Annotated in this window: 92 protein-coding genes and 1 tRNA gene (2 of these 93 running past the window's edge); 29 read left to right on the forward strand and 64 right to left on the reverse strand. The window is 68.9% G+C overall.

Features of this window, described 5'->3' with window-relative positions; all coding sequences use genetic code 11:
* The 4 genes from HUA74_RS20025 to HUA74_RS20040 form a co-directional block, all read left to right on the forward strand.
* Positions 1-356, forward strand: partial view of an aminotransferase class V-fold PLP-dependent enzyme gene (locus tag HUA74_RS20025; RefSeq protein ID WP_174455787.1) — the 3' end only. 2,077 nt of this gene lie to the left of the window's left edge; 356 of the gene's 2,433 nt are visible here — the last part of the coding sequence; its start codon lies off the left edge, out of view; the stop codon is at positions 354-356.
* Between the two features lie 430 nt (positions 357-786).
* Positions 787-3,153, forward strand: coding sequence for an aminotransferase class V-fold PLP-dependent enzyme (locus tag HUA74_RS20030; RefSeq protein ID WP_217443512.1), 2,367 nt, complete (start codon positions 787-789; stop codon positions 3,151-3,153).
* A gap of 46 nt (positions 3,154-3,199) precedes the next feature.
* Complete coding sequence (locus HUA74_RS20035) at positions 3,200-4,204, forward strand: hypothetical protein (protein WP_174455789.1); 1,005 nt, start codon at positions 3,200-3,202, stop codon at positions 4,202-4,204.
* 155 nt (positions 4,205-4,359) lie between these two features.
* Positions 4,360-5,898, forward strand: coding sequence for a gliding motility protein (locus HUA74_RS20040; protein ID WP_174455790.1), 1,539 nt, complete (start codon positions 4,360-4,362; stop codon positions 5,896-5,898).
* 24 nt (positions 5,899-5,922) lie between these two features.
* Here HUA74_RS20040 and HUA74_RS20045 read toward each other — a convergent pair whose 3' ends face one another.
* Entirely contained in the window at positions 5,923-6,804 is an 882-nt protein-coding gene (locus HUA74_RS20045) for an NAD(P)-dependent oxidoreductase (protein ID WP_174455791.1), read from the reverse strand.
* A 129-nt stretch (positions 6,805-6,933) separates the two neighbouring features.
* On the reverse strand, positions 6,934-9,024 hold the full coding sequence (locus HUA74_RS20050; RefSeq protein WP_254625140.1) for a methyl-accepting chemotaxis protein: 2,091 nt from the start codon (positions 9,022-9,024) through the stop codon (positions 6,934-6,936).
* Positions 9,025-9,598: 574 nt separating this feature from the next.
* On the opposite strand from HUA74_RS20050, the gene HUA74_RS20055 reads away from it, so the two are divergent.
* Positions 9,599-17,878, forward strand: a complete 8,280-nt coding sequence (locus HUA74_RS20055) for an Ig-like domain-containing protein (RefSeq protein WP_174455792.1) — start codon at positions 9,599-9,601, stop codon at positions 17,876-17,878.
* Positions 17,879-17,927: 49 nt separating this feature from the next.
* Here HUA74_RS20055 and HUA74_RS20060 read toward each other — a convergent pair whose 3' ends face one another.
* Positions 17,928-18,350 carry a helix-turn-helix domain-containing protein gene (locus HUA74_RS20060; RefSeq protein WP_174455793.1) on the reverse strand — a complete coding sequence of 141 codons (423 nt, stop codon included), beginning with the start codon at positions 18,348-18,350 and terminating at the stop codon, positions 17,928-17,930.
* A 122-nt stretch (positions 18,351-18,472) separates the two neighbouring features.
* Here HUA74_RS20060 and HUA74_RS20065 point away from each other — a divergent pair, with 122 nt between their 5' ends.
* From HUA74_RS20065 to HUA74_RS20080, 4 genes are all read left to right on the forward strand, one after another.
* A complete protein-coding gene (locus HUA74_RS20065) occupies positions 18,473-19,249 on the forward strand; it encodes an SDR family NAD(P)-dependent oxidoreductase (protein WP_174455794.1) in 777 nt (258 codons plus the stop codon).
* A gap of 163 nt (positions 19,250-19,412) precedes the next feature.
* The gene (locus HUA74_RS20070; RefSeq protein ID WP_174455795.1) at positions 19,413-20,705 is read left to right on the forward strand and encodes a general secretion pathway protein GspE; all 1,293 of its coding nucleotides are present in this window, start codon (positions 19,413-19,415) and stop codon (positions 20,703-20,705) included.
* Between the two features lie 215 nt (positions 20,706-20,920).
* Positions 20,921-21,676, forward strand: a complete 756-nt coding sequence (locus HUA74_RS20075) for a hypothetical protein (protein WP_174455796.1) — start codon at positions 20,921-20,923, stop codon at positions 21,674-21,676.
* A 257-nt stretch (positions 21,677-21,933) separates the two neighbouring features.
* Entirely contained in the window at positions 21,934-22,557 is a 624-nt protein-coding gene (locus HUA74_RS20080; RefSeq protein WP_174455797.1) for a LysM domain-containing protein, read from the forward strand.
* Positions 22,558-22,634: 77 nt separating this feature from the next.
* Here the strand turns inward: HUA74_RS20080 and HUA74_RS20085 are convergent, their stop codons facing one another.
* The 4 genes from HUA74_RS20085 to HUA74_RS20095 all read right to left on the reverse strand — a co-directional run bounded on the left by HUA74_RS20085 (position 22,635) and on the right by HUA74_RS20095 (position 25,568).
* Positions 22,635-23,234 carry a class I SAM-dependent methyltransferase gene (locus HUA74_RS20085; protein ID WP_174455798.1) on the reverse strand — a complete coding sequence of 200 codons (600 nt, stop codon included), beginning with the start codon at positions 23,232-23,234 and terminating at the stop codon, positions 22,635-22,637.
* Positions 23,218-24,570, reverse strand: a complete 1,353-nt coding sequence (locus HUA74_RS20090) for a cytochrome P450 (protein WP_174455799.1) — start codon at positions 24,568-24,570, stop codon at positions 23,218-23,220. Before HUA74_RS20090 ends, HUA74_RS20085 begins: the two co-directional genes overlap by 17 nt.
* Before the next feature lie 119 nt (positions 24,571-24,689).
* Entirely contained in the window at positions 24,690-24,905 is a 216-nt protein-coding gene (locus HUA74_RS46855; RefSeq protein ID WP_217441976.1) for a cittilin family RiPP precursor, read from the reverse strand.
* Between the two features lie 66 nt (positions 24,906-24,971).
* Positions 24,972-25,568 (reverse strand): TetR/AcrR family transcriptional regulator, encoded by a 597-nt coding sequence (locus HUA74_RS20095; protein ID WP_174455800.1) that lies wholly within the window; start codon positions 25,566-25,568, stop codon positions 24,972-24,974.
* Between the two features lie 91 nt (positions 25,569-25,659).
* Between HUA74_RS20095 and HUA74_RS20100 the strand changes: the two genes are divergently transcribed.
* Positions 25,660-26,049 carry a DUF1304 domain-containing protein gene (locus tag HUA74_RS20100; protein ID WP_141643711.1) on the forward strand — a complete coding sequence of 130 codons (390 nt, stop codon included), beginning with the start codon at positions 25,660-25,662 and terminating at the stop codon, positions 26,047-26,049.
* Between the two features lie 123 nt (positions 26,050-26,172).
* Here the strand turns inward: HUA74_RS20100 and HUA74_RS20105 are convergent, their stop codons facing one another.
* Together HUA74_RS20105 and HUA74_RS20110 are read right to left on the reverse strand one after the other, a co-directional pair.
* Positions 26,173-27,066, reverse strand: coding sequence for a hypothetical protein (locus HUA74_RS20105; RefSeq protein WP_141643712.1), 894 nt, complete (start codon positions 27,064-27,066; stop codon positions 26,173-26,175).
* Between the two features lie 41 nt (positions 27,067-27,107).
* On the reverse strand, positions 27,108-27,989 hold the full coding sequence (locus tag HUA74_RS20110; protein WP_141643713.1) for a hypothetical protein: 882 nt from the start codon (positions 27,987-27,989) through the stop codon (positions 27,108-27,110).
* Positions 27,990-28,247: 258 nt separating this feature from the next.
* On the opposite strand from HUA74_RS20110, the gene HUA74_RS20115 reads away from it, so the two are divergent.
* Both HUA74_RS20115 and HUA74_RS20120 read left to right on the forward strand, forming a co-directional pair.
* Positions 28,248-28,985 (forward strand): class I SAM-dependent methyltransferase, encoded by a 738-nt coding sequence (locus HUA74_RS20115; protein ID WP_174455801.1) that lies wholly within the window; start codon positions 28,248-28,250, stop codon positions 28,983-28,985.
* 77 nt (positions 28,986-29,062) lie between these two features.
* Positions 29,063-29,587: a hypothetical protein gene (locus tag HUA74_RS20120; RefSeq protein ID WP_174455802.1), complete on the forward strand. Its 525-nt coding sequence runs from the start codon at positions 29,063-29,065 to the stop codon at positions 29,585-29,587.
* A gap of 178 nt (positions 29,588-29,765) precedes the next feature.
* On the opposite strand, the gene HUA74_RS20125 is transcribed toward HUA74_RS20120, so the two are convergent.
* Positions 29,766-30,308 (reverse strand): hypothetical protein, encoded by a 543-nt coding sequence (locus tag HUA74_RS20125; protein WP_174455803.1) that lies wholly within the window; start codon positions 30,306-30,308, stop codon positions 29,766-29,768.
* Positions 30,309-30,552: 244 nt separating this feature from the next.
* On the reverse strand, positions 30,553-30,813 hold the full coding sequence (locus tag HUA74_RS20130; protein WP_141643717.1) for a hypothetical protein: 261 nt from the start codon (positions 30,811-30,813) through the stop codon (positions 30,553-30,555).
* A 226-nt stretch (positions 30,814-31,039) separates the two neighbouring features.
* Between HUA74_RS20130 and HUA74_RS20135 the strand changes: the two genes are divergently transcribed.
* Both HUA74_RS20135 and HUA74_RS20140 read left to right on the forward strand, forming a co-directional pair.
* Positions 31,040-31,783, forward strand: a complete 744-nt coding sequence (locus tag HUA74_RS20135) for a serine protease (protein ID WP_254625141.1) — start codon at positions 31,040-31,042, stop codon at positions 31,781-31,783.
* A gap of 119 nt (positions 31,784-31,902) precedes the next feature.
* Complete coding sequence (locus tag HUA74_RS20140; RefSeq protein ID WP_174455805.1) at positions 31,903-33,507, forward strand: LVIVD repeat-containing protein; 1,605 nt, start codon at positions 31,903-31,905, stop codon at positions 33,505-33,507.
* A gap of 58 nt (positions 33,508-33,565) precedes the next feature.
* Here the strand turns inward: HUA74_RS20140 and HUA74_RS20145 are convergent, their stop codons facing one another.
* Both HUA74_RS20145 and gspC read right to left on the reverse strand, forming a co-directional pair.
* Positions 33,566-34,471, reverse strand: coding sequence for an NADP-dependent oxidoreductase (locus tag HUA74_RS20145; RefSeq protein WP_174455806.1), 906 nt, complete (start codon positions 34,469-34,471; stop codon positions 33,566-33,568).
* A 155-nt stretch (positions 34,472-34,626) separates the two neighbouring features.
* Positions 34,627-35,496, reverse strand: a complete 870-nt coding sequence (gene gspC / locus HUA74_RS20150; protein ID WP_174455807.1) for a type II secretion system protein GspC — start codon at positions 35,494-35,496, stop codon at positions 34,627-34,629.
* Between the two features lie 214 nt (positions 35,497-35,710).
* Here gspC and HUA74_RS20155 point away from each other — a divergent pair, with 214 nt between their 5' ends.
* On the forward strand, positions 35,711-36,562 hold the full coding sequence (locus tag HUA74_RS20155) for a hypothetical protein (protein ID WP_174455808.1): 852 nt from the start codon (positions 35,711-35,713) through the stop codon (positions 36,560-36,562).
* Between the two features lie 39 nt (positions 36,563-36,601).
* On the opposite strand, the gene HUA74_RS20160 is transcribed toward HUA74_RS20155, so the two are convergent.
* The 6 genes from HUA74_RS20160 to tgt all read right to left on the reverse strand — a co-directional run bounded on the left by HUA74_RS20160 (position 36,602) and on the right by tgt (position 41,745).
* Positions 36,602-37,465, reverse strand: a complete 864-nt coding sequence (locus HUA74_RS20160; protein ID WP_174455809.1) for an alpha/beta fold hydrolase — start codon at positions 37,463-37,465, stop codon at positions 36,602-36,604.
* Positions 37,466-37,597: 132 nt separating this feature from the next.
* Positions 37,598-38,125: a hypothetical protein gene (locus HUA74_RS20165; protein ID WP_174455810.1), complete on the reverse strand. Its 528-nt coding sequence runs from the start codon at positions 38,123-38,125 to the stop codon at positions 37,598-37,600.
* Positions 38,126-38,346: 221 nt separating this feature from the next.
* Entirely contained in the window at positions 38,347-38,874 is a 528-nt protein-coding gene (locus tag HUA74_RS20170; RefSeq protein ID WP_174455811.1) for a hypothetical protein, read from the reverse strand.
* Between the two features lie 163 nt (positions 38,875-39,037).
* On the reverse strand, positions 39,038-39,565 hold the full coding sequence (locus tag HUA74_RS20175) for a hypothetical protein (RefSeq protein WP_174455812.1): 528 nt from the start codon (positions 39,563-39,565) through the stop codon (positions 39,038-39,040).
* Between the two features lie 168 nt (positions 39,566-39,733).
* The gene (locus HUA74_RS20180) at positions 39,734-40,579 is read right to left on the reverse strand and encodes an MnmC family methyltransferase (protein WP_174455813.1); all 846 of its coding nucleotides are present in this window, start codon (positions 40,577-40,579) and stop codon (positions 39,734-39,736) included.
* On the reverse strand, positions 40,576-41,745 hold the full coding sequence (gene tgt, locus HUA74_RS20185; RefSeq protein ID WP_174455814.1) for a tRNA guanosine(34) transglycosylase Tgt: 1,170 nt from the start codon (positions 41,743-41,745) through the stop codon (positions 40,576-40,578). Before tgt ends, HUA74_RS20180 begins: the two co-directional genes overlap by 4 nt.
* A gap of 212 nt (positions 41,746-41,957) precedes the next feature.
* On the opposite strand from tgt, the gene HUA74_RS20190 reads away from it, so the two are divergent.
* Positions 41,958-43,556 (forward strand): ABC-F family ATP-binding cassette domain-containing protein, encoded by a 1,599-nt coding sequence (locus HUA74_RS20190; protein ID WP_141643735.1) that lies wholly within the window; start codon positions 41,958-41,960, stop codon positions 43,554-43,556.
* 21 nt (positions 43,557-43,577) lie between these two features.
* Here the strand turns inward: HUA74_RS20190 and HUA74_RS20195 are convergent, their stop codons facing one another.
* From HUA74_RS20195 to HUA74_RS20210, 4 genes are all read right to left on the reverse strand, one after another.
* The gene (locus HUA74_RS20195; protein ID WP_217440687.1) at positions 43,578-44,036 is read right to left on the reverse strand and encodes an Rrf2 family transcriptional regulator; all 459 of its coding nucleotides are present in this window, start codon (positions 44,034-44,036) and stop codon (positions 43,578-43,580) included.
* A gap of 113 nt (positions 44,037-44,149) precedes the next feature.
* Positions 44,150-47,428 (reverse strand): chitobiase/beta-hexosaminidase C-terminal domain-containing protein, encoded by a 3,279-nt coding sequence (locus HUA74_RS20200; protein ID WP_254625142.1) that lies wholly within the window; start codon positions 47,426-47,428, stop codon positions 44,150-44,152.
* 182 nt (positions 47,429-47,610) lie between these two features.
* The gene (locus tag HUA74_RS20205; protein ID WP_174455816.1) at positions 47,611-51,345 is read right to left on the reverse strand and encodes a chitobiase/beta-hexosaminidase C-terminal domain-containing protein; all 3,735 of its coding nucleotides are present in this window, start codon (positions 51,343-51,345) and stop codon (positions 47,611-47,613) included.
* A 410-nt stretch (positions 51,346-51,755) separates the two neighbouring features.
* The gene (locus tag HUA74_RS20210) at positions 51,756-52,829 is read right to left on the reverse strand and encodes a YihY/virulence factor BrkB family protein (protein ID WP_174455817.1); all 1,074 of its coding nucleotides are present in this window, start codon (positions 52,827-52,829) and stop codon (positions 51,756-51,758) included.
* 211 nt (positions 52,830-53,040) lie between these two features.
* Here HUA74_RS20210 and HUA74_RS20215 point away from each other — a divergent pair, with 211 nt between their 5' ends.
* The 3 genes from HUA74_RS20215 to HUA74_RS20225 are packed head-to-tail and all read left to right on the forward strand — an operon-like array spanning position 53,041 to position 57,488.
* Positions 53,041-54,600: a PEGA domain-containing protein gene (locus tag HUA74_RS20215; protein WP_141643732.1), complete on the forward strand. Its 1,560-nt coding sequence runs from the start codon at positions 53,041-53,043 to the stop codon at positions 54,598-54,600.
* Complete coding sequence (locus HUA74_RS20220) at positions 54,590-55,588, forward strand: tetratricopeptide repeat protein (RefSeq protein WP_174455818.1); 999 nt, start codon at positions 54,590-54,592, stop codon at positions 55,586-55,588. Before HUA74_RS20215 ends, HUA74_RS20220 begins: the two co-directional genes overlap by 11 nt.
* A gap of 34 nt (positions 55,589-55,622) precedes the next feature.
* Positions 55,623-57,488, forward strand: a complete 1,866-nt coding sequence (locus tag HUA74_RS20225; RefSeq protein ID WP_174455819.1) for a serine/threonine-protein kinase — start codon at positions 55,623-55,625, stop codon at positions 57,486-57,488.
* Positions 57,489-57,592: 104 nt separating this feature from the next.
* On the opposite strand, the gene HUA74_RS20230 is transcribed toward HUA74_RS20225, so the two are convergent.
* Positions 57,593-57,922, reverse strand: a complete 330-nt coding sequence (locus HUA74_RS20230) for a hypothetical protein (protein ID WP_141646881.1) — start codon at positions 57,920-57,922, stop codon at positions 57,593-57,595.
* A 134-nt stretch (positions 57,923-58,056) separates the two neighbouring features.
* Positions 58,057-59,082: an LLM class flavin-dependent oxidoreductase gene (locus HUA74_RS20235; protein ID WP_141646891.1), complete on the reverse strand. Its 1,026-nt coding sequence runs from the start codon at positions 59,080-59,082 to the stop codon at positions 58,057-58,059.
* Positions 59,083-59,271: 189 nt separating this feature from the next.
* Between HUA74_RS20235 and HUA74_RS20240 the strand changes: the two genes are divergently transcribed.
* Both HUA74_RS20240 and HUA74_RS20245 read left to right on the forward strand, forming a co-directional pair.
* Positions 59,272-60,054, forward strand: a complete 783-nt coding sequence (locus HUA74_RS20240; protein WP_174455820.1) for an AAC(3) family N-acetyltransferase — start codon at positions 59,272-59,274, stop codon at positions 60,052-60,054.
* 187 nt (positions 60,055-60,241) lie between these two features.
* Positions 60,242-61,924 (forward strand): hypothetical protein, encoded by a 1,683-nt coding sequence (locus HUA74_RS20245; RefSeq protein ID WP_217443513.1) that lies wholly within the window; start codon positions 60,242-60,244, stop codon positions 61,922-61,924.
* 47 nt (positions 61,925-61,971) lie between these two features.
* Here HUA74_RS20245 and HUA74_RS20250 read toward each other — a convergent pair whose 3' ends face one another.
* Positions 61,972-62,301, reverse strand: coding sequence for a helix-turn-helix transcriptional regulator (locus tag HUA74_RS20250; protein ID WP_141646883.1), 330 nt, complete (start codon positions 62,299-62,301; stop codon positions 61,972-61,974).
* Between the two features lie 51 nt (positions 62,302-62,352).
* On the opposite strand from HUA74_RS20250, the gene HUA74_RS20255 reads away from it, so the two are divergent.
* Complete coding sequence (locus HUA74_RS20255) at positions 62,353-62,793, forward strand: SRPBCC domain-containing protein (protein WP_174455821.1); 441 nt, start codon at positions 62,353-62,355, stop codon at positions 62,791-62,793.
* Positions 62,794-62,823: 30 nt separating this feature from the next.
* Here the strand turns inward: HUA74_RS20255 and rfbC are convergent, their stop codons facing one another.
* Genes rfbC through rfbB form a run of 4 tightly spaced genes read right to left on the reverse strand, consistent with a single transcriptional unit; the run spans position 62,824 to position 66,192 of the window.
* The gene (rfbC, locus tag HUA74_RS20260) at positions 62,824-63,369 is read right to left on the reverse strand and encodes a dTDP-4-dehydrorhamnose 3,5-epimerase (protein WP_174455822.1); all 546 of its coding nucleotides are present in this window, start codon (positions 63,367-63,369) and stop codon (positions 62,824-62,826) included.
* Entirely contained in the window at positions 63,366-64,247 is an 882-nt protein-coding gene (gene rfbA, locus HUA74_RS20265; RefSeq protein ID WP_174455823.1) for a glucose-1-phosphate thymidylyltransferase RfbA, read from the reverse strand. The genes rfbC and rfbA overlap by 4 nt, the downstream gene beginning before the upstream one ends.
* Positions 64,248-64,262: 15 nt before the next feature.
* On the reverse strand, positions 64,263-65,165 hold the full coding sequence (locus HUA74_RS20270; RefSeq protein ID WP_174455824.1) for an SDR family oxidoreductase: 903 nt from the start codon (positions 65,163-65,165) through the stop codon (positions 64,263-64,265).
* A 1-nt stretch (position 65,166) separates the two neighbouring features.
* Positions 65,167-66,192: a dTDP-glucose 4,6-dehydratase gene (rfbB, locus tag HUA74_RS20275; protein WP_174455825.1), complete on the reverse strand. Its 1,026-nt coding sequence runs from the start codon at positions 66,190-66,192 to the stop codon at positions 65,167-65,169.
* Between the two features lie 119 nt (positions 66,193-66,311).
* Here rfbB and HUA74_RS20280 point away from each other — a divergent pair, with 119 nt between their 5' ends.
* The 3 genes from HUA74_RS20280 to HUA74_RS20290 are packed head-to-tail and all read left to right on the forward strand — an operon-like array spanning position 66,312 to position 71,081.
* The gene (locus HUA74_RS20280) at positions 66,312-67,955 is read left to right on the forward strand and encodes a glycosyltransferase (protein ID WP_371817272.1); all 1,644 of its coding nucleotides are present in this window, start codon (positions 66,312-66,314) and stop codon (positions 67,953-67,955) included.
* Positions 67,945-68,868, forward strand: coding sequence for a hypothetical protein (locus HUA74_RS45710; protein WP_254625143.1), 924 nt, complete (start codon positions 67,945-67,947; stop codon positions 68,866-68,868). Before HUA74_RS20280 ends, HUA74_RS45710 begins: the two co-directional genes overlap by 11 nt.
* A 20-nt stretch (positions 68,869-68,888) precedes the next feature.
* Positions 68,889-71,081: a glycosyltransferase gene (locus tag HUA74_RS20290; RefSeq protein ID WP_174455826.1), complete on the forward strand. Its 2,193-nt coding sequence runs from the start codon at positions 68,889-68,891 to the stop codon at positions 71,079-71,081.
* 54 nt (positions 71,082-71,135) lie between these two features.
* Here HUA74_RS20290 and HUA74_RS20295 read toward each other — a convergent pair whose 3' ends face one another.
* From HUA74_RS20295 to HUA74_RS20335, 9 genes are all read right to left on the reverse strand, one after another.
* On the reverse strand, positions 71,136-73,427 hold the full coding sequence (locus HUA74_RS20295) for a glycosyltransferase (protein ID WP_174455827.1): 2,292 nt from the start codon (positions 73,425-73,427) through the stop codon (positions 71,136-71,138).
* Positions 73,424-75,445 (reverse strand): methyltransferase domain-containing protein, encoded by a 2,022-nt coding sequence (locus tag HUA74_RS20300; protein ID WP_174455828.1) that lies wholly within the window; start codon positions 75,443-75,445, stop codon positions 73,424-73,426. Before HUA74_RS20300 ends, HUA74_RS20295 begins: the two co-directional genes overlap by 4 nt.
* A 224-nt stretch (positions 75,446-75,669) precedes the next feature.
* A complete protein-coding gene (locus HUA74_RS20305) occupies positions 75,670-79,485 on the reverse strand; it encodes a glycosyltransferase (RefSeq protein WP_371817273.1) in 3,816 nt (1,271 codons plus the stop codon).
* Positions 79,486-79,560: 75 nt separating this feature from the next.
* The gene (locus HUA74_RS20310) at positions 79,561-80,853 is read right to left on the reverse strand and encodes an ABC transporter ATP-binding protein (protein ID WP_141648700.1); all 1,293 of its coding nucleotides are present in this window, start codon (positions 80,851-80,853) and stop codon (positions 79,561-79,563) included.
* A gap of 9 nt (positions 80,854-80,862) precedes the next feature.
* A complete protein-coding gene (locus HUA74_RS20315; RefSeq protein WP_141648699.1) occupies positions 80,863-81,645 on the reverse strand; it encodes an ABC transporter permease in 783 nt (260 codons plus the stop codon).
* Between the two features lie 258 nt (positions 81,646-81,903).
* A tRNA-Gly gene (locus HUA74_RS20320) sits at positions 81,904-81,978 on the reverse strand.
* Positions 81,979-82,067: 89 nt separating this feature from the next.
* Positions 82,068-82,757: a CDP-diacylglycerol--glycerol-3-phosphate 3-phosphatidyltransferase gene (gene pgsA / locus HUA74_RS20325; protein ID WP_141648698.1), complete on the reverse strand. Its 690-nt coding sequence runs from the start codon at positions 82,755-82,757 to the stop codon at positions 82,068-82,070.
* Positions 82,758-82,768: 11 nt separating this feature from the next.
* Positions 82,769-84,355 carry a tetratricopeptide repeat protein gene (locus tag HUA74_RS20330; protein WP_174455829.1) on the reverse strand — a complete coding sequence of 529 codons (1,587 nt, stop codon included), beginning with the start codon at positions 84,353-84,355 and terminating at the stop codon, positions 82,769-82,771.
* Complete coding sequence (locus HUA74_RS20335) at positions 84,312-85,001, reverse strand: lytic transglycosylase domain-containing protein (RefSeq protein ID WP_174455830.1); 690 nt, start codon at positions 84,999-85,001, stop codon at positions 84,312-84,314. The genes HUA74_RS20330 and HUA74_RS20335 overlap by 44 nt, the downstream gene beginning before the upstream one ends.
* Positions 85,002-85,088: 87 nt before the next feature.
* On the opposite strand from HUA74_RS20335, the gene nadB reads away from it, so the two are divergent.
* The 3 genes from nadB to HUA74_RS20350 are packed head-to-tail and all read left to right on the forward strand — an operon-like array spanning position 85,089 to position 88,004.
* Entirely contained in the window at positions 85,089-86,678 is a 1,590-nt protein-coding gene (gene nadB / locus HUA74_RS20340) for an L-aspartate oxidase (RefSeq protein WP_174455831.1), read from the forward strand.
* A gap of 5 nt (positions 86,679-86,683) precedes the next feature.
* Complete coding sequence (locus tag HUA74_RS20345) at positions 86,684-87,409, forward strand: rhomboid family intramembrane serine protease (RefSeq protein ID WP_174455832.1); 726 nt, start codon at positions 86,684-86,686, stop codon at positions 87,407-87,409.
* A 1-nt stretch (position 87,410) separates the two neighbouring features.
* Positions 87,411-88,004: a TIGR00730 family Rossman fold protein gene (locus tag HUA74_RS20350; protein WP_174455833.1), complete on the forward strand. Its 594-nt coding sequence runs from the start codon at positions 87,411-87,413 to the stop codon at positions 88,002-88,004.
* A gap of 18 nt (positions 88,005-88,022) precedes the next feature.
* Here the strand turns inward: HUA74_RS20350 and HUA74_RS20355 are convergent, their stop codons facing one another.
* The 9 genes from HUA74_RS20355 to HUA74_RS20395 all read right to left on the reverse strand — a co-directional run bounded on the left by HUA74_RS20355 (position 88,023) and on the right by HUA74_RS20395 (position 97,214).
* Positions 88,023-88,652, reverse strand: coding sequence for a hypothetical protein (locus HUA74_RS20355; protein ID WP_174455834.1), 630 nt, complete (start codon positions 88,650-88,652; stop codon positions 88,023-88,025).
* The gene (pyrE, locus tag HUA74_RS20360) at positions 88,649-89,215 is read right to left on the reverse strand and encodes an orotate phosphoribosyltransferase (RefSeq protein WP_141648692.1); all 567 of its coding nucleotides are present in this window, start codon (positions 89,213-89,215) and stop codon (positions 88,649-88,651) included. Before pyrE ends, HUA74_RS20355 begins: the two co-directional genes overlap by 4 nt.
* Entirely contained in the window at positions 89,215-90,402 is a 1,188-nt protein-coding gene (locus HUA74_RS20365; RefSeq protein WP_174455835.1) for a ParB/RepB/Spo0J family partition protein, read from the reverse strand. Before HUA74_RS20365 ends, pyrE begins: the two co-directional genes overlap by 1 nt.
* Before the next feature lie 61 nt (positions 90,403-90,463).
* Positions 90,464-91,156 (reverse strand): bactofilin BacP, encoded by a 693-nt coding sequence (gene bacP, locus HUA74_RS20370; protein WP_174455836.1) that lies wholly within the window; start codon positions 91,154-91,156, stop codon positions 90,464-90,466.
* A 3-nt stretch (positions 91,157-91,159) separates the two neighbouring features.
* Positions 91,160-91,483, reverse strand: coding sequence for a polymer-forming cytoskeletal protein (locus tag HUA74_RS20375; RefSeq protein WP_002636698.1), 324 nt, complete (start codon positions 91,481-91,483; stop codon positions 91,160-91,162).
* Positions 91,484-91,542: 59 nt separating this feature from the next.
* The gene (bacN, locus tag HUA74_RS20380) at positions 91,543-91,884 is read right to left on the reverse strand and encodes a bactofilin BacN (RefSeq protein WP_141648417.1); all 342 of its coding nucleotides are present in this window, start codon (positions 91,882-91,884) and stop codon (positions 91,543-91,545) included.
* A 55-nt stretch (positions 91,885-91,939) separates the two neighbouring features.
* The gene (locus tag HUA74_RS20385) at positions 91,940-92,779 is read right to left on the reverse strand and encodes an alpha/beta hydrolase (protein WP_174455837.1); all 840 of its coding nucleotides are present in this window, start codon (positions 92,777-92,779) and stop codon (positions 91,940-91,942) included.
* A 12-nt stretch (positions 92,780-92,791) separates the two neighbouring features.
* Positions 92,792-94,669, reverse strand: coding sequence for a tetratricopeptide repeat protein (locus HUA74_RS20390; RefSeq protein WP_174455838.1), 1,878 nt, complete (start codon positions 94,667-94,669; stop codon positions 92,792-92,794).
* 43 nt (positions 94,670-94,712) lie between these two features.
* Complete coding sequence (locus HUA74_RS20395; RefSeq protein ID WP_141648420.1) at positions 94,713-97,214, reverse strand: ATP-binding protein; 2,502 nt, start codon at positions 97,212-97,214, stop codon at positions 94,713-94,715.
* 569 nt (positions 97,215-97,783) lie between these two features.
* Here HUA74_RS20395 and HUA74_RS20400 point away from each other — a divergent pair.
* A complete protein-coding gene (locus HUA74_RS20400; protein WP_174455839.1) occupies positions 97,784-99,391 on the forward strand; it encodes a hypothetical protein in 1,608 nt (535 codons plus the stop codon).
* Positions 99,392-99,455: 64 nt separating this feature from the next.
* On the opposite strand, the gene HUA74_RS20405 is transcribed toward HUA74_RS20400, so the two are convergent.
* The 16 genes from HUA74_RS20405 to HUA74_RS20480 form a co-directional block, all read right to left on the reverse strand.
* Positions 99,456-100,196, reverse strand: coding sequence for a TlyA family RNA methyltransferase (locus tag HUA74_RS20405; protein WP_141648422.1), 741 nt, complete (start codon positions 100,194-100,196; stop codon positions 99,456-99,458).
* Positions 100,193-101,947, reverse strand: coding sequence for a 1-deoxy-D-xylulose-5-phosphate synthase (locus HUA74_RS20410; RefSeq protein ID WP_174455840.1), 1,755 nt, complete (start codon positions 101,945-101,947; stop codon positions 100,193-100,195). The genes HUA74_RS20405 and HUA74_RS20410 overlap by 4 nt, the downstream gene beginning before the upstream one ends.
* Positions 101,947-102,840, reverse strand: a complete 894-nt coding sequence (locus tag HUA74_RS20415) for a polyprenyl synthetase family protein (protein ID WP_174455841.1) — start codon at positions 102,838-102,840, stop codon at positions 101,947-101,949. Before HUA74_RS20415 ends, HUA74_RS20410 begins: the two co-directional genes overlap by 1 nt.
* Before the next feature lie 29 nt (positions 102,841-102,869).
* Complete coding sequence (locus HUA74_RS20420) at positions 102,870-103,250, reverse strand: PleD family two-component system response regulator (RefSeq protein WP_141648425.1); 381 nt, start codon at positions 103,248-103,250, stop codon at positions 102,870-102,872.
* Between the two features lie 24 nt (positions 103,251-103,274).
* Complete coding sequence (gene xseB / locus HUA74_RS20425) at positions 103,275-103,619, reverse strand: exodeoxyribonuclease VII small subunit (protein ID WP_174455842.1); 345 nt, start codon at positions 103,617-103,619, stop codon at positions 103,275-103,277.
* 48 nt (positions 103,620-103,667) lie between these two features.
* Positions 103,668-105,404 (reverse strand): exodeoxyribonuclease VII large subunit, encoded by a 1,737-nt coding sequence (gene xseA, locus HUA74_RS20430; protein ID WP_174455843.1) that lies wholly within the window; start codon positions 105,402-105,404, stop codon positions 103,668-103,670.
* Positions 105,401-107,149 carry an FHA domain-containing protein gene (locus HUA74_RS20435; protein WP_141647163.1) on the reverse strand — a complete coding sequence of 583 codons (1,749 nt, stop codon included), beginning with the start codon at positions 107,147-107,149 and terminating at the stop codon, positions 105,401-105,403. Before HUA74_RS20435 ends, xseA begins: the two co-directional genes overlap by 4 nt.
* A 36-nt stretch (positions 107,150-107,185) precedes the next feature.
* A complete protein-coding gene (locus HUA74_RS45715; RefSeq protein ID WP_371817274.1) occupies positions 107,186-109,165 on the reverse strand; it encodes an FHA domain-containing protein in 1,980 nt (659 codons plus the stop codon).
* A complete protein-coding gene (locus HUA74_RS20445; RefSeq protein WP_141647164.1) occupies positions 109,146-110,036 on the reverse strand; it encodes a type II secretion system F family protein in 891 nt (296 codons plus the stop codon). Before HUA74_RS20445 ends, HUA74_RS45715 begins: the two co-directional genes overlap by 20 nt.
* A 10-nt stretch (positions 110,037-110,046) precedes the next feature.
* Entirely contained in the window at positions 110,047-110,892 is an 846-nt protein-coding gene (locus HUA74_RS20450) for a type II secretion system F family protein (RefSeq protein ID WP_141647165.1), read from the reverse strand.
* Positions 110,893-110,931: 39 nt separating this feature from the next.
* The gene (gene cpaB, locus HUA74_RS20455) at positions 110,932-111,747 is read right to left on the reverse strand and encodes a Flp pilus assembly protein CpaB (RefSeq protein WP_141647166.1); all 816 of its coding nucleotides are present in this window, start codon (positions 111,745-111,747) and stop codon (positions 110,932-110,934) included.
* Between the two features lie 188 nt (positions 111,748-111,935).
* Positions 111,936-112,670 carry a hypothetical protein gene (locus HUA74_RS20460; protein ID WP_174455844.1) on the reverse strand — a complete coding sequence of 245 codons (735 nt, stop codon included), beginning with the start codon at positions 112,668-112,670 and terminating at the stop codon, positions 111,936-111,938.
* Between the two features lie 126 nt (positions 112,671-112,796).
* Complete coding sequence (locus tag HUA74_RS20465) at positions 112,797-113,567, reverse strand: hypothetical protein (protein WP_174455845.1); 771 nt, start codon at positions 113,565-113,567, stop codon at positions 112,797-112,799.
* A complete protein-coding gene (locus HUA74_RS20470) occupies positions 113,564-113,788 on the reverse strand; it encodes a hypothetical protein (protein ID WP_141647169.1) in 225 nt (74 codons plus the stop codon). Before HUA74_RS20470 ends, HUA74_RS20465 begins: the two co-directional genes overlap by 4 nt.
* Positions 113,785-114,606 carry a hypothetical protein gene (locus HUA74_RS20475; RefSeq protein ID WP_174455846.1) on the reverse strand — a complete coding sequence of 274 codons (822 nt, stop codon included), beginning with the start codon at positions 114,604-114,606 and terminating at the stop codon, positions 113,785-113,787. Before HUA74_RS20475 ends, HUA74_RS20470 begins: the two co-directional genes overlap by 4 nt.
* Positions 114,603-115,343: the 3' portion of a hypothetical protein gene (locus HUA74_RS20480; protein ID WP_246137630.1), read on the reverse strand. Its footprint extends 48 nt past the window's final position; the window shows 741 of its 789 coding nt (coding positions 49-789); its start codon lies off the right edge, out of view; the stop codon is at positions 114,603-114,605. Before HUA74_RS20480 ends, HUA74_RS20475 begins: the two co-directional genes overlap by 4 nt.

Below are 115,343 nucleotides of genomic sequence, written 5' to 3' on the forward strand. Positions count from 1 at the left end.
TGATGAACGTGTTCGACTGCTACAACGCGGTCTTCCCGCACGCCCAGGTCAAGAGAGCCGCCGAGTCCTTTGGCATCACCCTGCGCAATGGCTGTTTCTGCAACCTGGGCGCGGTACAGCACGCCACCTACTCGACCGCGGGCTCGGAACACTGCGAACTCGACAAGAAGCGGAAGATCCTCGACTGCAAGACCTTTGATGAGGAGGTCCTCACCAAGGGGCTCTGCGGAGCCGTTCGCGTTTCGTTCGGCCTCGGCTCGAACTTCCGCGACGCCTATCGTTTCTATCTGTTCGCGAAGTCCTTGATGAACACCGAGACCTCGCGGCTGGAAGACCATCTGGCCGCCGCTTCGTGAGCAGAAGAGCATCCCCATAGCAACCGTCGAACGGGCCCGCCAGGGGTGGCCATACGCCGCCACGCCCTGGGAGCGGCCGACCTCGAGCAGCAACCGGCCTGTCAGCGCGCCTCATGGGCGTCCAGCCCGCAGCGCAAAGGCAAGCAGCCCGCAATGGCAGCACAAACAGCCCGCACCCGGCCCGCACCGCCTGACATTCGCGGATTCGCTTGCCATTTCTGAAATGATCAACAACCCTGGCGTGTAACCATCCCAGGCAAGCGCACGAGTCACCCTGGCATCGGGGCGCGCATCGGCCCAGGCATTCATCGCAAAGAGTCACAAACGGCCCCGACACAGACCCCCACTCACAGAAAGCCCGCACATGAACAGCACTGCGAAGCAGTCTTGCAAGACGGTGTCTGAGCGCAAGTGGACCCTGAGCACGTTCATGGAGTTCTATGAGCGCGTGTTGGGGCCCAAGCTCTTCAAACCCTATGGCGAACTCCTCGTACGGGAAATCCGCAAGGACATCCGACCGGAAGCCCCCATCACGAACATCCTCGAGGTCGCCTGTGGGACGGGCCGAATCACCACGCATCTCTACGAAGATCTGGCCAGGCCGCTCAATCTGAAATTGGTTGCAACGGACCTCTCCAAGATTGCCATCGACGTGTGCAAGACGGTGGTGGGCGACGAGCTCAAGCGGGACGTCGATTTCCATGCCGACGTCGACATGGCGGACCTGCCCTTCAGCAACGACAGCTTCGACATCATCGTCTGTGGTTTTGGCCTGATGTTCCCACCCGACAAGACCAAGGTCGCGCGAGAGTTCAAGCGAGTCCTTCGTCCGGGAGGGAAGATCTACGGCACGGTCTTCCACTACAATGAGCTGTTTGGACTGACCCGGGAACAGTCGCAGAAGCTCTTTGGAACTCCGTCGGCCGTCCTGGACAGGGCGCTCAGCCTGACCGACCATACGGCGATCACGAGCGCGTTCTCCCTGGAGGGGCTCGCCAGAGGCGTCGCCGAGGTCGCGACGTCATGTCCCTTGTCGTTCTTCCTGGGCGAGGAGGACACAAGAGAGTTCATCTTCAATACCTGCATCTTGCTGGAGGAGTTCAACCAGTGCGACACCCCTACCCGGGAGGCGTATCTCGATACGATTCTCAGGGAGCTTCGCACGCGTGTCCCGACCCAGAACTACGAGGTCAAGGCCTGGCTCCTGCGCGGCGCGGTCGACGAGGCCAGCAAGCAGACCGTTGCCGTCAGCGCCCTGCCTGACTTCAATGGACTGAACTCGTTCCGTGCGATGGCGCCGGAGCTCGTCGAGAGTCGAGAGAAACGGCTGCTCTCCCGCGCCGACGCGCACGCCCTGCGGGAATACCAGACCATGAAGTCGGCCTTCCTGGCCGCGCATCCGGAGTATCCCGACGACGAGGTGGAGGCCCTGAGGCGCGAGGAATTCTCACGCCTGGATGCACAATCGGAGACCTATCTGGATCATGTGGGCGGTGCCATCGCCCCAGAGAGCCTCATTGATCGTGACCATCAGGTCCTGAGGAATACGATTCTCGGCAATCCGCACACCGGCTCGAAGGCCACCGAAGCGGCGTACGAGAAGGCCCGCTCGGAGATCTACCGGTTCTTCCGCTGCTCGCCGGAGGAGTACGAGATCATCTTCACCCCGAACGCCAGCGGGGCCATCCGGCTGGTCGCGGAGTCGTTCCCCTTCGAGAGCGGCTCGGAGTTCCTGCTCGCCAAGGACAACCACACCTCCATCCACGGCATCCGGGAGTTCGCCAAGGCCAGGGGCGCCGCTGTCAGGTACATCCCCCTGAACAAGGAGCTGCTGCTCGTCGAGAGCTCACTGCGGCGCTCGCTCGAGAAGCTCGACAGGAACCACGCCCACCTTTTCGCGTTCCCCGCGCAGTCCAACGCGACAGGTGTGAAGCATGACCTGAAATGGATCAAGTTCGCGCAAGAGCGCGGAGCGATGGTCCTGTGCGACGCGGCGGCGTTCGTCCCCCTGTCGGCGTTCGATTTCGAGACCTATCAACCGGACTTCGTCCCCGTATCCCTCTACAAGATATTTGGCTATCCAACCGGGTCCGGCTGTCTCATCGCGAAGAGAGACTCCCTGCGCAAGCTGACCCCGCCATCCTTCGCCGGGGGCGCGGTGTGTTACTACTCCGGGCCGTGGTCTCCCACGGACCGGCTGTTGCACCACGACCAGGGGAGGCAGTTCGAAATCGGCACGCCCAACTATGCATCCTTCCACGCCATCGCCTATGGCTTCGAATTCATCTCCAGGCTCGGAGTCCACAACATCGGCGGTCGCGCGAAGGCGCTGGCTCGATGGCTCGAAACGCAGCTGCAGCCGTTGCAGCACGAGATCAAAGCCAAGGGTCCGCTCTGCCGGATCTATGGCCCCGCCTCGGAAGACAAGGGCGCGACGGTCATGTTGAACCTGTTCGACTGCTACAACTCGGTCTTCCCGCATTCGCAGGTCAAGAGAGCCGCCGAGTCCTTCGGCATCACGCTTCGCAATGGCTGTTTCTGCAATCTGGGCGCGGTACAGCATGCCACCTACACCACCGCTGGCGCGGAGCACTGCGAACTCGACAAGACGAAGAAGATCTTCGATTGCAGGACTTTCGACGATGAGATTCTCAACAAGGGGCTCTGCGGAGCGGTTCGCGTCTCGTTCGGCCTCGGCTCGAACTTCCGCGACGCCTATCGCTTCTATCTGTTCGCGAAGTCCTTGATGAACACCGAGACCTCGAGGCTGCAGGACTATCTGGCCGCCGCTTCGTGAACAGAGGTACGCTCCGGCCTGTCACGAGGGTTCGACGAGGCAGGGCATGGCTTGGTGGAATGAGTTGATGGGGCGCGTGTCGGGAGCCGGTCGTTCGCCGGCCCTGGCACAGCGGGTCGAGGTGGCACCCGGGCTCACGGTGTCTGTCACCCGGCACGCCCGCCCGACGTCGAAGGGGCCCGTGGACTGCGTGTCGTACGTGTCGGACGGACTCGCCGCCAAGGGGCAGAAGGAGCTGGTGTTCACGCTGCCTGCGGGGATGGCGGATGAGGCCTTTTCATCCAAGCTGTTCTCGTTCTTCGCCACGATCAACCAGTTCGCCGAGCAGGGGCGCACCGTGGACACGGGCGGTCACACCCAGTTCGGACAGAGGAGTCTCTTCCCTGGCCGGCATCTGCTCTACGTCCCGGCGGAGCCCCTGCCGGAGGTGTCCGTTCCGGCAAACGCACTCGCCGCCGTTCCCGTCACGGAGGGGGAGTTGGTGCTGGTCGAGCGCTTCGGGGCGACGCGGGTGATGTCCTCGCTGGGCCGGATGTGCTCACACTTCCCCTGCCCCACCTGGTTCGACCCCGAGCGGCCCGAGCTGCCGCATGCGGAGATGCTCCAGGCGAGCATGTTGTCGAACATCGCGAGTGCCCGCCTCAAGGAGGCACGGGTCCTCCAGATGGGGAGCGACATCGTCCTGCGCCTCGTTCCGGGCGCCGAGGCGCTCCTCCAGCAGTTGTTCGCGGAGCTTCCGGCGAACATGCCCTTCGCGCTGCTCACGGGACTCGACCCAACCGCGGATGCGTACTTCGTCTGGGCGCCGGGCCAGCGCGAACCTCAAGCCATCACTCCCCCCGGGCAGAACAACGCCGAGCGGCTCTGCGGAAACTTCCTCGTGGTCGTCCCGGAGCAGGAAAAGGACGCGAGCCAGCTGGTGGAGGACGGCTTTGCCTGGCTGCTCACCGAGGCCTCCTGGAAGGCCGTGAAGCGGGCCCTGACCGAAGGCGGGGCGCTCGCGCTTCTGGACTCGGCGGGCAGCAAGCGCTTGCGCATCGAGTGGGCGTAGCGGCCCTCCAGATTCAGGCATTCCGTGCACTCAGCGCCAGATGGGCGCGTTGGTCGCCACATCGTGCGCGTCGCGCCTCCAAACCGCGAGGGAGACACGTGGGCCGTGACCTAGACTGAGTCCGTTTCCCACTCGACCTACGGATCCGCCCGAACATGAAGCCCACGCCCGGAGACATTCTCGCCGTCTACAACCCTCGGCTGGACGCCTACACCGCCGTCCAGGTGACCGCCCTGAAGGCGGAGGGGAAGAGCGAGCTGGCCGCCGTGCTGGCCTTGGACTGGGTGGGCCCCACCCTCCCCGACGCCTCGGCCGTGGCGGCCATGGCGCCCGCCAACTTCAACTTCTTCTTCTGGAAGGACCACCGCGTCCACGTCTGGGTGTCCGCCGACGTTCCTCGCGGCTACACGCTCGTGGGTCACCGGCCGCCCCTCGTCGTCGAGGACATCAAGAGCTACAGCCGCTGGCCCTCCGGCAGCGCCACCTACAGTCAGCGGCGCTGGGAAGCCATCCCCCAGGCCGAGCGCGACCTCTTCAAGCAGATGGACGCCAACCGCGACAAGAGCGTGGTGCTCAAGCTGGGCGACCGCGAGGTGCTCCGCTCGACGCAGCGGCTCGACACGGACAGGCTCGCCGCCGCCCCCAATCTCGCGGTGTTCGAGGTGCTGCCCATCCTGACGTCCGTCAACGCCGACGCCCCCATCCCCGGGCTGTTCGACTTCATCCGCCGCCGCCCGTTCGTCTATGAGTCGGACGTGCGGGCCCACGGGGAGCGCGTCGTCGACCTGCGTGGCGCCAATCTGACGCGACTCACCCTGGAGGTGACGGGCGTCCACGAGCTCCACCTCAACGAAGGACTGGAGCACCTGTCCCTGATGGGACAGGCCAGCCCGGAGTTGAAGATTCACGCGGAAGCCGATGGCCGCTGGCTGACGCTGTCCGTGAACAACCCGGCCATGGCCTGGTCCGGACTGGACGCACTGGACAGCCTGCATGTGCACGCCGCACAGGAGGTGGATGTCTCCGGCGTCGTGAGGCGCTTTCCGAAACTGACGGAGCTGCGCATCTGGGGGGCCCCTGGATACTTGAGGAACACCTCCGCGCTGGCGGCGCTGCCTGAGCTGCGCATGCTGACGTTGAGCGACATGTTTGGAATCACGCCCGACGAGTTCCCCGGTCCGGAGCGCTTCCCGCATCTGGGGATGCTCTGGCTGACGAGCATTCCCGCCGAACTCGCCGCCGAGGTGAAGAAGGCATACAAGGCCGCGGCTCGCGAGGGCCTGGACCTGTCCGTGCGTCAGCCGCGCAAGGCCGAATGGCTGGCGGAGAACCTGGACAACCCGTTCCGCATCTGGGACGGGGCCGACACCATCAGCCCGACCCAGGCCAAGAAGGCCGCGACGCTGTATCGACAGGCCCGGTCGGCCGCGCTCAAGGCCGCGTCCGAGGAGACCCGCGCCGCCGCCCTGGTCTCCGCGCTGACGCCCATCGTCACGACCTATACCGAGGGCTTCAACAAGATGGATGCGCGAAAGACCTTCATCTACACCGAGGAGCGTGAGCACATCTACGTCGCGCTGATGGGCATCTTCGACGCGGTGGACGAGAAGCTCCGGTCCAAGGGCGGGGCATCCGCCGAGCCCCTGAATCGAGAGGCGCTGGTCTCGGTGCTGGATTCGATTCGCGACTTCTAGCGTGTCGCAGCGCTCAAGCCGCGTTCAGTCCTTTCCCAGGGTGCGGAACACGGCGGGCAGCTCCTGGGCGCCCAGCCCCGCGCCGACGGCCCGCCGGTAGTTCTCGAGCAACTCCCTGGGGAAGCGCGTGCTGATGCGTGCGTCCTGGCTCAGCCGGACGATGTGCTCGATGGCCGCGACATGGGTGTTGAGGCTGCACTGCTCACCCGTGAAGTCGTCGCGCGCGACCATGTCCTGCGCGGCATCGGCGGTGACGGAGATCAACCCCAGGAAGGAGTTCTTCTGGGCAAAGAATGCCTTCGGGTCGAGTCCCTCGGCCTTGCACATCGCCGCCGCGTGGAGGACCGCCAGGGAGCCTCCGTAGTAGGCCTCGAGAATCGCGCAGTCGAGCGTCGCCGCGGAGCCAATCTTCTCGTCGACGTAGACGGAGTTCTTCGCCACCGCCTGGAGCGTCCCGAGGTGCCGGTCGAAGACGGCGCGCGACCCGGCGTAGAAGACCGTGGCGTAGTCGGTGGCCACGAAGGCGGGATAGGCGAGGATGGCCGCATCCAGGTAGTCCACGCCGTGGGCCGTCGCCCACTCCAGTGCGTTCCTTGCGTCCGCGGGCGAGCCGCTGGTGAGCTGGACGAGCGTCGTCCCGGCGAGCGCCGCCACCACGTCCTTCGAGGAGAACACCTCCGAGAAGGCGGCGTAGTTCGACAGCGAGACGACCACGAGGTCGCGCCCCGTGATGGCCTCGCGCAGCTCCTCGAACGCGAGGGTGCCACCGCCCACGGCCTGGGCCTTGCTCGGCGTCCTGTTCCAGACCGCGACCTCGTGCCCCACCGCCGCGAAGGCCCGCGCGAGTGCACTTCCCATGAGCCCGCTGCCAATCACCGCGATCTTCGACGAACGGCCGGATGTCATCTTCAGTCTCCTGATGCTGCGCTCGAATGCCGCGCCCGGAATCGGGGCCTGAAGATGAGACCACAGCTTCGGGAGGAATCGACCCTGGATGTTTTTGTCCGCCTCCGGGGAGCGCCGTCCGTGCGGGCCTCAGTCCGCCAGCGAGCCTGACTGGAGGGTGCTCGCCGCCGAGTTCGTCATCCGCTCCGCCAGCGTTTGCACCGAGCGCGCCACGTTGCGCGTCTCCTCCACGACGCGAAGCGTCTGCTGCATCTCCTGGGAGAGGTCCTGGATGGCCACGGCAATCTGGGACGTGCCCGCCTCCTGCTGCGACACCGCCGCGGAGATCTGCCGCACGCTGCCGCTGGTGTCGCCGATGATGCCCGCGAGCTTCTGAAGCTGCGTGCCCGACACGCGCACCGCATCCAGGCCCACCCTCACCCGCTGCTCGCCCTGCTCGCTGAGCTTCGCGGCCTCGCGCATGCTGGTGCTCACGCCCTCGAGCACCTCGCGAATGCGCTGGGTGGCGACAACGGACTGGTCCGCCAGGCTGCGCACCTCCCGCGACACCACGGCGAACCCCTTGCCATGCTCCCCGCTGCGCGCCGCTTCAATCGCCGCGTTGACCGCCAGCATGTTGGACTGGTCCGCCAGTCCCTTGACGGTGTCGACGATGCCGGAAATCTCCCGGGTCCGCGAATCCAGCGCGAGCATGCGCGCGGCCATTCCCGACACCTCCAGACGAATGGCTTCCAGGTTCGTCAGCGTCTTCTCGATGGCCGCACCGCCCTCGCGGCCCGCCTCCTCCGCGACCACGATGGAGTGGGTCAGCGCTCGCGTCTTCTCCGACGTGACGAGCGAGCCCTGACGGATTTCCTGCACCGTCTGGTCCAGTTCCTTGAGCGCCGTGGCCTGCCGGTCGATTCCCACCGTCTGCGCCTCGCTCGACGTGCGGAGCTGCTGCACCACCGACGCCAGCTCTCCGGCGCCGCGCCCCATGTCCCTGGCGAGCATCTGTACGTCCAGGCGCCGGGCCTCCAACTGGCGCGTATGCGATTCCAGCGAGCGCACCACCCGCAGGGAGCGCCGCGCGACGATTCCCACCAGCGACGCGGTGAGCGCCAGGAAGCCCCAGTGGACGAACGAGCCCTCCAGCTTCACCCAGCCCAGCAGCGGCAGCATGCCGAGCACGAGAATGGCGGCGAGCACGCCCAGGCCGACGCCGAAGATGCGTGCATCGACATTGCCGCGATACGCGGCGACGACCGCGACAATGACATACGCCAGCAGGCAGGGGATGGAGTAGAGCATCACCAACTGGAACAGCCAGCTCGCGACGCCCAGGTCCACCAGCACCACCGCGGTATTGAGGGCCGCGAGCACGGTCAGGCACCACACCAGCCCCCGGAACCAGCGCAGCCGGCCCTCCAGGATGCCATCCAGGATGAACCAGCCCAGTCCCGGCAGCACACAGTAGGCCGCCGTGAGGGTGATCTGCCCCATCACCCGGTCCACGTCCCAGGCCAGGGGCAGCACGCCGCTCATGCCCGCCAGCAACACGCCCGAGCTTCCGGCGAAGACGGCCAGCGACAGCAGCACGCGCCGCTGCCCGCCCATCAACGCCATGCCCAGGGCGACCAGCGCGACGGCCACCAGCAACACCCCCGTCACGAGGGACGCCTGGCCCTGCCGCAGCACCTGCGCCAGCAGCGCCGGGTGGGAGCCCACTTGCGCCCGCAAAGTCACGCCGATGGCCGGAGTGCTGCTCTGGATGCGGAGCAGCATCCGCGAGCCCTGGACCGAGGACGGCAGGGGAATCAGCTTCCCCAGAATGCCCTGCCTCACCTCGGTGCCCGACGGGTTCACCGTCCCGCTCGAGTAGACGCGCCGGCCCCCAACGTAGACCTCGAAGGCGTTGGACACGGAGCCCAGCAGCAGCGCGGGCTCACCCCACCCACCCTCCGGGATGGGAATGCTCACCCACAGGAGCGTGTGTTTCCCCCGTCCCGGTGGCGTCCCCAGCGCCTGCATGGGTCGCCACGCGCTCGAATCGGCTTCACGCGCCCAGACGGGCACACCCTCCGGCCCCAGCGGTGAGTCTCCCCAGCGGTAGAGCCATCCCTCCCGCAGGTCCACCCCGCCCTCGCGCACCTGCGCCTGGACGTTGGAGCCCCACACCGCCAACACGAGCAGCACACGCGCCAGGCGCGACAGCCACCTCCCATCAAAACGCCCCTGCATGAAAGGAAGCCCTCGCGGCGAGACATGAAACATCGATGACGGGCGCTGCGAGACATGAGACCGGGCCATGAAGGCACCGATGCTCATGTGTCGACGACACCTCCGCAAACGGGTCTCTCTCACCCCGCCCGCCTGCTCCACACGCGTGCATCACCAGCGCTGCCTCCGAGCACGCATCCACTCCGCGTGACGACGCGATGCAGTGCCGACAGCGCCATGAATCAGCAATCCCAGACTTCCGCTCTCCGAGCCCGCGCCCCAGCTCACAACGCCCGCTGTCCGGATTCCAGAAACTGGATCCAGCCCTCGGACAACCGTGACAGCGGACCGTTTCAGATGGCTTCAAATCCAGACAACCGCGCGGTGAATCCGTTGTTTCGCACTGGCACCCTCGTTGCTTTTCCGCAAGGGCGTGACAGAGCGAGCGACATCCCCCCACGAGCCTTCTCCCCGGCGTGAAACATCTGGCTGGGATTCCAAGCCACCCGGTGAATTCTCGGTTTCTGCCGCACCGCTCCTGACGGATTCGACCTCCCTTCGCGCGCCGCCCCTCCCCGCCCGCCCTGGTACTCCCATGTCCTCCACGTCTCCTCGCCGGGCCAGCAGTCGCGCCATCTTGCGTCTGCAGTGGCTGCTCCCCCTGTTGTGGATGGTGTCCTCGAGTCAGGGCGCGGCGGCCCCCATCCTGCGCCACACGGCGAACCAGCGCGGCGACCTCCTGATGGTGGGCAACACGCTCGCCCACGACTGCGCCTCCGGCGTGCCGGCGCCGCTGGTGGGGACGGTGGGGAGCTGCGGGTCGAACACCTCGGATGACGCGGTGGACGTCTACTGGACCCTCCAATCAGGCGTGGCGACCGCGAACACCTCGGTGAGCCCCACCAATGCCCGGAGCCGCGCCGCGCTCAGCATCCCCACCGGCGCCATCGTGACGTATGCGCGGCTGTACTGGGCCGCGCACCTGTCCACCACCACGTCGCAGCGGACCCCGGACACCACCGCGGAGTTCAGCCGCCCCGGGGTCTTCACGCAGCAGCTGACGGCGGACGTCGCGCACAGCTACGCCCCGAGCAATCGCTACATCTACGAGTCCTCCGCGGACGTCACCAGCCTGGTCGCCGCCCACGGCACGGGCGACTACGAGGTGAGCGGCGTGGACGCCGTGCCGCTCGCCAACCTCAACAGCATGGACCCGTTCAGCGCGTGGGCGCTGGTGGTCTTCTACCGGCACCCCGACTCGCCCATTCGCAACCTGGCGCTCTTCGATGGCATCGATTACGTCAGCAGCGGCAACCCCCAGACGGTGACGCTGTCGGGCTTCACCGTCCCGCCGTCCGGCTTCGATGCCAAGCTGGGCGTGCTGGCCTTCGAGGGTGACGCCACGCGCACGGGCGACCAGTTCCTCGTCAATGGCGTGAGCATCTCCGACGCCGCCAACCCCGCGAACAACTTCTTCAACGGCACGCGCTCCGTGCTCGGCACGCCCTCCACGCATGCCAATGACCTGCCCCGCCCGACGGGCGCGCAGGCGAGCATGTCGGGGGTGGACATGGACGTGGTGGACATCACCCACCGCGTGACAGGGGGCGCCACGTCCATGTCGCTCACCGCCACGTCCACAGGTGACTCGTACATCCTCGGCGCGTTCGCGACGTCCATCGCCACGCTCCGGCCGGACTTCACCAACACCTACAAGACCGCGACGGCGGTGAACCCGCGCGCGGATGGCTCGCTGCGCGGAGGCGACGTCATCGAATACAACATCGTCACCACCAACACGGGCGACGACGTCAGCATCGAGACCGTCTTCACGGACCCCCTGCCCGCCCAGCTCACCTTCCAGCCGGGCTCGCTGCGGATTGTCTCCGGCCCCAACGCGGGCGTGCTGACGGACGCCCCGGGCGACGACGTGGGTGAGGTCAGCGCGGCGGGCGTCATCACGGTCCGGCTCGGCACCGGCGCGACGGCCACGCTGGGGGGCACCCTGCAGCTTCAACAGAGCACCACCGTCCGCTTCCGCGCCGTGGTGAAGGCCTCTGCCTCCGGAGTCATCGCCAACCAGGCCACCCTCACCGCCGCGGGCGAGCGAGGCGCTCCCGCCAGCTCCGCCACCAGCTCCCCCTCGTCGAACACCACCGGTCCGACGACCATCACCGTGTCCGTCCCGGATGCGCCCGTGGTGACGGCCCCGGCGAATGGAAGCACCGTGGCGACGAGCACGCCCGTCTTCTCCGGTACGGCCGAGCCGGGCAGCACCGTCAGCGTGGAGGTCGACGGCGTCGTCGTCTGCACCGCCCCCGCCCATGCGAGCACGGGCGCCTGGTCCTGCACCAGCATCGCGCTCCCCGAGGGCGCCCACACCGCCACGGTGACGGCCAGCGACCCGGCAGGCAACGTCAGTCCGCCCACCCAGGTGGACTTCACCATCGACACCCTCGCCCCTGACACGAGCATCGTCACCGGGCCCACGGGCGCGGTGGCCTCCAACAGCGCGACCTTCACCTTCGCCTCCAACGAGAGCCCCATCACCTACGCGTGCAGCCTGGATGGCGCGGCCTTCGCGCCTTGTGCCTCGCCGGCGACCTTCGGTTCCCTGTCCCAGGGCAATCACACCCTGGCGGTGCGCGCCGTGGACGCGGTGGGCAACATGGACCCGACGCCGGCCACCCGCGCGTGGAGCGTGGACACCGTCGCGCCGGACACCACCATCGTCAGCGGCCCGTCCGGACTGACGAACTCCGCCAGCGCCACGTTCACCTTCGGCTCCAATGAGGCGTCGGTGACGTACCAGTGCGCGCTCGACGGCGCGACCTTCGCGTCCTGCCCGAGCCCCGCGACGTTCGCCGACCTGTCACAGGGCAGCCACACCTTGCTGGTGCGTGCGGTGGACGGCGCGAGCAACGCGGACTCCTCACCCGCCAGCCGGACGTGGACCGTGGATACGGTGGCGCCGGACACCACCCTCGTCAGCGGACCGTCCGGTGCAACGAACTCCGCCAGCGCCGCCTTTGCATTCAGCTCCACCGAAGGCTCCAGTACCTACGAGTGCAGCCTCGACGGGGCGACCTTCACCTCCTGCTCGACGCCCGCGACGTACAACACCCTCTCCCAGGGCAATCACACGCTGGCGGTTCGCGCTCGCGACACAGCGGGCAACGTGGACCCGACGCCGGCCACCCGCGCGTGGAGCGTGGACACGGTGGCGCCGGACATCACCATCGTCACCGGTCCGTCGGGGACGACGAACTCCACCAGCGCGACGTTCACCTTCACGTCCAGCGAGACGCCGGTGACGTTCGAGTGCGCCCTCGATGGCGCGAGCTTCACCGACTGCTCGACGCCCGCGACCTACGACACGCTCTCCCAGGGCAGCCACACCCTGGCGGTGCGCGCCCGTGACGCCACGGGCAACCTCGATGCCACTCCCGCGACCCGGACCTGGACGGTGGACACGGTGGCTCCGGAGACGTCCTTCACCAGCACCCCGCCGTCCTCTTCCAATTCGGCGATGGCTTCCTTCGACTTCACCTCCAACGAGAGCAGCGTGGCGTTCGAGTGTCGGCTGGATGGGGAGGTGCTGTTCACTCCCTGCACCAACCCGCAGGCCTTCCCGGCACTGGCGCAAGGCAGTCACACGCTGCAGGTCCGCGCGGTGGACTCCGCGGGCAACGTGGACCCGACGCCCGCGACGTACACGTGGACCATCGACACGTCCGCGCCAGACACCACCCTCTCTGGCGGACCCTCGGGGACGACGGCGGCGACCAGTGCGACGTTCTCCCTCGCCTCCACCGAGAGCCCGGCGAGGTTCGAGTGCTCGCTCGATGGTGCGACCTTCGTTTCCTGCACGAGCCCCGTGACACACACGGGCCTCGTGGATGGCGCTCACACCTTCGCGGTGCGCGCGGTGGATGACGCCGGCAACATGGACCCGACGCCGGCCACCCGCACGTGGACGGTGGACACCACACCTCCCGAGACATCCTTCACCAGCACCCCGGCGCCCGTGGCCAGCTCCGCGACGGCCACCTTCGGCTTCAGCTCCAATGAGACGCAGGTGACCTATGAGTGCTCGCTCGACGGCGCGACCTTCGCCACCTGCGCCACTCCACAGCCCTTCCCCGGGCTCCAGGACGGCCCTCACACCCTGGCGGTCCGCGCCCGCGACGCCGTAGGCAACGTGGATGCGTCGCCCGCGACGTATGCGTGGAGCATCGACACGTCCGCTCCGGACACCACCATCGTCACCGGCCCGTCCGCGCTGACGAACAGCGCCGACGCGACGTTCTCGTTCAATGCCTCGGAGTCAGGCGTGACGTACGAGTGCTCGCTCGACAGTGCGACCTTCGCCACCTGCGCGAACCCCGCGAGCTTCGGGTCCCTGACGGACGGAAGTCACACCCTGGCGGTCCGCGCTCGCGACGGCGCGGGCAACACGGACGCGACGCCCGCCACCCGGACCTGGACGGTGGACACCACGCCACCCGACACCACCCTGACGAGCCAGCCAGCCTCCATCACCAACACCACCTCCGCCACGTTCGGCTTCGGAAGTGACACGGACCCGGTGACGTACGAATGCGCGTTGGACGGGCCGGCGTTCACCGCCTGCTCTCATCCCGAGACGTTCCAGGGACTGGCCCAGGGCAGCCACACGCTGGCCGTGCGCGCTCGTGATTCGGCTGGCAATGTGGACCCGACGCCCGCGACCCATGCGTGGACGGTGGACACGACCGCGCCGGATGCACCCGAAATCGAAGTGCCCGCAAATGGTGTCGTGGTGCCCACGCGGCAGCCTGTCATCTCCGGTACCGCGCAGCCGGGAACCCTGGTGACGGTGACGGTGGATGGCTCCGTGCTGGGCACGGCTCCCGTGAGCGCGCAGGGCGAATGGACCTTCACCCCGGCCACCCCGCTGGGCCAGGGACCTCACACCGCGACGGCGACGGCCACGGACGCCGCGGGCAACGAGAGCGATGCCAGCGCGCCCACGAGCTTCACCGTGGACACCGAGGCGCCGGAGGCCCCCGTCATCACCGCACCCGCCAGCGGCGCCACCATCGCCACCGCGACGCCTGTCTTCGAAGGCACCGCCGAGCCCTTCGCCCAGGTCACGGTGGTGGTGGACGGCGACGTGGTGGGCACCGTGACGGCGGACATCGACGGCCACTGGAGCCTCCCCAGCCCGGACACCCTGGCGGAAGGCCCTCACACCGTGGAGGCCACCGCGACAGACTCCGCGGGCAACACCAGCGAGGACACGTCAAACGACTTCGCCATCGACCTGTCCGCGCCGGGGACCTTCATCGACTCCGGTCCGCTGGCCTTCACTCGCGAGACGTCCGCCGCCTTCGTGCTGCGCATGGAGAACGGCGGCATCCGCTTCGAGTGCCGCCTGGACGGCGCGGCCTTCACGGACTGCACCAGCCCGGTGGCGTTCAGCGGACTGGCGGAAGGAAGCCACATCCTTGCGGTGCGCGCGGTCAACGGCCTGGGGACCGCCGACGCAACGCCCGCGACCTACGCATGGACGGTGGACCGGACGGCGCCCATGCCGCCCACCGTCGTCTCGCCCGCGAGCGGCACCGTGGTGGGCACCGCGACGCCGACCCTCGTGGGCACGGGTGAGCCCAACAGCCACGTCTACCTTGAGGTGGGGACCGCCACGTATGGCCCCATCCCCGTGAATGGAGCCGGCGACTGGACCTTCGCCCTTCCGGTGGAGCAGCCCGAAGGCCCCGTCACTGTCTCCGCCACCGGCGTGGACGCCGCGGGCAACATCTCCGGTGCGACGTCCCATGGGTTCTTCATCGACCTGACGGGGCCCGAGACGTTCATCGACTCCGGTCCAGCGCGGCTCACGCGCGAGACGTCGGCCTCATTCGAGCTGCGCTCCGAGGGTGGCGCGGTGGGCTATCAGTGCAGCCTGGACGGTGCCGCCTTCGCGACGTGTGACTCTCCACTGGACCAGACCGGACTCGTGGATGGCGACCACCTGCTGCTCGTGCGCGCCGTGGACGCCGTGGGCAACGTGGACCCGACGCCGGCCGAGTACGCCTGGCGAGTGGACACGACGGAGCCGGACACCCTCGTCACCTCGGGCCCCGCGCTCCTCACCGACGAGTCCTCGGCGACGTTCGAGTTCGCCTCCAGCGAGCCCGACTCCACTTTCGAGTGCAGCGTGGACGGCGCGACCTATGCGGCGTGCACCAGCCCGGTCACCTTCGAGGGCTTCACGGAAGGCGAGCACACGCTGACGGTCCGCGCCGTGGATGCGGCGGGCAATGTCGACGGCTCGCCCGCCTCGCACACGTGGACGGTGGACCTGACGCCTCCGAATGCCCCGGTCATCACCGCGCCTGCCCCGAGCGCCGTTCTCGCGGATGGCACCGTGACTCTCACCGGCTCGGCCGTCGGCGCGGAGACGGTGCTCGTGACGGTGGGAAGCACGACCCACGGCCCCATCCCCGTGGACTCCAATGGCCACTGGACTTTCACGCTCCCCTTCACGCTGGCGGATGACACGTACACCGCCGTCGTCACGGCGACGGATGCCGCGGGCAACACCAGCGCCGCGACGAGCGTCACCTTCACGGTGGACACCACGGCGCCGGACACCGCCATCGACAGCGGCCCGGAGGCCCTGACGAACGAAGTGCTCGCTGCCTTCGTCTTCTCGTCGAACGAGGCCTCGGTGACCTACGAGTGCAGTCTGGACAGCGCGGCCTTCGCGCCGTGCACTGTCCAGGATGAGGCCGGCCCCCTCGCGGACGGCGAGCACACGCTGGCGGTCCGCGCGGTGGATGCGGCGGGCAATCGGGACGCTTCGCCGGCCACGCACACGTGGACGGTGGACACCGAGGCTCCTGCGGTCGCCATCACCTTCCCTGCCCAGGGCGCGGTGCTGGACACCGCGACGGTGACGTACTCCGGCACGGCGGAGGCAGGCAGCACGGTGACGGTGGTGGCGGACGGCATCACCCTCGACTCCTTCGTCGCGGGCAGCTCGGGAGTGTGGACGCTCCCGGGTGGCTCGCCGCTCGCCGACGGCACGCACACGGTCTCCGTCACGGCGACGGACGCCGCGGGCAACACCAGCACCGTGGTGACGCACACGTTCAACGTGGACGCGCAGCCGCCAGAGACGCGCTTCACCCAGACGCCTCCCGCGCTGACGCGCCAGGACACGGCCACGTTCGGATTCGGCTCGGACGAGTCCCCGGTGACGTATGAGTGCAGCCTGGACGGCGCGACCTTCGCGACCTGCACGAACCCGGTGGAGCTGCTCGGCCTGACCGACGGCGAGCACACGCTGGAGGTCCGGGCCCGGGACGAGGATGACAACGTGGACCCGACGCCGGCGTCCTTCTCGTGGACGGTGGACACCCTGGCGCCAGACACCTTCATCGCGAGCGGCCCTCCACTCACGGAGGCCCCTGCCCTGGCGGCGTTCGACCTCGACTCCAACGAGGCGGCCGTCACCTACGAGTGTGGCCTGGACGGAGCGGCCTACGTGCCATGCACGGACCCGGTCCGCTTCACCGACCTGGCGCTGGGGGCGCACACGCTGAACGTGCGCGCCGTGGACGCGGCGGGCAACGTGGACGACACGCCGGCCACCTACGCATGGGTGGTCACCGCCGACGCGGATGGCGACGGACTGACGGACGCGGAGGAGCTCATGCTGGGCACCGACCCGAACGACGCGGACACGGACAGCGACGGCCTGCCAGACGGCATCGAGGTGAAGGTCGCTGGGACGGACCCGCTCGACGACGACACGGATGATGACGGCCTGCTGGATGGCAACGAGGACGCCAACCACGACGGCGTCGTCGACGCGGGCGAGACGGACCCGAAAAAGACGGACACCGACGGCGACCTGCTCGCGGACGGCCTGGAGCTGGGCCTCACCGAGCCCCAGGGCACGGGCACCGACCTGACGCGCTTCACGCCGGACACGGACCCGACGACTGTGACGGACCCGCTCAACCCCGACACGGATGGCGGCAGCGTGCGCGATGGCATCGAGGACGCCAACCACAACGGCCGGGTCGACTCGCGTGAGACGAATCCCCTGCGGCCCGAGGACGACCTCGACTCCGACCTCGACGGCATCGACGACGCGACGGAAATCGAGCGGGGCCTGGACCCACGCAACGCGGACACCGACTCCGACGGCGTGCCCGACGGCCTGGATGGACTCGCCGACACGGATGGTGACGGCCTCATCGACGCACTGGACCCGGACAGCGACAACGACGGGCTCATGGACGGCACGGAGATGGGCGTGACGCGGGAGAGCGCGCCGGCGGACACGGACCGTGACGCACCCCACTTCCGCCCCGATGCGGACCCGAGCACCACCACCGACCCGAAGACCCCGGACACGGACGGTGACGGGTTGAGTGACGGCGAAGAGGATGCCGACCACAACGGCCGCGTCGATGCCACGGAGACGGACCCGAACATCCCCGACACGGATGGGGACGGCCTGAGCGACGGCGTGGAGGTGAAGGGCAGCAACCCCACCGACCCGCTCAACGCCGACACGGATGGCGACGGCCTGGCGGATGGTGTGGAGGATGCCAACCACGACGGCGTCTTCGGCAACGGCGAGACGGACCCGAACAACGCGGACACCGACCTCGGTGGAACCAGCGACGGCGAGGAAGTCTCCGGCGGCTCGAACCCACTGGACGGCAACGATGACTTCCTCATCACGGGCCGTGGCTGCAGCACGGGCGGCACGGGCACCTTCACCCCGCTCGCGCTGCTGCTCCTCGCGCTGCCGTTGCTGAGCCGGCTTCGCCGCGCCGGTGGGCGGCCCACCCAGGACATCCAGGCCCGCTGAGCATCACCCTGGCGCTGACGGATGACCTGCTCGACGCGTATCGAGCAGGTCATCCACGGAGGCGCGGCCGCTCGTCCTCACTCGGGCGAGCAGGTGTGCCCGCCTTGCGCGCGCGGCTGGTCGCGGGTGGCACCGGCTCGTCGAGGGCGCGGAGTTCGTCAGCGTGGTGACGGCCCCAGTCACAGAGCGCCCCCACTATCGGACGCAGGCTGAGCCCGAGCGCGGTGGCCGAATAGACGACACGCGGCGGTACCTCGGCGAACACCTCGCGGCGAACGACCCCGTGCGCCTCCATCTCCCGGAGCTGCTGCACCAGCACCTTCTGACTCACGCCAGGAATCACGCGCCGGAGCTCGGAGAGCCGCTGGGGACCCTCGAAGAGGAAGTACAGGACGAAGACCTTCCAGCGGCCCCCAATCACCTTCAGCGCGCGCTCCGCGGGCACCAGCGGGAGCTCCTTCATGATGGGCATGGTTACCTCTGGGTTCCTATGGAACGAAGACGTCCGTAGAGGGTGAAAAGGTCTGTAGTCGCCAGGAGGGAGCGTATGGACAATCCGTGCCAGAAATCACGCGACTCCTGAAAGGAATCTCCATGTCCATTGGCACGAAGCGCTCCACCGCTCCCATTGCCCTCATCACCGGCGGAAGCCGAGGCCTCGGCCGAAGCACGGCGCTGGCCCTCGCGGACCGAGGAATGGATGTCATCGTGACCTACCGGACAGGCCACGACGAGGCGAACGACGTCGTCACCTCCATCCGCGCCAAGGGACGCAACGCCGTCGCGATTCATCTCGACGTCGGCAAGACGGGGACCTTCGAGGCGTTCACCGCCGAAGTCCGCGAGGCGCTGAAGCAGACGTGGTCTCGTGAGCGCTTCGACGCCCTCGTCAACAACGCCGGCATCGGCGGCTACTCGCCGTTCATCGAGACGTCCGAGGCCACCTTCGACGAGCTCGTCGCGGTGCACTTCAAGGGGCCGTTCTTCCTGACGCAGAAGCTGCTGCCGTTGATCGCCGACGGCGGGCGCATCATCAACATGTCGACGGGACTCGCGCGCTACGTGTACCCCGGCTTCTCGACCTACGCCGCGGTCAAGGGGGCCATCGAGGTGCTCACCCGAGCGCTCGCGGTGGAGCTTGGCGCGCGCCGCATCACGGTGAACGTCGTGGCGCCTGGCGGAATCGCCACGGACTTCGGAGGCGGCGTCATGCGCGACCCCGAACTCCAGAAGACGGTCGCGGCCGAGACTCCGCTCGGGCGCGTCGGCGAACCCGAAGACGTCGCCGGCGTCATCGCGATGCTGCTCGCACCCGAAACCGGGTGGATGACTGGCCAGCGCGTCGAGGTCACCGGCGGATATCGGCTCTAGTCCGCGAACCGGCCTCCGCCTCCATAAGCACACGGAAACACGGAGGCGCGCGTGAAGCTGAAGGGTGAGTCACGATTCACTTGCCCCTCACCTTTCCGTCCGCCTATCGCGTCCAGGAACGCGGCAGTGGACGGGGAGGCGGGACACGGCCTTGAATCAGCGCATGACGCGGAGATTCGGGGAGCGGCTGGTGCTGGAGGGCGTGCTGACGCCGGAGCTGCTGTCCCGGGCGCTCGCCCATCAGCAGGAGACGGGCCAGAAGCTGGGTGAGTGCCTGGTCCGGCTGGGCGTGGACGAAACGCCGGTGCTCCGCCTGCTGGCACGGGAGCTCCAGACGCGCTTCGTCTCCACGGAGAAGCTGGCCCAGGCGAAGCTCGGCCCCGCGCTGCTGGAGCGGGTTCCCGTGCGGCTGGCGGAGGGCTTCGACTTCATGCCGCTGCGGCTGGACCCGGGGGTGCTCTGTGTCGCCATCGCGGAGCCCCAGCGGCAGCGAGCGCTGGACGAGATTGCTCGCACGGTGGGCGTCACCCAGGTGCTGCCCTTCGTCGCGATTCGCAGGTCCATCCGCGCGGCCATCCGCAAGCACTACTACGCGGTCGCGGACGCCTTCGAGCACCCGCCGGAAGATGACGCCTGTCCCCACTGCGGCGCGCCGACGCTCCCCAAGGACTTCCAGTGTCCGCGCTGCGAGCTGCTGCTGGTGCGCCACGTCGAGGACCTGCCTCCTCGCGACAACGTGTCGCTGGTGCGAGCCCTGCTGACACAGCCCGAGCGGAATGGAACCTCCGGGACACCCCAAGCCCCCCAGGCGGAGGCCACGCGCACCTCGTCGTTCGATGCACCCACGGGAGGAGCCAATGCGCGGCCGTTCATCGTGGGAGGGCTGAAGGTCGCGAACCTGAGGCTCAGCCCCTTCGAGGCGTACGTGCTGTCGCTGGTGGACGGCCACACCTCCCTGGCGGACCTGTCGCTCATCACCCAGCTCGCGGAGGTGGAGCTGCGCGCGCTCTTCGCGTCACTGGAGGAACGCGGAGTCACCAGGCTCTACGAGATACCGCCCCCGACGTCGCGAGCAGCCTCCGCCCGGGAAACCCCGTCGGAGGCAGTGGCCGCACCACCTCCGCCGCCAGTGACTCGAGAGCCGGCGCCTCGCCCGGAGGACGCGAACGAGGATGTGCTCCAGCGCGTCATCCGGATGGAACAGGAAGGTCGGTGGGCCGAGGCCGTCGAGTTGCTGGAGCGGGGCATCGGACTGCTGCCATCACCCGCGCCGCTCTACAACCGGCTGGGCATGATCGTCCTGAACCACCACCGCGACTACGAGCGCGCCACGGCCCTGTTCCAGAAGGCATCGGACCTGGCGCCGGAGAACAACCTCTACACGATGAACCTGTACTCGGTGATGTGCCTCCTGGCGGATGCCACCAACGCGGGACAGAAGAAGGCGCGACGCTGAGGGGAATGGAGCGAACGAATACAGCGGGTGAGTCGTACTGCTGGGCGATCAGCGCGGTGTGACTGGGGCCGCAACCTGGCACCCACCGAGCCTGGTGGTGGGAATCGGATAGGGATTGAACACACCATTCGAGGATGGCTCGGGTAGGGCGCAACCCGACATGTCACAGAAATGTTCGGATAACATTCAAATCGGGCGTGTTATCTTCCACGGCCATGCACATCCCACTCCGACTGTCATCCCTCCTCCTCGCCGCATCTCTCGCTGCTGGCTGTCTGGGCCCCGAGACGGACACTGAGAACCTCGAGAGCCTCGAGCAACAGGCCACGGATCCCACGTTCCGCGTCTACAACGTCGTCGAGGCCATGCGTCCGGCCGGCAACTACGACGGCGTCGCCGGCAACGAGTGCATCGCGCTCCTGAACCCCGAGCACCGCCTCCGCAAGATCATCCTCGTCGTACCCGCCGGCGCCGGCGGCTCCTGCGCGCTCAGCGCCTACACCGCGGGTACGGCCCTCAGCTTCACCTGGGGTGATACGTCCGTCTACCAGGGCTCGGCCGGCATCGCCGCCATCCGCGCCGCGCTCTCCGATACGAATGGCGCCGTGCACCGTCTCACGGGCACGCTCACCTCCGAGGCCGCGACCCTCGCCAACCTGCAGACCTTCCTCACGCTGAGCGACACCCAGCAGGCCACCCAGCTCGGCACCGCCACCTCCGTGGACGTCCACTCCCTCTATGACTTCGAGGGCCAGGAAGAGGTCTACGCCGAGGCCGCCTACCAGTCCGTCCGCGTCACCCAGCCCTGCGAGAACCCCGGCTCGCCCCAGCTCGTGGCCCTCGTCAAGAACGGCTTCGTCTACGGCTACTCCGCCAGCAACACGGGGAGCTGCCACAGCGGCTGGTTCACCCGGTGGCGCAAGTACAACCGCGCCTGGCACCTCGTGGCCCAGTACGACTACTCCGAGTAGCTCGCCGCACCCCTGTTCAGGGCGCTGAAAAGAAGGCCCTGCCCACCGGCAGGGCCTTTTTTGTTCCCCCAAGGCCCTGTTCCCCTCCAACCCCCTGAATTCAAAGAGACTTTCTTCGCCGCGCCGAAGGGGTGCGCCGCATCGGCTGAGGCTGCCGGCAGGGGTGGAATCTTACAATTTGGTAAACAACCCAAGAATCTGGGAGGAGCGCCGCAACTCAGGCCGGGAACTCCCGAGAATTGTCGCAAGGAGCCACCATGTCCAACTACCGCATCCGTCCTGGCGACACCCTCTCCGGCCTGGCGGCCCGCTTCGGCACCACTGTCGAGAAGCTGGCCCGTGACAACAACATCTCGAACCCCGACCTCATCTACTCGGGCAACAACCTGAGCATCGGGCACTCCACGCGCGATACGTTCGACGCGGGCGGCAACAACCAGGGCGTCCGCGGTGGGAATGACGTGGGCGGTCCCACGGGAGTGGGCCCCAGCAACGCGTCGAACAAGATGCAGCGTCTGGCGGAGGCGGCCCGCGCGGCGGCGATGGGCATGGGCGGCTACAACAGCCAGGGCCTCTGCGCCACGGGCGTGAGCCGGGCCATCAGCAACGCCCTGGGCATTGGCGTGTCGGGCAACGGCAACCAGATTGATAACAACCTGCCGCGCGACAAGTTCAAGCAGGTCGACATGACGTTGGAGGAGGCGCTGAAGATTCCCGGCCTCGTCCTCACCTGGGAGAGCACCTCCTCGAACCTGGGCCGCATCTACGGCCACACTGCGGTCACCCTCGGCGACGGCCACTCCTCCGCGAGCGACTTCATCGAGCGCAACACGACCAACGGCGGTCGCACGGGCTTCAAGGTCTTCATGCCCATCGAGTAGCACCCGTCGCATCGTGGCGTTCCCCGAAGCCCCGGGCCCCCTGGTTGGGCCAGGGGCTTCGTCGTTTCTGGGGGACCCTACTCGTCCGCCACGCGCTCGACGGTGGCAAGCCACGCCCGCGCCCCCTCGGGGTCCGTCTGCTCGTAGTGCGCCTCCCGGAGGGCCTTCACGCGCCAGCCTTCGTCGAAGGTCGCACGCAGGGCCTCCGGGGGCACCGCGCGCGGACCGTCGCGGAAATAGAGCGCGTGGTAGTGCCCGCCCGGACGCAGCACGCTCGCGAGGCTGGCGGCGAACGCCGGCCGGTCCCCGGGTTCAAAGACGTGGAGCAGCGCCGAGTCGATGAGCGTGTCGAAGCGCCGGCCCAGCGAGGCCAGCTCCATCGCGTTGCCCACATGAAACGCCACCTCGAGCCCTCGGGCCCGGGCCGCCTCGCGAGCCCGGAGGATGGCGGGCTCCATCAGGTCCACTCCGCACACTCGCAGGCCCTGGGCCGCCAGGAAGAGGGCGTTCTCCGCGAAGCCGCAGCCGACCTCGAGCACCTCACCGGAAATTCCTCCGGCCTCCCACAGCTCGATGAAGGCCAGCTGGGGGCGGCCGATGTCCCAGGGCGCGCCCAGCGCGTAGGCCGCGCGGAAGAACTCACGCCGGACCGCGCCCCCTTCAGGCTCCCGCGACATGTCGCACCTCGCCCTCCTGCCCACCGCGAGCGCGGGGCCTGGGAATCAGCCGGACACCGAGAGGCTGGAGCGCGAGCGCGGGCCGGGGTCGCACCACGCAGCCCGGAGCCAGCTCCAGCCGGAAGCGCCGCGCCACACAGGCGGTGATGAGCACCGTCTCCATCATGGCCAGCGCCGAGCCGATGCAGAACCGGGGCCCGCCCCCGAAGGGGAAATAGACATACCGGTGCATGCGCTGGGCATCCTCGGAGAGCCAGCGCTCCGGACGGAAGGACTCGGGTGCGTCGAAGTAGCGCGCGTCGCGATGGGTCACCCACTGACTCACCGCCAGCATCGTCCCCGACGGGACGTGGAACCCACCCAGCTCGCAGTCGCGCACCGCCTCGCGGCTCGTAATCCAGGCCGGGGAGTACAGGCGCATGGCCTCCTTCACCACGGCCTCCGTGTAGCGCAGCCTCGGCAGGTCCTCCGCGCCAGGAAGCCGGTCCCCGAGCACCGTGTCCAGCTCGCTCCCCAGCCGCGCCTCGGCGTCGGGGTGCTGGGCCAGCAGGTACCAGGCCCAGACGAGGGCGTCCGCCGTCGTCTCGTGCCCGGACATGATCATCGTCGCCAGCTCGTCCCGCAGCTGCCCCTCCGACAGGGGCACCGGGGACGACAGCAGCAGGGCGAGCAGGTCCGTGCGCTCCGCGGGCTGCTCCCGGTAGCGACGCACCAGCGTCTCCAGCAGCACGTTGAGCCGCCCCAGCGCGCGGCGCAGCCGGAGGTTCGTCGGCGTGGGAACCCAGATGGGCGGGCGCAGCGGGCTGTCGGTGTGCCGCATGACGGCGTCCACGGCGGCGGCCACGTGCCTCGCCTCATCGTCGATGGGCGTGTGGAAGAGGAAGCGGCTGACGATGTCGAGCGCCAGCGCGGACACGTCCGAGTGCACGTCGCGCGCTTCCCCGGGACGCCACGTCTGGAGCCGCTGCTCGGTGAGGGACACCACCGTGTCGCCACACGCGGCCACGTGCTTGCGATGGAACGCGGGCTGGACGAGTCGCCGCTTTCGCAGCCAGTCCTCCCCTTCGCTGTTCATCATCGCCTCGGGAAAGCCGCCCTTGTGTCGCCTGCCCTGGCCCACGCCGGCGAGCTTCACGAAGTTGCCGTCTCCATTCACCAGGACCCGCTCGATGAGGTCGGGATGGTTGAGGAGGTAGTTGCGCTTTCCCAGCCGCACCACGTCGCCGTACTCCCTGGCGCAGCGGGTGAGGAACCCCAGCGGGTCCTCGGAGAACTCCACCAGGTTGCCTGCGATGAAGTGACCCCTGGGCCCTGGGGGGAGGCGCACTTGCGGCATGGAATTCCTGGGAGCATTCAAAGACAGCCGTCGCGTGGGAGGAGCAGGACCTTCACTCCACCCACGACTGCGAGGTCATCCGACCCAACCGTCAGGGCGCATTGCCTGACGACTGTTGACTAGTAATAGATGTAGGGAGCGGAGAGCTTGTCCGCGCGAGCAATCCGCATCAGCACAGCCAAAGAGTAGAGGGCCTTCTTCATGGCGAACTCCCGGTTTGAGGTGGTTGCGTGTTGCTGTTGGCTGCCCAAAGGGTCAGCGCGGCAAAATGTGGCATGCCCAGGATGTCTGGGCAAGCCCGTCTGATTGGTTATAGAGGAGGCACTGTTTTTCATTGTCACCAGAGCGGAGGCTGTGCGGGCAAACCCTGCTCAGTCACACCCGGGTGACATCCGTGCGCCCTACCCCTCGGACCAACCCTCCACCTCGCTCGCCGTCGCGCGCGCGAGCTTCGCGGCGGCCACCGGATCCAGTCGCGCGGTGACGAGCACCCCAATGACAGACCCCACCAGCAGCTCCACGCGACGCGCCACCGTCTTCCGGGGAATGGCGCCTGCTCGCGCCGCGGCCTCCAGCGCCCTCGTCAGGTGTCCGTGCAAGAGGGCCCGGTAGTCCTCCACCGCGCGGTGGGCCTCGGCGTCATGCGGGGCCAGCTCGGTCGCGGTGTTGACGAGCAGGCACCCCCGGCGCGTCAGGGCCTGGGGCGCGGTGCCCATCGTCGTCGCGAGCGACTCGAAGTACGTCACCACCTGCGTCAGGCCCGGCGGGCCCGCGGCGAAGACAACCAGCCGGGGCGTGATGACCTCCTGGAGGTACAGCGTCACGGCCCGCGAGAACAGCGCCCGCTTGCTCTCGAACGCCTGGTACAGACTGGAGCGGTTCAGCCCCGTGGCGGTCTCCAGGTCCGAAAGCGACGTGGCCTCGTAGCCCCGAGACCAGAACACCCCCAGCGCCTTGCGCACCGCCTCCGTCTCGTCGAACGCACGCGTACGCGCCACGTCACCCTCCTTGACAATTCTGGACCGAACGTTTCAATATGAATTCGGAACTGATTGGTCCAGAATACCGGAATCCCGGAGGGGAGTCATCATGTCGTTACTGGCGCAGGTCTTCGCGGTCATCGCGGCGCTCATCCACGTGCTGTTCTTCGTCATGGAGAGCATCGTCTTCTCGCGGCCGGAGGTGTGGCAGCGCTTCGGGCTGAAGTCGCAGGCGGAGGCGGACGTGCTGAAGCCGATGGCGCTGAACCAGGGCTTCTACAACCTGTTCCTCGCGCTGGGCGTGCTCGTGGGCGTGGCGCTGGTGCGCACCGGCGCGGTCACCTCCGGTGTGGCGGCCGTCATGTTCGGTTGCGCGTGCATGGCGCTGGCGGCGCTGGTGCTCGTCTCGAGCAACCGCCACTTCCTCCTGGCCAGCGTCGTCCAGGGCGCGCTGCCGCTGCTGGCCATCGTGCTCGTGGCGGTGCACTCGCGCGGGTGAGGCCACGGCACCTGGGCATCGCTGGCGGCGTGCTCGCAGGCGCGTGCGTTGAACAGCGAAGGCCCAGGAGCCTTCGCGAGGTTCGCGAGGACTCCCGGGCCCGTGGCGCCAGTGGACGTGGGGCTACTGCACCGGGCTGACGTCCACGTCGACGACGCGCGACTCCTCGGTGTGGGTCGTCCCGGTGAGGGCCTCCATCGCGGCGCCCACCTGGAGCGTCAGCGCCCACTCGCCCGTGCTGAGCTGGGTGGGCACGTACTTCCAGAAGAGCCGCACGGGGCCCGCGGTCTCACCCTCGGCCAGCAGCGCCTCGCGGGCCCGCTGCTCGATGTCCGCCGTGCTCAGCCGCGTGCGCAGCAGGTGGCCCACCCGGGCCAGGGGCGGCCAGGAGATGAGCGCGCGCTGGAAGGTGCCATCCACGCCGTGGGACACCACCGCGCGGTGGCCCTCCACGCGGATGCCGTTGATGGCGCGCATCACGAAGGTCTTGTAGCGGTGGAGCTCCGGCACCGCGGCGACGCCGTCCTCCTCCGTCTCCAGGAAGGACTTCACCTGGTACACCGCCCCGATCTCCGAAGCGGGGATTCCCCAGCGCTGCAGCCGGGCAATGGCGGTGCGCTGCATCACCGCGGGCTCCTGGGGCACCGCGGGGCCACTGCCGAGCCTGTTCAGCACCAGGACCTGCCCCTCGGACGGGTCGTTCTCCAGCGTCCAGGTGCGCGACTCCAAATCTCGGCGCGAGCCGAGCGTCCCCGTCGTGGTGAAGGCCTCGGTCGAGCCCACCAGGGCGCCCTGCAGCACCGCGTCGTTGAACGCGGTGCGAGGAAGCAGGTCGGTGGGAATGCCTCCGGTGGGCGGCGTGGCGATCCGGGTGGAGTCGAAGACGAAGCCGACGGTCGTCGCGGACGCGACCTGCGTCTGGGGGTCCACGGGCTCAACGACGGTGGCGGCGCTGTCACAACCCAGCGCGGCGGCGAGCGGAAGGGCGGTCAAGAAGCGGATGAATGGGGTCTTCATGGCGTTTCGTTCTTTCTGAACAGGGTCGAAGGAGGCGGCGTTCATTCCGGAAGCTTCTGGCCGCTGGAGGGGTCACAACCGCCCACGTAGAAGATGGAGGAGGCGACCTTGCCGCCGGTGTTGTGACGGTCCTTCCATCCACCGGACTCGAACATCGCGACCCGCTTCGCCTTCGTGTCGCCGAAGACGATGGACACCGGGCAGTCGTCGTTGTTCTTGCCCCAGTCCCTGTCGTACGCCTCGTCAATCCAGTTCTCGCCCACGCCAGACGTCTTCGAGTCGGCCACGTAGCGCTTCACGTAGCGCTTCACGTGGTTGCCGCACGACGAGTCGCCGTGAAACGCGTTCCACATGGTGAACCCGCTGGTGTTCGTCACGAGCGCGGTGCGGTATCCCCCCTGCTTCCAGACCTGGTAGTCACCGGACTGGCAGGCCTTGACGACGGCGATGTTCAGCTTCCCGTTGCCCAGGCTCATGTGGGTATCCGTGACGGCCGAGCACGCGTCCAGGTTGCTCCCCATCACCAGCCAGCTGCGGAGGTTCGCCTCGCTGTGGCCGCCGTGCGTGTGGACGAAGAGGATATCCGCGTCGTCCACGCCCGCGTTGGCCTGGGTGTCCTTCGCGTTCGCCGCGCTCCCCTTCGACGCATCCGTCCAGAGGTCCGTGCGCGCGCTGGTGTTGTTGAGCGTGCGGACGTCCGTCCACTGCCCGGCGTTCACCAGCGAGTTGAAGTAGCCGGCGAACTCCCCCGCCGTCTTGGTGTGGACGGAGTGCGAGTCAGCGTCGCACTGCCCGCTCGCCGCGCCGTTGAAGTTCGCGATGCCGTAGACATGGGTCTCGTTCGCCAGCACCGCCGCGGGCAGGAGCAGCGCCCCCGCGAGGGTCGCGCCCGTCCACTGCCTGGTTTGCTTCCTGAGCTTCATGGTCCTGCTCTCCCCCCCGTGTGGGGTATCGATGGTTGGCCTGTCACGACGGGAGAAGCGCACGCGGTCCGCCGTGCGTTCTCCGGCCTTGGCTCATCAACGAAGGTCGCGGAGATTTCCCCTCACCCCCTTCGTGCGCGATTTTTCCGCGTCGACGCCGTGCGGGGTGCGGTGACACGATGCCCGAACCGCCCCGGCTCACCTTCAGCACCTCGGGTGCCAGGGTCGCTCGGACGTCACCTGGAAAGGTCGTGGGCCATGTCGGCGCAATATGACGAGATTGGAGAGAAGGTCGCGGACTGGGATGTGCTGCCGGTGCGCTCGGAGTACATCGAGGGGCACTCCTTCTTCAAAGCGCTCGGCTCGGTGGCCGAACGGACCGTCCTGGACCTGGCCTGTGGCGACGGGCTGTACACGCGGCAGCTCAAGGCGCGAGGCGCACGCCGGGCGGTCGGCGTCGACATCTCCGAGGAGATGATTCGCGTCGCGAGGCGACAGGAAGCCGAACACCCCCTGGGCATCGAGTACCACGTGTCGGACGTCGCCGACCTGGCGCCCCTGGGCACGTTCGATGTCGTGACGGCCATCTACCTGCTGCACTACGCGCACTCGCCCGAGCACATGCTGCGGATGTGCCGGAACATCCATGCCCACCTGAAGCCCGGGGGCAGCTTCGTCACGTACTCGTTCAACCCCGAGTTCAGCGCGAAGGGCCCCAACAGCACGCGGTATGGCATCACGATGTTGGACTTCCCGGAGTCCCCTCGGGAGGGACAGACGCTCTCCGCGGAGCTGCACACGAAGACGCCCTTCACCATCCACTTCTCCTACTGGAGCCGGGCCACGTACGAGCAGGCGCTTCGAGATGCGGGCTTTCACACCCTCACCTGGATGCGTCCCGAGTGTTCCCCCGAGGGAATCGCCCGGTATGGCCGGGAATTCTGGCAGGACTATCTGGATAACCCGCACGCGGTGGCGCTGCGCTGCGAGCGGTGAGCCGCGTGAAGACTCCTCGACCGAGTGGTGTCCGCGGTGTGATGGTGGCGGCCCCCTCGTCACTCTCCTGGAGCTTCATGAATCGCCTCTGCCTCACAGCCCTGCTCGCCCTGTTCGTCGGCGCATGTACCTCTGGAGGGCGCGACAAGCTGAACGCCGAGGAGTACATGGATGCGAGCGTCTCCATGTGGAACACCATGACGTCGACGTCGGAGCCCTGGCTGAACGGCAAGCGCGCCGAGGGGTTCTCCAAGGACATCCAGGGCCGCAAGAACCTGGGCCGATACAAGACAGAGCTGGGCAAGCTCCACCAGCTGGTGTCGAGCCACCTGGCGGCCACGCAGAAGTATCCCATCCCCGAGGATGCCACCGAGCTGCACGCCCGGTTGATTGCCTATCTGAACAGCCACATCGCGTTCTTCGCGACGATGCAACAGATCGCCGCCCTGCCGGATGGCTTCACCGACGCGCAGATTGAACCGCTGGGCGCGGAGCTGGACCGCCGGGCCCTGGAGATCTCCACGCTGATGGATGAGCTCGACCAGGCGCAGAAGGACTATGCGAAGAAACACGGCATCCGGCTGAACGAAGTCAGCCACTGACGGGGGTGCGTCGAGGAGCCCCGCACGGGCAGGACGGGACTCCTCGCGCGGTCGTCAACTTGGAAGGCGGCCCCCTACATCCCTGCTCGTCGTCATGGGATACATCGACGAGGACGGCCGGGCGCGCTCGCCTCCAAGAAGAACCTCTATTGAGCGGACCCCCCTGCCCGTCATCCGCTCAGAAGCGGCCGGACAGCCCCAGGAACTTGTGGTCGCGCGTCAGCGTCAGGGACGGTGCCAGGCTGACGGCGGGCTCGGGCGGGGCAGGAGCGTTCGAGGCGTGTGACACCTCGTAGCTCACGACGGCGCCCACCAGACAGAAGGCGGTGATGACCCCGGCCCGGGCCTCGTCGTACTTGAGGAACAGCGAGGCCACCACGCCCGCTGCCGCCGCCACGCCTGTCCCCAGATACGTTCCCTGCAAAGTCCCCCTGCCGCCCGCGATGCGCGCTCCCCACCAGACGCCCAGCGGGGCCCCCAGCGAGGCGCCTACGAGGGCGCCGTAAATCACTTCCGTCGACCCCGTCGTTGGACCGCCTGTCGCCTCGCGAAACAAGGCCCCGACATACGCGCCCGCGAATGCCAGGGACGCGGAGGTCAGCGACATGGCCACGACCTCCAACGGGAGGCGCACCACGGGGTGCGCGGGCTCTCGTACCGGTGGCTCATCGAGCAAGCGGAGGGCCTTGCGTGGCTGCATTCCCGGAAGCGGTTCGTCCACGGCGCCCTCCCCTGTCTGCGCGAGGCAGACGCCAGGAAGAAGCACCCAGCAGGAGAGCAACAGGGAACACGTCCACGCGAATCGAGCCGTCAGCACATTCATGGCCGCCGCGGGCTGCAAGGCGGGGACCTCTCCGGCTGTTTCACGGCGCTCCCAGGAGAGCGCGGGCGCCCCCGCGCGCGCCGTGTGCGCAATCCACTGCACAACGGGCGCCCTGGTGTGCAGCCGACTGCTCAAGCCCCTGTCACTTCGACGGGCGGACGTCGCGACGGACACCTCGCCCACGCACCGGAGCACGCCGGTTCGCGCGGCGACGAAACGCTCGCCACAGGAGCCAGACCGCCACGACGGCGACCACCGCCGCCAACAACACCGGCCAGAAGACCTCCAGCATGAGGAGCAGGAGCACCGGATACGAATACATATCCAGGTCGCCATCATCCGCGTGAGCGGGCAAGGCCATCAGCACCGCGGTGAGACATCCGACGACAAGGGCTCCATTCAAGTTTCGCGACAGAGCCCTGGCGCAGGCCTCCCTCGCATGGGTGACACGTCGCATTACCGCTCCCGGCTGGAGATTGCCCCTGGGTCCGTGGGGCCACGTCGTGCGGATGTTTCCATGGCTTTCCAAGAAGCCTAGAGTCCACCCGAATCAAGACGCGAGGGAAGAGCACAATGTTCCAGAGGGCGGCGGTTGCCGGGCGATGATGCGTGAGCCCTGGGGTCCATTCATGGCGCGGTGGTGCGCACGCCTCTCGGGCAGCGTGGTCCTGGGCCTGTCCGCCTGCGGAGGAACTCCCGCGCCCGTGGTGCCCGCGGTCTGCGAGCAGCCCACGCCGGCGAAGGTGAGCAGCTTCGCGCAGTGCGGTCCGAACCTCGACTTCACCCCCATCAACAGCTACCGGGGCGAGTTCGCCGACCTCCAGGACACGGAGGACGCGGTCGTCATGATCAACGGAGGCTGTACCGGAACGTTGATTGAAGCGCTCGCGGGGCCCGTGGTCCTCACCGCGGGGCACTGCGTCGGACTCGGGGACCGTTCGTTTGTCGTCTTCAACTTCGAGGACGAGCCCGACGGCGACCCGCTGATGACCGATGGCACAGTCATCGAGCAGGCGCTCGAACCCGACTACGCGCTCATCCAGCTCGATGTGCTTCCCCAGGTCGCCCCGCTCAAGCTGACGACGCGGGCCAGCGAGCGGCTGGCCATCATTCAGCACCCCCGGGGCCGCCGGAAGGTCATCGCCGAGGGCAGGTACGTGGACTCGTGCAACCAGCTTGTCTACTACTCGGACCTGGACACCCTGGTCGGCAGCTCGGGAGCGGGCGTGCTCAACCGTCAAGGCCACGTGCTGGGCATCCACACCGACGGCGACTGCGACGCGAAAGACAGCAGCACCAACAGGGGCTGGACGGCGGAAGTGATTGTCGAAGCGTCCCCGCATCTGCAAGCCGCCGACATCGCCGACCGCTGAGCGCGGCGGGTACCCCTCACTGCGCAAGTATTCCAGCGAGGGGTGAGGGATTCGCGGACCCGGAATGGTCTGAAGGGAGACCCCGCGAATTTCGCGGGGCGCTCACCTGGAAAGGTCCCATGACAGTCCCCCTCCGCTTGCTCCGGGCGCCGTTGGCCATCCTGCTCCTCCAGTGCCTCTCCGGCTGCGAGGACTCCCCCTCCCCGTCTCCCCCTGACGCGGGCCCCTATGTCTGGGATGGCACCTACACCGAGCTCGAGGAGCGCGGAGACTGGGTGGACCGGGGACCCCTCTCGCCGTGCTCCTCCAGCGCCGTCTACGCGCAGGAAGGCGCCTGTGATGAGCTGTCGCACTTCGACCTGTCGCAATGCGATGCACAGGCCCTCTCCGCCATTCCCAAGGAGGGCATCTACCTGTCCGACGGCCGTGGCGAACGGCACTACGAGGATGGCGGCGTGCGCATCAGCAGCGTCCCCATCGGCTTCCTGCTCCAGGAAGACGGCGGAACGATGTACGACGAGCCCCTCCGTCTCAAGGACACGGGGGATGGACGCTTCTCCATCATCGGCGGCCTGACTCGCAATGACCTCACCGTCGCCATGGTGGGATGCCAGACGCCCACGCCCAACATCATCACCGGCTGCTTCACCTACTGCCGCCGGGGGCGACTCACCCTCAAGGGAACCTTCGAGGCGAACCGCGTCGCGCTGTCGACCGGAGAGCCGGAGTCCTCGGGCAACCTCGAGCTGGTCTCCGAGCGCCACGTCCCGGTGGGAATGCCCGCGGATATCTACGTCGCCAAGGGCCACGCGTACGTCGTCTCCATACCAAACCGCGGACAGGCCGGCGGCCTCACCGTCATCGACGTGAGAGACCCGACCCGGCCTGTCCTCACGACGTCCATCAGCCTGCCCGAGGACAACTCCTGGAACGGCGTCTGGGCCAGGGGCGACGCCCTCTACGTGGCCAGCAACGACGTGGGGCCGCTCATCTACGACATCTCCAACCCCGCCCTTCCCACCTTCGTGAAGAGCCTGCCGACGGGAGACTTCGGCGCGCACACGGTGCTCGTCGACAATGACCGGCTCTACGCCATGGTCCCCAATACCGGCACCCATGTCTACGACCTGACCGAGCCGCTCAATCCCATCCTGCGCACCATCATCTCCCTGCCCGAGGACGCCGAGCTGGGAGGGCCTCACGACGCCTTCGCGTATGAGAACCGCCTGTACATCAGCAATTCCTTCGGCGGCTACTCGGTGATGGACGTCACGAACCTGGACAACGTGAGCCGCCTGGGCCGCTACGAGCGCTTTGGCTACGACTACGCGCACCACAGCGCGGTGGGCACCTTCGCCGGGAAGACCATCGCCTTCGAAGGGGGCGAATTCAACGCCTCCCACGTGCGGGTGCTGGACGTCACCGAGCCCTCCCGCATCGTGAAGATTGGCGAGTTCCGCATGCGCAACGTCACGTCCATGCACAACCTCATCCTGCGCGGCAACCTGCTCTATGTGGCGTGGTACCACGAAGGGCTGCGCGTGCTGGACGTGTCCAATCCCACCAGGCCCCGACAGGTGGCGCACCACCACACCTTCCGCGAGAGCGACCCCCAACGGGGCGACAGCATCTTCGAAGGCGCCTTCGGCGTTCGCATCCCGGGTGACGGCTACGTGTATGTCGTCGACTCGTCGCGAGGACTGCTCATCTTCAACGAGCTGTGAGGGCCGAGGGAGCGTCACGCCCGGACATGTGCCACGTCCGGGCTGACGCTCCCGGGGCTCAGTTGACGAGCAGCACCTTGCCCGCGCCACCCTTCTCGGCGTGCTTCTGGGCATCCTTCGCGGCGTCCATGGGGAAGGTCTTGCCAATGGGGATGCGCAGCTCTCCCCTGGCCACGCTCTCGCCAAGCTGCGCGAGCCGGCGTCCGTCCGGGTGCGAGAAGAAGGTGACCACCTGGAGGCCCTTGTCCCTGGCCCCCTTCGGCTCCCCCACCACGCTGCCCACGAGTCCGCCGCGCTTCACCTTGTCCAGCACCGCCGCCACGGCCTCGCCGCCCACCGTGTCCGCCACGGCGTCCAGCGTGGGCAGCTTCGCGACGTCCTTCGGATCATCCAGCGCGACGACTCCGTCTGCGCCGAGCTTCCGCGCCTCCTCCACCTGCCGGGCCCGCACGCCGGCCCAGACCTTCACCCCACGCGCCTTCGCCGCGAACAGGGCCGCGCGCCCCACCGCGCCCAGCGCACCGGTGATGAGCACCGTGTCTCCCTGGCCAGGCTTCATCTGCTCTTCAATCAGTTGCACGCCCGTCAGCGTCACCAGCGGCAGCGCGGCCGCGTCTTTCAGCTCCAGCGAGTCAGGCACCTTGGCCCATACGTCCGCCGGGGCGACCACCGTCTGCGCATAGCCCGCGGACACCAGGCCCATCACCCGGTCGCCGCGCTTGAAGCCCTCCACGCCTTGCCCCACCTCGATGACCTCACCGGACACATCCCGCCCCAGGATGGTGGGAAGCGTCAGCGGCATGTACTCCCTCATGTCGCCTCGGCGAATCTTCCAATCCACCGGGTTGATGCTCGCGGCGGTGACGCGGACCTTCACGTCTCCCGGCCCCACCTTCGGCTCGGGCATCTCCGACACGACGAGGTTGTCCACGTCTCCATAGGCCTTCAGCACGACGGCTTTCATGGGTGTCTCCCGGAATGAAGTGGCACGAAGCGCGCTCCAACGACGGACCAACGATAAGTACCGACGGAGGGAGCGCCATCGTTCGCGGGCGCCTGCTTCCCTGGCTCCCCTTCATGTGACGGGCGCGTGGTGGCGAGTTCACCGGGCCCAAGGTGTCACGGTCGCACGTCGTAGACCTTGCGCAGCGGAAGGCCACCACGGTCGATGTCGAGTTCCAGGTGCCGGAACTTCTTGAGCAGCATGTACTGCTCCAGCGCCTTCTCCGTGGAATCGAGCGCGACGCCGTTGATGCGCTGGATGACATCGCCATTCTGGAGGCCCAGCTTCTCGTACACAGACCCCTGCCGGACGGCGAGGAGCTTGAAGCCCTGGGGCTTCCCCTCCTTGAAAGACGGCACGATGCGCGCCTGCGTGAGCGCGGCGCCCTGGGTCCACTGGTCGAGGTCCAGGTACCTGTCAGGCACCTCGTAGGTGTGCTCGCCCACGCGCCGGATGTCGCTCCCTCGCTCGCTGCCCGCGGCCACTGGAGCCCCGGTCGACGGGGGCCCCTCGGGTCCCTGGCCGTCGATGACCTCCTGCTGTCCTTCCCGGGTGACGATGATGCGCTCCCGTTCGATGACGACCACCTCCGCGTCCTGGAGCACGTCTCCCACACGGAGGCTGCGCACGCGCCGGCTGTCGAGGTCCTCCACGGACGCGAGCGACCAGAAGGGCTCGCGCGACGTCAGCGTCCCCACGAGCTTCGCGCGCCGCGCGCTCCTCCGGGGCCCGCTGTGGGCAAGAGGCCCAGCCGAGGGCTTCTCCTTGATGCCGAGCACACGAGCCAGCGACTCGGTGCGAAGCGAGAGCCGCGCCTCCGTGGTGGCGAACCGGATGGGTTTCGCGGGCATCGAGTCCAACCCCGGGACGGGAACCGCGAGCTGGAACTCCGTGACGAGGTGGACAGTGCGCGCGGCAATCAACGCGGCGACGAGGAGGGAGCAACAGCTCACCAGCCAGAAGTACTTCTGGAGCAGAGGTCTCATGGAACCACGCCAGAGCAAGCACGGGGCCAGGGAATGGCATACACCGGCCCTCAGTCGGGGACACCGCGCTGCGGGCGAAAGGCACACACGACGAGGCCTCGCGGGGATGCCTGGATTGTCACGGGTCAGAGGTGTGTCCGAGACAGGCTGTCACGGTGGACGCTGCTGTCGGCACTGATGTAAGCAGCCGCCCCTCTTCTTCGCGGAGCCGAGCATGTTCATCATCTCTGGAAGTTCGCCGAAACAGCAGGACCTCGGCGAGCAACGCGCGCCCTGCCCGGACTGTCAGCAGGAGACGTCCCAGCGGCTCCAGCGTCACTACCGGGTGATTCACGTCTTCTGGTTCCCCCTCTTCTCTCTGGGAACGAAGTACGTGCGAATCTGCGGGCGCTGCAACCTGCACACGGAGGTGCCGGAGCAACAGGTCGGCCCCGTGCCCGTGGCGCCGCTGCTGCACCGGATGGGCGGCCTGTTCCCGGTGGCCGCGCTCGGGTTCTGCTGTGTGGGCTTTCCCCTCGTCAATGCGGTGGTCTCTCTCGGCACCGGTGACTCGAGCGGTTCTTCCCAGCAACAGGAGCAGCGGGCGGGCAGGCAGGGCTTCGACCAGCGCTTCGAGGCCCAGGCCGAGGACCTGGCCGTGGAGACCACGATTCAGTCCGCGTTCGAGGAGCAGGGCCACCAGTCGGTGACGGTCTCCGCCAGCTCCGCCTCCGTGAAGGAGCACTTCATCCGCGTCGTCTCCGCGCAGACCCCTCGCCTGAAGAAGGTGAGCGATGGAGACCGCATCCGGATGCTCGAGATGATGGAGGCGGAAGCAGACAAGAGCTTCGCCAACGACGAGGTCTTCCTGGGCCTGCGGGGCAAGCTCCTCTGGGGTGGGTATTCCCACCGCGCCCCGGGTGGGAAGTGGAAGCGCGTCGTGGACGGCACCACGTCCAGCCCCATGGTGGATGCCTTCGAGGCGCTCCTTCAGCGGGAGGCCGCGCTGCCTCCCTCGGCGCCGGATGCGGTGCCAACGCCGGAGCCCACGGCGGCTCCCTCGGTGGTGGACGACACGGCGCGGTGAGCACGCCCCTGGCCCCACCGGCCAGGGCACTCGCGGTGTTCAGCGCGCCTGCCGGGCTTGTGTGGCGGGCGCTTCCAGCGAGTCGAGGAACGCGAGGATGCGGAGGGCACACCCCTCCGGGTCCTCCAGCGGAAAGAGGTGCCCGCCGGGAAACTCCTCGAGCCGGGCCCCTGGCACCACTCGCCGGGCACGCGCGAAGGCCGACTCCGCGAGCGTGCGGGTGTCACGCCCCCGCACGATGAGGGTGGGCACCGCGATGGAGCGCAGCGCCCGCCACATGCCCACGGGCGTCGTCTCGAAGACGCGGGCCTCCCAGGCACGGGGGATGGTCAGCCGGAACCCGCCTTCGGGTGCCTCGGTCAGTCCGTGCGTGAGGTAGTCCTGGAAGCACTCCGGGTCGAAGCTCTGGAACAGGGGCTTCTTGCGGTAGCTCGTGGCGGCCTCCTCGCGAGAGTTCCAGTGCTCCCGCCGACGCCACGCGAAGCTCGCGGGAGGCACACGACTGCGCTGGCCCAGCAGCGTCAGCACGTCGAGCGCCAGCTTGCGCATCCCCGAGAACAACACGGGGTCCAGCGTGACGATGGCTCGGAAGAGGCCGGGGTCCTTCACGGACGCGAGCAGCGTCGCCACGCCGCCCATGCTGTGCCCCACGCCGACGACGCCCTCCAGCCCGGCGGCGCGCAGGGCCTGCGCCAGTTCGTCCGCCATGTCGTTCCAGGTCCGCATGGACAGCGGGTCCGAGCCCGGCACGAGGCAACGGCTCCGCACCGAGACGACGTGGTAGCGCGTCTTCAGGCGCTCGATGAGCTTGCGGTAGGTGCCCGGCGGAAAGCCGTTGGCGTGCGCCAGGTGCAGCACGGGGCCGGTGCCGCCCCAGTCATCCAGTTGAAGGGCCTTGCTCATGGCCCTGTCCGGATACCGCGAACCGCGCCCGCTGTCTCGCGCCCCGGACGCGTGGACCGGGTGCGAGGCACTCACAGCGGGGGCCGCCAGCCGTCCTGGAGTGGCCGGAGCCCCCCAAGATGCGTCCCCCGTTCAGGAGCCGGTGATGGTCAGGACCGTCGGTCCCACCGTGGCGGTGACTCCCTCCTCCGTGAAACATCCCAGCACCTGGGTCTGAGTGAGCACGAACGTGATGAGCACGCTGGCCCCCTGGAACCGTCCGCCCACCACCGTCCCCGAATAGGTCGCCACCACCTCGCCCAAGGGCCTGACGGTGATGACGACGCTCGTGTCCAGGTTGCTGACCGAGCCGTCACTCCAGTTGAGCTGCGAGTCAAGCCGGTTCGTGCCGCTCACGCAGCTCAACATGCCGGTGCCCTCCGCCACGAATGAGGCCGAGAGGAGTGACAACGGAACCCCGACACACGGGCCGAACGTCCCGTCCCCTGTCGCGGTGATCACCCGGGGCGCGTTCGTCATGCCCGGTGAGTATTGGGCCTGGACGATGCCGGGGCAGGTCAGCAGCACCGGCTCCGCGCTCGCGGGCGCCGCGAAGAGGGCCAGGGTCGCGACGAAGGCGGAGAAAAGCGGGGCGCGGCGAGAACGCAAGACAAGCGGCATGGGAAGGCTCCTCGTCCGCCTTGGACTCTCCCGCGGACGCTCACCTCTTAGCGGTTCGCTTCACCCTCTCCCATTGCACCCTCGTCTCAAGGGACGCGCTCTCACTCCCCCATGCATTCCCTTGCATGAACAGGGATTGAGTACACCCTCCATCGCCAGTGGATTGAATCAGCGCCACCACGGATGGGCCCGCACGCGGGCCCCAAAGATGCGTCCCCTGTTCAGGAGCCGGTGATGGTCAGGACCGTCGGTCCCACCGTGGCGGTGACTCCCTCGGCCGTGAAACATCCCGTCACCTGGGTCTGCGCAAGCACCAACGTCATGAGCACGTTGGCTCCCTGGAACCGTCCGCTCGCCACGGTCCCTGAATAGGCCACCACCACCTCGCCCAAGGGCCTGACGGTGACGAGGATGCTCAGGCTCAGGTTACTGACCGAGCCGTCACTCCAGGTGAGCTGCGAGGACGCCTGGGTCGATCCCGCCAGGCAGCTCAAGGTGCCTGTGCCCCCACCCCCGAACGAGGCCGAGAGGAGTGACAAAGGAACCCCGACACACGGACCGAACGTCCCGCTCACCGCCGTGGTGACCACCTGGGGCGTGTTCGTCATGCCCGGTGAGTATTGGGCCTGGACGATGCCAGGGCAGGTCAGCAGCACCGGCTCCGCGCTCGCAGGCGCCGCGAAGAGGGCCAGGGTCGCGACGAAGGAGGAGAGAAGCGGGGCGAGGCGAGAATGCGAGAAAGGCCGCATGGCGAGGCTCCTCGTCCGCCTTGGACTCTCCCGCGGACGCTCACCTCTTAGCGGTTCGCTTCACCCTCTCCCATTGCACCCTCGTCTCAAGGGACAAGCTCTCACTCCCCCATGCATTCAGACGTCCCGGAGCGGCTGGAGGCCCCCAAGACGCGTCTCCCGCTCAGGAGCCGGTGATGGTCAGGACCGTCGGTCCCACCGTGGCGGTGACGCCCTCCTCCGTGAAACATCCCAGCACCTGGGTCTGAGCGAGCACGAAGGTGATGAGCACGCTGGCCCCCTGGAACCGTCCGCCCACCACCGTCCCCGAATAGGTCGCCACCACCTCGCCCAAGGGCCTGACGGTGATGAGGATGCTCGTGTCCAGGTGGCTGACCGAACCGTCGCTCCAGTTGAGCTGCGCGCCAAGCTGATTCGAGCCCCCCACACAGCTCAACGTGCCCATGCCCCCCGCCACGAATGAGGTCGAGAGGAGTGACAACGGAACCCCGACGCACGGGCCGAACGTCCCGCTCGCCGTCGAGGTGATCATCCGGGGCGCGTTCGTCATGCCCGGTGAGTATTGGGCCTGGACGATGCCGGGGCAGGTCAGCAGCACCGACTCCGCGCTCGCGGGCGCCGCGAACAGCGCCAGGGTCGCGACGAAGGACGAGAACAGCGGAGCGAGGCGAGAATGCGAGAAAGGCCGCATGGCGAGACTCCTCGTCCGCCTTGGACTCTCCCGCGGACGCTCACCTCTTAGCGGTTCGCTTCACCCGCTCCCATTGCACCCTCGTCCCAAGGGACGCGCTCTCACTCGCACGTGCATCAACTTGCATGAGCAGGAATTGAGCGCCCATTCCCTCACACGGAGATTGAATCAACGCCACTGCGGATGGGCCAGCACGCGGGCCTCGACGTCGGGCGTCAACGTCGCGCCATGGGGCGCCCGGGACGACGAGCGCGTCCAGCGCTCCAGCCACCGCGTACCCAACGGCGATGCCAGCGCTTCGCGCCGCGTGGAGGCCACCGTCGTCTCACCCTTGGTCCCCGTGGACGCACCCGCCCCCACGAAGAAGCCGGCCAACAGCAGCGTCACCCGCGTGGGCGTCGCCGCGCTGTAGGTCAACAGCAGCGCGCCCTCGCCATCCTCACGGCAGTGCCGGCGCACCCGCGCGAGCACGCCCTCGGTCCACATGTCCGGGTTCGACGCGGGAGAGAACGGATCGAAATACACCAGGTCCGCCACGGGCAACGCCCCGTCCAGGAACGGCACCGCGTCTCCCAGGTGCAGCCGCCAGCGCAGGCCGTCCTCCTCCCACACGCCGTCACGCATCAGCGCCTCCGCCGCCTGACGAAACGGTTGGAGGAACGGGAAGCCCGCGGCGTCCGCCAGCGCCAGCCGCAGCGGCGCCAGGTCCACCTCGAAGCTGATGACCTCCAGCGTCCGCCGCCGAGCGACCCCCAACTCCCGCGCGCACGTCAGCGCGGCCACCGCGTTGGTGGCGGCCCCCAGGCCCACGTCGTGGATGACGAGCGGCGGGCCCTCCTGGGAGAGCCGCTCCCCCAGCCGGGGCTGCTCCACGTAGAGGCCCAGGGCCTCCTTCCACGGGCCCACCGAGGGGTGCATCACCTCGCCATGGCCCAGGTGCCGCACCGCGCGCGAGCCGTTGCGCAGCGTGACGAGCTCGAAGTCCCCGTCGCGCGGGTTGGCCTCCTCGCTCATCCGACTTCCTTCAGCGTCACCTCGTTCGCGCTCGCCCCTTCCTTCAGGTCCTTGGGCGTGGCGATGGCCACCTTCAGCTCGCGCGCCACCTGCTCGTAGGTGCCGGAGAGAATCCCCGCGCGGATGCGGGCCATCAGCTTCTGGTAGTGCCGCACGTTGTGCACCGACAGGAAGCGCGATCCCAGGTGGTGCTTGCCGCGCATCAGGTGATGCAGATACCCGCGCGTGTAGCGCTTGCACACGTAGCAATCACACTCGGCATCCAGCGGCTCGTCCGCCAGCCGGAACACGTTGCGGGTGATGCGCACCAGGCCCTGGAAGGTGTACGCGTAGCCCTGCTGCGCCATCTTCGTGGGGATGATGCAGTCGAACATGTCCACGCCGCGCAGCACCGCCTCGATGAGGTCCGTCGGCGTACCCACGCCCATCAGGTAGCGCGGCTTGTCCGCCGGCAGCGACGCGGTGGTGCGCAATGTCATCGACTCGCGCTCCGCCTTCGTCTCCCCCACCGCCAGCCCGCCAATGGCGAAGCCGTCGAAGGGCAGCTTCGTCAGGAACTCCGCGCTCTCGTCGCGCAGGTTCGGGAAGACGCCGCCCTGGACGATGCCGAACATCGCCTGGCCCGTGTCCACCTTGGCCTTCGCCGCCAGGCTGCGCACCGCCCACCGGTGCGTGCGCTCCATCGCCTCGCGCGTACCCGCCTCGTCCGTGCGCGAGTCGATGCACACGTCCAGCACCATCATGATTTCGGAGTTGATGGACTGCTGCATGGCGATGCTCGACTCAGGGCTGAGCAGTTGCCGGCTGTTGTCGTAGAAGCTGCGGAAGTGCGCGCCCTTCTCCGTGATGAGCCGGTCCTCCGGCAGGGAGAAGATTTGAAAACCACCCGAGTCGGTGAGCACGCCCCCATCCCACTGCATGAAGGAATGGATGCCGCCAAAGCGCTGGAAGACCTCCGCGCCGGGCCGGAGCATCAGGTGGTACGTGTTCGCCAGCAGGATGCTGGCCCCCGTCTCCTTCACCTCCTCCATGCCCAGATGCCGGAAGGCGGCATGGGTCGCCACCGGCATGAACATGGGCGTGCTGAAGGAGCCGCGCCGGGTGTGAAGCACTCCGGCGCGGGCGCCGGTGGGGTCGGTGGTGAGGAGTTCGAAGCGGACGGCCATGGGCGGGGCCTTATACCCGTCATCCCCGCCCCATGGTCCACCCCTGTCGCCCGTCCCCCCGCCTGCCAGCCGGACGGGGACTCAAGACCCCGCCATTTCAGGGCATTTTTCGTCGCCTGCCGGGCGTTTCATGAGGTCACCGCGAGACGGATGGGTCGCGATTCCACGCAGCCTTGGCCGCTCCGCGTCAATTCCGCTACAACGCGCCCGCCATGTTCAACGTCATCAACGTCTCCAAGGCCTACGGGCCCAAGAAGCTTTTCGAGGAGGTCAACGTCACCTTCTCTCCGGGCCGCCGCTACGGCCTGACCGGCCCCAACGGTGCGGGCAAGTCCACGTTCATGAAGATCCTCGCCGGAGACGAGGAAGCCGACATGGGCAACATCGTCCGGCCGCGCAAGCTGGGCATCCTCCGCCAGGACCACTTCCGCTACGAGGAGGAACGCGTCCTCGACGTCGTGCTCATGGGCAACCTGCCCCTGTGGGCGGCCATGTCGGAGAAGAACAAGCTGTTGGCCAAGTCGGACATCACCGACGAGGACGGCAACCGGCTGGGCGAGCTGGAGGGCGTCATCGCCGAGGAGGATGGCTACTCGGCGGAGAGCGACGCGGCCACGCTGCTGGCGGGCCTGGGAATCGAAGAGGCCTTCCATGAGGGCCCCATGCGGCAGCTGACCGGCGGCCTCAAGCTGCGCGTGTTGCTCGCCCAGGCGCTGTTCGGCAAGCCCGAGGGGCTGCTGCTCGACGAGCCCACGAACAACCTCGATATCGACTCCATCCGCTGGCTGGAGAACTTCCTGCACGAGTACGAGGGCGTGCTCATCACCATCAGCCACGACCGGCACTTCCTCAACTCCATCTGCACGCACATCGCGGACATCGATTACGAGGCCATCATCCAGTACAACGGTGGCTACGACGACATGGTGCGGCAGAAGTCCCAGCTGCGCACCCGCGTGGAGTCCGAGACCGAGGAGAAGAAGAAGAAGATCGCCCAGCTCCAGGACTTCGTGGCGCGCTTCCACGCCGGCACCCGCGCCTCGCAGGTGCAGAGCCGCATCAAGCAGATCGACAAGCTGAAGTCGGACGACCTCAAGCGCTCCAACATCGCGCGGCCGTTCATCCGCTTCGACCAGAAGGTCGTCAGCGGCAAGCAGACGCTCATGGTGGAGGGCATCAGCAAGTCCTTCGACGGCGTGCCCGTCATCCGCCCCTTCAACGCGCTGGTGTGCAAGGGCGAGCGCGTCTGTGTCATCGGCCGCAACGGCGTGGGCAAGTCCACCCTGGTGAGGATGCTCGCCGGGCAGCTCGAGCCGGACACCGGCAAGATTGGCTGGGGCCACCAGGCCTCCGTCGGCTACCTGCCGCAGGACCACCACGGCGTCGTGCGCAAGGGCACCACCTGCTTCGGCTGGCTGCGCGACCTGCACGACAAGCTCACCAACGAAGAGATTTCCGGCGTGCTCGGCCGGATGCTCTTCTCCGGCGAGGAGCGGATGAAGAACACCGACACCCTCTCCGGTGGTGAGACGGTGCGCCTGCTGCTGTCCAAGCTGATGATCATGCAGGACAACGTCCTCGTGCTCGACGAGCCCACCAACCACCTGGACCTGGAGTCCATCTCCGCGCTCGCCGAGGGCCTCCAGAAGTACGAAGGCACCGTCATCGTCGTGACGCATGACCAGGAGCTCATCTCCGAGGTCGCCACGCGCATCTGGTCGCTCGAGGCGGGCCGCGAGGTGCTCGACTTCAACGGACCGTACGCGGAGTTCCGCGAGAAGCACGCGGCCGTCGCGGCCCAGCGCCGCTGACGTGAAGGGCCCGCCTGTCGCTCAGCCCGTCTTCTCCGGCGGGTTGAGCGCGAGGAAGCGGGCGTTGAGGTCCGCGGACATCTGGGCCACGGTGGTGCCTTCCAGGCTCTGCTTCAGCGCGGCCTCCGCGCGGCCGAAGACACCTTCCAGGTAGTCGGCCACGCAGGGGCCAATGGCGCAGTCCGGAGCGGGCCCCACCGGGTGCCTGCCGAACAGCTCCGCGCCCTCCTCCACCGACTCGTAGATGTCCCGAAGGGTGATGTCCTCGGGGCGCCGGGCCAGCGTCACGCCTCCGCGAACGCCCCGCTTCGTCTCCACCAGCCCCGAGCGCGCCAGGTCTCCCAAGAGCCGCCGCACCACGACGGGGTTCGTCTGGATGCTGCGCGCCATCGCCTCGGACGTCAGCGGACCGGCCGCGTCACCGGAGCACTTCGCGAGCATCGCGACGATGTGCGCCGCCATGGTGAATCGGCTGTTCACTCACCCTCCGGGCTGGAATGGAGACTCCGATGGTTACCTATCGCCCGCCCTGACGGCGTGCAACCCGGCATTCCCCGACTGCCGGGCTGCTCGTCCGCTGGGAGCCCCGGGACTCAGGGATTCACGAGTCCAAAGCTACCCGTCCCCACGGCCCAGTCTCCGGCCGCGTGGGTGTCTCCAGAGGTGACACGGCGCAGGGTCGTCTGCTTTCCAGCCGACGCGAAGGCGGGCGCCCAGGCGACGGTGATGTCCCAGGCGGAAGGGGTGGAAGAGTACGTACAGGGGGCACCGCCACACGTCGCGGGTATCCACTGGCCCAGGGACTGGAGCAGCGCGAGGTCCGTCAGGAAGCCAGCGAAGGTGTTGGTCCCAATGGAGACCGCGAGGCCGTCCTGCGTGGCGCCGAAGGGGTCCAGCACGCGCAGCACCCGGTTGCCCGGGAGGAGGCTGAAGGTGGCGCCGCTGTGAAAGTCCCACGCGGTGTCATGCGTCGCGGGATACAGCATCCGGCGATGCTCCATGGGCCCGCTCAGCTCCGAACGGGGCCCCGCCTCGCCCACGGGGTCCGGGTTGAGGTGCATGACGAGGACGTCGCCAGCCTGCACCTCCACGTCGGGGAACGTCGCGAGCGGCTCGGAGCCCCCGTCCTGCATCAGGGTCATGCCCGTCACCGGACCGGACTGGAGCACGACCAACTCCACCAGGTCGCGGTTGAACGACATGTTGGGAGCAACCTCCGTGATTCGCAGCCGCGCGGGCGTCGCGAACCCCCGGAAGGAGGCGGTGTTGTTCGGCGCCTGCACGCCGTCCCCCTTGAGGTCCCGCAGCGTCGCGGCGACCTGGACGCTGTAGCTGCCTCGCGGAGTCTGCGGCGGCGTGGTGACGACCACTTCCTTGGGCGACTGCAGCGTCGCGCCGGTGACGGAGAGCCCGGGGATGGTGATTTGCGCACCGCTGCCCAGGAGGCTGCCCGCATCCAGCCGCCGGTCGAAGCGCACCAGGACGGTCGTCGAGGAGAGCGCGAACGCCCCGAGGACCTTCGGGGGCGGACACGTCTGCGCGGTGAGCTGTTCGGGAACCCAGAGGGAAGGCTGCGTCGACGCGGAGACCGTCCCGAAACGCCACAGCGGAGAGGTGAGCGAGACGTCGCAGCCCTGCACCAGCTCCAGCGAGTCGTTCACCGTCGCCACCATGCGCAGCCGGAGCTGGGCGGCGATGGACGAGTTCGCGGGGACGCCCACCGTCGTCAGGGGCGCCTGCAGGTGGTCCGTGCCCGAGGCGGAGAAGGGGCCACTGATGACGCCGCGCAGGGAGATGAGCTCGGACTCGAAGTTTTCCAGAGCCATGGGCAGGTCGATGGCGCTCACATCCTGCGCCAGCGTCTGCACGGGGAAGTCCCTGGCGAACACGGTGTAGCTGCTGGGGTCGATGGTCGCGCGGCGCAGGCCGTTGCCGGTGCGCACATTGAGCACGCGGACGCCCACCCAGTCTCCCGCCACCGGAGGAGGCGAAACCGCGGAGGGGTTCAACTCCACGAACAGGGCCGGTCCCTCGCGCGTCGCCTGAAGGAAGATGCCCGGGCCGTCATTCGTCAGGTTGCCCACCCCGGGCTTGACGAAGGTGATGATGGCGCCGTCAATGGGCAGTCTCTGCACGTTGCCATCCGCCGCGGCACGCACGGTGGCGATCTGCTGCGACGCGACAGTGGCCACGTCGGGCAATGTGTAGATCTCCTGCCGCCCCAGCTCCTCGTTCCCGACGTTGTCCACCGACTTGAAGTTCACGGTGGTGTTGCGCGCGAGCACGAAGGGCGCGGTGTACAGCGGCGAGCTGCTCGAGACCGCCGTGCCGTCCAGCGTGTAGCGCGTCTCGCCGCACCCCGCGGGGGCATCCGTGCAGGTGAGCCGCACGGTGACGGGGCCGTTGAACGTACCTCCAGGCGGCTCGGCCTGCGTGAGCGGGGCCGACACGTCGAAGGTGTAGACCTGGAGGCGGGACGCTTCCAGGTTGCCGGCGACATCCCTCGACACGAAGCGCAGGCGCGTGTTGGCGGAGAGCGTGAGGGGCGCGGTGTACGGAGTTCCCGTCGTCGGCGTCGGCTCGCTGTCGTCCAGCGTGTACCAGGTCCCCGCGCAGCCGCTGCCCGCGCCGTCGCCGCACGCCAGCGTCACCGTCCGCTGGGTCCGGAACACGCCCCCCTCGGGCTGTGCCACGGTGGTGGGCGCCGTCGGGTCCACCAGGATGGAATAGGTCTCCGTCACCGAGGGACTGACGTTTCCCACGCCATCCACCGCGAGGAAGCGCAGCGTCGTCGTCGCCGAAAGCGCCAGCGGCTCCGTGTAGCGCGGCGAGGTGGTGCCCGGCGCGGTGCCGTTCGTCGTGTAGTGCAGCGCGGAGCAGCCGGAGCCCCCCGTGTCCTCGCAGCGCAGCGTCACGGATTGCGCCGAGAAATAGGCGCCACCCCGAGGCGTCGCGGAGGCGGTGGGCGGCACGGTGTCGATGACGTACGTCTCGATGCCCAGCTCGCCAAGGTTTCCCACCACGTCCACGGCGACGAACACCACCGTGGTGGTGTTGGTGAGCTGAAGAGGGCCGCCGTACGCCTGGGAGTCCATCGTCGGCGTCCTGCCATCCAGCGTGTAGTGGATGCGAGCACAGCCGGAGCCCCCCGCGTCATTGCACGCGAGCGCGACCTGAGTCGGGCCGGCGAACAGTCCCCCCCGAGGCGTGGCGACGGAGTCCGGCCCGGTCATGTCGGCGGTATACAGCGCGGCTCCCGGCGCGGAGGCGTTGCCTGCCCGGTCCAGGGCGATGAAGCGCAGCCGTGCCCCGGCCAGCAACGTGAGCGGCGTCGTATAGAGTCGCGAGGTCTCCAAGGGGATGGCGCCGTCCAGCGTGTAGTGGATTCGGGCGCAGCCGGAGCCCGTGCCGTCGTCACACGTCAGCGTGACGACGAGCGGAACGCCATAAATCCCCGAGCCCGGCGACATGGTGACCTTCGGAGGGTCCGCGTCCACCACGAACTCCGCCGAGCGCGCACTCTCGCTGTTGCCCGCCCGGTCCACGGAGAAGAAGCGCAGCGTGGCGCTGGCCTCCACCATGACGAAGTCCGAGTAGCGGATGGACCGCGTCGTCGGAGCACTGCCATCCAACGTGTAGTACGTGGCCTCGCAGCCGGAGCCCGTCCCGTCAGCACAGGTGAGCGTCACCGTGCGAGGGCTGTTGAAGAGTCCCCCCGCTGGAGAGGCCACGGTGGTGGGCGCGACGGTGTCCGTGGACCCGGGGGGCGTGGGGACGGGATCCGAGCCTCCTCCGCCGCACGCGCTCGTCAGCACCAACGTGCAGAGCACTCCCCACAGAGAACGAGAGAAGAACGACACAAACCGAGGCATCGCGAATCCATGGCATGCGCGTCCACTCCCCGCGAACGGGGAGGAACGGATATCGGGGCTGTCGGGGGAGGGAACGGCGCCGTGTGCCATCCGTGGATGGCACGCACCACCGCCTGATAGCGGAGCCTCGCGGAAGTTTCAAATTCCGGCGGCCCTCCGCGAAGGAGTCCTTCGGTTGGGGCTCAGGGATTCACGAGTCCAAAGGTCCCCGTGCCCACGGCCCAGTCCGAGGCGCTATTGCTGTCTACGGAAGTGACACGGCCCAGGGTGATCTGCTTCCCCGTCGACACGAAGGCCGACGACCAGCTGACGGAGACGCTCCAGGCGGTGGGGAGCGTGGAGTACGTGCAGGGGACACCGCCACAGTTCGTGGGTGACCACTGGCCCTGACCCTGGAGCGTTTGGAGTTCGCCCAGGAAACCGGCGCTGGTGTTGCTCTGAACCGTGACGGCGAGGCCATCCTGGACGGCCCCCTGGGCGTCCCGCACACGCAGCACCCGGTTGCCCGTGGGGAGGCTGACGGTGGCGCCGCTGTGGAAGTCCCACGCGGAGTCATGGTTCGCGGGAAACGCCGCCTGCGGAAACTCCGTGCGCCCGAGCGTCTCTGATTGCGGCCCCGCATCCTCCTGCACGAGGTCTGGATTGAGGTGCATGACGATGACGTCGCCGGCCTGCACTTCCACCTCGGGGAACGTCGCCAGCGGCGCGGGGCCCCCGTCCAGCAACAGCGTCATGCCCCCCACCGAGCCGGACTGCAGCACGCGCAGCTCCACGAGGTCGCGGCCGCCCGTCATGTTGGGCGCGACTTCGGTGATGCGCAGGCGCGCGGAGATCGAGAAGCCTTGGAAGAAACCGCTGTTTGTCGGGGCCTGCACGCCGACGCCCCTCCTGTCCCTCAGCGTCGAGGCGACCTTGAGGTCATAGCCTTGGCGGGGAGTCTGCGGCGCCGTGGTGAGGACCACCTCCGTGGGTGACTGGAGCGTCGCGCCCGTGACGGCGAGCCCGCCAAGGGCGGTGATGGAGAACTGGGCGCCGCTCCCCAGGAGACTGCCCGCATCCAGCCGCCGGTCGAACCGCACCAGGACACTCGTCGCGCTCAGGGCCTTCGTCTCGATGACAGCCGGGGACGGGCACGTCTGCGAGGTGAGCTGCTCGGGGACCCAGAGGGAGGGCTGCGTCGACGCCGAGGCGGACACGTAGTGCCACAGGGGTGAAGTGAGAGAGACCGTGCAACCAGGAGTCAGCTCCACCGTGTCGTTCACCGTCGCCACCATGCGCAGACGGAACTGGGCCGCGCTGGAGGAGCCCACGGGGATGGCCGACGTCGTCAAGGGCGCCTGGATATGGCCCGTGCCGGAGGGAGTGAAGGCGCCGTTGATGACACCTTGCAGCGAGATGAGCTCGGAGTCGAACATGTCCCGCACGAGGGGCAGATCGACGGAACTCACCTCCTGGGCCAGCGTCGCCACGGGGAAGTTCTTGGCGAGCACGGCGTAGCTGCTGGTGTCGATGCTCGCGCGGCGCAGGCCGTTCACGGTGCGCAGGTGATTCACCCGGACACTCACCCAGTCACCCGCCACTGGAGGCGGGACGAGTCCGGCGGGGTTCACCGACACGAAGATGGCCGGCCCCTCCTGCTTCGCCTGGAGGAAGATGCCCGGGCCATCACTCGTGGGGTCGCCCACGCCCGGCTTGACGAAGGTGACGATGGCTCCATTGATGGGCAGCATGGGCTGGGCGCCGTCCGCCGCGCCACGCAGCCAATCGATCTGCGACGAGGCGTTGTTGGCCACATCGGGCAACGTGTAGATCTCCTGCCGCCCCGGTTCCTCGTTCCCGACGTTGTCCACCGACTTGAAGTTCACGGTGGTGTTCCGCCCGAGGACGATGGGCGCGGTGTACAGCGGCGAGCTGCTCGAGACCGCCGTGCCGTCCAGGGTGTAGCGCGTCTCACGGCAGCCCGCGGGCGCATCCGTGCACGTGAGCCGCACGGTGACGGGGCCGTTGAACGTGCCTCCGGGAGGCTCGGCCTGCGTGAGCGGGGCCGTCACGTCGAAGGTGTAGACCTGGAGGCGGGACGCTTCCAGGGTGCCCACCGAATCCCTCGACACGAAGCGAAGGCGCGTGGTGGAGGACAGCGAGATGGGGCCGGTATACGGAGTTCCCGTCGTCGGCGTCGGCTCGCTGTCGTCCAGCGTGTACCAGGTCCCCGCACAGGCGAGGCCCGCGCCGTCGGTGCACACGAGCGTCACCGTCTGCGGGGTCCGGAAGAGGCCGCCCTCGGGCTGAGCCACGGTGGTCGGGGCCAGCATGATGGAATAGGTCTCCGTCACCGTGGCACCGAGGTTTCCGGCACCGTCCACCGCGAGGAAGCGCAGCGTCGTCGACGACGAGAGTGCCAGGGGCTGCGCGTAGCGCGCGGAGGCGGTCGTTGGAGAGGTGCCATCCGTCGTGAAGTGCAGCGCGGAGCAGCCGGAGCCCCCCGTGTCGTCACAGCTCAGCGTCACAGACTGCGCCGAGGAGTAGGTGCCACCCCGAGGCGTCGCGGACGCGGTGGGCGGCACGGTATCGATGACGTACGCCTCCGAGACCGTGGCTCCGAGGTTTCCAGCGCCGTCCACGGCGAGGAAGCGCAGCGTCGTCGACGACGAGAGCGCCAGGGGTTGCCCATAGCGCGCGGAGGCGGTCGTGGGAGTGGTTCCATCCGTCGTGAAGTGCAGCGCGGAGCAGCCGGCGCCCCCGGTGTCCTCGCAGCTCAGCGTCACGGACTGCGCCGAGGAGTAGGAGCCACCCCGAGGCGTCGCGGACGCGGTGGGCGGCACGGTATCGATGACGTACGCCTCCGAGACCACCGGTCCAAGGTTCCCAGCACCGTCCACCGCGAGGAAGCGCAGCGTCGTCGACGACGAGAGCGCCAGGGGTTGCCCATAGCGCGCGGAGGCGGTCGTGGGAGTGGTTCCATCCGTCGTGAAGTGCAGCGCGGAGCAGCCAGCGCCCCCGGTGTCCTCGCAGCTCAGCGTCACGGACTGCGCCGAGGAGTAGGTGCCACCCCGAGGCGTCGCGGAGGCGGTGGGCGGCGCGGTATCGATGACATACGTCTCGATGACCAGGTCCCCGCGGTTCCCCTCCGTGTCCATGGAGAAGAAGCGCACCGTGGTGGTGGTGGTGAGTTGGAGCGGGCCTGCGTACACGGGGGAATCCAGCGTCGGTGCCGTGCCATCCAACGTGTAGCGGGTGCTGGCACAGCCGGAACCGCCCGAGTCATCACACGTGAGCGCCACCTGCATCGGACCGGCGAACACCCCACCCCGAGGGGTGGCGGCGGAGGCAGGCCCGCCCTTGTCGAACGAGTAGAGCTCCGTGCCCTCGCGCGACGCGTTGCCTGCGCGGTCCATGGCGATGAATCGCAGCCGCGCGCCGGCAATCAACGTGAGCGGGGCCGAGTAGAGGGGAGACGTCTCCGAAGGGACAGCGCCGTCCAGCGTGTAGTGGATGCGAGAGCAGCCGGAGCCCGTGCCGTCATCACACGTCAGCGTCACGATGAGCGGAGCATCGTGGGTACCCGAACCCGGAGACGCGGAGACCACCGGAGGGTCCACGTCCACCACGAACTCCGCCGAGCGCGCGCTCTCGCTGTTGCCCGCCCGGTCCACGGAGAAGAAGCGCAGCGTGGCGCTGGCCTCCACCATGACGAAGTCCGAGTAGCGGATGGACCGCGTCGTCGGAGCGCTGCCGTCCAGCGTGTAGTACGTGGCCTCGCAGCCGGAGCCCGTCCCGTCATCACAGGTGAGCGTCACCGTGCGAGGGCTGTTGAAGAGTCCCCCCGCCGGAGAGGCCACGGTGGTGGGCGCGACGGTGTCCGTGGACCCGGGCGGCGTCGGCCCGGGGCCCAACCCCGCGTCGCCACATGCACTCATGAGAACCCCCAGGCAGAGCAATGCCGACAAGGGGCGGATGAGGAACAACACAGTCCGAGACATCAAATATCCATGGCATGCGCGTCCACGCCCCGCTGAGCGGGGGGAACGGATAACGGGGCTGTCGGAGGGGGCGACGGCGACGTGCGACGCCTGAGAGTGACACACCCAGCCGACACATGGCTGAGCCCCGGGAAATATTCAAACCGAGGACGGCCTCCGTGAGCGTCCGTTCCTGGGACTCAAGGACTCGCGACGCCGAGGATTCTGATGTCAGCCGCCTCGTCGTCGGCCGAGTCAATGTTCCCGGCGGAGACTCGCCCCGGGGAAGGGCGGCTCCTCCCCAGCACCCTCCAGGGGCGCGGGAGCCAGGGCCCGGGAGCAGATCTGCGAATTCAATGCGTCGAGGCTCAGCGACCGGTGTTTCGCCGCAGGAAGAAGACGCCCAGGCCCAGGCCCGCGGCCCACTTCGCGGCGGCGGCCAACGGCGTCTGCTGGAGCTTCGGGGGTGCGTCGCTGGCGAGGCCCTGGCCCGTCGCCGGGTCCACCGCCGGACGGAAGTCCCGAGCGCCAGGGATGTCCGCCCCGCCCTGCTCCAACTCCGACTTGGTCGCCAGCACGGCCTTGCCCTGCCCCGGCACGTGCTGTCCCGGCGCCTTCCCCTCCGGCGAGCGCTGCTCGAGGATGGAGTTGATCTCCGCGCCCAGCAGCACCACCTGCGAGGACAGCCACATCCACAGCAGGAGCACGATGACGCCACCGATGGCGCCGTAGTTCACGTCGTACTTGCCGAAGTTGGCCACGTACTTGGAGAAGGCCCACGACGCCGCCACCCAGATGAGCACGCCCACCACGGAGCCCGGGGTGATGAAGCGGAACTTCTGTTTCGCGTTGGGCAGGACGTAATAGAGCACCGCCCACAGGAACATCATCAGCAGGCCCGCCACGGGCAGCCGCAGCCACAGCGCCACCGTGGACGCGGGGTCCGGCAGCTTGCTGGCCAGCGCGGGCGTCGCCACGGCCGCCAGCGCCGCGAAGATGGCCACCGCCGCGGCCACCAGCGTCGTCGTCACCGCGATGAGCCGAAGCTTCCAGACCGGCCGCGTTTCCTCGACGCCGTAGGCCGTGTTCAGTGCGTCCATCAACGCGACGATGCCCCCGGAGGCCGCCCAGATGGCGCCCACACCACCCACCGTCAAGAGCCCCACCGGGTTGCTGTCCGCCAGCGACTGGATGCGCTGCCCCAGGATGGCCGTCACCTCCTTGGGCGCCACCTTCCCCAATTCCTGGATGAGCACCTGGGCCTGGTTGGGGTCGATGATGACGCCCGCCAGCGACACGAGGAACAGGAGGAAGGGGAACAGCGCCAGGATGGCGCGGAACGTCAAGGCCCCGGCGACGTCGCTCACATCGTCGCGTTTCCACTCGTCCTTCAGGAGCTTGAAGAACTCCCACCACCCCATCCCCTTGCCTGGCAGGACCATCTCGCCCCCTCACCCATGTAAGCCCTGGGGAAGATGGCCATGCGGACCCTCGGTGGCGCCCCTGCCCCAATGGGCAGCCTCCCTGGCCGCTCCACCCTCGGGGGGCCGTCTTCCTGAAAAACATTTCATCCGGTAAAAAACACCCGGCGCCCGTTTTCCGCCCTACCCGGGCAGACGGGACCTCACCGCCTCAGCCCGCCCCGAGGACGCAATGTTCGTCGCCTCTCTCCTGAGTGTCAGCCTGGCGCTGGTCGCCAGCGCGACACCCGGCGCTTCACCGGAAGCCCGCGCCGAGGCCCCGGCCCACACCCTCTGGCTCATCCAGCCCATGTATCCAGGGCAGGACGCCCTGGTGAAGCGGACCGAGGAAGGCATCACCGGCCTGCTGCCGGGGGACGTGAAGCCTCGACAGGTCGTCGGCGTGGGGGCGCTGGCCTCGCACCTCCAGGGCCGGGAAGGAGACCTGGGCTGTCTGGCCGGCGGCGCCCGGTGTCGGGAGCCCCTGGGGACCTATCTGGCGTCGCTCGGCCTGGAGCGCGTGGTGCTGGTGCGGGTGGGCCAGGACGACGCCGGCTACCGCTTCCGCGCCGTCAGCGTGCGCTCGGAGAGCGGCGCACGCGCGGAGGCGGAGACGAGCAACCCCGCCTTCGAGAAGGCCCTGGCCGGCGTGCTGGTGAAGTTCCTGTCCCTCAACGCGCTGGTGGAAGCGGTGTCGGTGCCCGCGGGCGCCACGGTGTTCATCGACGGGGTGAAGATGGGCGTCACGCCGTACGCCACGGAGGTGCTGCCCGGCGAGCACACGTTCCGCTTCGAACTGGCCTCGCACCTGCCCAGGGAAGAGACGCGCGTGGTGGGCTCGCGTGAGCAGGTGAAGCTGCGGCCGGCCCTGGAGAAGGTGCCCGCGCGGCTGGTGGTGAAGGTCCTGCCGGAGGGCACGGAGATCTCCGTGGACGGCGCCGTGGTGGGCAAGGACGCGGTGGACCAGGGCATCCAACCCGGCTCACGCACCCTGCGACTGGCGCGAGAGGGCTACGAGCCGCAGGAAGTCCAGGCGGAGATTGCCCCGGGCGCGACGTACACGCTGGAGCGGGAGCTGAAGCCCACGTCGATGCAGGCCTTCAAGCTGGCCATGAAGCGGCGGCAGGAGGCCACCATGGCGCGGCAGAGCTACCTGGAGGCGGCCTACGAGTTCACCAGCCTCACGTCCGACACGCTGACCGCGCAGCCGGTGAAGACGGAGGGCGGGCTGAGCGACGTGCGCGGCAACGGCGTGCGCGCGCCGGGCTCGCGGCGGCTGCGAGGGCTGGGCCTGGAGTACGGACGCTACGGCCAGTACTTCGGCGTCATGCTGGTGGGCGCCACCTGGTACTCCACCGGCGACGTCTGGACGATGGGCGTCAACGTCCCGCAGGACGTGCAGAACCCGAACGTGGCCGGGCTCACGCAGGTCGACACCAAGGTCCAGATGGTGTCGCTGCGAGCATTGCAACCGCAACTGAGATACGTGTTGGGCCCGGTGTCCTTCGCCATCCAGGCGGGTCTCGATTTGCGCGGCGCGCTCGCGAAGGAGGAGGACGACGGCTCCGGCAACTCGCCCCGCTTCGAGGACGGCCTCTACGCGCTGGACCTGCACGCGTCCGGACAGGCCTCCGCGCGAGTCTTCGTCTACGAGGGGCTGTACGCCTCCGTGGCGTACCAGCGGGGCTTCTCGTTGCTGGGGAAGATCGCCGGGACGAGCAACTTCCGTGGAGGGGTGGGCTATGCATTCTGAGTCGCGTCGACTGCTGCTGACGTGCGCGCTTTTGGTGTGGGGCACGGCCAGTGCCGCGCCGCTCGTGGGCCCCTCGGTGGGCAACGCCGACGCGCTCGTCGCCGAGGGCACGAAGCTCTACAACAAGCGCAAGTACGCGGAGGCCTCGCGCGTGTTCCTCCAGGCCACGCGCGCCAATCCCTCGCTGCTGCCCGCCTACCTGGGCCTGGGCCGCGCGCGCATGGGGGCCAAGGAGACGGCGGGCGCGTGCGCCGCGTACCGCGCCTGGCTCAAGAGCGCCCCGGACATCCAGGAGCGTCCCAAGGCGAAGGGCGAGCTTGAGCTGTGCGAGCGCCAGCTCAAGGCCGCGCGCAAGAAGAAGAAGAAGGGCCCGGTGCCGGCGGACATGACGGCGCGGCACGTGGAGCTGAAGGCCGACTTCTTCGAGGCGCTGGAGGCCGGCACGCTCGCGGGCCCGGCGGGCGCGGGCGAACACCTGCGCACCCTGGTGACCGCGGACTACCTGGGCGTGGACCTGGCGGAGATGGGCACGCGCCTGAGCACCGCGAGCCGCGCCTCCGCGGAGGACGTGCACCAGCGCGCGCTGAAGGGCGAGGCGCTGACGACGGAGCAACTGCGCACCGGCCGGGAGCTGCTGGACTGGGCGAAGGACTCGGGAGAAGCGGCGCCCCAGGCGCCCGCGCAGGGCCTGTTCCTGGAGGGGCTGGTTGCGCTCCAGGGCAATGACTCCAAGGGCGCCGAGGGACTGTTCGCGAAGGCGGCCTCGGCGGCGCCGGGCGTGACGGAGTACCGGGTGTGGCGCGCGGCGGCGCTCCAGCGCGCGGGGGACCTGAGAGGTGCCCTGGCGGTGATGGAGGCGGAGCTGCCGGAGGACCCTCGCACGGACCTGCTCCGCGCGGCGGTGGCGCAGCGCACGTCGAAGGAGGACGGCGCGCGCGAGCTGGAGCGCCTGCTCTTCCAGCGCTACGCCGCGCCCCCGTCACGCTGACGTCGCACCCACCTCGCGGTCAGGAAGGACTTGGATGGCCCTCTTCATCTGTCAGCGGTGCGAGACGGAGCACGACACCTGGGGCGGCGCCTGCCCGAGCTGTGGAAGCACCGAGCAGCTGAAGGTCGCGCCGCAGGTGGACCGGATGCTGGGCCGCACGGTGGCGGGCCGCTACCGCGTGCTCAAGCGGTTGGGCCAGGGCGGCATGGGCTCCGTGTACCTGGCGGAGCAGGTGGGCATTGGCCAGCAGGTCGCGATGAAGTTCCTCAACAGCGGCCTGTCGTTGGACCCGGACGTCGCGCGGCGCTTCCTCAACGAAGCGAAGAGCTACGCCCGCGTGGGGCACCCCAACGCGGTGACGTTGCACGACTTCGGCCAGGACGAGGAGGGCAGCCTCTACATCTCCATGGAGTACGTGGAGGGTGATGACCTCAAGCGCCTGCTCGCGAACGTGGGCCGGCTGAGCCTCCATGAAGCCGGAGACATCATCCTCCAGGTCGCGGACGTGCTGGCGTACGCGCACGCGCGCGGCGTGGTGCACCGGGACCTCAAGCCGGAGAACGTGATGGTCCGGCAGGGCATGCGCGGCTGGCACGTCAAGGTGCTGGACTTCGGCATCGCCCGCATCGCCGACGGGGCCACGCGCCTCACGGCGCAGGGCGCGGTGGCCGGCACGCCCCGGTACATGTCCCCCGAGCAGGCCATGGGCCAGGACGTGGACGCGCGCGCGGACATCTACGCGGTGGGCGTGGTGCTCTTCGAGCTGCTTACCGGCGTGCAGCCGTTCGACGGAACGAGCGTCGCGGACATCATGCAGAAGCAGGTGCATCAGCCCATTCCCCGGCTGGTGGACGTGGTGCCGGACCTGGACATGCCCGCGCTCGACGCGGTCATCCAGAAGGCCACCGCGAAGAAGCGCGTGGAGCGCTACATGACGATGGAGGCGTTCGCCGCGGACCTGAGCAACGCGCTGCCCACCATGTCCGGTCGGCCCGCCATCAGCGGCGTCAGCCCCGTGGTGAAGCCAGGCGCGGCCGAGGAGTCCTCGCCGGGCACCATGCTCTACGGCGACGGCACCGAGGACACGATGTTGCGCGGCGCCGCCGTGTCGACGCCGCCTCCCATCGACCCGGGCCTCTACAACACGGGCCGCGTGGCGCCCATCCAGCTCACGCAGCCCGCGCCAGGAATGCCCGAGCTTCCGCAACGCACGGCGCGCGACGGGTTCGACAAGACGGCGCACGCAGCCTCTCCCTACGCGCCGCCACCGAGCGGTCGCCCGGGCTGGGTGCTGGCCCTGAGCGTCGCGGGCGCGCTGCTCGCCGGTGGCTTCGGCGTGATTGCCCTGCGGGGCCCGCCTCCGGGTGACGGCCAGGGACCTCCGGGCCCCCACGGCATGGGAGACATGGGGCACCCTCCTCCCCATCCTCCGCCTCACGGCCCGCCTCCGCGTCCCCCGCCCCCTCGAGGTCCACCACCCGCCGAGGAAGGCCCCCCGCCCCACGAGCCCAGCGCGGAGCATGCCCCGCCCCCCACCGAGGGTGTCGCGGCGGGAGCGGGCGATTCGGCCCTGGAGCGTCAGAAGGAGCGCGCGCTGGATCGACTCATCGATATCGGCGACGACTTCACGAACGGGGAGCTGGCCAAGGCCTCGGAGAAGTTCGCGCTGGCCAAGAGCATGGGCCTGGACTCTGTCGAGCCGAAGCTCGCGGAGCTGGGAGGCAAGATTGAGGACGTGACGAAGCGGCTGTCACGGGCCCGCGCGCGCGAGGAACAGGGCAACTGCGAGGAGGCCATCAAGCTCTACGGGGCCGTGTCACGGGACTATCCGCGGCTCGCCGATGCACAGCGTGGCATGGCGCGGTGCCGCCAGATGCTGCCACCGGACGTCTCCGAGTAGCGGAAGGCGTCCCACCCAAGTCCGCTCACGCAAAGGCGTGGCCCGTGAGGAAGCCACGCATCGGAGCGGACCGGGGAGCGCCAGGTCAGCGCGCGGAGCAACGACTACTCAAGGCTACAGCCGGGGATGCAGTGACGCACGTTGATGAGCGTCCTCGTCCCGGAGATGTTCGACTGACAGGCCGCGTACTGCGTCGCCGGCTGACCGGGCAGACGCGTCGACCCGCACTTCAGGACGCAGGCCTGCACGTTCTCCACCCAGTAGATGAGCGTGTCGCCGCTCGCGCAGGACGGCGGGTAGCCGATGCCCTGCTCCACGCTGCTCACGGGGGCCTGCGTCTCGGGGGCGTCCGCCGTCGGCTCGCCTCCTCCGCAAGCCAGGAGGGACAGGGAGAAGCAGGCGGTCAGCGCGGCGAGGATTCGGGGGGCGTTCATGGAGGACTCCTGAGCCAGAGATGGAACTCCAGCATCATGCATAAGCCCTGACTTCCGATGAAGTCCCTCCCGCGTCCGAAATCTGCTGTCACAAATCTCCGCTGCATCAAGGCGCCCCCGAACGCCAGGGCGCCTCACCCGCCCGTGGTGGGCGCGGGTCTCGCGTCGTCGGACAGCCGGGCGTGGACCTGGGAGAGCAGCTCGTAGGAGCGCAGTCGCGCGGTGTGGTCGAAGATCTGCGCGGTGACCATGAGTTCGTCGGGCTGGGTTTCGGCGATGAAGGAGCGCAGTCCCTCTCCCACCTGCTCGGGGTCGCCGACGATGGAGCACGCGAGCATGGACTCGACCTCCGCCAGCTCATACTCGGTGATGCGCCCGTCCATCGTCTCCACGGGGGCTGGAAGCAGTCCCGGCCGGCCGCGCCGCAGGTTGACGAAGGCTTGCAGCAGCGACGTGAAGAGGCGCTGGGCCTGGGCCTCGGTGTCGGCGGCGAAGACGTTGATGCCGAGCATGGCATAGGGCTTCTGGAGGACCTCGGACGGGCGGAACTGGCTGCGATACAGGCGCAGGGCGGTCATCATCTGCTGCGGCGCGAAGTGCGAGGCGAACGCGAAGGGCAGGCCCATGGCGGCGGCGAGCTGCGCGCTGAAGAGGCTGGAGCCCAACAGCCACAGCGGCACCTTGAGGCCCATGCCCGGCACGGCGCGCACGGCCTGATGGGGCTCCGGCTCCTGGAAGTAGGCCTGCAGTTCTGCGACGTCCTGGGGAAACGCGTCGGAGGAGTCCACGCGGCTGCGCCGCAGGGCGGAGGCGGTGCGCTGGTCCGTTCCGGGAGCGCGGCCCAGGCCCAGGTCGATGCGACCGGGATACAGCGTCTCCAGCGTGCCGAACTGCTCGGCGATGACGAGCGGCGAGTGGTTGGGGAGCATGATGCCGCCCGCGCCCACGCGGATGGTGGAGGTGCCCTGCGCGACATGGCCGATGACGACGGCGGTGGCCGCGCTGGCGATGCCCGTCATGTTGTGGTGCTCGGCCAGCCAGAAGCGCTGATAGCCCCAGCGCTCCACATGGCGGGCCAGGTCCAGCGTGCAGCGCAGGGCGTCACCGGCGTCACTGCCCTGGCGGATGGGGGAGAGGTCGAGAACGGAGAAGGGAATCATCGAGGGACCCCAGGGCATGCACGCGGAACGGAGGACGGGCCCGTCCCGTCCCGGGCGGCACCACCCCCGGCGTCCCAGCGTTAACCGTGGGCCCCCGGGAGCGCACGGGAAACGCGGGAGGGCTCGGACGCTCCCTCGTCACCGGGCCGTGAAGCGGTGTGGCGCGAGGCCCGGTAGACTCCCGGCGCCATGCGCGAGGTCAGCCAGCGGGAGATGGTGGAGCAGCTCCGGTCCCTGGGCGTCCGCGAGGGAGGCGTGCTCCTGGTCCACACGTCCTTCAAGGCGGTGCGGCCCGTCGAGGGAGGCCCTCTCGGGTTGATTGGCGCCCTGCGCGCGGCGCTCGGGCGTGACGGCACCCTGGTCATGCCCACGATGACCGATGGCGAGACGGTGTTCGACCCCGCGTCCACGCCGACGACGGACATGGGCATCACCGCGGAGCTGTTCTGGCGACAGCCCGGAGTCTCACGAAGCACGCATCCGGGAGGCTCGTTCGCCGCCGAGGGCCCGCATGCGGCGGTCATCTGTCGGCCGCAACCGCTCTCCCCTCCGCACGGCCCCGACAGCCCGGTGGGCCGGGTTCACGACCTGGACGGACAGGTCCTCCTGCTCGGGGTGACGCAGGGGGAGAACACGACGCTGCATCTGGCGGAGGCCCTCGCGAAGGTGCCCTACTCCGTCTCCCATCCCTGTGTCGTCGAGGTCGATGGCGTGGCGCGCACGGTGATGATCGCCGAGACGGACCACTGCTGTCGGAACTTCCGGCTCGCCGACGACTGGCTTCGGGCCCGGGGCCTCCAGCGCGAGGGGAACGTCGGAAACGCCGACGCACGGCTGTTCGACGCGCGGGCGCTCGTGGACCTCGCTGTGGCCCACCTTGCCTCGGCGCCGCTCACCTTCCTCTGTCCTCCGGACGCCGGCTGCGAGGAATGCGACGTCGCCCGCACGAGCGTCACCGGCGTCGAGACCTGACCGCGCCGAGGAAGCGTCATCCGGCGAAAGGGTGGGTCCGACTCCGGGGCCGAACTGAGCACCGGAGATCAGCACGGGTGTTGCCGGCGCGACGGGCCCGAGGGCGTGCGCGAAATGCACGTGCCTCGCATGCGCGGCTTGCCTCAATAGCAGCGCGCCTTGAAGCGCGTCAGCATTGGGGGATGGGATGAACAAGACTCACGGGCATGTCGGCTGGGTATTCCTCGCCGCGGCCATGGCCACATCGCAGGTGGCCTGCTCGAAAAGCAACAAGGACAACGGCGACCCGGTCAATCAGAACCAGACGAAGGACGGCCCGGTGGACCAGGGACCCGACCTCCCCCGGCTGACGGGAGGAGACAAGACGCGGGGCGAGCAGGTGTTCCGCTTCGAGACCTTCGGCAACGAGGGCTTCTGGACGGACGCGGTGCGGCTGCCCACGGGCATCGTGGCCGCGAAGCTCACCCCCGTGCAGGCGCTTCAAGCGGGCCTGAGCGTCAACGTGGATGCGCTCGACGCGGCCACGAAGACCGCCGTGGCGAATGAGCTGGCCAGCCAAGGCACCAGCGGCCCCTTGCTCAATGACCCGGCCACCACCCTGCTGCTCATCAACGCCAACGCGGTGATTGGTGTCGTGGTCAAGGACACCAATGGCGACGGCAAGCGCGATGTCGCCAGCGGCGACAAGGTCGGCGTGAGCTGCGCGCTGTGCCATGCCATCACCGATGGCTCGGTGGTGAAGTCTCCGAACAACCTCGGAGGTGGCTCCATCGGCAAGCAGGTGGACGGGCCCACCCCGCACAACCTCAACGTCGGTGGCATTTTCGCGGTCGCCGCCAATACGCGCGCGCTCTACCCGCTGCTCCAGGTGAAGCTCGCCGCCAACGGGAACAAGTCCATTGGCCGGGCGCCGTCGGACCAGGGGCTCACGGAGACGTCCACGGAGGCGCAGGTCGACGCGCTCGTCGGCAACCCGGCCTTCTATCCGCTGGGCACGTTCGACGATGCCCCGGACGGCACGGGAGCGCAGCAGCACATCGCGGCCTTCTTCCGGACGGACCTGGCGGCGCCGTGGGGGACTCCCGGCGACATCGCTCGGCTCGAGAACTTCAACAACCTCGTCTACACCGTGCTGCTGGACCCGACGAGCCTGGTGACGCCGGATGGCCGCGCGTTCCTCCGGGCCCTGGGCGGCGTGGCCGCGGGCAACGAGCTGGCGGATGACTACCTCACCATCCTCAAGGACACCCAGGTCAAGGGGAAGGGAGGCGTGGTGGGCGAGGGCTTCCCGTACATCACCGCGACGCAGGTCTCCGACAAGGCGGGAACGGAAGAGGCGCCCGTGGGCCTGCGCGTGAACGAGGACGCGCTGCGGGACTTGAATGCGTACACCGACAGCCTCGCCGCGCCCGCGCCGGGGACTTTTGACGCCACCCTGGCCGCGCGAGGCAAGGAGCAGTTCACCGCGCGCTGCACCAACTGCCACAATGTGGACCAGGGCAAGCGCGTCCCGTCCTTCATCGTGCCGATGAAGAGCATCTTCCCGGGCTACAACCCGACGGTGATAGCCCAGCGTCCGGAGGAAGCGGGCGTGCGCCCCATCGCCTTCGCGCCCATCCAGGACGACCCGGCCAGCATCTTCGACGACAAGACGGTGGTGGTGGAGGCCAGCCGGCGAGGAGAGCCGCGGGGCTCCGCCATGCCGCTCCTGCTCGACCTGGGGCGCAAGGACCGCTTCCTCCATGACAGCTCCGTGGTGGGGCTGGCGTCGCTGCTGGACCCGGCACGGGGAGACAAGGCGCCCCACGCCGTCTACGTCCCGGATGCGGCGCAGCGCGCGGAGTTGGTCGAGTTCCTGAAGAGCCTGTAGGCGCCAGGGAGCGGCCGGACGCCCCGCCACGTTTCTCCGACGGGGCCTCAGTCCTCTTCCATGTCCCGCTTCATCCTCGCCAGCAGGCTCACTGCCTCCATCGCATAGGGGGAGATCCACCGGTCGTGGATCTCCTTGAAGGGCGCGGCGTTGAGGTAGTTCCACCGCGTGCGGCCCTCCCGCACGGCGATGACCAGGCCCGCCCGCTCGAGAACTCCAAGGTGCTGCATCACCGTGCACCGGTCCAGGGACGCCGCGAAGTGCTCACACAGGTCACCCGTGGTCCGGGGCGCGGCCTTCAACAGGTCCAACATCGCCCGCCGTCGCGCGTCCGCCAGCGCCTTGAAAATTTGGTCGTCCCTGGCTTCGCTCGACATGTTATAAAAATATAACATGTATTGAAGTGGAACCCCAACGGGAGAATCCTCATGGAGCCGAAGTTCCAGGTGCAGTTGAAGATCCAGAAGCCGGTGGCCGAGGTCTTCGACGGTGTCGTCAACCCCAAGAAGCTGAGCGGGTACTTCGTGCAGGCGGCCAGTGCGCCCCTGGTGGAAGGCACGACGGTGAAGTGGCGGTTCGCGGAGGCCCCCGGCGAGCACGACGTCATCGTCCGCACGGTGGCCAGGGACGAGCGCATCGTCTTCGAGTGGGAAGCGGCGGGCGGTGGCTACAACACCCGCGTGGAGATGCTCTTCAAGCCCATCGATGCGCGGAGCACGCTGGTGCAGATCCGCGAGTCCGGCTGGAAGGAGGACGCCCAGGGAATCGAAGCGTCCTACGACAACTGTGGCGGCTGGATGCACATGATGCTGTGTCTCAAGGCGTACCTCGAGTTCGGCATCAACCTGCGCGCGGGTGGCGCCTACTGAGGGAGCCCCCCGAGCTGCCCTCGCCCCGGGCTACAGCGAGGGCAGCACCGGCGCGTCCTTGAGTCGGGGCGCGCGCAAATCCTTGGGTGACAGCAACGGCTCGGGCACCGGCCAGGGGATGGCGAGGTCCGGGTCGTTCCAGGCGATGCAGCGCTCCGTCTCCGGCGCGTAGAGCGTGGTGCACTTGTAATGGAAGTCGGCGGTGGCGCTCGTCACGCAGAAGCCGTGGGCGAAGCCCGGCGGAATCCAGAGCTGACGCCGGTTCTCCGCGGACAGCTCCACCGCCACCCACTGGCCGAATGTCGGCGAGCCGCGACGGACGTCGACGGCGACGTCGTACACGCTGCCCGCGAACACCTGCACCAGCTTCCCCTGCCCCTGCGGCTCCTGGAAGTGCAGCCCACGCAGCGTGCCCCGCGCCGAGCGCGAGTAGTTGTCCTGGACGAAGGGCCCGGGGATGCCGACGTCCGCGTAGCGCTTCTCGTGGAACAGCTCCATGAAGAAGCCCCGGTCGTCACCGAAGACCTTCGGCTCCACCAGCAACAGCTCCGGAATCTCCAGCGGCGTCACCTTCATGACACCGCGCCCCGGTTCTCCGCGACGGACATCAGATATTGCCCGTACTCGTTCTTGAGCATCGGCTCCGCCAGCGTCACCAATTGCTTCGCGTCGATGTAGCCCATCCGGTACGCAATCTCCTCCGGGCACGACACCTTGAGGCCCTGGCGCCGCTCGATGATCTCGATGAAGTTGGATGCCTCCATGAGCGAGCTGTGCGTCCCTGTGTCCAGCCATGCGTACCCGCGCCCCATCAGCTCCACGTTCAGCTGACCGCGACGCAGGTACTCCGCGTTCACGTCGGTGATCTCCAGCTCGCCCCGCTTGCTCGGTTTGAGCGCGGCGGCGATGTCGAGCACCTGGTTGTCGTAGAAGTAGAGCCCGGTGACGGCGTAGTTCGACTTCGGCTTGAGCGGCTTCTCTTCCAGGCTCACCGCGCGGTTGCTCGCGTCCAACTCCACCACGCCGTAGCGCTCCGGGTCCTTCACGTAATAGCCGAACACGGTGGCGCCCGCCGCGCGCCGCGCCGCTCCGCGCACCAGGCTGCTCAGCCCGTGCCCGTAGAAGATGTTGTCGCCCAGGATGAGTGACACGGGGTCCTTGCCCACGAAGTCACGGCCGATGATGAAGGCCTGCGCCAGGCCCTCCGGGCGGGGCTGCTCCGCGTACTCGAAGCGCATCCCCCACTGCGTGCCATCCGACAGCAGCTCCCGGAAGCGCGGCAGGTCCTGCGGCGTGGAGATGATGAGCACGTCGCGGATGCCCGCCAGCATCAGCGTGCTGAGCGGGTAGTAGATCATCGGCTTGTCATGCACCGGCAACAGCTGCTTGCTGACCACCCGGGTCAGTGGGTACAGCCGCGTGCCCGAGCCGCCGGCGAGGATGATGCCCTTCATGTCCACCTCTCGAAGTCAGTGCCCGCGCGCGGCCTTCCACGTCGCGTGGAAGCGCGCGAGCGATTCGGCCAGTTCCAGGGGTTTCGCCGCCAGCTCGCCACGGACCCTGTCCGTCTTGAGCCCGCCCTTCAGCGGACGGGGACTGGGCAGCTTCAGCTCCGCCATGCGCGTGGGGACGATGAGCTTCGCGTCGAACCCGAACACCTCGCACAGCGCCCGGCCGTAGGCCACGCGGTCCACGACGGTGCCGCCGCAGGTGTTCCACACGCCACCGAGCTTGCGCTCGCCCAGCTCCACCAGCATCGCCGCCACGTTGTCCGCCAGGCTGGGCGAGACGACCTGGTCCTCGAACAGCCGCGCGGGCTGCCCCTTCTCCAGGGTCATCACCAGCCACGCGCCGAAGTTGAGCCGCCCCTCCACCGGAGGCCAGCCATACACCACCGCCGTCCGGGCGATGGCGCAGCCGGGCGCGAGCACCCGAGCCGCCTGTTCGCCCATGTGCTTCGTCACCGCGTAGACGCCGCGCGGGTTGGGGATGGAGGCTTCGTCGTAGGGGCCCGCGTCACCGTCGAAGACGTAGTCCGTGGACACGTGCACCAGGTGCGCCCCGGCCTTGCGTGCCCCGCGAGCCACCGCCGCCGTCGCGTTCACGTTGCCCGCGTAGGCCGCCTCCGGGTCCTTCTCGCAGGCGTCCACTTCCGTCATGGAGGCGCAGTGGATGACCACTTCGGGCGCGGCGGCTTCCATCGCCGCGGCGACCTCCGCCTCGCGCGTCAGGTCCACCGACACGTAGCCGTACTCGCCGCCCGTGCGCCGGGGGCCTCGGCCGAAGCCCACCACCGTGTGTCCCCGCTGCTCCAGCAGCACACAGGCGCGGCTTCCCACCAGTCCGTTGGAGCCCGTGACGAGCACGCGCATGTCACGCCCTCCCTTGGAGACGACCGCGGTACTGCGTCTCGAAGTACTGCCGATACGCGCCGCTCATCACCCGCTCCCACCACGCGGGGTGGTCCACGTACCAGCGCACCGTCTCCGCCAGGCCCTGCTCGAAGGTGTGCGCGGGCGTCCAGCCCAGCTCCGCGCGAATCTTCGACGGGTCGATGGCATAGCGCCGGTCATGCCCCGGCCGGTCCTTCACGTACTGGATGAGCGACTCCGGCTTGCCCACCAGCCCGAGGATGGCCTTCACGATGTCGATGTTGCGCCGCTCCGCCCCGCCGCCGATGTTGTACACCTCGCCCGCGCGGCCCTGCTCCAGCGCGCGCAGCAACGCCTGGCAGTGGTCCTCCACGTGCAGCCAGTCGCGCACGTTCGCGCCGTCGCCATACACGGGCAGCGGCTTGTCATGCAGCGCGTTGACCACCATGAGCGGAATCAACTTCTCCGGGAACTGGTAACGCCCGTAGTTGTTCGAGCACCGCGTCACGACGACGTCCATTCCGAACGTGTGGTGGTACGCGAGCGCCACCAGGTCCGAGCTCGTCTTGCTGGCCGAGTACGGGCTGGAGGGCTGGAGCGGCGAGGACTCGGTGAAGGCGCCCGTGGGCCCCAGCGAACCGTAGACCTCGTCGGTGGAGACCATGAGGAAGCGCTTCACGCCCCGCGCGCGGCAGGCCTCCAGCAACCGCTGGGTGCCCAGCACGTTGGTGGTGATGAACACCTCCGGCCCCAGGATGGAGCGGTCCACGTGGCTCTCCGCGGCCAGGTGCAGCACGGCGTCGATGGCGTGCGTGGAGAGCAGCTCCTCCATTTGCGCGCGGTCGCCGATGTCGCCTCGGACGAAGACATGGCGGGGGTCGCCCTCGAGGTCCGACAGATTCTCCAGGTTGCCCGCGTACGTGAGCAGGTCGAGGTTGACCACCGTCCACTCGGGTCGCTCGCGTCGCAGGTACCTCACGAGGTTGGAGCCGATGAAGCCACACCCTCCTGTCACCAATACGTTCATGTGCCGCGGGCCTCGAGTGCTCAGAGAGGGTGCCTGCGTATCGGAGGGGTCGTCGACGGTCAAGGCGCCAGGGGCCTCGGGCTTGTGTGCTCCCCCTCGCGGCGCTAAGGGAGCCGGGCGTGAACGCATCCAGACGCAGCTCCCCCACGTCGGGTCCCCGGGAAGTCCATCAGCTCCTGCCACGACTCGCGTGGGGAGACGCGGTGGGCAACCAGGTGCGTTACCTCCAGGGCCTCTTGCGCAGCTGGGGCTTCGCCTCGGAAATCTACGCCGAGGACTGGGATGACGCCTGCAAGGACCAGGTCCGGCACGTCCGCGAGTACGCGAAGCACGCCCGCCCGGACTCCGTGCTGCTGGTGCATCACAGCTTCCAGTCGCGGCTCGTGCCGCTCATCGTCCGAGCGCCTGGTCGCAAGGTGCTCGTGTACCACAACGTGACGCCTGCCCGGCTGTTCGAGGGGTTCGAGCGCAAGGTGGCCGCCGCATGTGACGCGGCCCGGGACGAGCTGCTCGAACTGCGCCCCCATATCGAGCGGGCGTTCGCCTACTCGCACTTCAGCGCCGAGGAGCTGGTGGCGGCGGGTTACGCGTCGGTGTCGACGCTGCCATTCGCCATCGACTGGAGTGCGTTCGACGCGGAGCCGGACCCCGCGCTGCTCGCGGAGCTGAGCGACGGTTTCGCCAACGTCCTCTTCGTCGGGCGGGCGGTGCCCAGCAAGAAGGTGGATGACGTGCTGCGCGTCTTCACCGCGTACCAGCGGCTGTACCAGCCGCGCAGCCGGCTCGTCGTCGCTGGGTATCTGCATCGGGATGGCGCCTATGGCGCGTACCTGCACGGGCTCAAGGAAGTGCTCGGCGCGGAGCGTGTCCTCTTCCTGGGCCGGGTGAGCGCGGCGCAGCTCTCCGCGTGTTTCGCCACCGCGTCGGCGTATCTCTCCATGAGCCGGCACGAGGGCTTCGGAGTGCCCTTGCTGGAGGCGATGTACCGGAACGTGCCCGTCGTCGCCTATGGCGCGGCGGCTGTCCCGGAGACCCTGGGGGGAGCGGGGCTCGCGACGCTGTCGGATGACCCGGCGGAGGTGGCGGAGCTGCTCGCGGTGCTGGACCGGAGCCCCGGGCTGCGAGCGCAGGTGCTCGAAGCACAGCGAGCACGGCTCCAGGTCCTCTCGCAAGCGCGCGTGGCCGAGCAGGTGCGTGCGGCCTTCGACGCGATGCTGACGTCGAGCGTGACGGAGGCGCCCTCCTCCGTGGCGGCTCGCGAGTCGACAACCGTGGAGCTGGTGTGCCCTGGGTACACCGTGCGACCCGACGACGTGGCGTCGCGCGTGGCGCGTCACCTGGCGGAGAGGCTGCCCGGGGCGAGAGTCCTCGCGCTCCGACCTCGTGGTGCCGAGGCCTCGCTGGAGGTCGCTCCCGAGCAGGTGGAGGGCGTGTCCGTGCGGTACTTCACGCCGGACCAGCCCGTGGGACGAGGGCCTGGAGCGTTGCCCGGCTCGTCGTCGCTGGAGACCGCGGTGCGCGTGTCTTCGGAGGCGGTCATCTTGCTGGGGGTGGATTCTCTCTCGGCCCAGGCGCTCATGCCTCACGTGGGAGCGAGGGCCCTGGGGACGTATACGGCCGAGCATCCGTCGACGGTGGTGGAGCTCGCGCGCCGCCACCTGGGTGACGGGCTGGTGATGATGGAGCCGTCGCGCCCCGAGGAGACAGTCATGACGCTGTTGGAAGGATTCAACTCCGTTCGAGGTGATGCGCGTGCGCGCTGAGGACCTGTTGACCCGTATCCCCTCGTCCGAAGCCGTGGCGAAGGAGACCCAGAAGCTGCCGGAGCCCTCCGCCGAAGCGCGCGAGTCACTGCGCCAGACGCTGGAGGCATCCGCGCGTCCCGCCACTCCCACGCCCTGGCCCGCGCTGCTCCAGGAGGCACGCGGGAAGATGGACAGCCGCTATGCCGGTCCGGTGACGTCACACCGGGGTGGCTTGTCGGGCCCGGCGCTCGTGCTCGCGAAGAAAGCCTTCCGGCTCGTCTTCCAGCCATTCATCAACGAGGCGCTCCGCAAGCAGGTGGAGTTCAACGAGTCCATCCTCGATGCGCTCGCGACCATCCATGACGTCCAGCGCGAGCACGCGCGCACGCAGGCCACCTGGCGGCAAGACGTGGAGCGTCGACTCGCGCGCATCGAGGATTCGGCTCGGAGCCGCGCCTCCCATGAGGCCGCTGGCGGGGTGACTCCCGAGCCGTCGACCACGGAGCGCACGGAGCAGCAGCCGTCCGCACCGACGACGGACGGCGAGGCCGCATCTCCTCCGCACGCCTCGCGGGAGACGGGGAGCGCAGAGACAAGGTCGTCGTCGCCGAAGGCGGACGGCAAGGCCGCATCCCCTCCTCGCGCCTCACGGGAGGCGGCGAGCGCAGCAACAAAGTCGTCTCCGCCTAAGACGGACGGCGAGGCCGCATCCCCTCCGCACGCCTCGCGGGAGACGGTGAGCGCAGAGACCAGGTCGTCCTCGCCGACGACGTATGGCGAGGCCGCATCCCCTCCTCGCGCCTCACGGGAGACGGACAGCACAGACTCATCGTCACGGGCCCCGCGACGACAAGGCGCCAACAACGAGTCTCCCGAGCGCCCCCCTCGTCCGTCGGGTGGCCCCTCTCGTCGCCGCTCTGGTCGGCGCTAGCCTTTCCCCTCGAGGTCTTCGTGCGCATCTGCCTGGTCTCTAGAGAACTCTCTCCCTTTCTCGGGGGCGATATCGGCACGTATGCGTCGCTGATGAGCCGCGCGTTCGTCGAGGCGGGCCATGAGGTGCACGTCCTCACCGCGCCTCATGCGGGCCTCGAACGCGCCGACACGCTGTTGCCCGGCGTCCACGTGCACGCCGTTCGCTCGGAGATGGACTCGGCCTTCGCGGGCGCCTTCCCCTTCGCTCCGATGCGCCACGCCATGGATGTCTATTCATCCCTGCGCGAGCTGCATGCACGCCACGCCTTCGACTTCATCGAGTTCCCCGAGCGTGACTTCGAGGGCTACTTCGCGCTGAGGGCCCGGCGCACGCTGGGACACTTCGCCTCCGCCGTGCTCGCCGTGCGCCTGCACACGCCCACCCGCGAGCTTCGGGCTCTCAACGGCATCTCCCCGTTGGATCTGGACCTAGCCCGGTGGGAGTACATGGAGGACACCTCCGTCCGCGAGGCGGACCTGGTCCTGTCTCCCACGCACGCCCTGCTTGACAAGGTGCGTTCGCGGCTGAAGCTGGAGACCCGAGGCGTCGTCGTTCCCCATCCCTTCCCTCACGACGCCTCGACGCGCTCCGCACACGCGGAGAAAGGCCGACCACAGGTTCTGTACTTCGGCCCGCTGGAGCACCGGAAGGGCGTCCATCTCCTCGTCGACGCGATGCAGGCGCTCTTCGAGCGAGGCGTCAACGCGACGCTCCTCCTCATCGGAGAGGACACTCCGACGGGGCCGGCCGGGCGTTCCATGCGCGCCTCGCTGGAGCGCCGGATTGCTCCCGCGTGGCACGAGCGCATCCAGTTCGAACTCGCGCGCTCCACTCCCGGGCTTGCCGTCGCCCTCGCTGACGCCTCCGTGTGTTGCTTCCCCTCGCTGTGGGAGAACTTCCCCCACCGCTGCCTGGAGGCCATGTCCGCCGGCGCGCTCGTCGTGGGCAGCAACGCGGGAGGCATGGCGGAGCTCATCGAGGACGAGCGCAGTGGACTGCTCTTCCGCACGGGGGATGTGGCCCACCTGGCGGCCACGCTGGAGAAGGCGCTGACCCTCCCCGCCCTGCGCGAGACGGTGCGCCGCGAGGCCCCTGCCCGTGTCGCCAATTACTGCGCCCCCGCGAGCATCGTGAAGCAGGTGGAAGCCGCCGTGGAGTCCGTGGCGGACGTGCGCCACCGCGTGCTTCCCAAGCGTCGCACGCCGAGGTCGGACACCCCGCTCGTGTCGGTGCTGGTGCCCTACTTCAACATGGGGCACTACCTGCCGGAGACACTGCGCTCCATTCGCGCGCAGACCTTCACCGACTACGAGATTGTCCTCGTGGACGACGGCTCCACCGAAGCGGAGAGCATCGAACTGCTCGAGCGGGTCCAGGCCCCGGACCTGCGCATCGTCCGCCAGCGCAATGGCGGGCTGAGCGCTGCACGCAACACCGGGCTGAAGCACGCCCGAGGGCACTACATCCTCCCGCTGGACCCAGACGACCTCATCGCCCCGACGTTCCTGGAGAAGACCGTCGCGGTGATGGAGGGCACGCCAGGGCTGGGCTACGCCACGTCCCTGGTGAACTACTTCGTCGACGACGCCACCCGCGTAACGGGCGGCTGGGTGCCGTGGGGCATGGAGCGCGACGCGCTCTGGGTGGCCAACGTGGCCTCCACGTGTACCGCGCTGATGGAGCGCCGACGCATCGAGGAAGTCGGCGGCTACGACGAGTGGTTCACCGGGTTCGAGGACTGGGACGTCTTCTGCTCGCTCGCGGAGCGTGGGCTCGAAGGCTCCGTCATCCCCGAGAGCCTGTTCTCCTACCGCGTGCGGATGGACTCGATGACGCGGACCTCGCTCGTCTCCGAGCGAGACGGGCTGCTGGCCCACCTGAACCAGAAGCATCCGGGGCTCGCGCTTCATCCCGAGCGCGCGCTTCGCATCCTCCGAGGCGAGGCTCGCAAGCAAGAGGCCCGGCTCCTCGCCCAGGCCGCGGCGGCCATTCCCCGGCCCTTGCTCACCCGGGTCGTCGACCGGCTCAACGGCACGCTCAAGCGCATGGACTTCGTCCACCACACGCTGCGCGGCGCCGTCTCATGGGTGGTGGGTGCGGAGGGCGACTCACGGCCCCTGCGTCACCAGCTCGCGGACCGACTCAGCGGCAAGTCACGACCCGACCGCTGAGCCCGTGGCCCGCCGTGGTGCCCGACTCACGAGGCAGGCACCAGGACGGGTGGCTCAGCGTCGCCCCATGCCCAGCTTGCTGGTGGTCTTCATCACGTGCTTCATCGTGGGGTGGACCACCGGCATCGCCTTGATCGTCCGATTGAGAAGGTCCACCAGCGCGTAGCGCGTGGGGCGTGCCTCCGCGCCTTCCGGCGTCAGGCCACTGGCCGCGAGCTTGAGGAGCCGGTGCATCATCGGCAGGCGCTTCAGCGTGGCGTTGAGGGTGTCCACCACGCCATAGCGCAGCGGCACCTCCCCACTCTCCACCAAGGAAGAGGGCTCCGCGGGCGCCGCGCGGGCCGCGTTGGGGGGCGAGGCCAGGAGCAGGAAGGCCGCCAGTTGGACTCCCGCGGGAAGCGGACGCGCGAGGTTCTGGTGGAGCTGGAAGAGCAGCTCCTGATGCCGGCGTGGATTGACGCCGGAGATCATCGACCCCTTGCGCCGCCTGTAATGGAAGTGGATGGCGTTGGTGACGAGGAAGCGGTGCCCCGCATGCGCCAGGCGCAGGTAGAGGTCCCAGTCCTCGTAGCTCGTCATCTGCTCGTTGTAGCGAATGGTCTCGAACAGCGAGCGGCGCATGAGCGACGTGGCACAGGACAGCCGATTGGCCACCATGCCCAGCGACGGACAGTCACCAATGAAGAGGGCGTAGTCGATGAAGCGCCGCTGCGCCCGCCCGTCGTCGGAGTCGAAGTAGCCCGTGGACGGCACCACCACGTCGAACTCCCGGTGGCGCTCCAGCGCCTCCACCGCCAGGTGGATGAAGGTGGGGCTGATGCAGTCGTCCGCATCCAACGGGAGGATGTAGTCCCCCGTCGCCGCGCGCAGACCGATGTTGCGAGAGGCCGGCAGGCCCCTGTTGACGGGATTGCGGATGAGCTTCACGCCGCTGGAGCCGGAGTGGGCGGCCTCCTCGATGCGGCCGAGCACTTCGTGGTCGAACGCGCCCGTCGAGGCGTCATCCACGATGATGACTTCAATCTCCGGGTAGTTGCTGTCCGCGATGCTCGCCAACGTCTCCGGGAGGAAACGTCCCAGGTTGTGGTTGGTGATGAGGACGCTGACACGAGGAAGGTCGGCATCCACGGGGCGCCGGGCCAATACGGGCTTCGGCCTGAGCGTCCCCCAATACGGAGGCTCCGCCGCCCACTCCACCGGGAGCAGGACCGGAGAGCGCCACGCCCGCTCGATGGCATCCACGAGCCCTTCCACCGAGCCGTCGAACGTGTGGCAGTTCACGCCGTCGATGAAGGGACTCCCCGGTGCGAACGCGACACATGCGCTGTTGAGGACCAGCCTGGCGCCCGCGCCAGAGGCCTCGTAGGCCGTGAGGTTGAGCGACTCATAGTCGGACGGAATGACGACGATGCCGTTGCGCATCAGCGCGTCACGGTCCTTGCCCGGCCCGGTGAACAGGAAGCGCGCGCGCAGGTCCTCCGGAATCAGCGCCTGGATGTAGGAGAGGTACGTTGAGCTGGAGGTATGACAGGCCAGGACGGCCTTCCCTCCGTACTCGGGGAAGCGGCGCATGAACGCGGCGACTCCCCGCACGAACAAGTCGGTCCGCTTGAAGTTCTGGATCTTGGTGACAAAGAGCAGGTCCGGCTCGCCCTCCCCGCGTGGCGGCACCCCGTCCCCCTTCGGAGCCACGGGCGGAAACTCCCGCACGACCTTGTCCAGCCATGGCAGAGGGAAGCCGTAGTACGCGTGGTTGAGCTCGGCGACACCCGGGATGTGGGCAACGACGAGGTCGGCATCCAGCAACGCCTTGCGCTCGAGCTCGTACTGCCCCATGTGCTCCCAGTTCAGCAACTGGCGCTCGAAGGGCACCAGCATCCCGCCCGTCGAGTGCAACCGCACCACCACCTGGGTGCCCTCCAGGCCACAGCCAAGCAGCTTCTCCTGGCTGGCGCAGAAGCCCCAGCCTCGGTAGTCCGGGAACTCGACCGCGTCGAAGCGAACCCCTTCGGCCTCCAGTCGGCGCAGGTGGAGCAGCAGCTCCATCGACTGGGCATGGCAAACGGTATCGGTGAATGCTCCGGGCGGTGGGTAGACACCTCCCTCGTCGAAGCTCGCGTCCCACTCGTGGCGCGCCGCGGCGACATGGGCCTTCACCTTGTCCTGGAAGTAGCTCTCCACCTCACGCGGCTTCACCGTCGTGTACGACGGGAACAGCAGGTGCAGTTCCACATCCAGCTCACGTCGGAGCGAGTCCTCGACGAGGTTGTGGGTGACGCGGCCAATGCCGCCCGCGGTGAAGGGATACAGCTCGTCAGTGACGAGGCAGACACGCCGCGGGCTCATGATTGAATGAACTCCTCGAGGACCTTGACCGCCTCGTTCGTGAGGACCCGCTCGTAGTCCACCATCATCTGGGTGAGTTCCACGGGCGAGCGCTCGCGCAGCGCCACCATCTGCTCGATGGCCGCGGTGACGACCTCCACGGAGTCCACACCGGGGATCTGCGCGAGCCGCTGATAGGGGTGCGAATCCAGCGCGCCCAGGCTGAGCGACCCATACACGCACGGAACACGCAGCGCGAGGGCCTCCAGCCCCGTCATGGGCTGGCACTCCGACAGCGAGGCATTGAGGACGATGTCGCAGCGGCGCACCAACTCGAACAGCTCGGTGCGGCTGGGGCGCGCGACGTGGTGGATGCGCCGGGTGCTCTTCATGACGTCCGGCAGCCGGTAGCTCGCCGTGACGTAGATGTCCTTGATTCGGGAGGACGCCTGACAGGCGAAGAGGTTGGTGAAGAAGTTCTTCCGCCAGTCGTTGGGCGTGGGGATGAGCGCCGCATGCGTGAGGGCGCGCTCCGGCGAAACGCGGTCGGACTCCGCAAGCCTGGGAGGCAGGTTGAGCACGGTCTTCGGGAAGACCTCCGGTGCCAGCAGGTGCATGCCCGGCTTGACCGTCGCCAGCCCGTTGATGACGCCCCGCCGCCGCAGTTCGATGAGCTGCGCGAAGCAATCCAGCTCGAACGAGTAATGGAACTGCGCCGACGAGCCATGCCACAGCGCGAGGATTCGCACAGATGAGCCGAGCGCGCGGCGCAGCAACACGACGAAGTCACGGGCGTTGGAGGAGAAGCCGTGGACGATGATCTGGCGGCAACCGCTGCGCGCGACGATTTCGATGGCGGCTCGCAGCTCTCGCTCGTCCAGCACGCGCTCGGCTGCGATGGCCAGCTTCTGTCCCGGCAGGTATCCGGCGGCGGCGCGGATGCCGTGCCAGTCCTGATGAAAGACATGCATCAGCTTCCCGAACTGGGGCAGGTCGGCGGACCAGCGGGTGTCCAGCGCGGCGTTGAGGATGAAGCCGGGGACCGACGCGGTCGCCGGCACGTGCGGGGCCGGTGCGTCCGGAAACGGCGCACGTGAGGCTCGCAGGCGGGCCAGGTCATCCGACAGCGCCTGAAGCCGCTGGCGGCGCTCGAAGCGCTCGGACTCCACCGCCAGGCGCTCGGTCAGCTCCGCCACCCGCGCCTCGCTGTTCGCGGCGGGCGTCGACAGGGACTTGCTGGCCCTGCCCGCCCACTCCAGCAACCGGGGCATGGCGCGCGCGTGCAGCGCTTCCAACGTCAGCGGCTGGGACTCATCGCGCGGGGCCTCGGGGCCCACGAGCTGGAAGTAGCGCCGGCCATGGCCCGGCTGGCGCTTGAGGACATAGACGTCCTGGTGGTCCACGAGACCCGGCCCGTGGTGCAAATCCCACCCTTCCGGGAGCAGGTCCGCGAAGGCGTGGTGCCAGGAGCCCGGATGACACGAGGGGTCCCACACGCTGGTGGGCATCAGCGGGTTCTCCACCAGCACCAGCATGCCGCCGGGCAGCACCATCTGCCCCATGGTCTCCAGCAGCGCGGGGATGCGCTCGCTCGGGTTGTGCACGAGCGTGGAGACGGAGAAGACGAGGTCGAACCGCCGTCCCCCCACAGCGATGAGCGGGTCGTCCCCGCAGAAGATGCGCTCCTCGACGGGGCGCAGCGAGGCGGGCGGCTCCAGACGCAGCGGCTCCGTCATGGACTCCGAGATGTCGTACCCGTGGTAGCGCACCTGGGAGAGCTGGGAGAGGGAGGTCGCGTGCCGGCCGAAGCCACAGCCAAACTCCAACACGGACAGTGCGCGGTCCAGCCGGCGCTGTTCGGAGCGGATGAGCGCGGTCAGCACACGTTCCTGCTGACCGTACGCGAGGTGCCCCTGCCCTTCGCGGACCCTCACCAGTTCCCGATAGGAGTGGCCGTTGGTCGTCTTCCAGAAATGGAGACTGTCGCGCATCTGGGCCACGTCCCCATTCGGGCCCTCGCTCTTGATGTCTTTGTACATGTGCCGATGTGGAGTTACGCCGCCTGCATGAACCGAAGGAGGGTTGCCAGCGGAGTTCCCGCAGCAGCGCAACCATTCCCATGCCTGGCGGCAGTCAGGCAAGAGACGCGCTGAAAGTGAAGGGTAAAAGCGACCGGGGAGGACCCTGGACGCATTGGAGTTTTCTTCATTCTCGGCTATCCGCCCGGCCTCTCACCAGCCAGGCGGGCCCAGAGTGACCTCTTTCACTCGGCGGCCGAGCGGGCCGGGCCGACTTCCAGCCCCAGCAGATGCTCCATCATCCGGTCCACCTGCTGCTCCCACGTCGTGCGCCGTACGCGCTCGGCGGCGCGGCTCCCAAGCCGGACGCGCAGGTCCCCGTCCATCACCGCCGTCCGCAGGCGCGCCAGCACCGAGCCCGGCGTCGGAGCGGCCAGCAGGCAGTTGCTCCCGTCCTCCAGCAGCCAGTGGTTGGCGCGGTTGTCGTTCGTCACCACCGTCATCCCGCACGCCATCATCTCCAGCGGCAGGTAGGACGGGTGCCGGGTGAACATGAAGCACAGCCCCACGTCACACTCTCGGTAGAGCGCCGCCGTACGCTCCGCGGGGAGCACGCCCAGACTTGTCACCAGGCCACGAACGCCATACGACTCCGGGTGCCACTCAGCTCCAGCTGTAACAATATCAACCGCCGGGCCCAGCTCGCGCTTGAGTCGTGTCAGCGCCGCGAGCCCCAGCTCGAAGCCGTTTCGCTCGTTGCCCGGACGTCCGTAGAAGAAGACACGCACGGGCCCCCGACGCGCGGGGCGCCGGTCATGAAAGAGCGCGCCATCCACCGCGGGCTCGAAGGCGAAGCCGTCCATGCCGTGCAGCGCCCGCACCGTGTCGCGCAGGCCCGGGGTGTTGAAGATGCCCTGGAAGCCCAGCTGGTACGTCTGCTCCGCCAGCGCGGACTGGGTGCCCGCCGCGAAGAACATGGGCTCGTAGTCCTGGACGAAGTACGTGCGCACACCCGCGCGTGGGTGACGCAGCACCTGGTAAACGGACGTCCAGTAGGTCGCGATGGCCATATCGCACGCGGGGAGCTGGTCCAGGTCCGCCGCGCCAGAGAGGACGCGGAAGGCGCCCGCCGCCTCCGGGAACACGGTGGCCGCGCGCGCCTCGAAGTCACCGGGGCTGGCCCCGGGCTTGTCGTACACGATGAAGTCGCTGCGCACACCGTGGCGTCGGTGCATCAGTTCCGCGAAGCGGAACAACGTGTGGATGCCCGCGTAGACGTGGCCGAAGGCGGGGATGAACCAGGACGCCGTGCGCACCTTGCCGCGTGAGCGCAGTGCGGCCAGCGCCGCCGGGGCCGTCGCACGCGACTCCTCCGCCTGCTCCGGCGTGAAGTCCAGCTCCCCCAGGTGCTCCACGAGGTGGCGCTGCGCGAGGGCCCGCGCCTCCATCGCCGCGTCCTGGGCGCTGGGCACGTCATGGGTCAGCGTGCGCAGGGCCAGCGTTTCACCCATCTCCGCGTGCTGACGCAGCGTGCAGTCGGTGCCGAGCAACGAGAGGTTGGGGTTGTAGAAGGGGTCGCCCTTCTCGCCCAGCCAGGGGCGATAGGAGACATAGGAGCGCCAGTAGTCGGACTCCGGGACGGCATCCGCGCGACGACTGGCGGACTCGTGGTGGATGAGCCGCGCGTGCGGCGTGTACACCACCCGGAGCCCACGCTGGTTCAGCCGCAGGCCGATGTCCACGTCGCTGCCGCACACCTGGAAGCGCTCGTCGAAGCCCCCCAGTCCCTCGAAGACGTCTCGCCGGAAGATGACGCAGGCGCTGGTGACGGACAGCCAGTTGCGCGTCCAGTCGGTGTGGCCGAAGGGCGTGGAGATGGGGCCGTCCGGCAGGCGCCAGAAGGGATGCCCCGCCATGCCGGTGATGCCCACCACCGCCCCCGCGTGCTGCACAGTCCCCTCGGGGAAGAGCAGCTTGCACCCCACCGCTCCCACCTCCGGTCGCTGGGCCTGCGACACCAGCTCCTCCAGCCAGCCGGGGTCCACCACCTCCATGTCGTTGTTGAGGAAGAGGAGCAGTTCGCCGGTGGCCTGTTTCGCCGCCCAGTTGTTGATGGCGGGGTAGTTGAAGGGGAAGTCCCACGTCAGCTTCACCAGCCGGGGGTCCGTGAGCCGCTCCAGCAACGCGAAGGTCTCCGGCTTCGTGCTGTTGTTGGAGACCAGCAGCACCTCGAAGTGGGGGTACGTGGTGCGCGAGAGCAGCCCCGGCACCAGCAGCTCCAGCAGGTCCGGCCGGTCCTTGAACGGGACGATGATGGAGACCTTCGGCGTGCCCCTCACCGGGTAGCGCACCCGGTACTGGGCGGGCGCGGGGCTCGTCACCTCGGCCGACTCCGAGCGGCGCCCCAGGTGCTCCCGCAGCGCCCGCTCGCCCGCGTCCGTCGCCTGGGCCAACCCCGCCGCTTCGCCGGAGGAGGACAGCGGCCGGGAGCGACCGTGGTAGAGCACCTTCGCCACGTGGCCGATACCGCTCGTGGCCTCGCTCAACCGCAGCATCAGGTCGAAGTCCCACGAGTCGTCGAACCCATCGCGCACGCCCCCCACCGCCTCCAGCAGGCGCTTGCGCGCGACAAGGAAGTTGCGGACGTAGTTCACCGAGCGCAGCAGGTCGGGAGACCAGTCCGGCTTGAAGAAGGGAGCGGTGCGCCGCCCTTCCGTGTCCAGTCGGTCCTCGTCGCTGTAGACGACGCCGAGCGAGGGCTCCGCCGAGGTGGCCAGCACCACCTCCGCCAACGCGTGCGGCGCCAACGTGGCGTCGGGGTCCAGGAAGCCCACCCACTCGCCCGTCGCCACGGCCAGTCCCGCGTTCGTCGCCCGGGCCGAGCCCCCGTCGCGCTCCAGCGAGACGACCTGGATGCGCGCGTCCTGGGCCGCCGCCTCGCGCAACATCGCCGCGACATGAGGGGCCGTGCTGGCGTCATCCACCAGCACCCATTCCCAGTCGGGATACACCTGCGCCCGCACGGAGTCCGCGCACTCGCGGAAGACGGACTCGGGCGTGTCGGATACGGGAGTGATGAGCGACACCCGAGGCCGCGCCGTCAGTGACGAGAGGGCCTCGCGCGCCGCGCCGATATCCGCCGGCTCCCGGCGAGCACACCAGCCCTCGTAGTCTCCGAGTTCCGGTGGCCGGGGAGGAGGCGTGCGCGTCCCCAACACCCCCGCCAGCGCCAGCACCGCCTGCTCGTTGAAGCGCGTCTGTCGACGCAACAGCTCGGTCCACAGGGGCGCTCCCGCGCGCAGCGGCCGGGACATCGCCTCCGGCCGCAGCGGGTCATTGCGCTCGCACAGGTCCGCCACCCACTTCGCGCCCGTGGCCTCGTCCGGAGCCCGGGGCCCGGATGCGGCGACGACGGCCTCCACCATGGCCGCGTTCCATTCCGCCTGGCCTCGCAGCAACCCCTCCAACAGGGAGCCCGCCGCGGAGAGATAGGAGCGCTTGGCGGCCTGCACCAGAGAGCCTAGCGCGCCGGCCCGATGTGAGCGCTGCACCTTCCAGCGCGTCGGGTCGGCCTTGGGCTCGAGCTGCGCGCGCGCCCACGCCGACAGGTCCTCGCCGAGCCCCAGGGCGCGGTGCACCGTCAGGTACTCCAGCACCCGCACCACGGCCTTGTTGAAGTCCGCTTGCGGGCGGAGCGACTCGACGTGGAAGGGCTGCAGTCCCTCGATGAAGGCACGCTTGGTGGCCGTCACCACCTTGCCCAGGCGGGCGGCGCGGTGCGACTCCGGCACCGCGAACTCGTGGGGCACCGCCCACCGCGCGGCCTCCTGGAGCGGCGACAGCGCATGCGCGCCCTCTGGACGCGCGCGATGGAGGTGCTCGGTGAGCAGCCGCAGCGCGCCCTCCAGCGCCGTCACTTCTTCGCAGGCCTCGGGCAGGCAGGGGCGGCGCGAGTCCAGCAGCGCGCGCACCACCGCGACCATCCGAGCCAGGTCCCCCGCACCCGGCGCCGCATCGGGCGCCCCCGTGTCACCGGCGAGCTTCTCCAGCACTGTCTTCACCGCCGTACCTTCTCTCTCGTTCGCGTGCCGGCCTTACGGATACGCCCCCTCGCGACGCGAGCCCACCCGCCCCACTCAGGGATGACCCACGCCCGCGAGCGCGGGTACCACTGACACCGGGACGGACTCCACCACCCAGTGATGCACGGGGCGGAACACCCCGCGCTCCGCCACGGAGGAGTTCACCACGAAGGTGCAGGTCTCCCGGGACACGCCCCCGGCCGTGCGCGCCGTCACCTCGCACACGTAGGTCCCCGCCAGGAGCCCCAGGCGCTCCAGCACGAAGCGCACCCGCCCCGAGGCTGGCAGTTCCTTGGGCAACGACACCGACTCCACCCGGGTGCTCGTCTCGTAGAGCGGGCGCCCCTCCAGCGTCTGGAGCGCCACCTCGAACACCAGGTCCTCGTACGAACCCTGCGTCGTGAAGTCCACGCAGACCTCCACGGCGGCCTCGGGCGACAGCTGCGGGGCCACCTCCCCCGAGGGGCTCAACAACCGCAGGCCGGACAGGCGCACGGGCGCGTCCGCGCCGGGCACGTTCACCTGGGGCAGCGCGCCGCCGCCCTCGGTCAGCGCCGGGGGCGTGAAGACCACCGACTGGGCCTCGGCCAGGGCGATGGCCTGCTTGTACTCGGCGACGACCTCCGAGGGACGACCCACGCGGCGGATGTAGCCACCGTCAATCCACGCGGCCTCGTCACACCAGCGCTCCACGGTGCTCAAGTCGTGGGTGACCAGGACGATGGTCTTCCCGCGCTTCTTGAACTCCGTCATCTTCGCCATGCTCTTCTTGCTGAAGTGCTCGTCGCCCACGGCGAGAATCTCGTCGACGATGAGGATGTCCGGGTCCACGTGCGTGGCCACCGCGAACGCCAGCCGCATGTACATGCCGCTGGAGTACGTCCGCACCGGCTCGTCGATGAACTCACCCAGCTCGCTGAAGGCGATGATGTCATCCATCCGCTCGCGCACTTCCGCGCGCGACATGCCGAGGATGATGCCGTTGATGAGGATGTTCTCCCGGCCGGAGAAGTCCGGGTGGAACCCCGCGCCCAGGTCCAGCAGCGCGGAGATGCGGCCGTTGATCTCCATGACCCCGGAGGTCGGCGTGTAGATGCCGGTGATGAGCTTGAGCAGGGTGCTCTTGCCGGAGCCGTTACGGCCGATGATGGCGACCGTCTTGCCGCGAGGGATGCTCAGGTTGATGCCGCGCAGGGCGGTGATGAGACCACCCTCTCGGGGCTGGCGCTGGCCGCGCAACCAGCGCAGCAGCTCGGACTTGAAGGTCGTGTACTCGCCCCGGATGGTCCTCTTCCGGAAGCTCTTCACGACATCGCGCAAGACAATGGCGTCGAGGGGTTCCTGCATGGCGACGGCTCAGATGGACTCCGCGAACTCCTCGCGGCGGGATTCGAAGAGGATCGAGGCGCCCCAGAGCAGCGCCAGCGAGAAGAGGGCCAGTGCCGCCAGGGGCAGGGGGTCCGGCAACCGGTGCTCGTAGAAGATGGCCTGGTAGGAGAGCATCAGGCTGGACATCGGGTTCACCACCAGCACCGCCGTGCGGACCCTCTCGTCGAGGATGGTGGAGGCCTGGTAGAGCACCGGCGTGGTGAAGAACCACATCGTCAGGATGTTGCCGACGATGTGCTGCAAATCCCGGAACGTGACGTTGATGGCGGCCAGGATGTACGTCATCGCCAGCGTGAAGATGAGCTGGATGAGGACCACCACCGGGAAGGCGATGACGTGCCAGGTGGGGACCTGGCCGTGGAACAAGCCCAGCCCCACCATCAGTGGCAGCGACAGCAGGTAGTTGCTGAGGTTCGTCAGCACCACCGTCGTGGGCAGCACCTGCGCCGGGAAGCGCACCTTCGTCATCAGGTCGCGCCGGTCACTGATGGCGCTCGCCCCCGCGCCCAGCGACGAGGAGAACCAGATCCACGGCAGGAGCCCCACGAACATGAAGTACGAGTAGTTCGGGGTGCTCGCCCGCATCACCACGGTGAACAGCAGCGCGTACACCAGCATGTGCAGCGTGGGATTCAGGAACGTCCAGAGGAAGCCCAGAAACGAGCCGCGATAACGCGCCTTGAGCTCCCGCTGGACGAGGCTGAGCAGCAGGCCCCGGTATTGGTACAGTTCTCGGACGAGGCGAATCATGAGGGGGCCCTTCTATAGCAGGGCCCGGGTGGGAGCGAGGCCGGCAGATGGCCCCGCACGCATCACCACCATGACGCAACAGGGCCGTCCGCCCACCGCTCGGGCAGGCCCACCACGCGCGCCAGCACTCCCATCCCCCAGGGCAAGGAAGCGTTGTCCCAGACGCGCCGCCATGCGGGGTCGCCGAGGACAAGACAGTCATGCGTGTGATTGAGCCAAAACAAAAAGGCCCCCTGGTTTCCCAGGGGGCCTTCGTATTGGAGCGGGAAAAGGGATTTGAACCCTCGACCCTCGCCTTGGCAAGGCGATGCTCTACCGCTGAGCTATTCCCGCATCAGGTACTGCGACTTCCCTCTCGTCCGCGCCCCGCGTCGGCGCCGCGTCCGAAGTGAGGTGGGGTATACAGAGGCCCTCCGAACACGTCAAACACTTTTCGCAGCCGACGTTTCATCCCCTCGCTTCGCAAGCATGGCGAGGAACGCGCGGAAGTAGACGACGGCGCTCCAGACCGAGAACGCGCCAGACAAGTAGACGAGCACCTTGCCCACGAGGTTGTAGTCCACCGGCGTGCTGAACGAGCCGAGCGTCAGCGGGTGCACGTAGTGAACGCAGAGTGAAATGATGCCCACGAGCTGGAGGGACGTCTTCCACTTCCCCTCCTGGCCGGCGGCGATGACCATGCCCTCGCTCGCGGCGATGGTGCGCAGACCGCTGACGATGAGCTCGCGCGCGAGCAGGACGATGACGACCCACGCGGCGATGCGCCCCAGCCGCACCATCATCACCAGCGCGGCCATGGCGATGAGCTTGTCGGCCAGCGGGTCCATGAACTTGCCGACGACGGTGATGAGGTTCCACTTGCGCGCCAGGTAGCCGTCCACCACGTCGGTGATGGAGGCGACGGCGAAGACCAGGCCCGCGAAGAGGGAGTTGAGCGGGTCCGCGTCGTAGAGGAACCAGACGAACGGAGGGATGAGGAGGATGCGTCCCAACGTGAGCATGTTGGGGAGGTTCCAGAACTCCTGCACCAGCACGCTGGGCTTGCGCTCCGCGCGCCGGCGCGCCCGCTCCTCCCGCTTGCGCTGCTTCCGGGTCGCTCGGTCCGTGGCCATGGCGCGCTCTTCTAGCGAACCCCGAGGGCGATGAGGGCAAAACCTTCGCCCCCCAGCTCCACCGCGGTGCGCAGCGACTCGCCGGCGGGGGACTTGAGCAGGGGCACGACCCGGGGCGTCAGGTTGCCCTGCCAGCCCACCAGGTGCGTCAGGGGCACCGTCACCGGCGCATCCGGGCGCACCTGCACCGAGCGCAGCGGCCCCGGCAGGCTGAGCAGCACCTGTCCCTGCCCGCGCAGGTGGACCAGGTCCAGGTCCGGGGCGATGTCCGACGGCACCCGGCCATTCTCGAACATCACCGGCTCCTCGAAGGCGAAGACGTTCTCGTCCCGGAAGTAGGCCGAGTCCTCGCCCAGGTCCACCACGAGGAAGGTGCGGCGCTCGGCGGGCTCCAGGTGGAGCACCCCGTGCCCCTTCGCCCGGACCATCCGCGACGGCCCTTCGCCAAAGGGCTTGTCCGTTGCCCGTCCCCGGAAGCGCTTCATCTCCGGCTGGAACGCCAACTGCCCCCGCAGCGCCACCACGCCATCCAACCGGGTCAACAGCTCCCCGTCCACCGCCACGCTGAAGCGCCCCTCGCCCAACACGAAGGGACGCCCTCCCCGCTCGTCATCCAGGGACAGCGAGGGCGCCAGCTCCGACAGCAGTGGCGCCGTGGACACCAGGGTCCCCGTCGCCCCCGGGGCGCTCGCGCCGGACACGCCCCGCCGAGGCGCGGCGGCGGCCTTCTCCGTCAGAGCGGCATCCGCGCCGCGCGCGGCGACCTTGGTGAGCTGCAGCTTCGTGAGGGGCACCGGCGTCGGCACGGTGGCCACATCCCGGGGCGCCTCGTCGCCGTTCGGAGTCGGAGCGGTGGCGGCGGGAGTCTCCTCCTCCAGGTCCACCGTCTCCTCGGGCGCGGCCGTGAGCACCGGACCGCCCTCGCCGTCGCTGTCGCTCAGCGCGCTCGGGCCCTCGTCCTCCGCGAAGCGGATCTCCTCATCCCTCGGCGCGGCGTCCACCGCGGGAGGCGGCGGAGCCACCTCGCGAGCGGGTGGAGGCACGGGGACCGGCGGGGGCAGCTCCGGACGCGCGGGGGGCGACACGGGCGCGGGCGTGGGCCGGGAGTAGTTCTCCCCGGCGATGGCGCGCGACATCTTGTCCGCCATCTGGTCGCTGCCCGCGAGCAGGAAGTGCTCACGCGCGCGGCCGTACTCGCCCATCTGCGCCAGGGCGAGGCCCAGGTAGTTCTGGGCCTTCTGGTGCTCGGGCGACAGGTCCGTGGCCGTCTCGAACTCACGCACGGCGCGCTGGAGCGCGTTCGTCTTGAGATACACCAGGCCCAGGTTGACCCGCAGCGTCGGGTCCACCGGGTTGTCGCGCACCAGCATCTCGTAGAGCTCGGCCGCCCTGTCGAACAGGCCGAGCTTGAAGTAGCAGAGCCCCAGGAGGTTCTGTGCCTTCTCGTTGCGGGGTTGGAGCTGGTGGGCTCGCTCCAGGAACTCCTTCGCCTCGATGACCTTGTTGGCGGCCAGCAGCTCGCCACCGCGCTGGAGCTGCTGGAGGAACTCGTCGTCAGCGGGGCTCGTCTCCGCCCGCCCCTTCACGCGCGTCGTCATTCTGGGATGTGGGCTCGCGGGGACCGCTCTCGGCGGGCCGCTCGCGCTCCTTGTAGTGGTAGTAGAGCTGGAGCACCTTGCGGACGTACCCCTGCGTCTCCTCGTAGGGGGGCACCTTGCCACCGTAGCGCTTCACCGCGTCTGGCCCCGCGTTGTAGGCGGCAATCATCTTCACCATGTCGCCGTCGAACATGTTGGCGAGCACGCGAAGGTAGCGCACGCCGCCCTCGATGTTGTCGCGCTCGTCGAAGATGTCCTTCACGTACATGTCCGACGCCGTCGCCGGCATCAGCTGCATCAGTCCGCTGGCGCCCTTGTGGCTGAGGGCATTCTTATTGAAGTTGCTCTCCGCGTGCATGATGGCGCGAACGAGCGCGGTGGGGATGCGGTAGCGCAGCGCCGCCGCGGCGATGTGCGGGTCCAGGTCCGGCGGCGTGTTCTTGCGTCCCACCGCCGGCGAGTTCTTCGCGGGCGCCTGGGCAAACGAGCCCTTCATCTTCTTCGCCGCCTTGGAGCCGGAGGGCGGGACGTTCGTGTAGACGATGGTCCCGTCCTTCTCCACGTAACGGTAGATGGACTCGGACGCTCCCGCCCACGACGGGAAGGCCAGCACGGCGAAGAGGCTGAGCGCGGGAATGGCACGCATATCGGCCCCCGAACCTTAGACACACGCAGGAAAGTCCTCAAGAAAACGCCTTGTTTCCGGCACTTACAGTCGTTAAGGCTGTCGGCCATGCCCCATCGGTTCGATTTTCTCGTCCTGGGAGGCGGCGTTGCGGGCCTCTCATTCGCCCTCCAGGCGGCCAGGCACGGCACGGTGGCCGTGCTGACCAAGCGCGAGCGAACGGAGAGCAACACCGCTTATGCCCAGGGGGGCATCGCCAGTGTGCTCGCCCCCACTGACAGCTTCGACGCCCACATCGAGGACACCCTCGTGGCCGGCGCGGGCCTGTGCCACCGGGACGCGGTGGAGGTGACGGTGCGAGAGGGGCCCGAGCGCGTACAGGGGCTGGTGACGCTCGGCGCGGAGTTCAACCGGCAGACCTCCGGCGAGTTCGACCTGACGCGCGAGGGAGGCCACTCCGCGCGCCGCATCATCCACTCGGGCGACATCACCGGACGCGAGGTGCAGCGCGCCCTGCTGGCCGAGTGTGACGCGACCCCCAACATCACCTTCTTCGCCAACACCGCCGCCATCGACCTCATCCTGGACCGGCGTCAGCCCAGGCCGGGGACAAGCCGGTGCGTGGGGGCGTATGCGCTGCAGGAGAACGGAAGCATCGAGCGCTTCCTGGCGAAGGTGACGGTGCTGGCGACGGGCGGCGCGGGCAAGGTGTACCTGTACACGTCCAACCCGGATGTGGCGACGGGTGACGGCGTGGCCATGGCGTACCGGGCGGGCGCGCAGGTGGCGAACATGGAGTTCTACCAGTTCCACCCCACCTGCCTCTATCACCCGGAGGCCAAGAGCTTCCTTATCAGCGAGGCACTGCGCGGCGAGGGCGGCAAGCTCAAGCTCAAGGGCGGGCAGACCTTCATGGAGCGCTATCACCCGCTGGGCGCGCTCGCCCCGCGCGACGTGGTGGCGCGCGCCATCGACGCGGAGATGAAGCGCACCGGCGACGAGTGCGTGTACCTGGACATGACGCACATGGGCCGGGCCTTCCTCACCGAACGCTTCCCCAACATCTACGCCACCTGCAAGGCGTTCAACATCGACATGGCGGTGCAGCCCATCCCCGTCGTCCCCGCGGCCCACTACCAGTGCGGCGGCGTGGTGACGGACCTGCACGGGCGCACCTCGGTGCCCGGCCTGTACGCCATCGGCGAGGTGTCCTGCACGGGCCTGCACGGCGCCAACCGGCTCGCCTCCAACTCACTGCTGGAGGGCCTGGTGTTCGGCCAGCGCGCCGTCAAGGTCGCCCAGGAGGAGCTGGCCTCCCTGTCCACGCCGGGCGAGGACCCACCAGCGTGGGACGCGGGCAGCGCGGTGGAGTCCGACGAGAGCGTCGTCGTCAGCCACAACTGGGACGAGATTCGCCGGCTCATGTGGAACTACGTGGGCATCGTCCGCACGGACAAGCGGCTGATGCGCGCGCGGCGCCGGCTGGAGCTGCTGCGCGAGGAGATTCGCGACTACTACTGGCGCTTCAAGGTGACTCGCGACGTCATCGAGCTGCGCAACATCGCCGACGTCGCGCTGCTCATCGTCGACTGCGCCAGCCGCCGCAAGGAGAGCCGCGGCCTGCACTTCACGCTCGACTACCCGCACCCCGACGACCACCACTGGCTGCGTGACACCACCCTTTCCCGGGAGCTGTGAGCGACATGTCCTCCGGACCGCGACACATCCTCGACGCACCGGGCTCCAGCCCTGAGCAGCGGGGAGGAGGCCATCCGTTCGGCACCCCGCCGCCGCCCCAGGCGCCTCAGCCCAAGCCGTGGGTCTGCTACGCCATCATCGGCATCTGCGTCGTGGTGTTCGGCCTGGAGGAAGCCGGTCAGCTCCCGTCGTTCAACTCCCGGGAGCTTCCGCTGGGCGCCCTGTATGGCCCCGCGGTGCAGGCCGGGCAGTACTGGCGACTGCTCGGAGCGGCACTCGAGCACGGCGGCATCCTCCACCTCGTGTTCAACATGTCCGTGGTGGTGACGCTGGGCTTCACGCTGGAGCGCGGCATCGGCAGCCTGCGCTTCCTCGGGCTGTCCCTCGTCACCGCGCTGGGTGCGTCCACCTTCTCGCTGCTCTTCAACTTCGACACACCCATGGTGGGTGCGTCGGGGATGATTCTGGGGTGGGCGGGCGCCATGCTGCCCATCGCCACGCGACAGGGACGCCGGGAGCTGGGCATCTGGCTGGTGCAGGTGGCGGTGCTCAGCCTGCTGCCCTTCGTGAGCTGGTCCGGGCACCTGGGAGGGTTCCTCTTCGGCCTGCCCTGTGGCGTGGCCCTGCGGCAGGGCCGGCAGGTGTACGCGCTCGCGCTGCCCATCATCCTGTTCCTCACGGCGCTGGTGGCCCTCTACGCGGCCCACCCCGAGCGGCACGGAGCGTTCTGACATGGACGTGCGCAGCATCTGCGTCTTCTGCGGCTCGCGGCCGGGCGCACGGCCCGAGTACGCCGAGGCGGCGACGGCCCTGGGCACCGAGCTGGGACGGCGCGGCATGACGCTCGTCTACGGCGGGGCGAGCGTGGGCCTCATGGGCACCGTGGCCGCCGCCACCCTGGCCGCGGGAGGCAAGGTGGTGGGCGTGCTGCCGCACTTCATGGGCGCGCGGGAGATTGCCCACCTGGGCCTCACGGAGCTCATCCGCGTGGACTCCATGCACGAGCGCAAGGCGCTGCTGGCCTCACGCTCGGACGCGTTCCTCGCGCTGCCCGGCGGCTTCGGCACGCTGGACGAGCTCTTCGAAATCATCACCTGGGCACAGCTGGGCCTGCACCAGAAGCCCATGGGCCTGCTCGACACGCTCGGCTTCTTCCAACCCCTGGTGACGCTCGCACGACACCTGGCCAACGAGGGCTTCGCGTCGCCGGAGCAGGCCCTGCCGTTCGCGGTGAGCGCGTCACCCCAGGAACTGGTGGACCGGATGCTCGACGGGCCCACGCTCACGGTGACGGAGAAGTGGCTGAAGCGCCCCGAGCAGACTTAAGCGACACGGGGCCGCGTGCTACTGCGCGGCCACCTTCATCTCCGCCTGCCCCAGCGACGAGGCGAGGCGGAACATCACCTGCTCCGTACCAGGGGGAATGACGAGCTGCCCGGTGGACATCACCGTGGGGAACTGCACCTCGTAGCCGACCCAGAAGACGCTGGTGTACGGGTAGTAGGCGCGCATCTCCAGGTCCGCGCGGCCCAGCCGGCGGATGCGCACCGGCGTCACCTCGCCCGCGGGCGTCACCAGCGCCATGCGCCAGATGGTCTTCTTGAAGTCGAAGTCGAGGTACCGGTAGTCGTTGACGTGCACGCCCAGGAAGAACTCGTGCACCTGCCCTGCCTCGGTGCGCTCCTCGGAGAGCAGTTGCTCCACCTTGGGAGGCGGCAGCACCTGGAAGGCCGCCTGCCGCTTCACCCGCGCCTCGCGGAACGCCATCGACTGGAGCGTCACCCCGGCGAAGAGGCGGGTGTCGAAGCCGTCGTAGATTTGCTGCTGGCCCGAGTACTTGTCGAGCAGGGCCCGGTAGGCCGCTTCCGCGTTCTCGTCGTGCAGCGTGGGGGCCTGCTCGCCGATGGTGGGAGGCGTGGTGGAGCAGCCGGACAACAGGCCCAGCAGCGCTCCCGTCGCGAGAAGCTTCTTCACGGAATGAAGTCCTTGCGGGTGAACAGCGTGGTGAGCCGGTGGCCCGCGGCCTCCACCGCTTCGCGTCCCCCCTCCAGTCGGTCCACCAGGGCGAACGCCCCCAGCACCGTCAGTCCCTCGGATTTGGCCCGCTCAATCGCCTTGAGCGTGGAGCCACCCGTCGTCACCACGTCCTCGACGATGGCCACCTTCGCGCCCGCGCCCAGCCCGCTCAGGCCTTCAATCCACTGGCCGGTGCCGTGGCCCTTGGGCTCCTTGCGGACGATGAACGCGGCCAGCGGATAGCCGGACAGGTAGCCGGTGAGGCTCACCGCGGACGCGAGCGGATCCGCGCCCAGCGTCAGTCCGCCCGCGCCCACCGCCTCGGGCGCCTCGCGGCGGATGGCCTCCAGGAAGAGCCGGCCGATGAGGAAGTGCCCTTCGGCCAGGAGCGCGGTGCGCTTGCAGTCGATGTAGAAGTCCGACTCCTTGCCGGACGAGAGCACCACGCGACGGCGCTCGAAGGAGCGCTCGGTGAGCAGCTCCAGCAGCCGGGCCCTGTCACGGGCGAACAAGTCGGACATCACTTCAACCCCTCCAGGTACGCCACCAGCTCGGAGGAGTACCGCAGTTGCATCAGCAGCTCCGCTCGGCGCGACTCATCCAGCGAGGTGAACACGTCCGCCAGCAGCGAGAGTTCCTGGTTGATGGTCCCCAACCGCTGCGACACGTCCGCCGCCAGCTCGTCGGCGTCGACCTCTTCTTCCACACCCTCGGGTGCCAGCTCGTCATCGGTGGCAAGCGCCTTGGCGAGCATGTCGGCCACGGCGGCGCTCAGCCGGCCCTGGGCTTCCAGCTGGTCGCGCTTGGCCTCCAGCACCTCGGGGCCCACCGGCGTGGCGTGGATGGCCTCCGCCAGCGACATGAGGAGCGCGTCCTCGTCCGACAGGTCCGTGTGCACGCGCGCTTGCACCGCGTCCCGCTTGAGGAAGCGCAGCGCGGCAACGCGCCGGAAGCCGCACACCAGCTGGTAGCTCTCTCCGCCCCGGGGACGCACGTCCACCGGGAACAACTGCCCCAGCCGGGCGATGTCCGTGGCCAGCCCGGACACGTCACCCTCCGGACGCAGCCGGTACGCCGACTCGTCCTCGAGCCGCTCCAGCGGCATCAGCACCGTCACCACTCGGCCGGCGAGACGCTCCTCCGGCGCGGCCAGCAGTTCGGGTCCCAACTCTTCCTCGTCGGCGGCACCCGACTCCTGCCCCGCGGAAGCCGCTGTCTCGGAGACACCTGACTCCACCCCGGCGGAAGCTTCCGTCTCGGACCGAGCCTCCTCGGAGGAGACAGTCCCCTCGGGGGCGGATGGCTCCTGCCTGGGCGCGTCATCGAGCCGCGACTCCGGCGGACGCTCCCTTTCAGACACTCCCGACTCCGACGTGGACTTCACCTGAGACTCTTCCGACACACCCACCGACGACTCCATGGCCCGCTCCGGTTCACCCGAGACGGGTGCTCCTTCCGCGGCGACACCCTGAGACTCCACCGAGCCTCCTTCCGGGGACACAGCCCCCGCATCCGTCGCGGTGACGGGGGCGGACTCCCCTTCCCCACCTTCGACGCGCGTCAGCTCCCGCGGCGCGGGCTCGCCCGGCGCGGAGTCCTGGGACCCACCGTCGCTCCGCGCCGAAACAGCCTCGGGCGTGGACGTCGAGCCACCTTCCGGAGAACCCGGCATCCCATCCTCTCCGTCAACCCTGTGCTCGGCGTCCATGGTGGCACCCCTGGTCTACCCACTCCCGCGCCACCGACTCCGGCGGCGCGGGAAGCGAGCTCTAGCGGGTCTTCTTCTTCACCACGACCTTCTTCTTGGCGCCAGCACCCAACGCGAAGGGCGTTGGCGGCTCGGCAGAAGCAGGCTGCTCCACGGGCGGGGCTACCGGACGCGTCTCGGCCCGGGGGGGCGGAGGCGGCGGCAGCGGCTTGCTCGCGGGACGGGCGGGCGCGGTGGGCGCCGGCGCGGGGCGCGCGGTCGCCGCGGGGGGCATGGGGCGCGCGGGAGGCGCGCTCGGACGCGCGGGAGGGGCGCTCGGGCGGGCAGGCGTCGCGGTGGGCCGCGTCACCGGAGCGGCGGGACGCGCCACCACGGGGCGCTCCGACGGCAGACGGCCGGGCTCCACGTCACCCATGTCCACGCGGCCGCGGAAGCTGGCGCCGTCCACGATGATGACGCGCGGTGCGTGGATGTCACCCACCATGCGTCCTTCGCGGGTCAGCTCCACGCTCTCGGTGGCGTTGATGTTGCCCACCACCACGCCGCTGACGATGGCGTTGCGCACCGCCACGTTGGCCTTCACCACGCCCGACGGCTCCACGATGAGGGTTCGGCTGAGCGTCAGCTCGCCCTCGACGCGGCCCCGGACGGTGAGGTCCTCATCGCCCGTCAACCGACCGCTGATGAGGATGGAAGGCCCCACCACGGTGTTGTTGACGTCGTTGTTACCGCTCAACTCCTTCGGGGTGGCCACGAATCAGCGCTCCTTCATGTCCATGTCGACGTTGCCCTTGAAGGAGGCACCATCGGCGATGAGGATGCGGGGCGCCTTGATGTCGCCCACGACACGGCAGTCCGTCTTCAGCTCGACCTTGTCGCTGGCGACGATGTTGCCCGTCACCCGGCCGGCGATCTCCACGTTCTGCGTTTCGATGTCCGCCTCGACGACGCCACTGCCCTCGACGTAGAGGCTCTCCTTGAGGGAGATCTTCCCCTTCACGGTGCCCTGGATGACCAGGTCCTCGTCTCCGGAAATCTCTCCGTCGATGACGATGCTCGAACCAATGACCGTATTCGCCATGAGTGTTGTCCGCCCTCTAGAAAGGTGTGTGCCGCGCCGTCAGCGCCGCGGCGTGAGCTTCAGATGTCGTCTGGCAGCCGGACGTCCATCTCGATGGAGCCGTTGAACACGGCGCCATCCTCGATGACGATGCGAGGCGCCTTGATGTCGCCGGCCACCTTGGCCGAAGCGTTGATGGCCACGCGAGTCGAGGCGTCGATGTTGCCGCTCGCCTCGCCGTTGATGGTCAACTCCTCGGCGCGGATGTCCGCCTGCACCTTGCCGGTGCTCTCGATGGTGAGGTGGTTCTTCAGGGCAATCTGCCCCTCCACCCGTCCCTCGATGACAAGGTCCCCACCGCCCGTGAGGTTCCCCTTGATGACGATGCCCTTACCGATGATGCCCGTTTCACCCGTTGCCATGCGGTGACCTCACCCAGAGCCCGCTCCTTCCGAGGAGCCGAGCGCTTTGATTATGTCAGAGATGCGCGGAGATCCAGCCGGAGATATCCCGGAACACCTCGGCGCGCCCCACCTCGTTGAGCGGCTCGTGCCTCATGCCGGGGTACTCCTTGAACTTCTTGTCCGCCGAGCCCGCCGTCTCGAAGAACACCCGCGCCGCCGCCGGCGCCGCCACCCCGTCCTCGGCTCCGCAGAGCACGAACAGCGGGACTTGAATCTTCGGCGCCAACAGCATCGCCTCCGCCTGGGCCTTCGTGGACTCGATGAACCAGCGAGGCGTGGCGATGGACAGGTACAGCGGGTCCTCCCGGGTGGCGCGCTGCACCTCCGGGTCCTTGGTGAGGGCTTCGATCTTCAGTCCGGAGGCCAGGCCCAGCCACGGCACCAGCGAGCCCACCGCGCGCGCCGCCATCACCTTCATGGCGGGCGGGGTCAACGCCAGCTTGAAGTACGGGCCCGACATGACCAGCCCGGACAGGCCCTCCACCTTGCGGCCACCGGCCCAGTGCGCCGCCATCAGCCCGCCATGGCTGTGGCCGAGCGCGAACGTCTTCTTGCCACCGGCCGCGCCGCGCACCCGCTCCCAGAAGACCTCCAGGTCGTCCACGAAGTACTGCCACTTCTCGCTGTAGGCGCGGCGGCCCTCCGCGCGGCCATGGCCCCGATAGTCGAAGCCGTGCACCGCGAAGCCGTCCGCCAGCAGCGCGTCCGTCACGTACTGATAGCGGCCGAAGTGGTCGCCATAGCCGTGCACCACCGCGACATGCGCTCGCGGTTCGGCGTCGGGAAGATGCGTCTTCCAGAAGAGCCGCGTCCCATCCCGGCCAGTGAAATAGCCCTCGTCGTGGCGAGCCATAGGCCCAGCAACTTAGCGGCCCGCCGCACCCATGGATAGCGCCTTGAGCTTGCGCTCCAGCGCCTCCCGCTGCCCCGGGGGCTCGGCGGACTCGGGGTCCAACGACAGCACCTCCAGCGCCCGGCGCCACGCACCCGCCGCATCCGCGCTCCGAGCCGCGCGCTGGTAGGCATCCCCCAGGTGCTCGAGGATGACCGGCTCGTCGGGCGACAGCGACGACGCGCGCTCCAGCGCCTCCACGGCGCGAGGGTAGTCCCCCCGCCGGAAGTACACCCAGCCCAGGGAATCCAGGAAGGCGCCGGTGTCTGGGCGCAGCTCCAGCGCGCGGAGCACCAGCCGCTCCGCCTCGTCCAGGTCCCGGCCCGTCTGCGCCAGCAGGTAGCCCAGGAAGTTGAGGGCCGCGGCATGGTCCGGCTCCACCTCCAGCACGGCCCGCATGCGCGCCTGCGCGCCTGCCACGTCCCCCTGGCGTTCGAATGCGGCGCCCTGCACGTACAGCAGGGCCTGGTCCTTCGGTGCGCGCGCCACGGCCTCGCGCAAAAGGGACAGGGCCTCCGCGCCCCGGTTCTGGCGCTGCAGCGTTCCGGCGAGCGCGTCGTAGAGCGAGGCGGAAGGCCCCTGTGCCAGCCCTTCCTTCAGCACGGACTCGGCTCGCGCGGGCGCCCCTCCCCGCTCCAGCGCGCGGGCGTACTGCGCGCGAATCTCCAGGTCCGACGGGGCTTGCTGAAGCGCGGCGCGCAGCAGCGCGAGGGCCCGGGGATGCTGCCCCGCGAGCGACAGGCACCGGGCACGGCGCACGCGGGCATCCGCGAAGACATCCGCGCTCTCGGGCACTCCCGCGAAGGCCTCCGCGGCGTCGGCGAAGCGCCGCATCCGCTCGTGCACCAGCCCCGCGTAATAGGCGAGCCGGGGCTCATCACCACTGGCCGCGCGGGCGGACTCCAACACCTCCGCGGCGGCGGTGTGCTCACGCTCGGCCAGGTAGCTGAAGGCCACCCGCACCGCGGTCTCCGGCTCTCCGGAGAGGGACAGGAGCCGGTCGAAGTACGCCCGGGCCCGCACCACGGAGCCCGCCTTCAGCGCCGAGCGGCCCGCGGCCAGCAGCACCTCCTGGCTGTCCGGCTCGTGCTCCAGGGCCCGGGCCAGCGTCTCCTCGGAGCGCGCGGGCCGCCCCGTCTCCTCGTACAGCTTCGCCAGCGTGCCCAGCACCTCCACGTCACCGGGGTCCCTGGAGGCGGCCTCCGTCAGCAGCCGCTCGGCCCGGTGGGTGTCTCCGCGCTCGGCCAGGGCCAGCCCCAGGCGCCGGTATCCAGAGGCCTCGCCCGGCAATGCTCGCGCGAGGGACTCCACCACCTTCACCGCCTCGGCGGGGGAGCCCGACTCCAGGTAGAGCTGCGCGAGGACGAGGTAGGCCTCGGGCTCGCGAGGCTTGAGCGACATGGCCCGGCGCAGGTGCAGGCGGGCGCGGGTGAAGCGGCCCGACTCCAGCAGCACGCGCCCGAGCAGGACGTGGGCCGGGTAGTACGCGGGAGCACGCTCCACGGCGCGGCGCAGCTCCCGCTCCGCCTTGTCCAGGTCTCCGAGCCGGGCGTACTCCTCCGCCAGGCGGGTGAGCAGCAGCGGGTGTCCGTCATCCGTGGCGAGGGCCAGGCGCAGCGCGTCCACCGAGCCGCGGTGGTCCCCCGCATGGTGCAGCAGCCGCGAGCGCAGGTAGTGGGAGTAGCTGGCCGACGAGGAGAAGGCCCCTTCGTCCGTGGCCGCCGCATCCATGGCCTCTTTCATCGCCTCCCGGTCCACGCGCGGGCGGCGGGACGGGGGCGCCGCCGCGAGGGCACCAGGCCCCCACAGGGCGGCGAGCAGGACGACGGCGAGGAGGCGAGAGGGGCTCACGCAAGACGAAGTCTAGCGCGGCCCCGAGCGCCGTGCAGGTGCCTCAGCCCTCCGCGGGAGGTGGGGCCCCCAGCTTCTCCAGCAGCTTCTCCACCGGGTCGCTGTCCTGGCTCACGTCCGCCACCGCCGAGCGGTACTCGGTGTCCGTCGCCTTCTCCACATCCGGCATCAGCCGGCCGATGACGGTGCGAGCGGCCTCCGCGTTGCACTCGGGCAGGACGACGACGAAGACGCCCCCGCCCAGGTGGGAGATGGCATCCGGGTGACGCACCCGCTTGCGCATGACGTCCGCGATGTTGCCGGGAACGGGCTCCACCGGACGTTCCGGCCGCAGCACCGCCAGGCTCAGGGCCCGGTGGTAGCGACGGCTGCGCGCCAGCTCCTGCTCCAGTCGCAGCAGCAGGCCTCGCCGGTCATGCAGCCCCGTCGTCGGGTCGCTCCCGGTGCGACGCTGCAGCGGCGACCCCGAGCGCTCCTGCTGCTCGCGCTCGCCCTGCCGCAGCTTGAGCGCGCGGTCCGTGCGGTTGAGCAACTCCACCGCGTTGAACGGCTTGCTCATGTAGTCCACCGCGCCCAGGTTGAGCGCGCGGACCTTCTCCGCGACCCCCTGGTGCGCGGACAGCAGGATGACGGGGATGTGCGCCGTGTCGGACGACGACTTCAGCGCCATGGCCGCATCCAGCCCGTCCAGCTTGGGCAGGAAGACGTCCATCACCACCAGGTCCGGCCGCTGCGCGCGCGCCCGGGCCAGGCCCTCCGCTCCATCTCTCGCCACCTCCACGCGGTACTTCGAGCGCAGCACCTCCGACAACACGGCGGCGATCTCCGGCTCGTCCTCCACCACGAGGACGCGCGGCTGCTCGTGCACGCTGGTCGCCGCGACGGGCGGACGCGGATTGCGCGGCGCCTCCTGCGCGAGCGGCAGGGTGAAGACGAACAGACAGCCATGCTCCGGCGGGCTCTCCGCCCAGATTTCTCCGCCGTGCAGCTCCACGAACTCCTTGCAGATGGCGAGCCCCAGCCCCGTGCCCTTGCCACCGTGGCGGTAGCGGTCGAACACCAGGTGCAGCTCGTCCTGCGGAATGCCGACGCCGTCGTCCTGCACGCACACCTTCGCCGCGTCACCGTCGGGACGTCCCAGGCGCCGGGTGGACACGACGACTTCGCCCGCGTCCCGCGCATGGTGGATGGCGTTGGTGATGAGGTTCTGCAGCACCTCGTGCAGCTTCACCTCGTCGCCGATGAGCATCAGGCTGTCGGGGCAGTCCGCCCGCAGCGACACGCCGCGCTCGGCGGCGAGAATCTCCAGCTCGTTGACGGCGTCGCGGCACAGCTGCGCCACGTCCAATACGCGAGGCTCGATGGACAGCCGCGCCGCCTCGCCCTTGCCCTTCTCCAGCAGCGATTCGACGAGGCCGAGGATCTTCTTGCCCTGGCGAATCATCGCCTCGGCGGACTGCTTCTGCTGGGACTCCAGCGGACCTTCGAGCAGCAGCCGGCCGTGCCCCAGCAGCACCTGGAGCGGGGCGCGCAGGTCATGGCTCACCACCGCGATGATCTCATCCTTGAGGCGGTTGAGTTCCTTGAGCCGGCGGTTGGCCTCGAGCAGCTCGTGGTAGCGCTCCACGTAGGCCATCTCCAGGTCTTCGCGCTTCTTCTTCACCGCGGTGTGCAGCCGCGCGTTGCGGATGGAGTTGGCCAGCACACCGGCCACGGCCTGGGTGAACTCCTGCTCGTCGCGACCGAAGGACGCGTCCATGCGAGAGACGCGCAGGAACAGCGCGCCCAGGAGGTCGTCCTGACAGATGAGCGGCTGCACGAGGATGGACTTCACGCCCAGCGGGACGAGGGACGTGCGCACCTCCGCCATGAGCGGATCTCGCTGCGCCTCCTCGATGAGCACCGGCTCTCGCGTCTCCAGCGCGCGGCGCAGCTCCGGATAGCGCGCCACTTCGATATCCAGTTGCACGAGGCTCGGGTCTTCCTGCGTGGCCACCACCCGGCCCGTGCGGGCATGGCTGCCCTCCACCAGCACCACCGAGCACCGGTCCGTCCCGGTGACACGCCCCACCTTGTCCACCGCGATGCGGAGGATCTCCTCCAGCTCCAGCGAGCTGGTGGCCGCCTGGGTGATTTCCAGCAGCATCCCCATGCGCAGGCGGACGCGCTCCTCGCGGTCCCTCAACCGGCCGGCCCGCAGCGCGGCCTCCAGGCGGGGCACCACCTCGTCGGCGCCGCGAATCCAGTCGTCCACGGCCAGGCGCTTGAAGGCCTCCGCGGACCGGCTGCGCCCCAGGTCCACCAGCACCGGCAACCGCTGAAGGCGCTCCACCCGACGCAGGGACTCCAGCAGCTCCGCCGCGCGCTTCGCCGTCACCGACAGCAGGACGACCTCCGGCTGCAGCGAATCCGCCACCTCCGCGAGGCCGCTCTCCCGTTCGGCCGACGCGCAGTGGTAGCCGCTCGCGGTCAGCCGCTCCATCAAGGCGTCGCCGGACTCCTTCCCGGCCACCACCAGCACGCGTCCCCGCTGATCCGCCTGCATCTCGACTCTCACAGTGAACCTCTCGCCAACCGGGCCCGGACCAGGACTCGATGGGGAGGCTGCAAAAACCCGTTGAGTGCGTAAGGGTTCATGGTTCGGATCCCGATCATGCCGCTGATCACGTCCGTGGGCCAGAGCGGCGCACATCCGGAGACGGCGGTAACTGTGAGTGGAGACGCGGATGCGCCACGCCCATCGTGGCTTTCCCGCACGAACGTCGAAGGTGCTCCTCGCGGGCTCCCGCGCCGCGCCCACCGGGTGCTCCGAGTGGAATGGGCGCGCGGAACAGCGCCGGGCGAAGAACCTTCCCAGGTCCTTGACGCGCCAGCGCCGGTCGCCCGGTCGGGCGCCGTCCATTCAAGCATCCATCCGGCCCTCATCGCTTGCTCCCACCCGTTTCCGTATCACCCTGGCTTCGCGGATTTACCGGCCTCCACGTACGGAGTATCGGCGGCTATCACGTCACGGGCCTGTCAAGGGCCGCAATCGACGCCTGCCCCGGCCTGCGGAAGCGTTTCGGGAGGGGGGATGATGCCGGGAATGGTGCGAGCGAGGTAGAGTGCGGTGCCATGCTCCACCCTCCCGTGACTCGGCGTGCATGGCGCACCGCCCTCGTTCTCGTCTCCAGCCTGGCCACCGCTTGCGGCGATGATCCGCCGCCGCCCACGCCGGATCCCCCCCAGGTCGCCTTGACGGTCCTCGAAGGGAACTCCGCGGGGACGTCCCTCAAGCTCAGCGTCACCGTGTCCGGCTGCGAGAAGGTCGCCACGCTGAACATGTACGACCGCACCACCTTCCTCAAGGCGTTCCCCTATGGGAGCGGCGCCACCCCCGTGGAGCTGCTGGCGTCGGACATTCCCTACGCCAACCCGCTGGTCGGCATCGCCGCCAGCCTGTCGCTCACCGCGGAGGTGGTGTGCGACGACGGGCGGAAGAACACGTCCCTTCCCCAGCCCGCCACGTTCTTCCCGGTGGCCCGGGTGGTGGAGGATCCCCAGGGCGCCCAGGTCTACTCCACCCCGCTCGCCATCGACGGCACGGGCGCCGGGATGACCTTCCTGAGCTGCGCCAAGACGACCACGGGCGGCCTGGAGACGATGTACCGCCACAACTCCGCGGGCAGCGGGGCCTCCGCCCTCCAGGTCCCCACCCTCTGCAACGCGTCCACGGTCATCACCCCGCGCCACGCCGTCACGCGCAAGCGCTGGGTCTGGACGCCGGGCTACGGCGCCTTCGCCGTCGGCGACGACTTCAAGATTTCGTCGCGCACGCCCATCGACCTCAAGGTCGAGGATTTGACCGTCATGCCCAACGGCGACGCCGTCATCCGCTCCGAGCCTGGGCCCATCTACCGCATCACCCACGACACCACGGACGGCCTGGGCATCGGCGTCACCCGGTGGAAGTACACGCGGGAGATTTCGGTCGGCGACCCCATTGGTGACCTCGTGGTGCGCAGCGACGGCCGGGTGCTCGCCGCCAGCCACATCGCCTACAGCGAGAACCGCTCGGACGTCATCGTCGAGGAGCTGGACGGCGGCACGGATTCCGCGGGCGGAACGCTGCAGGCCACGCGCATCATCCGTCAGCTCTTCACGTCCAACACCTCCACGCCGCTTCCGGTGGGCTCGTTCAGCCCGGATGGCAGCATCCTGTACCTGGGCTTCGCCCTGCCCGAGGACAAGTCGCAGGTCCTCGCGTGCGTCGCGACCCTGGATGGCTGCGAGGGCGCCGCGTCGAAGTGGGCCACGGGCGTGCTCACCGGTCAGGTGAAGCAGATCGCCACATACGCCAACGGCAACCGCGTGGCCGCCGCGACGACGCAGCGCGTGTGGCTGCTGGATGCGACCACGGGCGTCATCCGCAACCGGGAGAGCCGCTCGGTGGACGCCAACGGCGCGCTCCACGTGAAGTTCCTGCTCCCGGCGAACCCCTCTTCGGACCTGTTCTTCCTCAACGGGCCGGCCGCGCAGGGGCAGACGGTGACGTTGCCGGTGGAGCTGGTGGGCGTGGATCAATCTTCGGGCAGCGTGGCCGAAGGTCGCGAGCTCTTCCGCTACCAGGTGCCCGTCTCCATGGGCGCCGCCTTCGACGACACCGGCCGGCTCTGGATGCGCACCGGACTCAAGCTGCTCCAGCTCCAGCCCTCTTCGCAGTACCGCAGCGCCCGGCCGTAAGGACCTTCGGGAAGGGCGCGGCGCACACGCTCCGCCCTACCCATCCGAGCACTCACGGGCGGACTCAGGGCCGCTCGGCGACCAGGAGGGCTTCGACGTTGCCGGCGGGCCCCGGCACGGGGGAGTCCATCAGTCCCCGCACGGTGAGGCCCTGCTCGCGCACGAAGGCCGTCACGGTGTCGATGGCATCCTGGCGCGCGGCGGCGTCTCTCACCACGCCGCCCTTGCCCACCCGGTCCGGCCCCACCTCGAACTGGGGCTTCACCAGCGCGGCCAGCAGGCCGCCTGGCTCCAGGAAGCGCAGCACCGAGGGCAACACCTGGGTGAGCGAGATGAAGCTGACGTCGATGACGATGACGCCCACCTTCTCCGGCAGGTCCTCGTCCGTCAGGTAGCGCGCGTTGACGCGCTCACGCGAGCGCACCCGGTCATCCTTCCGGAGCTTCTCGTGGAGCTGGCCGTAGCCCACGTCGATGGCGTGGACCCGCACCGCGCCGTGCTGGAGCAGGCAGTCGGTGAAGCCTCCCGTGCTCGCGCCGATGTCGGCGGCCACCTTCCCGCGCACGTCGAGCCCGAAGCGGTCGATGGCCCCCTTCAGCTTCAACCCTCCGCGAGAGACATAGGGAAGCACCTCGCCCTTGAGGCGCAGCTCGGCCTCCACCGGGATGAGGGAACCGGGCTTGTCCACGCGCTGGTCATCCACCACCACCAGCCCGGCGAGGATGAGCGCCTGGGCCTTGGTGCGCGACTCGGCCAGGCCGCGCTCCACCACCAGCACGTCCACCCGCTCCTTGCGAGGCTTCACGGTTCGCTCCTCTCCAGCAGCGACAGTCCTGCCCGCCGGAGTCCCGCCGCGTCCAGCCCAAGCTCCGCGCGCTGCACCCGCGCGTCCCCGTGGGGCATGAAGGTGTCCGGCATGCCCAGCACCCGCACCCGCGCGTGGACACCGCGCTCCGCGTAGAGCTCCAGCACGGCGCTCCCCAGGCCCCCGCGCACCGTCCCCTCCTCCGCCACGACGACAGGCCCGTGGGAGGCGGCTTCCAGCAGCGCGGCCTCGTCCAGCGGCGACAGGCCCCGAGCGTCGAGCACGCTCCACCCAGGCTCATTCCGAGCGGCTTCCAGCGCCGCCAGGCCCAGCGGGCCCAGGGTCACCAGCGTCAGCTCCGGACGCTCGGCGCGAACGAGCCAGCGCGCTCCCCGCACGGGCGCTTCTTCCACCCGCACTTCGGGAGGCAGCGCGGGCAGCGTGCCCCGAGGAAAGCGGAGGACGGAGGGCCGCGACGATTGGAGCGCGGTGGCGAGCATGGGCGCGAAGTCCTCGCCCACCACGGGCGCCCACAACGCGAGGCCCGGGAGCGGACGGAGCGAGGCCACGTCGTAGGTGCCCTGGTGCGTGGCGCCGTCCGCGCCCACCAGTCCCGCGCGGTCCACCGCGAAGACGACGGGCAGGCCCGGCAGGCACACGTCGTGGATGATCTGGTCATACGCGCGCTGCAGGAACGTGGAGTAGATGCAGCACACGGGGCGAGCCCCCGCGGCGGCGAGTCCCGCGCAGAAGGTGACGGCGTGCTGCTCGGCGATGCCCACGTCGTGTACGCGGTCCGGGAAGCGCGCCTTGAGGGCATTGAGCGCGGAGCCCTCCAACATCGCGGGCGTCACCGCCACGACGCTCGAGTCGCGCGCCATCGCCTCTTCCAGTGCCCACGCGAGCGCCTCGCTGTACGTGCGGTGGCCTCCGCGCGAGCGCACCAGCTTGCCGTCGCGCCACTCGTACGGGCCCATGGCGTGGCCCCGCGTCTGCGCGTCCGCCTCCGCGGGAGGGAACCCCTTGCCCTTGAGCGTCAGCGCATGCACGACCACGGGCCGGGACGAAGCACGGGCCTCGCGCAGCGCGTGCACCAGCGCGCCCAGGTCATGGCCATCCACGGGCCCCAGGTACGTGAAGCCCAGGCCCTGGAAGAAGTCGCGCGCGCCCCGGGTGCGCAGCAGCGAGGGAATCGCGCCCACGTTGGCGCTGATGGACATCTGGTTGTCGTTGAGCACGACGACGAGCGGCAGGTGACTGCCTCCCGCGTTGTTGAGGCCCTCGAAAGTCAGCCCTCCGGTCAGGCCCCCATCCCCGAGCACCGCCACCACGTGGCCCCGGTGGCCCAGCATCCTGCGGCCCTCCAGCAGCCCCAGCGCCGCCGACACCGCCGTGCAGGAGTGGCCCGCCAGCAGCGCGTCATGCGGACTCTCGCGAGGGTCCAGGAAGGGCGCCACGCCACCGGCCTGCCGCAGCGTGTGCATGCGCTCGCGCCGCCCGGTGAGCAGCTTGTGCGCGTACGTCTGGTGACCCACGTCGAAGAGAATCGCGTCGGTGGGCGAGTGAAAGACGCGATGGAGCGCGACGATGAGCTCCACGGCGCCCAGGGAGGCGCCCAGGTGGCCGCCCACCTTCCCGCAGATGGAGATGATGTCTTCCCGGAGCTCCTCGCACAGCTGGGGCAGGTCCGCTTCGGGAAGCGCCCGCACATCGGTCGGAGAGGCGATGCGTGCCAGCAACTGCTGCGCCATCAGGACTTCCGCTCCACCACGTAGCGCGCGAGCGCCGCCAGCGGTCCATCCTCGCCTTCGAGCGGACGCACCGCTTCCACCGCCAGGGCCACCTGCTCCTCGGCCATCCGCCGCGAGGCGTCCAGCCCCACCACGGCGGGGAACGTGTGGCGCCCCGCCTCCGCGTCGGCGCCCGCCGGCTTGCCGAGTTGCTCGCGCGTGGCCGTCACGTCCAGCACGTCGTCGGCGATCTGGAAGGCCAGGCCCACCGCGTCACCGTAGAGCTGCGCGCGGACCAGCGACTCCGCGTCTCCACCGCCCGCCAGCGCGCCCATGCGACACGCCGCGCGGATGAGGGCCCCCGTCTTCAGCCGGTGCATCCGCACCAGGTAGTCCAGGACGGCGGGACGGTCCTCCGCGGTGTCCAGCACCTGTCCACCCACCATGCCCGCAGCGCCCGAGGCCACCGCCAGCTCCCGGCACAGCGCGCCCCGCACGGGCTCCGGCCCGTCGCCGAGCAACACGAAGGCCTCCGTCAAGAGCGCGTCGCCCGCGAGGATGGCCATCGCCTCGCCGTACACCTTGTGGTTGGTGGGCCGGCCGCGGCGAAAGTCGTCGTCATCCATCGCCGGCAGGTCGTCATGCACCAGCGAGTACGTGTGGACGTACTCCAGCGCGCAGGCCGCGTCACCGGACACGGGAGACACCAGGGAAGCGCGCGCCACCGTGTCCGCGAAGGTGAGGCACAGCACGGGCCGCAGCCGCTTGCCGCCCGCGAGCAGCGAGTAGCGCATGGCCTCCACCAGCCGGGGAGGCGCACCAGAGGAAGCGAGCCGGTCCGCGCGCTCGAGCAACAGCGATTCCACCCGCGCCTGCTGGGTGCGCAGGAAGGTGTCCAGGTCGAAGTGGGCCAAGCGTCGGTGCTCCTTGCGCTGCTGGAATACTAGGGAGCCGGTGGAGTCACCAGCTCCCGAATGCGCCGGACGAGCTTCTCCGTATCCAGGGGCTTGACGAAGTAGTCCGCGGCGCCGACCTCGCGACCTCGCCGCTTGTCGTCGGAGTCTCCCCGCCCGCTGATGAAGATGATGGGGATGTCCCGGAAGTGCTCGTTCTTCTTCACCGCCTTGCACAGCTCGAAGCCGTCAATCCAGGACATGTTCACGTCCAGGAGGATGGCTTGCGGGCGGTGGAGCTGCAGCGAGGCGATGAGCCGCAGGCCGTTGGCCGCGAGCGTGACCTCGAAGCCCTCGTCCTCGAGGGCCGCCGCGAGCAATTCCCGCGTGTCGCGGTCATCGTCGACGATGGTGATCTTCGGCTTCGACATGCCGGTGTGCGCGTCCCGCACGAACTAGAACGGGACGTCATCCTCGGGGGGAGGTCGGGGGGCAGGCGCCCGGGGGGCCGCCTGGGCGGCGGGACGGGCAGCCACGGACAGCGGCGCCACCACATCGTTGCCGTCCTCATCCTGGAGCAACTGTTCGATGCGCTGCTCCGCCTCGGTCAGCAGCTTCTCACCCCGGCGTACCAGCCGGATGCCTTCCTCGAACGCCTTGAGAGAGTCCTCCAACGACAGATTGCCGCTCTCCAGCCGGCCCACCGTCTCCTCGAGCCGGGACACGACGTCCCCGTACTGCCCGGGAACCTCGCCCTCCGCCGCCTTGTCCGCCTTGGACGCCTTGTCCGCCTTCGCCACAGCCTTCCACCTCCCCGTTCGGGGCGCGGGACTCTAGAGGGTGGCCCGTTAGCAGTCCACCGGCCCTTTTACCGACGTGACAGTGGCTTCGACTTCTTCACATCCGCCCAGCGTCTTCGCCCCATTCGCCGCGAGTTTGATGCCCAGGCGCTCTCCCACCTCGACATCCGCGGCGGAGCGCACCACCCCGCCGTCTCGCTGACGGAACACCACCGAGTAGCCACGCGACATCACCTTCAGCGGGCTCATCGCGTCCAGTCGCCCTTCCAGACGCTGGAAACGCCTCTGCGCTTCCGCCAGCGTCCCCTGCTGAAGCGCCCGCAGGCGTGCCTGGTGCGCCGCCAGCCGGGCATGCTCTCGCGAGATGAGCGCCGTCGGCGAGGCCCGCTCCAACCCGAGTCGCGCCGTCGCCAGCGTCGCCTGCCGCGTCGCCACGCCCGCGCGCGCCGCCTCCGACAGTCGCATGGCCAGCTTCAGCAGATGTGCCCGCTGCTCGCTCAGCCGGGCCTGGGGCCGCGAGCGCTGCAGGCGCTCCGTCAGCGCGCGCAGCGACTCACGGCGCTCGCGCACGGCGGGCCGCAGCACGCGCATCATCGCTTCCACCTGTTCGGATAGGTGCAGCCGCTGATGATTGAGCGCCCGCCGCGGATCATCCAGCCGGGAGGCGAGCTGACCCTGTCGCTCACGCAGCTCCAGCACCCGGCGTTCCATGGCCCGGCGCAGCCGCCCCGCCTGGGTGGCCAGCGACAGCTCCAGGTCCGCGAGCACCGGCGCCAGTCGCTCCGCCGCCGCGCTGGGGGTCGCCGCCCGCCAGTCCGCCACGAAGTCGGAGATGGTGAAGTCAATCTCGTGGCCGATGGCCGACACCACCGGTACCGGCGAGGCGAAGATGGCGCGCGCCACCTCCTCCTCGTTGAAGGTCCAGAGGTCCTCCACCGAGCCACCGCCGCGCGTCACCACGATGACGTCCACGTCGGTGCGAGCCAGTCGGGCAATCGCCCGGGCCACCTCCGGCGCGGAGCCCTCGCCCTGCACGCGCGCGTCCGCCAGGAGCACGCTCAGCCGGGGGTTGCGCGAGTGCAGCACGCGCAAGAAGTCCTGGAGCGCCGCGCCCGTGCGGCTCGTCACCACGCCGATGCGCTGGGGCAGGAACGGCAACGGACGCGGGGCCCTCACCCGGCGGTCGCCGATGAGCCCCTCGGCCGCCAGTCGCGCCTTGAGCTGTTCGAAGGCGAGCGCCAGCGCGCCCTCCCCCACCGGCTCCAGCCGCGAGACGATGAGGCTGTAGCGTCCCTGCGGCTCGTACAGGTCGACGCTGCCCTCGGCCAGCACCTCCATGCCGTCGCGCAGCGCGAAGCGCATCCGCCCCGCCATCGAGGCCCACACCTTGGCGTCGATGGAGGCGACGGAGTCCTTCAGCGAGAAGTACCAATGCCCTCGCGCGTTGGCGCCGCGAAAGCCCGTCACCTCACCGCGAACCAGCACACGCGCGAAGCGGGACTCCAACGTCTGTTTGAGCTGACGCGTGAGCTCGGCCACCGAAAGCACCGAGCGCTCGGGCTTGGGCGGCGCGGCGGGCACACCCTCCAACGGCCCCAAGAGCCCCGTGCCGTCCGCGTCCACCGGAGGAGGCGGTGGAGGCGCCTTCCTCGGCAGGGCCACCACGCGCGGCGCCGACGGCGGCGCGGCGGTGGAGGGCGCGGGAGTGGCTCCGAACAAGTCCCACTGAGAACCCGACGTGACGGGCGGCGGTGACTCGCCGCCCGCGCCCTTGCGCTTCTTCATCGCGAGAGCTTCTCGACCCAGGACTTCGCCTTGTCGTGGTACTCGTCATCCGGAGGCGTCATGGCCACCACGTCCTTGAACTTGGGCAGCGCGTCCTCGGGGCTGCCGTCCTTCAGGGAGTAGGCCAGGAGGTAGAGCTCCCGCCCCTTCGTCTTCAGCTCGCTGATGATGTTCGCCGCGCCCGCGTGGCCCGGGTCGGCCTGCAGCGTGCGCCGCGCGAACTCCATGGCGCGGGCCCACTGACCGGAAGCCTTCGCGGAGCTGGCGCTCTTGTAGAAGATGGTCGCCGCGCGAGTGCCCGCGTTGCGCGCCATCTTGCTGGTGCGCCCGTCGGTGATGTCCTTGTCGAGCGACAGCAGCTTTTGCAGCCCCTTCGCCTCCAGGTCCTCCAGTCGCTTGTAGAGCGTGCTGAACTCCGACATCTGCGCGAGCAGCTTCTTGCACTGCGGGTTCTTCGACATGCACGCGTTGAGGATGGCCACGGCGCCGGACATATCGCCGTCGCGGAAGCGCTCGACGGCGGGCTCCCAGGGCTTGGGGGCGGGGCCGGTGGGAATCACCCGGGGCGTGTCGCGAACGGTGATGGCCTGCGCCGCCTGCTCGTTGATGATCTTGGCGTCGCGGTGCTCCGGGAAGGCCTTGAGGACATCGTCGGTGATGGCCTTGGAGGAGTCCAACTGGTTGCCATCCAGCGCGGCCCTCGCCTCGCGCGTGCGCTTGTCGGCCAACTCCGACAGCTCCCGCTTCGCCGCGCTGACCTGCTCGTAGAGGAACTGGCTCTCACCGGCCTTGCCCAGCGCCGCGGAGGCCTTGCCCAGCTCGTTCCTGGCGAGTGCGGTGCGCGCCTCCGTGAGGCGCTCCTGGACGGGAATCTCGCGCTCGGCGTGCTGGAGATAGTCCTTCACGCCAGGGTAGTCGGGAGCGGAGGCGGCCAGCTCCTCCAGCTTCGCCTTGGCCTCCACCCACTTGCCTTCGCGCACCAGGTTCTTCGCGTCCTGGAAGATGGTGCTCAGCTCCTTGCGGACGGCGTCCTGCTCGCCCTTGCGGACGAGAATCGCCTCCTGCTCCTTCACCACGCGCATGCGCGCGATGCCCAGGCCGGCGAAGAGCACCACCACCACGCCGCCAGCGAGCAGCTTCAGGCGCATCTTCTTGCGCTGGACCTCGGGGTCGGGCGGCGCCATCGCCGAAGAGCGCGCGCTGCGCACGCGGCCGCCCTCCACGCGCGGAGGCGGCCGGGCCGGCGATGAGCCCCGGCTCCCGGAAGCGGCGGAGGAGGCACTCGACGTCCGCCCCCGCGACGGGGTTGCGACCATCATCGTGGAGTTGACCACGTCCTCGAAGCGCAGCTCCGTGTCGCCCAGGGTGATGACATCGCCGTTGGCCAGGGGCGTCTCCTCGCCAATGGCCTCGCCATTGACGAGCGTCCCGTTGCCGGAGCCCAGGTCGCTCACCATCCAGCCCGCACCCGCCTTGCGCACCATGACGTGCTTGCGCGACACGGAGGTGTCGGGGATGCAGATGGGGTTGTCCGCGGCGCGACCGATGACGTACTCGCCATCCTCCAGCGAGAACTCCTCACCTGACTTGGGCCCCGCGACGCAGATGAGTCGAGGGGTGGCCGCCCCGGGGGCGCGGGCAGCGGAAACAGGAGACGTCCTGCGAGCAGCGGGGCGAGCTCCTGTCCCGCCCGAGGGCGTCCCGGAAGGAGGCCTGCGACGAGCAGGAGGGGAACCGTTCGACATGGCGAATCACCGACTTCCTGAAAAAAGAGCACCAGCTCAGAGCTCGTGCTCGAACGCCTTTTCCTGGGCAAGATTGTGGCAGCGATGCTCGGTGGTAGGGAAGCGTCTGCTCACTTCTTGCAGCGCCGCCCGGGCCTTCCTCGCGCTCCGGAACTGCACACTCCGTTGGAATTCCAGCATGAGCTGAGCGCATTGGTGGTCCAGCTCGGCGGAGACCTGGGACAGCTGGTAGCGGACGTCCTGGTAGAGGTCCGGCTTGGTGTCCAGGGCCTCCAGGGTGAGCCAGGCGAAGCGGAACTGCTGCCAGGCCCGGAAGAGGTTCTCCGCGCCCACGCCCTTGGTGTCGAAGAACCGCCGGCCCGTGGAGGCATACTCCCGCGCCTGTGAGAGCAGCTGCTCGGGGGGAAGCTCCGGCACGGGGATGACCTCCAGCCGCAGGTTCCAGACCCGCCACGTCTCATTTCCGGGAGGGTTGCGAACGTTGTCGAAGACGAAGCTGTTGAGCGCCCCGCGCTTGAGCGTATTGGCGGGGAGGATGTGCTCCAGCTCGCGCTCGGCGGTGGTGGTGGTATCCGGAGGGACCCAGCCGAGGTTCACCCCGTTGAGCGCCAGGGACACCTCCTCCTTGGAGATTCCGCTGGCCTGGTAGTGCAGCAGGGCCACGGCGCGGGTGGGAGCGACGAACTGGAAGTCGAAGGACTTCTGGTCTGTGCGCTCCCAGCGCACGCCCTCGCCCAGGCCGAACGAGTCGGGGACGTTCTCGACGCCCAGGCTCAAGGGCTCCGAACCCGGGCCCCCCGCGGACAGGCCGCCCGGCAGGAAGACGAAGGCCAGCGCACTGCCCGCCAGCCCCAGCACGAAGAGCGTCACCGTGCTCGTCAGGAGCTTGCGGGCCAGCGGCAGCCCTCGCCACCAGAGCAGGAGCCGTCCGCCGCGAGAGCTCGCGAGTTCCCTCCGCTGACGGGCCCGGTCCGCGGCGCTCGGCCCCGTGGGAGCGGGTGCGGGCGAAACCTTCGTCGTGGACTCCGCGGCGAGCGGCGACGTCCCGGGGGCCGGCGCGATGGCCAGGGCCGAGGGGGCGAAGGCCGGGGCTCCTGGAGCGCGGGTCCGAATCGGCCGGGTGGCATCATCCAGGGTCGGCTCGTCCAGGAGGCCCAGGTCGGGGAGCGTGGGCAGCGCCAGCTCCGTGCGCTCTTCTCGCTCCTCCGTCGGAAGCTCGATGAGCCCCGGAGGCATGGCGGTGGCGATGGGTGGCACCCGGAGGGGCAGGGCCACCTCGGTGCGCTCCTCCGGCTGCGAGTCCATGAGCGGGAGGAGGGTCGGAACCACCACGGGCCGCTCGCCGGTGAAGGCCACCTCGGTGCGCTCCTCCGCCAGGACCTCCATGAACGGAAGGCTGGGAGGCGCCACGGGTGCGACGAGGGGGCGCTTGCCGCTGGGCGGTGGCAGCGCTGGGAACTCATCCGCCAGCACCGGTGGCGGCGGGCGTGGCGCCACGGGCGCGACGAGGGGTCGCTTGCCGCTGGGCGGAGACACCGCTGGCGAGTCCTCGATCAGCACCGGGGCCTGGCGCGGGGCGACGGGCGCGATGAGGGGGACCTCGCCCGTGGGGAGGTAGTGCTGATCCAGGCCCCCGGGGGGCGGCGGCGCGGGCGCGTTGCGGCGGATGGGACGCGTGGCGTCCTCGTCCCCGTCCGGAGGCACCCAGAGGAAGGTGAACTCCACCGGGCCCACGCCGATGCGGTCTCCGTCACGCAGGAGCTGCTCGCCCAGCAGCCGGCTGCCGTTGAGCGCCGTGCCGTTGGAGCTGCCCATGTCCTGCGTGAAGTACTGCCCGCCACGCATGACGATGCGGGCGTGCAGCCGGGAGACGCCATGGTCGTGCAGCACCAGGTCGTTCTCCGGCGTGCGACCGATGTTCACCTCGGCCTGCTCGAAGACGAGCTCCCTTCCCTGCTGGAGCCCCTTGGTGATGGAGAGGAGAATCGGCAGAGGACTATCCCCCCGCGAGCTCACCGAAGAAGAACTGGAACACGATGGGCCCGAAGAGCACCATGAACACGGTCGGGAAGATGCAGGCGATGAGAGGGAAGAGCATCTTCACCGGGGCCTCGCCAGCCAGCTTCTCCGCGCGCTGCGTGCGGTCGATGCGCATCTGCGTGGACTGGATGCGCAGCACCTTGCCCAGGCTCGTTCCCATCTTGTCCGCCTGGATGAGCGCCGTGACGAACGTCGTCAGCGACGGCAGGTCCACGCGCACAATCATGCTCTTGAGGCCTTCTTCGCGCGTCTTGCCCATCTTGAGCTGCTTGAGCACCAGCTGCAGCTCCTCGCGAAGCGGACCCGCCTTGCCCTTCTCCACCACCTTGGCCAGCGCGGCGGTGAAGTCCAGACCCGCCTCCACCGACAGCGTCAGGAGGTCCAGGTTGTACGGCAGCGCGCGGCTGATGAGCAGGTGGCGCTTCTTCACCTGGTCGTTCAGCCAGAGCATCGGGTAGTACATCCCGAAGAGCAGGAACAGGAGGGACCAGACCAGGTTCTGTCCGGTGCCGTTCAGGATGAACAGGCCCATCAGCAGGCCCACCACGGCGCTCACTTCCTGCAGCGCCATCATGTCCTCGGGCTTGTAGCCCTGGGGCTCACCGGCCTTGATGAGGTTGCGGCGCGACTTCGCCTCGTAGCTCGGCCAGATGAAGCGGCGGTTCATGGCGCCCAGGCGGCGGATGGCCACCGAGCCGAAGCCCTTCATGCCGCCCTGGGACTCGTCGCGCACTTCCGACAGGAAGCGCTCGAAGAGCACCTGGTACAGGCCGATTCCGAGGAAGCCGATGGCCCCCGCGAAGAGCAGCGCGGAGCTGCCGACCAACACTTGCGTCAGGATGTCCACGGAGCACCCCTCAGATATCGATGTTGACGATGCGGCGGATGATGAGGATGCCGAGCACTTCCATGATCGCGATGATCACCACGAGGATCCACCCGAAGAAGTGGTTCATCATGGGCTCCATCAAGTCCGGCCGCATGTAGTTGAGCACCATGCCCAGCACGCCGGGCATGGCCGCCACGATCCACCCCTGCAGCTTGCCCTGCGAGGTGAGGGCGTCGATCTTGCCTTCCAGGCGGAAGCGCTCGCGAATCACGGTGGAGATGGTCTCGAACATCTCCGCCATGTTGCCGCCCAGCTGACGCGCGATGTTGGTGGACACCACGACCAGCTCCAGGTCGTCGCTGCCCACGCGGCGGCCCATGTTGATGAGCGCCTCCTCCAACGGCACGCCCAGCTTCACTTCCTTCACGAACAGGCCGAACTCCTGCGACAGCGGCGCCATCGCCTCGCGCGCCACGTGCTCGATGGCCTGCGGGAAGGTGAGACCGGCCTTGAACGCGTTGGCCATCGCCTGCAGCGCGTCCACCAGCTGGACGTTGAACTTCTTGATGCGCCGCTTGCGGTAGTGCTTGACCATCAGCATCGGCAGGAAGAAGCCGAACACCGTGGCCACGACGGCCAGGATGGGGTTGAAGATGATGTAGGTCAGGATGCCCAGCAAGCACATGCACGCGATGTTGAGCACCAACATCTGGCGCGCATCGATGAAGAGGAACATGTCGCTCAAGTCGTTCATCGACTTGGCGACATAGCGCTCCTGGTACTGCTCGTACGCCTTCGAGAGGACGCTGAAGATCACCAGGCTGAAGAAGAAGACAGAGCCTGTGACGAGGAGGAGGACGATTCCGGCAAGCATGGGCGCGCTTCCCTGGGGGTGAGGGCGGCGTGGCGCCGACTACTGGGCGCCAGCGGCGGCGGCTTTCTCGCTGCCGCCCTTGATGATCTGGATGATCTCCCGGCGCTTGGCTTCCAGCACGCGGGTACGCTCACCGGACAGCAGGGTGCTGATGGTGGCGCGGCCGCGCTCCTCGATGAGGTCCACGTCGTCCTCGTTGCGCAAGCTGAGCGTCAGAGCGCCCAGTTCCGCGGCCAGCACGAGGATTTCCGCCTCTTCCGGCAGCACCATCAGCGACACGTTGTTGTAGTCGCGCTGGCCTTCCGGGATGAGGTTGACGTTGGTGGTACCGGTGATCTTTCCGGTCGCCACCACGATGATGTTCTGCAGCAGCGTCACGCCGACGTTCTCGTCGGTCTGCGGGTCGCGGAACGTGCCGATGATGTCCACGTGGTCGTTGGGGCGAATCCAGCCGCCGACGGCGGTGGTGTTCTTCGCCTCGATGGTCATCGCGCGCATCTTCTTCTGCACCTTCGAGGACAGGCGCTCGGCGGCCTTGGTCGTCTCGAACTGGCTCCACAGCAGCGGGTCACCCGCCTGCAGTGCCACGAGGACCTTCTGGTTCACGACGTAGGAGGCCGAGTCCGGACGAACCACCGACGAGGTGACGAACTGCTCCGGCACCGAACGTTGAGAGATCATCTCGAAGGAGATGACGGTGCCTTCGGGGACGTCCTGGGCCGCAACCACCACGGGTACCAGGTTCCAGCCGCGGCGCACGTCCGCTTCCTTCTTCTTGATGGCGGAGTACGCGATGACGCCGGCCAGAAGGCCGAGTACGAGCGCGACGACGAGCGGGGTCTTGCCCTTCAGCATGGTTCAGGAACCTCCAAAACGGGGGGGCGCCGTTCGGCGGCGAAGGCGTTCGAGGGTGTAGAAATCTAGAAAGGCGCACCTTGGCGCCGATGGCGCGGGATGTTAGCCGTGCGATACAGCAGGTGTCAAAACCACCTCCCGCGACAGCACCGAATCCCGCGCCATCCCTGTCGAATTCAGCGGTTGCGTCAGAGGCCCGCGAGCGCCTTGCGGTCGTCGTCGGTCAACCCGTTGTATTCGGTGATGCTGTAAATGGCGTCCTGGACGACGTTGGCTTCGTCCTCGTTGTCGATGGTCTTCCCTCTCAGCAGCCGCAGCAGCTCCTGGATGTCCGGGTCCGTGGAGACGGGGCCGAACGCGAAGGTGCCATCCTGCTCGGAGGGGGCCCGCTCCTGGTTGAGGCAATAGAGGTGGAAGGGCACCACGTAGACCTCTTCCTCGGTGCCACCATCCGTGCCCGCGTCGATGCCGCCCGGGCCGATGCCCGTGGGAGGGAGGTTGATGAGCACGCGGTCCATCAACATGCCGTTCTGGATTCGGCTGGGCGCCGTGTTCATCATGACGAGGCCCGGCTCGAAGGTCATCAGCACCGGGGCGCCGGTGTTGTTTCGCAGCGGCACGCAGACCAGCACCGCGGGACCCGTGCCCACCGGCGCCACGCCGTTGCCACAGTCCTTGGTGGAGTCATTCGCGCCGTACAGCTCTCCGGCGATCTCCACGCCCGGAGGGAATGCGAAGGCGGTGCCCACGGGAGCCCCCGGGTCCTCGCCGAAGCCGGGCCGCTGCTTGTTCACCCCCGCATCGAAGGTGATGGGGCCGCCGTCCGTCCCGCCTCCGCCGCCGTCATCGTCATCACTGCAAGCCAGCACCCCTGCCCCTACCGCCGCCGCGACGACCACCCACTTCCAGGCCGCATGCGCCATTGCGCGCTCCTTGTCCTCGTCGTTGATGCGAAAGCGACCCCTCCGGCCCTGGGCCACCGCGTCATGAGGTGGACCGAGACTGGCTGAGTCCCGGGTCGTCGGCAACACCGGCGTGCACCCGACGTGTCAGGGAGTTGGCGAAGGAGACAGCTGCTCGATGGGCGACGCGGCGGGCTCCTGCATCGGCGGCAGGTCCGGGTTGTAGAGGCCGCGCAGCACCAATTCCCGCGCGCGGTCGTCTTGAAGCAGCGCGGGCTCACCCGCTCGGAGCCCCACCGGGCGGATGCTGAAGCCGATTCCGTCCGGCGTCACGTGCACCCACAGCGTGTTGGGAACGAGCTGCGAGGGACGCGACTCCTCCGACTCGAGCCACACAATCTGGACGGGCACGGCGCGGAACTCGCGCGTGCGCAGTTGCTCGTTGTTGGGACCGGCCACCACGAGCGCCTTGCGCCAGGACTCCTCATCGGTGGGCGTCTCGCCGTGGGCCTGGAGCTCCTGCACCATCGACAGATGGACCCGCCGAGCCACCCGCAGGAGGGACAGGTTCGTCGCCTCTTCCGAGCGCGTCTCCTTGAGCGAGCGTCCATCCCCCGCCCCGACCGCGCCGACCACGGACAGCAACGCGACGGCCGAGGCCCAGAGCGGCGCGGACGTACCCCGCACCAGTCCCCAGACGAGGCGCAGTCCGCTCACCACCGCCAACACGGAACCCGCGAGCAGCGTCCAGCGCGGCAGCGGGCCCGAATGGAACGACTGGCCCAGTACCTGGGCGAGGTGCCGCCACTCGGGGACCGCGACGTACACGACGCCCGCCGCCATGGCGAGGAACACGGCCGCATGCAGCAGCCGCAACCCCAGGGGCGACGGCGCCCCCACTTCGCTCCGGGTCGTCACGGGAACGGCAGGTTCAGGACGAAATAAAAGGAGTCGTAGTAGATCTGGTACGAGCGCATGAACAGGTCGATGACGTTCGACTGGACGTCATCCGTCCAGCGGACCTTGACCGACGCGCCGATGACGAGCGCGACGACCAGCACCCAGTTCAGGATGGAGTATTCGACCATCGCCTGCCCACGTCGGGAGGCGCGCAGGCGCTGCGTCTTGGGGAAGCTCATGGGGCGTTCTCCGAATCGGCGGGTTCCTTGGGGGCGTCCATCCCTGGCAGGTCCGGGAAGATGCGGTCAGCGTACTCCAGGCGGACCTTGGGCGCGGAGGGGGGCGGTAGAACCATACGCGGCTTGGCGTCGATACCGTACTCCGCCACCTCCATCGAATGGGCGATGCCCGGAATCTCCATCTTCGCCAACTGCATCAACGGAATCTCGCGGCTGATCCACATCCGCTTGACGACGGTCTTCTTCATCACCAGCTCCACCGGAACAACTGTCACGGTCCCCGCGAGCGTCATCACCCGCGTCTCCTTGCCGGTGCGCAACACGGGCTTGACCCCCGCCGGCAGGACGACCTTTGCGTCCTCGGGGTCTGGCACCTTGTTGTCCTTCTCCTCCTGGTCCATCGTCTTCAGGACGTGGTCCAGCGCCTCTTGCGAGTACTCCTGGGGACGGTCCGTGGGCCCACCGACGAAGAGCCGGGAGATGGCGTCATAGCGAATCTGCTCGCCCTCGCGAGCAACCAGCATGCGCATCTGCATGAGCGGCGACTTCATGGACGGATGCATGCCCGCCTCCATCTCCACCCACACCGCGTCCCGGCCCTCCTTGTCCTTCTCCTCCCCCACCACCGCCATGCGCCAGTAGTAGATGCGCATCCCGCCCGCGCCGCCGTCGAAGCGGTACGTCACCCAGTCGCCCACGCGCGCGCTGCGAGCGCCCCGGGCCATATGGGACATGACCTCACGCGCCGCGGGGTTCTCCTCCGCGCGCGCGGGCGCGGCCATGAGCATCACCGCGATGACCGCCCACGACGCCCTCATTTCCCCGCTCCCTTCGCAGGCTTCGCCTTCTGCTCCCGCTCCCACGCTTCGCGGCTCTTGCGCACCGCCTCGTCGTTGGGCACCCCATCCGGACGGTCCGTGCCCACCCACGTCTGCATGACGGACGACATGCCCTCGTCCACCTGGGAGATGGTCGTCATCACCTGCTCGCCCTTGCGCGCGTGCTCCATCGTCAGTTGCGTGCCGCCCCCCAGCTTCGTCACCGTGCTGCGCACCGGCTCGAAGCCCTGGCGCGTCAGCTCCGTGCCCACCCGCTGCTGCACGTCCGACAAGTCCCCCGCAACCAATGAAGTGCGGTTCTGCGAACCACCCGGGTCGTCCCGCGTCGCCAGGTCCTGGCTGTAGAGCGTGCCCTCCAACTTCAGCAGGCCGGACGGAGGAGACTTCGGCGGACGGGTCCACATGTCCCTCAGCGCCGTGAAGCCCACCGTCTTGCCCAGGTGCGTGCGCAACACCACGCCTCGCTGCAGGCCCTCGCGAGTGAAGAGGGCGGAGACCACGGCCTCTTCCTCCAGGTCTCCCTCCACCACGGTGGGGTAGCCCTCGTCGCGCCACTTCTGCGCGAAGTACGCGACCACCTTCTTCATGGGGTCGGTCGTCGTGAAGTAGGCGAGCCGGTAGTACTCGCCTCCGATGATGAGGTCGTTGCCGATGCGCGTGTGGATGGTGCCCGGATACACGGGCACCTCCTGCTCGGCGAGCGCGGGCCACACGGC

The organism is Myxococcus sp. CA051A (assembly GCF_013336705.1).
GTDB classification, from domain to species: domain Bacteria; phylum Myxococcota; class Myxococcia; order Myxococcales; family Myxococcaceae; genus Myxococcus; species Myxococcus llanfairpwllgwyngyllgogerychwyrndrobwllllantysiliogogogochensis.

Bases quoted from the DNA above. Each gene is read 5' to 3' on its own strand.
- HUA74_RS20165 (WP_174455810.1), bottom strand. From the start codon at position 38,125: ATGCCGCTTGTCTTGCGTTCTCGCCGCGCCCCGCTTTTCTCCGCCTTC.
- HUA74_RS20250 (WP_141646883.1), bottom strand. From the start codon at position 62,301: ATGTCGAGCGAAGCCAGGGACGACCAAATTTTCAAGGCGCTGGCGGAC.
- cpaB (WP_141647166.1), bottom strand. From the start codon at position 111,747: ATGCTGAAGGGCAAGACCCCGCTCGTCGTCGCGCTCGTACTCGGCCTT.
- HUA74_RS20055 (WP_174455792.1), top strand. From the start codon at position 9,599: ATGTCCTCCACGTCTCCTCGCCGGGCCAGCAGTCGCGCCATCTTGCGT.
- HUA74_RS20050 (WP_254625140.1), bottom strand. From the start codon at position 9,024: ATGCAGGGGCGTTTTGATGGGAGGTGGCTGTCGCGCCTGGCGCGTGTG.
- HUA74_RS20315 (WP_141648699.1), bottom strand. From the start codon at position 81,645: ATGATTCGCCTCGTCCGAGAACTGTACCAATACCGGGGCCTGCTGCTC.
- HUA74_RS20180 (WP_174455813.1), bottom strand. From the start codon at position 40,579: ATGAGCGAGGAGGCCAACCCGCGCGACGGGGACTTCGAGCTCGTCACG.
- HUA74_RS20365 (WP_174455835.1), bottom strand. From the start codon at position 90,402: ATGGACGCCGAGCACAGGGTTGACGGAGAGGATGGGATGCCGGGTTCT.
- gspC (WP_174455807.1), bottom strand. From the start codon at position 35,496: ATGAGACCTCTGCTCCAGAAGTACTTCTGGCTGGTGAGCTGTTGCTCC.
- HUA74_RS20140 (WP_174455805.1), top strand. From the start codon at position 31,903: ATGACAGTCCCCCTCCGCTTGCTCCGGGCGCCGTTGGCCATCCTGCTC.
- rfbA (WP_174455823.1), bottom strand. From the start codon at position 64,247: ATGAAGGGCATCATCCTCGCCGGCGGCTCGGGCACGCGGCTGTACCCA.
- HUA74_RS20470 (WP_141647169.1), bottom strand. From the start codon at position 113,788: ATGAGCTTCCCCAAGACGCAGCGCCTGCGCGCCTCCCGACGTGGGCAG.
- HUA74_RS20230 (WP_141646881.1), bottom strand. From the start codon at position 57,922: ATGAACGCCCCCCGAATCCTCGCCGCGCTGACCGCCTGCTTCTCCCTG.
- HUA74_RS20270 (WP_174455824.1), bottom strand. From the start codon at position 65,165: ATGCGCGTGCTCGTCACGGGCTCCAACGGACTGGTGGGAAGCCGCGCC.
- tgt (WP_174455814.1), bottom strand. From the start codon at position 41,745: ATGGCCGTCCGCTTCGAACTCCTCACCACCGACCCCACCGGCGCCCGC.
- bacN (WP_141648417.1), bottom strand. From the start codon at position 91,884: ATGGCAACGGGTGAAACGGGCATCATCGGTAAGGGCATCGTCATCAAG.
- HUA74_RS20145 (WP_174455806.1), bottom strand. From the start codon at position 34,471: ATGAAAGCCGTCGTGCTGAAGGCCTATGGAGACGTGGACAACCTCGTC.
- HUA74_RS20395 (WP_141648420.1), bottom strand. From the start codon at position 97,214: ATGCAGGCGGATCAGCGGGGACGCGTGCTGGTGGTGGCCGGGAAGGAG.
- HUA74_RS20375 (WP_002636698.1), bottom strand. From the start codon at position 91,483: ATGGCGAATACGGTCATTGGTTCGAGCATCGTCATCGACGGAGAGATT.
- HUA74_RS20335 (WP_174455830.1), bottom strand. From the start codon at position 85,001: ATGCGTGCCATTCCCGCGCTCAGCCTCTTCGCCGTGCTGGCCTTCCCG.
- HUA74_RS20030 (WP_217443512.1), top strand. From the start codon at position 787: ATGGAGTTCTATGAGCGCGTGTTGGGGCCCAAGCTCTTCAAACCCTAT.
- HUA74_RS20040 (WP_174455790.1), top strand. From the start codon at position 4,360: ATGAAGCCCACGCCCGGAGACATTCTCGCCGTCTACAACCCTCGGCTG.
- HUA74_RS20155 (WP_174455808.1), top strand. From the start codon at position 35,711: ATGTTCATCATCTCTGGAAGTTCGCCGAAACAGCAGGACCTCGGCGAG.
- HUA74_RS20295 (WP_174455827.1), bottom strand. From the start codon at position 73,427: ATGAGCCCGCGGCGTGTCTGCCTCGTCACTGACGAGCTGTATCCCTTC.
- HUA74_RS20170 (WP_174455811.1), bottom strand. From the start codon at position 38,874: ATGCGGCCTTTCTCGCATTCTCGCCTCGCCCCGCTTCTCTCCTCCTTC.
- HUA74_RS20210 (WP_174455817.1), bottom strand. From the start codon at position 52,829: ATGGTCCTGCCAGGCAAGGGGATGGGGTGGTGGGAGTTCTTCAAGCTC.
- HUA74_RS20400 (WP_174455839.1), top strand. From the start codon at position 97,784: ATGCTCCACCCTCCCGTGACTCGGCGTGCATGGCGCACCGCCCTCGTT.
- HUA74_RS20090 (WP_174455799.1), bottom strand. From the start codon at position 24,570: ATGCCGCAAGTGCGCCTCCCCCCAGGGCCCAGGGGTCACTTCATCGCA.
- HUA74_RS20135 (WP_254625141.1), top strand. From the start codon at position 31,040: ATGGCGCGGTGGTGCGCACGCCTCTCGGGCAGCGTGGTCCTGGGCCTG.
- HUA74_RS20215 (WP_141643732.1), top strand. From the start codon at position 53,041: ATGTTCGTCGCCTCTCTCCTGAGTGTCAGCCTGGCGCTGGTCGCCAGC.
- HUA74_RS20225 (WP_174455819.1), top strand. From the start codon at position 55,623: ATGGCCCTCTTCATCTGTCAGCGGTGCGAGACGGAGCACGACACCTGG.
- rfbB (WP_174455825.1), bottom strand. From the start codon at position 66,192: ATGAACGTATTGGTGACAGGAGGGTGTGGCTTCATCGGCTCCAACCTC.
- HUA74_RS20220 (WP_174455818.1), top strand. From the start codon at position 54,590: ATGCATTCTGAGTCGCGTCGACTGCTGCTGACGTGCGCGCTTTTGGTG.
- rfbC (WP_174455822.1), bottom strand. From the start codon at position 63,369: ATGAAGGTGACGCCGCTGGAGATTCCGGAGCTGTTGCTGGTGGAGCCG.
- HUA74_RS20035 (WP_174455789.1), top strand. From the start codon at position 3,200: ATGGCTTGGTGGAATGAGTTGATGGGGCGCGTGTCGGGAGCCGGTCGT.
- HUA74_RS20085 (WP_174455798.1), bottom strand. From the start codon at position 23,234: ATGTCGCGGGAGCCTGAAGGGGGCGCGGTCCGGCGTGAGTTCTTCCGC.
- HUA74_RS20475 (WP_174455846.1), bottom strand. From the start codon at position 114,606: ATGAGGGCGTCGTGGGCGGTCATCGCGGTGATGCTCATGGCCGCGCCC.
- HUA74_RS20175 (WP_174455812.1), bottom strand. From the start codon at position 39,565: ATGCGGCCTTTCTCGCATTCTCGCCTCGCTCCGCTGTTCTCGTCCTTC.
- HUA74_RS20420 (WP_141648425.1), bottom strand. From the start codon at position 103,250: ATGTCGAAGCCGAAGATCACCATCGTCGACGATGACCGCGACACGCGG.
- HUA74_RS20105 (WP_141643712.1), bottom strand. From the start codon at position 27,066: ATGAAGACCCCATTCATCCGCTTCTTGACCGCCCTTCCGCTCGCCGCC.
- HUA74_RS20255 (WP_174455821.1), top strand. From the start codon at position 62,353: ATGGAGCCGAAGTTCCAGGTGCAGTTGAAGATCCAGAAGCCGGTGGCC.
- HUA74_RS20070 (WP_174455795.1), top strand. From the start codon at position 19,413: ATGACGCGGAGATTCGGGGAGCGGCTGGTGCTGGAGGGCGTGCTGACG.
- xseA (WP_174455843.1), bottom strand. From the start codon at position 105,404: ATGAAGAAGCGCAAGGGCGCGGGCGGCGAGTCACCGCCGCCCGTCACG.
- HUA74_RS20450 (WP_141647165.1), bottom strand. From the start codon at position 110,892: ATGCTTGCCGGAATCGTCCTCCTCCTCGTCACAGGCTCTGTCTTCTTC.
- pgsA (WP_141648698.1), bottom strand. From the start codon at position 82,757: ATGGCCACGGACCGAGCGACCCGGAAGCAGCGCAAGCGGGAGGAGCGG.
- HUA74_RS20115 (WP_174455801.1), top strand. From the start codon at position 28,248: ATGTCGGCGCAATATGACGAGATTGGAGAGAAGGTCGCGGACTGGGAT.
- HUA74_RS20120 (WP_174455802.1), top strand. From the start codon at position 29,063: ATGAATCGCCTCTGCCTCACAGCCCTGCTCGCCCTGTTCGTCGGCGCA.
- HUA74_RS20300 (WP_174455828.1), bottom strand. From the start codon at position 75,445: ATGTACAAAGACATCAAGAGCGAGGGCCCGAATGGGGACGTGGCCCAG.
- HUA74_RS20205 (WP_174455816.1), bottom strand. From the start codon at position 51,345: ATGAGTGCATGTGGCGACGCGGGGTTGGGCCCCGGGCCGACGCCGCCC.
- HUA74_RS20435 (WP_141647163.1), bottom strand. From the start codon at position 107,149: ATGTCGAACGGTTCCCCTCCTGCTCGTCGCAGGCCTCCTTCCGGGACG.
- HUA74_RS20240 (WP_174455820.1), top strand. From the start codon at position 59,272: ATGCGCGAGGTCAGCCAGCGGGAGATGGTGGAGCAGCTCCGGTCCCTG.
- HUA74_RS20065 (WP_174455794.1), top strand. From the start codon at position 18,473: ATGTCCATTGGCACGAAGCGCTCCACCGCTCCCATTGCCCTCATCACC.
- HUA74_RS20235 (WP_141646891.1), bottom strand. From the start codon at position 59,082: ATGATTCCCTTCTCCGTTCTCGACCTCTCCCCCATCCGCCAGGGCAGT.
- HUA74_RS20190 (WP_141643735.1), top strand. From the start codon at position 41,958: ATGTTCAACGTCATCAACGTCTCCAAGGCCTACGGGCCCAAGAAGCTT.
- HUA74_RS20045 (WP_174455791.1), bottom strand. From the start codon at position 6,804: ATGACATCCGGCCGTTCGTCGAAGATCGCGGTGATTGGCAGCGGGCTC.
- HUA74_RS20200 (WP_254625142.1), bottom strand. From the start codon at position 47,428: ATGCCTCGGTTTGTGTCGTTCTTCTCTCGTTCTCTGTGGGGAGTGCTC.
- HUA74_RS20460 (WP_174455844.1), bottom strand. From the start codon at position 112,670: ATGGCGCATGCGGCCTGGAAGTGGGTGGTCGTCGCGGCGGCGGTAGGG.
- HUA74_RS20160 (WP_174455809.1), bottom strand. From the start codon at position 37,465: ATGAGCAAGGCCCTTCAACTGGATGACTGGGGCGGCACCGGCCCCGTG.
- HUA74_RS20060 (WP_174455793.1), bottom strand. From the start codon at position 18,350: ATGCCCATCATGAAGGAGCTCCCGCTGGTGCCCGCGGAGCGCGCGCTG.
- HUA74_RS20080 (WP_174455797.1), top strand. From the start codon at position 21,934: ATGTCCAACTACCGCATCCGTCCTGGCGACACCCTCTCCGGCCTGGCG.
- HUA74_RS20110 (WP_141643713.1), bottom strand. From the start codon at position 27,989: ATGAAGCTCAGGAAGCAAACCAGGCAGTGGACGGGCGCGACCCTCGCG.
- pyrE (WP_141648692.1), bottom strand. From the start codon at position 89,215: ATGTCCGACTTGTTCGCCCGTGACAGGGCCCGGCTGCTGGAGCTGCTC.
- HUA74_RS20385 (WP_174455837.1), bottom strand. From the start codon at position 92,779: ATGGCTCGCCACGACGAGGGCTATTTCACTGGCCGGGATGGGACGCGG.
- HUA74_RS20330 (WP_174455829.1), bottom strand. From the start codon at position 84,355: ATGACGACGCGCGTGAAGGGGCGGGCGGAGACGAGCCCCGCTGACGAC.
- HUA74_RS20345 (WP_174455832.1), top strand. From the start codon at position 86,684: ATGTCCTCCGGACCGCGACACATCCTCGACGCACCGGGCTCCAGCCCT.
- HUA74_RS20245 (WP_217443513.1), top strand. From the start codon at position 60,242: ATGAACAAGACTCACGGGCATGTCGGCTGGGTATTCCTCGCCGCGGCC.
- nadB (WP_174455831.1), top strand. From the start codon at position 85,089: ATGCCCCATCGGTTCGATTTTCTCGTCCTGGGAGGCGGCGTTGCGGGC.
- HUA74_RS20100 (WP_141643711.1), top strand. From the start codon at position 25,660: ATGTCGTTACTGGCGCAGGTCTTCGCGGTCATCGCGGCGCTCATCCAC.
- HUA74_RS20310 (WP_141648700.1), bottom strand. From the start codon at position 80,853: ATGCAGGAACCCCTCGACGCCATTGTCTTGCGCGATGTCGTGAAGAGC.
- HUA74_RS20075 (WP_174455796.1), top strand. From the start codon at position 20,921: ATGCACATCCCACTCCGACTGTCATCCCTCCTCCTCGCCGCATCTCTC.
- HUA74_RS20350 (WP_174455833.1), top strand. From the start codon at position 87,411: ATGGACGTGCGCAGCATCTGCGTCTTCTGCGGCTCGCGGCCGGGCGCA.
- HUA74_RS20410 (WP_174455840.1), bottom strand. From the start codon at position 101,947: ATGGCGCAGCAGTTGCTGGCACGCATCGCCTCTCCGACCGATGTGCGG.
- HUA74_RS46855 (WP_217441976.1), bottom strand. From the start codon at position 24,905: ATGAAAAACAGTGCCTCCTCTATAACCAATCAGACGGGCTTGCCCAGA.